This window comes from Caballeronia pedi (assembly GCF_001544915.2).
In the GTDB taxonomy this organism is placed as follows: Bacteria; Pseudomonadota; Gammaproteobacteria; order Burkholderiales; family Burkholderiaceae; genus Caballeronia; species Caballeronia pedi.
The window spans coordinates 171,174-259,143 of record NZ_FCOE02000010.1; the positions used below are offsets into that span (position 1 = coordinate 171,174).

At 60.1% G+C, this 87,970-nt stretch carries 89 protein-coding genes, 1 tRNA gene and 1 pseudogene (1 of these 91 running past the window's edge); 34 read left to right on the plus strand and 57 right to left on the minus strand.

The window, feature by feature from the left end:
• Nucleotides 1-63, minus strand: the 5' end (the start) of a protein-coding gene (locus AWB80_RS17690) for a chorismate--pyruvate lyase family protein (RefSeq protein WP_061175958.1). The gene continues 579 nt to the left of window position 1, outside the view; only the first 63 of its 642 coding nucleotides appear in the window; its start codon is at nucleotides 61-63; the stop codon falls past the left edge of the window.
• Between the two features lie 148 nt (nucleotides 64-211).
• On the opposite strand from AWB80_RS17690, the gene AWB80_RS17695 reads away from it, so the two are divergent.
• The gene (locus tag AWB80_RS17695) at nucleotides 212-469 is read left to right on the plus strand and encodes a hypothetical protein (RefSeq protein ID WP_061175959.1); all 258 of its coding nucleotides are present in this window, start codon (nucleotides 212-214) and stop codon (nucleotides 467-469) included.
• 54 nt (nucleotides 470-523) lie between these two features.
• On the opposite strand, the gene htpG is transcribed toward AWB80_RS17695, so the two are convergent.
• Entirely contained in the window at nucleotides 524-2,428 is a 1,905-nt protein-coding gene (htpG, locus tag AWB80_RS17700; protein WP_061175960.1) for a molecular chaperone HtpG, read from the minus strand.
• A 212-nt stretch (nucleotides 2,429-2,640) separates the two neighbouring features.
• Between htpG and AWB80_RS17705 the strand changes: the two genes are divergently transcribed.
• Nucleotides 2,641-3,135 (plus strand): Rhs element Vgr protein, encoded by a 495-nt coding sequence (locus AWB80_RS17705; RefSeq protein WP_244206562.1) that lies wholly within the window; start codon nucleotides 2,641-2,643, stop codon nucleotides 3,133-3,135.
• Here the strand turns inward: AWB80_RS17705 and AWB80_RS17710 are convergent.
• Nucleotides 3,132-4,595, minus strand: coding sequence for an aminotransferase-like domain-containing protein (locus AWB80_RS17710; RefSeq protein WP_061175961.1), 1,464 nt, complete (start codon nucleotides 4,593-4,595; stop codon nucleotides 3,132-3,134). The two genes, AWB80_RS17705 and AWB80_RS17710, sit on opposite strands and share 4 nt — an antisense overlap.
• Before the next feature lie 179 nt (nucleotides 4,596-4,774).
• On the opposite strand from AWB80_RS17710, the gene AWB80_RS17715 reads away from it, so the two are divergent.
• From AWB80_RS17715 to AWB80_RS17740, 6 genes are all read left to right on the plus strand, one after another.
• Nucleotides 4,775-5,566, plus strand: coding sequence for a VOC family protein (locus tag AWB80_RS17715; RefSeq protein ID WP_061175962.1), 792 nt, complete (start codon nucleotides 4,775-4,777; stop codon nucleotides 5,564-5,566).
• Nucleotides 5,567-5,602: 36 nt separating this feature from the next.
• Nucleotides 5,603-6,532 carry a DMT family transporter gene (locus AWB80_RS17720; protein ID WP_061175963.1) on the plus strand — a complete coding sequence of 310 codons (930 nt, stop codon included), beginning with the start codon at nucleotides 5,603-5,605 and terminating at the stop codon, nucleotides 6,530-6,532.
• 106 nt (nucleotides 6,533-6,638) lie between these two features.
• On the plus strand, nucleotides 6,639-7,835 hold the full coding sequence (locus AWB80_RS17725) for an aminotransferase-like domain-containing protein (protein ID WP_061175964.1): 1,197 nt from the start codon (nucleotides 6,639-6,641) through the stop codon (nucleotides 7,833-7,835).
• Nucleotides 7,836-7,893: 58 nt separating this feature from the next.
• On the plus strand, nucleotides 7,894-8,364 hold the full coding sequence (locus tag AWB80_RS17730) for a RidA family protein (protein WP_061175965.1): 471 nt from the start codon (nucleotides 7,894-7,896) through the stop codon (nucleotides 8,362-8,364).
• A gap of 81 nt (nucleotides 8,365-8,445) precedes the next feature.
• Nucleotides 8,446-9,336 carry a PhzF family phenazine biosynthesis protein gene (locus AWB80_RS17735; protein ID WP_061175966.1) on the plus strand — a complete coding sequence of 297 codons (891 nt, stop codon included), beginning with the start codon at nucleotides 8,446-8,448 and terminating at the stop codon, nucleotides 9,334-9,336.
• 372 nt (nucleotides 9,337-9,708) lie between these two features.
• Nucleotides 9,709-12,138 carry a bifunctional diguanylate cyclase/phosphodiesterase gene (locus AWB80_RS17740; RefSeq protein WP_061175967.1) on the plus strand — a complete coding sequence of 810 codons (2,430 nt, stop codon included), beginning with the start codon at nucleotides 9,709-9,711 and terminating at the stop codon, nucleotides 12,136-12,138.
• Nucleotides 12,139-12,162: 24 nt separating this feature from the next.
• On the opposite strand, the gene AWB80_RS17745 is transcribed toward AWB80_RS17740, so the two are convergent.
• Entirely contained in the window at nucleotides 12,163-12,543 is a 381-nt protein-coding gene (locus AWB80_RS17745) for a retropepsin-like aspartic protease family protein (protein ID WP_061175968.1), read from the minus strand.
• Nucleotides 12,544-12,970: 427 nt separating this feature from the next.
• Nucleotides 12,971-13,429: a CopD family protein gene (locus AWB80_RS17750; protein ID WP_061175969.1), complete on the minus strand. Its 459-nt coding sequence runs from the start codon at nucleotides 13,427-13,429 to the stop codon at nucleotides 12,971-12,973.
• 170 nt (nucleotides 13,430-13,599) lie between these two features.
• On the opposite strand from AWB80_RS17750, the gene AWB80_RS17755 reads away from it, so the two are divergent.
• Nucleotides 13,600-13,944 carry a valine--tRNA ligase gene (locus tag AWB80_RS17755; RefSeq protein ID WP_143328068.1) on the plus strand — a complete coding sequence of 115 codons (345 nt, stop codon included), beginning with the start codon at nucleotides 13,600-13,602 and terminating at the stop codon, nucleotides 13,942-13,944.
• Between the two features lie 97 nt (nucleotides 13,945-14,041).
• Here AWB80_RS17755 and parC read toward each other — a convergent pair whose 3' ends face one another.
• The 4 genes from parC to AWB80_RS17775 all read right to left on the minus strand — a co-directional run bounded on the left by parC (nucleotide 14,042) and on the right by AWB80_RS17775 (nucleotide 21,165).
• The gene (parC, locus tag AWB80_RS17760) at nucleotides 14,042-16,360 is read right to left on the minus strand and encodes a DNA topoisomerase IV subunit A (protein WP_061175971.1); all 2,319 of its coding nucleotides are present in this window, start codon (nucleotides 16,358-16,360) and stop codon (nucleotides 14,042-14,044) included.
• Nucleotides 16,361-16,398: 38 nt separating this feature from the next.
• The gene (locus AWB80_RS17765) at nucleotides 16,399-18,378 is read right to left on the minus strand and encodes a DNA topoisomerase IV subunit B (RefSeq protein ID WP_061176046.1); all 1,980 of its coding nucleotides are present in this window, start codon (nucleotides 18,376-18,378) and stop codon (nucleotides 16,399-16,401) included.
• A gap of 259 nt (nucleotides 18,379-18,637) precedes the next feature.
• Entirely contained in the window at nucleotides 18,638-20,569 is a 1,932-nt protein-coding gene (locus AWB80_RS17770) for an ATP-binding cassette domain-containing protein (protein ID WP_061175972.1), read from the minus strand.
• Nucleotides 20,570-20,757: 188 nt separating this feature from the next.
• Nucleotides 20,758-21,165: a DUF4399 domain-containing protein gene (locus AWB80_RS17775; RefSeq protein ID WP_061175973.1), complete on the minus strand. Its 408-nt coding sequence runs from the start codon at nucleotides 21,163-21,165 to the stop codon at nucleotides 20,758-20,760.
• Nucleotides 21,166-21,417: 252 nt separating this feature from the next.
• Between AWB80_RS17775 and AWB80_RS17780 the strand changes: the two genes are divergently transcribed.
• Nucleotides 21,418-21,600, plus strand: coding sequence for a rubredoxin (locus AWB80_RS17780; RefSeq protein WP_061175974.1), 183 nt, complete (start codon nucleotides 21,418-21,420; stop codon nucleotides 21,598-21,600).
• A gap of 44 nt (nucleotides 21,601-21,644) precedes the next feature.
• On the opposite strand, the gene AWB80_RS17785 is transcribed toward AWB80_RS17780, so the two are convergent.
• The 3 genes from AWB80_RS17785 to AWB80_RS17795 form a co-directional block, all read right to left on the minus strand.
• A complete protein-coding gene (locus AWB80_RS17785; protein ID WP_061175975.1) occupies nucleotides 21,645-22,382 on the minus strand; it encodes a class I SAM-dependent methyltransferase in 738 nt (245 codons plus the stop codon).
• Nucleotides 22,382-23,179, minus strand: coding sequence for a bestrophin-like domain (locus AWB80_RS17790; RefSeq protein ID WP_061175976.1), 798 nt, complete (start codon nucleotides 23,177-23,179; stop codon nucleotides 22,382-22,384). The genes AWB80_RS17785 and AWB80_RS17790 overlap by 1 nt, the downstream gene beginning before the upstream one ends.
• Nucleotides 23,180-23,334: 155 nt before the next feature.
• Nucleotides 23,335-23,409: transfer RNA gene (locus AWB80_RS17795), tRNA-Arg, on the minus strand.
• Between the two features lie 213 nt (nucleotides 23,410-23,622).
• Between AWB80_RS17795 and AWB80_RS17800 the strand changes: the two genes are divergently transcribed.
• Nucleotides 23,623-24,720 (plus strand): site-specific integrase, encoded by a 1,098-nt coding sequence (locus tag AWB80_RS17800; protein ID WP_061176047.1) that lies wholly within the window; start codon nucleotides 23,623-23,625, stop codon nucleotides 24,718-24,720.
• Nucleotides 24,721-25,281: 561 nt separating this feature from the next.
• Here the strand turns inward: AWB80_RS17800 and AWB80_RS17805 are convergent.
• A complete protein-coding gene (locus AWB80_RS17805; protein ID WP_061175977.1) occupies nucleotides 25,282-25,950 on the minus strand; it encodes a LuxR C-terminal-related transcriptional regulator in 669 nt (222 codons plus the stop codon).
• Between the two features lie 2,226 nt (nucleotides 25,951-28,176).
• Between AWB80_RS17805 and mgtA the strand changes: the two are divergent.
• From mgtA to AWB80_RS17820, 4 genes and pseudogenes are all read left to right on the plus strand, one after another.
• Nucleotides 28,177-30,926: pseudogene (gene mgtA / locus AWB80_RS17810) on the plus strand (magnesium-translocating P-type ATPase).
• A 73-nt stretch (nucleotides 30,927-30,999) separates the two neighbouring features.
• On the plus strand, nucleotides 31,000-32,106 hold the full coding sequence (locus tag AWB80_RS17815; protein ID WP_061175978.1) for a porin: 1,107 nt from the start codon (nucleotides 31,000-31,002) through the stop codon (nucleotides 32,104-32,106).
• Nucleotides 32,107-32,238: 132 nt separating this feature from the next.
• Nucleotides 32,239-32,451, plus strand: coding sequence for a hypothetical protein (locus AWB80_RS43315; protein ID WP_143328069.1), 213 nt, complete (start codon nucleotides 32,239-32,241; stop codon nucleotides 32,449-32,451).
• 476 nt (nucleotides 32,452-32,927) lie between these two features.
• Nucleotides 32,928-35,078, plus strand: a complete 2,151-nt coding sequence (locus tag AWB80_RS17820) for a prolyl oligopeptidase family serine peptidase (RefSeq protein WP_061175979.1) — start codon at nucleotides 32,928-32,930, stop codon at nucleotides 35,076-35,078.
• Between the two features lie 114 nt (nucleotides 35,079-35,192).
• Here the strand turns inward: AWB80_RS17820 and AWB80_RS17825 are convergent, their stop codons facing one another.
• The 31 genes from AWB80_RS17825 to AWB80_RS17975 all read right to left on the minus strand — a co-directional run bounded on the left by AWB80_RS17825 (nucleotide 35,193) and on the right by AWB80_RS17975 (nucleotide 60,744).
• A complete protein-coding gene (locus AWB80_RS17825; RefSeq protein ID WP_143328070.1) occupies nucleotides 35,193-35,795 on the minus strand; it encodes a lysis system i-spanin subunit Rz in 603 nt (200 codons plus the stop codon).
• 801 nt (nucleotides 35,796-36,596) lie between these two features.
• Nucleotides 36,597-37,094, minus strand: a complete 498-nt coding sequence (locus AWB80_RS17830; protein WP_061175981.1) for a lysozyme — start codon at nucleotides 37,092-37,094, stop codon at nucleotides 36,597-36,599.
• Between the two features lie 71 nt (nucleotides 37,095-37,165).
• Nucleotides 37,166-37,408: a hypothetical protein gene (locus AWB80_RS17835; protein WP_087131376.1), complete on the minus strand. Its 243-nt coding sequence runs from the start codon at nucleotides 37,406-37,408 to the stop codon at nucleotides 37,166-37,168.
• Between the two features lie 249 nt (nucleotides 37,409-37,657).
• Nucleotides 37,658-38,632, minus strand: a complete 975-nt coding sequence (locus tag AWB80_RS17840; RefSeq protein ID WP_061175982.1) for a pentapeptide repeat-containing protein — start codon at nucleotides 38,630-38,632, stop codon at nucleotides 37,658-37,660.
• 20 nt (nucleotides 38,633-38,652) lie between these two features.
• Entirely contained in the window at nucleotides 38,653-41,733 is a 3,081-nt protein-coding gene (locus tag AWB80_RS45435) for a phage tail protein (RefSeq protein ID WP_061175983.1), read from the minus strand.
• The gene (locus AWB80_RS17850; RefSeq protein WP_061175984.1) at nucleotides 41,721-42,470 is read right to left on the minus strand and encodes a C40 family peptidase; all 750 of its coding nucleotides are present in this window, start codon (nucleotides 42,468-42,470) and stop codon (nucleotides 41,721-41,723) included. Before AWB80_RS17850 ends, AWB80_RS45435 begins: the two co-directional genes overlap by 13 nt.
• 6 nt (nucleotides 42,471-42,476) lie before the next feature.
• Nucleotides 42,477-43,163, minus strand: a complete 687-nt coding sequence (locus AWB80_RS17855; protein ID WP_061175985.1) for a phage minor tail protein L — start codon at nucleotides 43,161-43,163, stop codon at nucleotides 42,477-42,479.
• Complete coding sequence (locus AWB80_RS17860) at nucleotides 43,160-43,519, minus strand: phage tail protein (RefSeq protein ID WP_087131377.1); 360 nt, start codon at nucleotides 43,517-43,519, stop codon at nucleotides 43,160-43,162. The genes AWB80_RS17855 and AWB80_RS17860 overlap by 4 nt, the downstream gene beginning before the upstream one ends.
• Nucleotides 43,516-46,227, minus strand: coding sequence for a phage tail length tape measure family protein (locus tag AWB80_RS17865; protein ID WP_061175986.1), 2,712 nt, complete (start codon nucleotides 46,225-46,227; stop codon nucleotides 43,516-43,518). The genes AWB80_RS17860 and AWB80_RS17865 overlap by 4 nt, the downstream gene beginning before the upstream one ends.
• Nucleotides 46,217-46,720, minus strand: coding sequence for an HK97-gp10 family putative phage morphogenesis protein (locus AWB80_RS17870; protein WP_087131379.1), 504 nt, complete (start codon nucleotides 46,718-46,720; stop codon nucleotides 46,217-46,219). Before AWB80_RS17870 ends, AWB80_RS17865 begins: the two co-directional genes overlap by 11 nt.
• 10 nt (nucleotides 46,721-46,730) lie before the next feature.
• On the minus strand, nucleotides 46,731-47,114 hold the full coding sequence (locus AWB80_RS17875; protein WP_143328071.1) for a phage tail assembly protein T: 384 nt from the start codon (nucleotides 47,112-47,114) through the stop codon (nucleotides 46,731-46,733).
• Nucleotides 47,115-47,134: 20 nt separating this feature from the next.
• Nucleotides 47,135-47,470, minus strand: coding sequence for a hypothetical protein (locus tag AWB80_RS17880; RefSeq protein ID WP_061175989.1), 336 nt, complete (start codon nucleotides 47,468-47,470; stop codon nucleotides 47,135-47,137).
• A gap of 41 nt (nucleotides 47,471-47,511) precedes the next feature.
• Nucleotides 47,512-47,976, minus strand: a complete 465-nt coding sequence (locus tag AWB80_RS17885; RefSeq protein WP_061175990.1) for a phage tail tube protein — start codon at nucleotides 47,974-47,976, stop codon at nucleotides 47,512-47,514.
• A 67-nt stretch (nucleotides 47,977-48,043) separates the two neighbouring features.
• Complete coding sequence (gene gp17, locus AWB80_RS17890; RefSeq protein WP_061175991.1) at nucleotides 48,044-48,397, minus strand: tail completion protein gp17; 354 nt, start codon at nucleotides 48,395-48,397, stop codon at nucleotides 48,044-48,046.
• Nucleotides 48,387-48,683: a phage head closure protein gene (locus AWB80_RS17895; RefSeq protein ID WP_160147454.1), complete on the minus strand. Its 297-nt coding sequence runs from the start codon at nucleotides 48,681-48,683 to the stop codon at nucleotides 48,387-48,389. The genes gp17 and AWB80_RS17895 overlap by 11 nt, the downstream gene beginning before the upstream one ends.
• Nucleotides 48,684-48,687: 4 nt before the next feature.
• Nucleotides 48,688-49,278 carry a head-tail connector protein gene (locus AWB80_RS17900; protein WP_244206564.1) on the minus strand — a complete coding sequence of 197 codons (591 nt, stop codon included), beginning with the start codon at nucleotides 49,276-49,278 and terminating at the stop codon, nucleotides 48,688-48,690.
• A 21-nt stretch (nucleotides 49,279-49,299) separates the two neighbouring features.
• Nucleotides 49,300-50,676 (minus strand): phage major capsid protein, encoded by a 1,377-nt coding sequence (locus AWB80_RS17905; RefSeq protein ID WP_061175993.1) that lies wholly within the window; start codon nucleotides 50,674-50,676, stop codon nucleotides 49,300-49,302.
• 84 nt (nucleotides 50,677-50,760) lie between these two features.
• Nucleotides 50,761-51,720, minus strand: a complete 960-nt coding sequence (locus AWB80_RS17910) for a S49 family peptidase (protein ID WP_061175994.1) — start codon at nucleotides 51,718-51,720, stop codon at nucleotides 50,761-50,763.
• Complete coding sequence (locus tag AWB80_RS17915) at nucleotides 51,717-52,970, minus strand: phage portal protein (protein WP_061175995.1); 1,254 nt, start codon at nucleotides 52,968-52,970, stop codon at nucleotides 51,717-51,719. Before AWB80_RS17915 ends, AWB80_RS17910 begins: the two co-directional genes overlap by 4 nt.
• A 3-nt stretch (nucleotides 52,971-52,973) precedes the next feature.
• Nucleotides 52,974-53,159 carry a hypothetical protein gene (locus AWB80_RS17920; protein WP_061175996.1) on the minus strand — a complete coding sequence of 62 codons (186 nt, stop codon included), beginning with the start codon at nucleotides 53,157-53,159 and terminating at the stop codon, nucleotides 52,974-52,976.
• On the minus strand, nucleotides 53,156-54,868 hold the full coding sequence (locus AWB80_RS17925) for a terminase large subunit (RefSeq protein ID WP_061175997.1): 1,713 nt from the start codon (nucleotides 54,866-54,868) through the stop codon (nucleotides 53,156-53,158). The genes AWB80_RS17920 and AWB80_RS17925 overlap by 4 nt, the downstream gene beginning before the upstream one ends.
• Before the next feature lie 6 nt (nucleotides 54,869-54,874).
• Complete coding sequence (locus AWB80_RS17930; RefSeq protein WP_061175998.1) at nucleotides 54,875-55,360, minus strand: phage terminase small subunit P27 family; 486 nt, start codon at nucleotides 55,358-55,360, stop codon at nucleotides 54,875-54,877.
• Between the two features lie 98 nt (nucleotides 55,361-55,458).
• A complete protein-coding gene (locus tag AWB80_RS17935; protein ID WP_087131382.1) occupies nucleotides 55,459-55,812 on the minus strand; it encodes an HNH endonuclease in 354 nt (117 codons plus the stop codon).
• Between the two features lie 111 nt (nucleotides 55,813-55,923).
• Complete coding sequence (locus AWB80_RS17940; protein ID WP_143328072.1) at nucleotides 55,924-56,214, minus strand: hypothetical protein; 291 nt, start codon at nucleotides 56,212-56,214, stop codon at nucleotides 55,924-55,926.
• A gap of 943 nt (nucleotides 56,215-57,157) precedes the next feature.
• Nucleotides 57,158-57,409 carry a hypothetical protein gene (locus AWB80_RS17945; protein ID WP_061176000.1) on the minus strand — a complete coding sequence of 84 codons (252 nt, stop codon included), beginning with the start codon at nucleotides 57,407-57,409 and terminating at the stop codon, nucleotides 57,158-57,160.
• A 77-nt stretch (nucleotides 57,410-57,486) separates the two neighbouring features.
• Nucleotides 57,487-57,885, minus strand: coding sequence for a nuclease domain-containing protein (locus tag AWB80_RS17950; RefSeq protein ID WP_244206577.1), 399 nt, complete (start codon nucleotides 57,883-57,885; stop codon nucleotides 57,487-57,489).
• An 11-nt stretch (nucleotides 57,886-57,896) separates the two neighbouring features.
• Nucleotides 57,897-58,484, minus strand: coding sequence for a hypothetical protein (locus tag AWB80_RS44930; protein WP_244206566.1), 588 nt, complete (start codon nucleotides 58,482-58,484; stop codon nucleotides 57,897-57,899).
• Complete coding sequence (locus AWB80_RS17960) at nucleotides 58,478-58,807, minus strand: hypothetical protein (RefSeq protein WP_061176001.1); 330 nt, start codon at nucleotides 58,805-58,807, stop codon at nucleotides 58,478-58,480. The genes AWB80_RS44930 and AWB80_RS17960 overlap by 7 nt, the downstream gene beginning before the upstream one ends.
• 154 nt (nucleotides 58,808-58,961) lie before the next feature.
• Nucleotides 58,962-60,065, minus strand: coding sequence for a hypothetical protein (locus tag AWB80_RS44935; RefSeq protein WP_244206567.1), 1,104 nt, complete (start codon nucleotides 60,063-60,065; stop codon nucleotides 58,962-58,964).
• Entirely contained in the window at nucleotides 60,062-60,370 is a 309-nt protein-coding gene (locus AWB80_RS17970) for a hypothetical protein (RefSeq protein ID WP_061176002.1), read from the minus strand. Before AWB80_RS17970 ends, AWB80_RS44935 begins: the two co-directional genes overlap by 4 nt.
• Entirely contained in the window at nucleotides 60,367-60,744 is a 378-nt protein-coding gene (locus tag AWB80_RS17975) for a hypothetical protein (protein ID WP_061176003.1), read from the minus strand. The genes AWB80_RS17970 and AWB80_RS17975 overlap by 4 nt, the downstream gene beginning before the upstream one ends.
• Nucleotides 60,745-61,068: 324 nt before the next feature.
• On the opposite strand from AWB80_RS17975, the gene AWB80_RS17985 reads away from it, so the two are divergent.
• From AWB80_RS17985 to AWB80_RS18000, 4 genes are all read left to right on the plus strand, one after another.
• A complete protein-coding gene (locus tag AWB80_RS17985; RefSeq protein WP_061176004.1) occupies nucleotides 61,069-61,386 on the plus strand; it encodes a hypothetical protein in 318 nt (105 codons plus the stop codon).
• Nucleotides 61,373-61,684, plus strand: a complete 312-nt coding sequence (locus AWB80_RS17990) for a helix-turn-helix domain-containing protein (RefSeq protein ID WP_061176005.1) — start codon at nucleotides 61,373-61,375, stop codon at nucleotides 61,682-61,684. Before AWB80_RS17985 ends, AWB80_RS17990 begins: the two co-directional genes overlap by 14 nt.
• Nucleotides 61,685-61,779: 95 nt before the next feature.
• Complete coding sequence (locus tag AWB80_RS17995; RefSeq protein ID WP_087131384.1) at nucleotides 61,780-62,076, plus strand: helix-turn-helix domain-containing protein; 297 nt, start codon at nucleotides 61,780-61,782, stop codon at nucleotides 62,074-62,076.
• Nucleotides 62,077-62,370 carry an addiction module antidote protein gene (locus tag AWB80_RS18000; RefSeq protein ID WP_061176006.1) on the plus strand — a complete coding sequence of 98 codons (294 nt, stop codon included), beginning with the start codon at nucleotides 62,077-62,079 and terminating at the stop codon, nucleotides 62,368-62,370.
• Between the two features lie 293 nt (nucleotides 62,371-62,663).
• Here the strand turns inward: AWB80_RS18000 and AWB80_RS18005 are convergent, their stop codons facing one another.
• The 4 genes from AWB80_RS18005 to AWB80_RS18020 all read right to left on the minus strand — a co-directional run bounded on the left by AWB80_RS18005 (nucleotide 62,664) and on the right by AWB80_RS18020 (nucleotide 65,121).
• Nucleotides 62,664-63,467: a ParB/RepB/Spo0J family partition protein gene (locus AWB80_RS18005; protein WP_061176007.1), complete on the minus strand. Its 804-nt coding sequence runs from the start codon at nucleotides 63,465-63,467 to the stop codon at nucleotides 62,664-62,666.
• A gap of 237 nt (nucleotides 63,468-63,704) precedes the next feature.
• Nucleotides 63,705-63,968 carry a hypothetical protein gene (locus AWB80_RS18010; RefSeq protein ID WP_061176008.1) on the minus strand — a complete coding sequence of 88 codons (264 nt, stop codon included), beginning with the start codon at nucleotides 63,966-63,968 and terminating at the stop codon, nucleotides 63,705-63,707.
• A 281-nt stretch (nucleotides 63,969-64,249) separates the two neighbouring features.
• On the minus strand, nucleotides 64,250-64,564 hold the full coding sequence (locus AWB80_RS43325) for a hypothetical protein (protein WP_143328074.1): 315 nt from the start codon (nucleotides 64,562-64,564) through the stop codon (nucleotides 64,250-64,252).
• A gap of 38 nt (nucleotides 64,565-64,602) precedes the next feature.
• Nucleotides 64,603-65,121: a transcriptional regulator gene (locus AWB80_RS18020; RefSeq protein WP_087131385.1), complete on the minus strand. Its 519-nt coding sequence runs from the start codon at nucleotides 65,119-65,121 to the stop codon at nucleotides 64,603-64,605.
• Between the two features lie 69 nt (nucleotides 65,122-65,190).
• Here AWB80_RS18020 and AWB80_RS43330 point away from each other — a divergent pair, with 69 nt between their 5' ends.
• From AWB80_RS43330 to AWB80_RS18035, 3 genes are all read left to right on the plus strand, one after another.
• Nucleotides 65,191-65,583 carry a hypothetical protein gene (locus AWB80_RS43330; protein WP_143328075.1) on the plus strand — a complete coding sequence of 131 codons (393 nt, stop codon included), beginning with the start codon at nucleotides 65,191-65,193 and terminating at the stop codon, nucleotides 65,581-65,583.
• Nucleotides 65,584-65,922: 339 nt separating this feature from the next.
• On the plus strand, nucleotides 65,923-66,798 hold the full coding sequence (locus AWB80_RS18030; protein WP_087131396.1) for a DUF7666 domain-containing protein: 876 nt from the start codon (nucleotides 65,923-65,925) through the stop codon (nucleotides 66,796-66,798).
• 106 nt (nucleotides 66,799-66,904) lie between these two features.
• Nucleotides 66,905-67,141 (plus strand): hypothetical protein, encoded by a 237-nt coding sequence (locus AWB80_RS18035; RefSeq protein ID WP_061176011.1) that lies wholly within the window; start codon nucleotides 66,905-66,907, stop codon nucleotides 67,139-67,141.
• Between the two features lie 60 nt (nucleotides 67,142-67,201).
• Here the strand turns inward: AWB80_RS18035 and AWB80_RS43335 are convergent, their stop codons facing one another.
• A complete protein-coding gene (locus AWB80_RS43335; RefSeq protein ID WP_143328076.1) occupies nucleotides 67,202-67,405 on the minus strand; it encodes a hypothetical protein in 204 nt (67 codons plus the stop codon).
• A gap of 1,055 nt (nucleotides 67,406-68,460) precedes the next feature.
• On the opposite strand from AWB80_RS43335, the gene AWB80_RS18045 reads away from it, so the two are divergent.
• The gene (locus AWB80_RS18045) at nucleotides 68,461-69,003 is read left to right on the plus strand and encodes a cytochrome P460 family protein (protein ID WP_244206569.1); all 543 of its coding nucleotides are present in this window, start codon (nucleotides 68,461-68,463) and stop codon (nucleotides 69,001-69,003) included.
• 167 nt (nucleotides 69,004-69,170) lie between these two features.
• Here the strand turns inward: AWB80_RS18045 and AWB80_RS18050 are convergent, their stop codons facing one another.
• Together AWB80_RS18050 and AWB80_RS18055 are read right to left on the minus strand one after the other, a co-directional pair.
• Nucleotides 69,171-70,100 carry an alpha/beta fold hydrolase gene (locus tag AWB80_RS18050; RefSeq protein WP_061176013.1) on the minus strand — a complete coding sequence of 310 codons (930 nt, stop codon included), beginning with the start codon at nucleotides 70,098-70,100 and terminating at the stop codon, nucleotides 69,171-69,173.
• A 105-nt stretch (nucleotides 70,101-70,205) separates the two neighbouring features.
• A complete protein-coding gene (locus AWB80_RS18055) occupies nucleotides 70,206-70,853 on the minus strand; it encodes a cysteine hydrolase family protein (protein WP_061176014.1) in 648 nt (215 codons plus the stop codon).
• 760 nt (nucleotides 70,854-71,613) lie between these two features.
• Between AWB80_RS18055 and AWB80_RS18060 the strand changes: the two genes are divergently transcribed.
• The 3 genes from AWB80_RS18060 to AWB80_RS18070 all read left to right on the plus strand — a co-directional run bounded on the left by AWB80_RS18060 (nucleotide 71,614) and on the right by AWB80_RS18070 (nucleotide 74,655).
• Nucleotides 71,614-72,468, plus strand: coding sequence for a LysR family transcriptional regulator (locus AWB80_RS18060; RefSeq protein ID WP_061176015.1), 855 nt, complete (start codon nucleotides 71,614-71,616; stop codon nucleotides 72,466-72,468).
• Nucleotides 72,469-72,569: 101 nt separating this feature from the next.
• The gene (locus tag AWB80_RS18065; RefSeq protein WP_143328077.1) at nucleotides 72,570-73,919 is read left to right on the plus strand and encodes an MFS transporter; all 1,350 of its coding nucleotides are present in this window, start codon (nucleotides 72,570-72,572) and stop codon (nucleotides 73,917-73,919) included.
• A 4-nt stretch (nucleotides 73,920-73,923) separates the two neighbouring features.
• On the plus strand, nucleotides 73,924-74,655 hold the full coding sequence (locus AWB80_RS18070; protein ID WP_061176017.1) for an aldolase: 732 nt from the start codon (nucleotides 73,924-73,926) through the stop codon (nucleotides 74,653-74,655).
• Between the two features lie 261 nt (nucleotides 74,656-74,916).
• Here AWB80_RS18070 and AWB80_RS43340 read toward each other — a convergent pair whose 3' ends face one another.
• Together AWB80_RS43340 and AWB80_RS18080 are read right to left on the minus strand one after the other, a co-directional pair.
• Entirely contained in the window at nucleotides 74,917-75,570 is a 654-nt protein-coding gene (locus AWB80_RS43340; protein WP_143328078.1) for a hypothetical protein, read from the minus strand.
• Nucleotides 75,571-76,107: 537 nt separating this feature from the next.
• A complete protein-coding gene (locus tag AWB80_RS18080; RefSeq protein WP_143328079.1) occupies nucleotides 76,108-76,788 on the minus strand; it encodes a hypothetical protein in 681 nt (226 codons plus the stop codon).
• An 828-nt stretch (nucleotides 76,789-77,616) separates the two neighbouring features.
• On the opposite strand from AWB80_RS18080, the gene AWB80_RS18085 reads away from it, so the two are divergent.
• Nucleotides 77,617-77,922: a hypothetical protein gene (locus tag AWB80_RS18085; protein WP_061176020.1), complete on the plus strand. Its 306-nt coding sequence runs from the start codon at nucleotides 77,617-77,619 to the stop codon at nucleotides 77,920-77,922.
• A gap of 7 nt (nucleotides 77,923-77,929) precedes the next feature.
• Here the strand turns inward: AWB80_RS18085 and AWB80_RS44025 are convergent, their stop codons facing one another.
• Together AWB80_RS44025 and AWB80_RS18090 are read right to left on the minus strand one after the other, a co-directional pair.
• Nucleotides 77,930-78,094 (minus strand): hypothetical protein, encoded by a 165-nt coding sequence (locus AWB80_RS44025; RefSeq protein WP_160147455.1) that lies wholly within the window; start codon nucleotides 78,092-78,094, stop codon nucleotides 77,930-77,932.
• Nucleotides 78,095-78,154: 60 nt separating this feature from the next.
• Entirely contained in the window at nucleotides 78,155-80,059 is a 1,905-nt protein-coding gene (locus AWB80_RS18090; protein ID WP_061176054.1) for a bifunctional sugar phosphate isomerase/epimerase/4-hydroxyphenylpyruvate dioxygenase family protein, read from the minus strand.
• A gap of 275 nt (nucleotides 80,060-80,334) precedes the next feature.
• Here AWB80_RS18090 and AWB80_RS18095 point away from each other — a divergent pair, with 275 nt between their 5' ends.
• Entirely contained in the window at nucleotides 80,335-81,192 is an 858-nt protein-coding gene (locus AWB80_RS18095) for a shikimate dehydrogenase (protein WP_061176021.1), read from the plus strand.
• 71 nt (nucleotides 81,193-81,263) lie between these two features.
• Here AWB80_RS18095 and AWB80_RS18100 read toward each other — a convergent pair whose 3' ends face one another.
• Nucleotides 81,264-81,965, minus strand: a complete 702-nt coding sequence (locus tag AWB80_RS18100; RefSeq protein ID WP_425266864.1) for a TetR/AcrR family transcriptional regulator — start codon at nucleotides 81,963-81,965, stop codon at nucleotides 81,264-81,266.
• Nucleotides 81,966-82,080: 115 nt separating this feature from the next.
• Between AWB80_RS18100 and AWB80_RS18105 the strand changes: the two genes are divergently transcribed.
• The gene (locus tag AWB80_RS18105; protein ID WP_244206571.1) at nucleotides 82,081-82,473 is read left to right on the plus strand and encodes a hypothetical protein; all 393 of its coding nucleotides are present in this window, start codon (nucleotides 82,081-82,083) and stop codon (nucleotides 82,471-82,473) included.
• Here the strand turns inward: AWB80_RS18105 and AWB80_RS18110 are convergent, their stop codons facing one another.
• The gene (locus tag AWB80_RS18110; RefSeq protein WP_087131388.1) at nucleotides 82,474-83,952 is read right to left on the minus strand and encodes a sensor domain-containing diguanylate cyclase; all 1,479 of its coding nucleotides are present in this window, start codon (nucleotides 83,950-83,952) and stop codon (nucleotides 82,474-82,476) included.
• A 312-nt stretch (nucleotides 83,953-84,264) separates the two neighbouring features.
• On the opposite strand from AWB80_RS18110, the gene AWB80_RS18115 reads away from it, so the two are divergent.
• From AWB80_RS18115 to AWB80_RS18135, 5 genes are all read left to right on the plus strand, one after another.
• A complete protein-coding gene (locus AWB80_RS18115) occupies nucleotides 84,265-84,768 on the plus strand; it encodes a YbhB/YbcL family Raf kinase inhibitor-like protein (RefSeq protein ID WP_061176024.1) in 504 nt (167 codons plus the stop codon).
• Nucleotides 84,769-84,870: 102 nt separating this feature from the next.
• Complete coding sequence (locus tag AWB80_RS18120; protein WP_061176025.1) at nucleotides 84,871-86,238, plus strand: MFS transporter; 1,368 nt, start codon at nucleotides 84,871-84,873, stop codon at nucleotides 86,236-86,238.
• 85 nt (nucleotides 86,239-86,323) lie between these two features.
• Nucleotides 86,324-86,884: a DUF4142 domain-containing protein gene (locus AWB80_RS18125; protein ID WP_061176026.1), complete on the plus strand. Its 561-nt coding sequence runs from the start codon at nucleotides 86,324-86,326 to the stop codon at nucleotides 86,882-86,884.
• Nucleotides 86,881-87,243 carry a DUF1488 family protein gene (locus tag AWB80_RS18130; protein ID WP_061176027.1) on the plus strand — a complete coding sequence of 121 codons (363 nt, stop codon included), beginning with the start codon at nucleotides 86,881-86,883 and terminating at the stop codon, nucleotides 87,241-87,243. The genes AWB80_RS18125 and AWB80_RS18130 overlap by 4 nt, the downstream gene beginning before the upstream one ends.
• A gap of 38 nt (nucleotides 87,244-87,281) precedes the next feature.
• On the plus strand, nucleotides 87,282-87,854 hold the full coding sequence (locus AWB80_RS18135) for a glycine zipper domain-containing protein (RefSeq protein WP_061176028.1): 573 nt from the start codon (nucleotides 87,282-87,284) through the stop codon (nucleotides 87,852-87,854).
• Nucleotides 87,855-87,970 lie beyond the last annotated feature (116 nt).

The window sequence follows — 87,970 nt, forward strand, 5'->3', positions numbered from 1 at the left end:
GGTAAGCGAGGCGAGCGGGACGACGCGCCAGTGAGCGTCGATGGGATCGTTGGGCGTGAGCATGGCGCTGATTATAGGTTCACCCCGCACTTCGGACGATTCGTATGGAGTCCGTGCGCCGATCGAAAGAAACTGAATGGCCGTTCACGCGTGTCACGTGCGGCCGCGCGCCGGGCGATCACCGGCATATCAATCAACAAGAGGACAGCGAATGTCGGAAAACAAGAAACAGACATCGAAGAAGGTTGCGCATCTCGCGGCTGAGACGCTGCATGATCCGAAGGCCTCGGCCATCAAGAAAAGCCTCGCGGCGTCTGCCCTGTCACAGTCGCACACCACGAAGCAAACGAGCGCCGAATTGGAACACAAGGCGAGCGAAGTGCTTCACAGCAACAAGTACTCGGAAGAAACGAAGACGCTCGCCGCGTCGGTTCTTGCGCAATCCAACAAGGAACGCAAGCTGAAATAGAAAACGCGCCGCCGGTTTCCCGGCGGCGCATTCCTTCGACGCACTTGCGCAGACTTATCGCGCGAGCAACAGCGCGTTGGTCCGCTTCACGAAGCTCGCCGGATCTTCCAGCGCGCCGCCTTCAGCGAGCAGCGCCTGATCGAACAGCAGATGGCACCAGTCGGCGAAATTGGCGCTGTCCGCGTTCAAAGCCTTGACGAGCGGATGCTCCGGATTCACCTCCAGAATCGGCTCCGCTTGCGGCGCATTCTGCCCCGCCGCCTTCAGCATGCGTTGCAGATAGCCGCTCATGTCGCCTTCATCGGCAACGAGACAGCTCGGCGAATCGGTGAGACGGAACGTGAGACGCACGTCCTTCGCCTTGCCTTCGAGCGCTTCCTTCATCTTTTCGACGAGCGGCTTCAGCTCTTCGCCGACCTTCTCCTGCTGCTGCTTCTCTTCGTCATCGAGCGCGCCCAGATCGAGGTCGCCGCGCGCGACGCTCGCGAGCGGCTTGCCGTCGAACTCATTGAGGAACGACAGCATCCACTCGTCGACGCGATCGGTGAGCAGCAGCACCTCGACGCCCTTCTTGCGGAACACTTCGAGATGCGGGCTGTTCTTCGCGGCCTGCCAGCTATCGGCGGTGACGTAGTAGATCTTCGTCTGCTCGGGCTTCATGCGCGCGACGTACTCCGCGAGCGACACGTTCTGCTCGTTGCTGTCGCTCTGCGTCGATGCGAAGCGCACCAGCTTCGCGATGCGCTCGCGATTGCTGAAATCCTCGCCGATGCCTTCCTTCAGCACCTGACCGAATTCGTTCCAGAAGGTCGCGTACTTTTGCTTGTCGGCGTCTTCGGTCGCTTCGGCGGAGGACGACGCGATTTCTTCGAGCATCGACAGCACGCGCTTGGTCACGCCTTCGCGGATGGCCTTCACGTCGCGGCTTTCCTGCAGGATTTCGCGCGACACGTTGAGCGGCAAATCGGCCGAATCGACTACACCCTTCACGAAACGCAGATACGCGGGCAGCAGTTGCTCGGCGTCGTCCATGATGAAGACGCGCTTCACGTACAGCTTCAGCCCGCCGCGATGCTCGCGGTTCCACAGATCGAACGGCGCGTGCTTCGGCACGTACAGGAGTTGCGTGTATTCGCTGCGGCCTTCGACGCGGTTGTGCGTCCACGCGAGCGGATCGTCGTGATCGTGCGAGATGTGCTGATAGAACTGCTTGTACTGATCGTCGCTGATGTCGTTCTTCGGACGCGTCCAGAGCGCGCTCGCCTGATTAACGGTCTCGTCCTCGTCCTTCGTGACCATCTCGCCTTTCTCGGCGTCCCATTCTTCCTTGTTCATCAGGATGGGCAGCGCGACGTGATCCGAGTACTTCTGGATGATCGACTTGAGCCTGTGCGACGACAGCAACTCGTCTTCGTCGGCGCGCAGATGCAGCGTGATGGTCGTGCCGCGTTGCGCGCGCTCGATGTCCTCGACTTCGAAATCGCCCTCGCCGGCGCTCGTCCAGCGCACGCCCTGATTCGCCGGCAGACCGGCGCGGCGCGTTTCCACCGTGATCTTGTCCGCGACGATGAAGCCCGAATAGAAGCCGACGCCGAACTGGCCGATCAGCGCCGCGTCCTTCTGCTGGTCGCCGGAGAGTTTCGAGAAGAATTCCTTCGTGCCCGAGCGCGCGATCGTGCCGAGATGCGAGATCGCCTCGTCGCGGCTCATGCCGATGCCGTTGTCGTCGATCGTGATGGTACGCGCGGCTTTATCGAACGAGACGCGGATGCGCAGGTCCGGATCGTTCTCGTAGAGCGCGCTGTTCTCGATGGCTTCGAAGCGCAGCTTGTCGGCGGCATCGGAGGCGTTGGAAATCAGCTCGCGCAGGAAAATTTCCTTGTTGCTGTAGAGCGAATGAATCATCAGATGCAGAAGCTGCTTCACTTCTGCCTGAAAGCTCATGGTTTCTTGCGCCATGGTCGGGTCCTCTGTGTTGATTTCGTTGGTGCGATTGCCTCGGCGGCGTGTTGGTCACGCGGCCAATTCGCCTGATATTAGGGCGGCCGGGGGTTTTTCAAGAGCGGGCGCGTCCGGATATGATGCAACGACCGATCACGTCCGCCCCCGCGATGCCCTTTTTGCGTCACCCCGACCGCCACGCCCGCCCTCTCACGCCGCACGAAACGCGGATGGCCCGGCTCGTGTTCCGCGACGCGATCGACTACACGGCGGTCAGGGTCTACGCATGCGCCTATCTTCCGTTCGGCCTGCAGCCGCGCCGCACCGCGATGGCGCCCAACGGCAACCTGTATTTTCCGCGCGGCTGCCATCAGGACGACTTCTCCGCCTGCGACCTCGCCGATCGCATGTGGTTCATCCACGAGATGACGCACGTCTGGCAATTCCAGCTCGGCTATCCGGTGCGGCTGCGCGGCGCGATCCGCATCGGCCTGCCGTATGCGTACACGCTTCGCGACGATATGCGCCTCTCCGACTACAACATGGAAGCGCAAGGCAACCTGCTCGCGGACTATTTCGCGCTGAAGTTCTGCGACGGGCAAAGCGGCCTGTACGAGCATCGCTACCGGCACACGCCCGGCGCGCTTGTGCAGTACGAAAACGTGCTCGCGGACTTCATCCGCGCGCCCGCCGAGCGGCGCAACCTGCCCCGGCGCGGCCGCTAGGCGCTGCGCCGCGCGCCCTTATCGAGATAGTTCGCAAGCATTTCGGGCAACGCCGGATCGCCGCAATTGGCGACATTGAAACGCATCCAGGTCGTCGGCGACTGATGCGGCGAAAACAGGCTGCCGGGCGTCAGCAGAAAACCCGCTTCATGCCCCGCCGCCGCGAGGCCATCGGAATCGACACCCGCGTCCGCCCACAGAAACATGCCCGCCGACGGCGTCGCGAACAGTCTCAGACCGGTCTTTTCCAGCATGCGCGCGGTCTTGTCGCGCACGCCGTCGAGCCGCGCGCGCAGCCGCTCGACATGCCGTCGATAGTGCCCTTCGGTCAGCACCTTGTAGACCACGCGCTCGTTCAACTCCGGACTCGTCATGCCGACGAGCATCTTCTGATCGGCGAGCGCCTTCGCCACCTCCGGCGCCGCCGCGATATAACCGACGCGCAGATTCGCCGCCAGCGTCTTCGAAAAGCTGCCGAGGAAGATCACGCGCTTCAGTTGATCGAGCGATGCGAGGCGCGTCGCGGGAAAGCCCGCCGGGCAGAGATCGCCATAGACATCGTCCTCGACGACGATGAAATCGTATTCCTGCGCGAGTTGAAGAATGCGGAACGCCTGCGCCGCCGTGAGCGACGTGCCGGTCGGGTTCTGCAAGACCGAATTGATGATCAGCATCTTCGGCCGCCAGGTCGCGACGAGCGTTTCCAGCGCGTCGAGATCGGGACCGTCCGGGGTGTACGGCATACCGACGAGCCGCGCGCCCTGCGACGCGAAACGGCCGAACATCTGAAACCACGCCGGATCGCCGACGATCACCGCATCGCCCGGTTTCACGTAGAGGCGCGAAATCAGGTCGATCGCCTGCGTGATGCCCGACACCAGCACGATCTGCCGCGCCGCCGACGCGCCGATTTCCAGCTCCTCCAGCCGCGTCTGCAACTGCTGGCGCAGCGGCAGAAAGCCCTGCGGCGTGCCGAAGCCGAGCATCTGCGCGCCGCTCTGGCGCGACAGCGCGCGCAGCGCGTTGGTGATCAGCTCGCCATCCAGCCAGCGGCCCGGCAGATAGCCGAGACCCGGCCCTTTTTCCGGGCTCGACGTGTGCAGCATGTTGCGCAGCAGCCAGACCACGTCGATGGTGTTCTGCACCGGCTCGCGCTCCGCCGCGACCGCAGGCGTTTCGCCCTTCGCGACGAGCGTGGGGGCCACGCGCTCGCGCACGTAAAACCCGGAGCCGCGCCGCGAATCGAGATAACCGTGCGCGACGAGCCGCTCGTAAGCCTCGACGACAGTGAAACGCGACACGCCCTTGTCCAGCGCGAGCTTGCGGATCGACGGCATGCGCATGCCCGGACGGAACACGCGCTCGTCGATACGGCGGCGGCCCCACTGCACCAGCTGATCGACGAGCGTCAGCTGGGCGGCGTCGTGCGGGGCGGGAATCTGGTCGAGCGGAACGGACATGCGGGCCTCCGGTGTACGGCGCGCGCATCTGATTGCGCCGATAATAACTGTACCGAATAGTATTGGGCTGATTGTACCGTTACTGTTACGGTGATAGCGGCTACATTTTGCTTTCGGGCTGTCCGGTGCGCGAGAGTGAAGCGTTATGCTATCGGCCCTTGTTCATCGCTCCGCCCGTCATGACCGATCATCGACTCAAACTCGATCACCTCGTGATCGCCGCACGCACGCTGGACGAAGGCGCGCAGTTCGTCGCCGCGAAATTCGGCGTGGAAACGGCGCCCGGCGGCGCGCACCCGTCGATGCGCACGCACAACTGTCTGCTGAATCTGTGGGGCGGCGCGTATCTGGAAGTGATCGCCGTCGATCCGTCGGCGGCGAGCGTCGAGTCGCCCCGGCCGCGTCTCTTCGCGCTGGACGATCCATCGATGCAGCGTCGCCTGGAAGATGACGGCCCGCAGCTCGTACACTGGGTCGCGCGCGTCGAGCGGCCGAAGTCGCTCGTGCGCTGGCGCGAGCAGTATCCCGAGCGCATCGCGCCGGTCGCGGCGATGTCGCGTGCCGGCAATACATGGGGCCTGACCGTCCCCGACGACGGCGCGTTCCCCGCGTGGCAGGCCGCGGGCGATGGCGTGCTGCCGTCGCTGATCCAGTGGGACACGCCGCGTCATCCGAGCGGCGTGCTGCCGGAAACGGGCATCGCACTACGAACGCTGACGGGTTTTCATCCCGATGCGCAAGCCGTGTCGGCACAACTCGCCTGGCTCGGCGCGGCGCATCTGATGCATGTCGAACGGACGGCGGGCGCGCCGGTGCTGGTCGCGCAGTTCGATCTGCCGGACGGCTCGACGCTGACGCTGGGCGAATCGGCGGAACAGGCGCAGGCGCGCGATGAAGAAGCGCGGCAGGCGTCGAAGCGCCGCCGCGCAAAAAAGGCGGACACGCCGGAAGAACCCACAACATCCGACTGACGCCTGCGCGCCAGTCAAACACGGAGACACCGCACGATGAAAACCCGCGAAACCGAAGGCATGCTGCTCGGCCTGATCGGCGTCGTCATCTTCAGCCTGACGCTGCCGATGACGCGCATCGTCGTCGCGGAGGTGCATCCGCTGTTGAACGGCCTCGGGCGCGCGCTCGTCGCGGCCATTCCCGCCGCCGCCCTGCTCGTGTGGCGCCGTGAAAAGCTGCCCACCTGGCCGCAGGTCAAGAGCCTCGCCGTGGTCGCGCTGGGCGTGATCATCGCGTTTCCGGTGTTTTCAGCGTGGGCCATGAAGACCGTGCCCGCCTCGCACGGCGCGGTCGTCAACGGGCTGCAGCCGCTGTGCGTCGCCATTTATGCCGCGTGGCTCTCGCACGAGCGGCCGTCGAAGGCGTTCTGGGCCAGCGCGATCGCGGGCAGTGCGATTGTCGTCGCGTTCGCGTTGCAGGCGGGCGGCGGCGGACTGCAGGCGGGCGATCTGCTGATGCTCGTCGCGGTCGGCATCGGCGCGCTCGGTTACGCCGAAGGCGCGCGGCTCGCGCGTCAGATGGGCGGCTGGCAGGTGATCTGCTGGGCGCTCGTGCTCTCCGCGCCGTTTCTGCTGTTGCCGGTCGGCTGGCTCGCCTGGGTGCATCACGTGGCGCATCCCGAGCCGCTCGCGCTCAAGACCTGGCTCGCATTCGGCTATGTCACGCTGTTCTCGCAATTCATCGGTTTCTTCGCGTGGTACGCCGGACTCGCGATGGGCGGCATCGCGCGCGTCGGTCAGGTGCAGCTTCTGCAGATCTTCTTCACGATGGCGTTCTCCGCGCTCTTCTTCGGCGAACACGTGAGCGCGTCGACGTGGCTGTATGCGGCCGCCGTCATCGTGACCGTCGTGCTCGGCCGCAAGGCCTCCGTGCGCGCCGCACCGCAACCGGCAGTCGCCGCAACGGCCTCGACGCACGCAAGATGACGCACTCGCGCGATAATCGCGGTTTGCCGTTGTTCGTCAGCCCAGCTTAGAAAACTCGCGGCCCGCGTCGCGAGAGACATAACCCCAGAGACAACCGAGGCATTTCATGAATCAAGCCGATCTCCGCGCCACGCCGTGGCAACTCTCCGAACGCGCACGCAAGCTCACCAGTTCGGCGATTCGCGAAATCCTGAAAGTCACGGAGCGGCCGGAAGTCATTTCCTTCGCGGGCGGCCTGCCCTCGCCCGCAACGTTTCCCGTCGAGGAAATGCGCCACGCCTCGGAACGCATCCTGCGCGATCAGCCCGCCGCCGCGCTCCAGTACAGCGCGACCGAAGGCTACCTGCCGCTGCGCGAATGGGTCGCGGCGCGCTATTCCGTGAACGGCGCGCATATCCGCCCGACCCAGGTGCTCATCACGACCGGCTCGCAGCAGGCGCTCGATCTGCTCGGCAAGACGCTCGTCGATCCGGGCAGCCGCGTGCTCGTCGAGACGCCGACCTATCTCGGCGCGCTGCAATCGTTCTCGCTGTTCGAGCCGCACTACGTGCAGGTGCCGACCGATGAATCGGGCCTGATCCCCGAAGCGCTCGATGCCCCGCTCATCGCGGACGCGCGCCTGCTCTACGCGCAGCCCAACTTCCAGAATCCGACCGGCCGCCGCCTGCCGCTCGAGCGCCGCCGCGCGCTCGCCGCGCTGGCGCAAAAGGCGTCGTTTCCGGTGATCGAGGACGATCCTTACGGCGCGCTCGACTACGCCGGCGCCCCGCTGCCGACGATGCTGTCGATGGCGCCGGATCACATCGTGCATCTCGGCTCGTTCTCGAAGGTGCTGGCGCCGGGTCTGCGTGTGGGCTACATCATCGCGCCCGAGGAATTGCACTTCAAACTCGTGCAGGCCAAGCAGGCGACCGATCTCCACACGCCGAGCCTCACGCAGCGCATCGTCTATGAAGTGGTCAAGGACGGTTTTCTCGATCAGCATGTGCCGACCATCCGCGCGCTCTATCGCGATCAGTGTCACGCAATGCTCGACGCGCTGGAACGCCACATGCCCGCCGGCGTCGAATGGAACCGGCCGGAAGGCGGCATGTTCGTATGGGTTAAGCTGCCGAAGCACATGAACTCGATGAAGCTGCTGGAGCAGGCGATCGCGCAGAACGTGGCCTTCGTGCCCGGCGGTCCGTTCTTCGCGAACGAAGCCGAGCACAATACGATGCGCCTGTCGTTCGTGACGGTTCCGCCCGCGACGATCGACGAAGGCGTGGCGAAGCTCGGCGCGCTGATCCGCGCGAGCATCTGATTTTTTTTCAGGGGCGCATGCACGCCCTTTCACCCGTTTTCAGTGACGAGGAGCAACGATGGCATCCAACCCATCCAACGTTTACGACAAGCTGAAGGAACTCGGCATCGAACTGCCCACCGCGGGCGCGCCGGCCGCCGCTTACGTAATGAGCGCGCAGAGCGGCAACACCGTGTATCTCTCGGGACACATCGCCAAGAAGGACGGCAAGGTGCACGTCGGCAAACTCGGCGACAACATCGCGACGGAAGAAGGCAAGGCGGCTGCGCGCAGCGTCGCCATCGACCTGATCGCGACGCTGCACGCGCATGTCGGCGATCTCAACCGCGTGAAGCGCATCGTCAAGGTGATGAGCCTCGTCAACTCGACGTTCGATTTCACCGAGCAGCACATCGTCACGAACGGCGCGTCCGAGCTGATCGCGGAAGTCTTCGGCGATGCCGGCAAGCACGCGCGCTCGGCGTTCGGCGTCGCGCAGATTCCGCTCGGCGCGTGCGTCGAGATCGAGATGATCGCGGAAGTCGCTTAAGGCGCATCCCGTTTCATCCCAGCGAAACCCGACGCGCTCACGCCGTCGGGTTTTTTTTGTCTCATTCGAATCGTTACGCTCATGTCCTCACGCACCGTCCAGTTCAAACAGGTCGACGTCTTCACGCCCGTGCCGTTCAAGGGCAATCCGCTCGCGGTGATCTTCGACGCCGAAGGGCTTTCCAGCGAGCGCATGCAGGAAATCGCGCGCTGGACCAATCTGTCCGAGACGGCGTTTCTGATGCCGCCGACCGATCCGCGCGCCGACTATCGCGTGCGCATCTTCACGACAGCCGTCGAGTTGCCGTTCGCCGGTCATCCGACGCTCGGCAGCGCGCACGCGCTCATCGACAGCGGCTACGCGCCGAAGACGCCCGGCCGGCTCGTACAGGAATGCGGTGTCGGGCTCGTGACGCTCGCCGAACGCGAGAACGGCGAATGGGCGTTCGCCGCACCGCCCGCGACCGTCGTGCCGCTGACCGCTGCGCAGACCGATCGCCTCGCCGCCGCGCTCGCGCCGGCGGTAATCGATTTCAGCGCGCCGCCCGCCGCCGTCGACAACGGCGCGCCGTGGCTCGTCGTGCGCGTGAGCGATGCGGCCCAATGTCTTGCCCTCACGCTCGCCGGCGACGCACGCGCGTCGGTCGCGGCGCTCGTCGCGGAAACAGGCATGCACGGCATCGCGGTCTACGGGCCGCACGCGCCGGACGGACCGGCGACTTTCGAATTGCGCGTGATCCTGCTCGGCGCGGAGAACATCGAGGACCCGGTCACCGGCAGCGCGAACGCGGCGCTCGCGACGCTGCTGCGCGCGCAGGACCGGCGGCCGGGCGAGCGGTTCACCGTCCGGCAAGGTACGGCGCTGAGCCGCGACGGCCGCGTGAGCATCGTCTACGACGATGCGGCGAGCGGCGCACCGATCTGGATCGGCGGCGCGTCGGTAACTGTGATCGACGGCATATTTCGCATCTGAAACAATGACCTACGTGCCGGAGAAAGGCCGCGCGTATACCCCCAAGCGCGGCCCCTTTCTTAATCCTGGTGGCTTCGCTAATATCTGAACAATCGGGGATCAGATTGCGAGCGGGCGTCGTGGAGTCGAGCCGCTTGCGCCGCAGCGCAAACGTATGCATTTAACGACACCGAACGCTCGCTGTTTCGCTCATGCTGTCGATCGCAACGTGGATCGGATCTTGGACCGTTTATCCGCCGACCCTCCATCGCGCGCCGCGCGCGGTATATTCACTCGTTTCGGCCGACCGCCTCTCGACATGCAGCGCTTCATCCACTTCGCGCAGTTCGCAGCACGCTCCGCGCTACGCGAATCAGCGCGCACGGACGCGCCATGAAGCGCACGCGCTCCCACGCCTTCTCGGACACTTTTCTCGGCGCGCCCTCGGCGCGGCGTCGGCGCGCGCTGCTGGCCATTCCGGTGCTCGGCACCTTCGTGCTGGTGCTGCTGTGGGCGGTGATCTTCGCGCGGCTTTCCGTCGAACGCGAGGCAACGACGCACGAATCGATGGCCTCCGCCGCGATTCTCTCGTCGGCGCTCGAACAGCACACCATCAAGGCGATCCATCAGGTCGACCAGATCACGCGCTTCGTCAAGTACGAGTACGAGAAGTCGCCCGACAACTTCGATCTCATCGCGACGGTCGAGAAAGGCGTCGTGCAGAGCGATACGCTCGTGCAAGTGTCGCTGATCGACGAATACGGCACGCTGATCGCCAACACGTCCGATCCGCATCCGAAGCCGATCGACCTGTCCGACCGCGAGCACTACAAGGTCCACGCGCATTCGAACGACGATCTGCTGTACATCAGCCGGCCGGTGCGCGGGCGCGTCTCGGGGCTCTGGACCTTGCAGATCACGCGGCGGCTGAATCATCTGGATGGCTCGTTCGCGGGCGTCGTGGTCGTGTCGGAAGACCCGGCCTATTTCACCAGCGATTTCTACAACGTCGCGTCGATCGGCCGCGAGGGCGTGATTGCCGTCGTATCGGACAACGGCTCCGTGCTCGCGCGCAACACGGGCGGCGGCCTCGCCGAGAATGCCGCGGCCAATCCGGTCGCCAAGGGCAATACGCGCAACCCGCCGGCCGAGCGCGCACGCGGCGAGTTCAGCGCGAGCGGCGTCTATCCGACGACGGATCACGCGTCCGGAATCTACGTCGATCCGATCGATCACGTGAAGCGCATCGTGTCGTACCGGCATATCGACGGCTATCCGCTCGGCGTGCTCGTCGGCCTCTCTGAGCGCGAGGAGATGATCGACTACAACCACACGCGCAATGTCTATCTGCTGATGGCGAGCTTCATCTCGCTCGCGATGCTCGGCTTCTTCGCAGTGGCGACAGGGCTGATCGGCAAGCTGCTAGGGCGCGAGCGCGAGATGACGCATCTGGTCGAATTCGATCTGCTCACCGGCTTGCGCAACCGTTACTCAACGTTGCGCGCACTCCGGCACGACGTGGCGCAGCCCGAGAACATCGGGCGGCTCGCGCTGCTGTTCATCGACCTCGACAACTTCAAAACGGTCAACGACACGCTCGGCCATAACGCGGGCGACATCGTGCTGCAGATGACCGCGTCGCGCCTCGCGGAAACGGTCGGGCAGAGCGGCACATTATCGCGCATCGGCGGGGATGAGTTCGTCGTCGTGCTGAAGGGCGACGATGTCGAGCAACGCGCGGTGACGCTCGCCGACGATATCGCAACGATGTTCGCGACGCCCTTCGACGTGCGCGGCAGCGCGTTCGTGCTGCATTCGAGCATCGGCATTGCGCTTTTCTCGGTGTCGAACGAAAGCGAGATCGATCTGCTGAAGAAGGCCGACCTCGCGATGTACAGCGCAAAGGACGCGGGCCGCAACTGCTATCAGTTCTATTCGCCGCAGTTGTCGCATCGCGCGGATCATCTGATGCGATGGGAGCAGCAACTGCGCGTCGCGCTGACCGAGCAGCAGCTTTTCCTCGTGTATCAGCCGAAGATCGATCTGACGCGTCGCTGCATCACCGGCTTCGAGGCGCTCGTGCGATGGAATCATCCGCAGCACGGGCTCATTCCGGCGAACGAGTTCATCCCGGTCGCGGAATCGACGGGGCTGATCGTCGCGGTCGGCGACTTCGTGATTCACACCGCGTGCATGCAGCTCGCGCAGTGGCAGCGCGATGGTTATACGGGACTGTCGCTCGCCGTGAACATCTCGGCGGTGCAGTTCTGGCGCGGCGACCTGCTGGAGACGGTCGCGCGCGCGATCGAGGCGAGCGGCATTCCATCGGACAAGCTCGAACTCGAAATCACCGAGACCGTGATGGTCGAGTATCCGGAACTCGTGCAGGAGAAGATCGTCGCGTTGAAGCGGCTCGGCGTGCGCATCGCGCTCGACGACTTCGGCACGGGTTATTCGTCGTTGTCGTATCTGAACCGCTTCTCGGTGGATACGCTCAAGGTGGATCGCTCGTTCATCCAGGCGATTCCCGAAGATCGCAGCGTGTGCGTGATGGTCTCGGCGATCGTCAATCTGGCGCGCTCGCTGGGGCTCACGGTCGTCGTGGAAGGCACCGAGCGCGAGGAGCAGATCGCGTGGCTTGCCGCGCTCGGGCCGGTGGAAGCGCAAGGCTTCCTGTTTTCACGACCGGTGCCGGCGGATGGCGTGCAGGCACTGCTCGATCGCTTCGGCGTGTGTGGATGGTCGCGTGGGCAGGGAACGCGATCGCGCAAGGATGCGGGGCAGGAGTCGAGTACTGCGCTCAGTGATGAGCGCGGGGTGTGAGCGGTCATTACGCGACGGCGCGCGTCAGCGCTGCGTGATCGACCATTGAGCCGGCCCGAAACGAACGTCGAAACGCGACAGGAACGACTGCCCGAGCAATCCATCGACATCCGGGCCGAGACTCGGGCCCGAGCGGCCATCGACGGCAACCGGCACATTCGCTGCCGTCACGCCATTCAACGAGACGAACTTCACCTGCGTGAGCGTGGCATCGCGCATGCCGTTCGCGGTCTGGAGGTGTATCAACTTGCCGCGCCCGGCGATGTTTGCGCGCCGCGCGAATGCGGAGGTCAGCGAGACGTACGACGCACCCGTATCGACGATAAACGTTCCCTCTGTTCCGTCGACGCTCGCGCGGACCCGAATCGTATCGCTGGAACGGCGCGGGAAAGTCGCTTGTCCCACCGCATAGCCCGACGGACAATTTTGCGATGGCCTGTTTGACGTCGCCCGTGGCGATGAAATCATTTGCTACCGCGCTGAGGAAGCCATCTGCCTTCCCGCACTGCTCGACGAACTGGACGAGTACCCGGCCCGCGTCCGCACGAAAGCCCAGGAATTCGAGCTGAGCGCTCAAGGCTCCCATCGCGGTCCGGTTGCACGCTTGTTCGCTCAACTGGATCAACGCGCGGTTGATTTCCGGTTTGAGCAGATCGCTGTTCGGGATTTTCGACAGTTGGTACTGCTGTACCGCTGGCCTGATCGCGGCGGGAGGCAATATCGAATTTGAGGTGGATTCGTCGCACCCGCTCAACGCGCTCAGCGTCGTCAGACTGAGCAGATACGCACACCATGGATTACGCCGATTCTGTGTCGCTTTCTTCATTAATGGTCAAAACCCACGCGACAACACCGCCGTACCGATCGTCACCACTCCAAGCACGAGATTGATCACGACGAGCCGTCGAACCGTTCCGACGGCCCTCGCCCCGTCCGGCCAGTTCTGCGCCTGCACGGCGCGCCGAATGCGCGGAAACACCGCAAACCGGATATGCCCGAAGATCAGCATCATCACGATGCCGAGACCGGCCATCGCATGTAGCGGCCAGGCTGCATGACCACCGCCGAACTGCACGAGCAGGAAGCCGCCGGTAAGCAGAATCACGATCACCGAAGCCGCGACCCAGTTGAAGAAGCGCGCGAAGACGGACTCCCAAAGCGGCAGGCGCAATTGCGGCGTGAGATCGCCGAGCGCGGGACGCAGGCAGAAATGCGCGAAGATCATCCCGCCTATCCAAACGGCTACGCCGAGCAAATGCAGAAAGAGCGCCGCTTCGATGGCTTTGTTCATTGGGGATTCCGGGTTATTTGAGTTGTCGAGTGCGTGCGGGCACAAGACTAGGAATGCACATGGGGTGAGGAGTTCCCCGCCCGCCCGATTTTGTTATCGCGCCTTGAAGAATCGGATTATTCGTGAACCTAAAGATCGTGCGAATGAGATAAGTTCTGTCGATGCCGCCCGTGCCCGGCCAAGCCGGCATTCAGTTGCGGATTTCGGCCGCGAGGCAGCTTTTCAACGAACGGAGGAAACAGGCCGATATGAACTGCGTCGACTTTGTCGTTAGCCGACTGTGCGAGATCAGAGAAGATCTCTACGAGCGTGGATCGGAGCCACGGGAACTCCGGATGCATCCGGACGCCATGCGTTACTTCAATTGGGAAATATGCAAGGACATCGAGGGCGCGGGGGACATTCCGATAGAAATCGCAAGCTCCATCATCATTAATGGCATGCCGGTCGTTCTCGACGAGAACTGCCGGTTTCCCTGTGTCATCGACTCGGAGAACAGGCGGTACCTGCTGTAGCGGGATAGGCGGCGAATGTCGAGAGCCCACAAAAAAGCCCGCATGAAGCGGGCTTCCCGGATCTCAAGCGGACGTCGTCAACGTCCACTAAAACACCTCACTCCCCGAACACCGGCCGCAAATCCGTCACCTTCAACGACGAATCCGGCGCACGCCCCTTCCTCGAACGCTTGCCCAGATGCAGTTGCATCTGCGAGCCGGCGAGTTTCTCGTCGCGCACCTTGCCGCCGCGCCCGGCGCCGATCATCACGACCCCGCGCGCATCGATGGCCAGCGCCTGACGCAGCGTCTCCTTCGGATCGAGGCCCATCAGAATGACGCCGCGTCCGCCACCCGACAGCGTCTTCATCTCGTCCATGCCGAACACGAGCAGCCGGCCCGTGCTCGACAGACACGCCACATACATCGCGCCGGGGATGACCGGCATCGGCGCGAGCGGCACCGCGCCTTCGTCGATCGTCATGAAGGCCTTGCCCGCCTTCTGGCGGCTCACCATGTCGCCGAGCTTCGCGAGGAAGCCAAAGCCATTGCTCGATGCAAGCAGCAGTTGCTGTTCGGCATTCGCCGCGAAGTAATGCAGCAAATGCGTACCCGATTCCAGTTCGATCAACGACGTCACCGGCACGCCATCGCCACGGCCGCCCGGCAACGCCGAGACCGGCACCGAATACACGCGCCCCTTGCTGCCCCACGCGACGAGCGCATCCGGCGTGCGCGCCTGGAACGCTGCATAGAGGCCATCGCCCTGCTTGAACGTAAAGCCCGCCGGATCGAGTCCGTGGCCCTTCAGCGCGCGAACCCAGCCCTTCTGCGACACGACCACCGTCACCGGCTCGTCGACGACGCGCGTCTCGAACGTCGCGCGCTTTTCCTGCTGAATGAGCGTGCGACGATCGTCGCCGAATTGCTTCGCGTCCGCTTCGATTTCCTTGATGAGCAGGCGCTTCATCGCGGCATCGCTGTTGAGCAGTTCTTCGAGCTTCGTTTTCTCGTCGCGCAAGTCGGACAGCTCCTGTTCGATCTTGATCGCTTCCAGCCGCGCGAGCTGGCGCAGACGGATTTCGAGAATGTCTTCCGCCTGCCGGTCCGACAGATTGAAGCGCGCCATCAACGCCTGCTTCGGCTCCTCGGACTCGCGGATGATGCGAATGACTTCATCGATATTCAGGAAGACGATCATCCGCCCTTCGAGAATATGGATGCGGTCGTCGACCTTGCCGAGACGATGCTGCGTGCGCCGCGTCACCGTCACGAAACGGAAACCGACCCACTCGTGCAGAATCTCGACGATGCCCTTCTGACGCGGCCGGCCATCCGCGCCGATCATCACGAGGTTGATGGTCGCGTTCGATTCGAGGCTCGTATGCGCGAGCAGCGAGTTGACGAACTCCGTCTGATCGATACGGCTCGACTTCGGCTCGAACACGAGCCGCACGGGCGCGTCCTTGCCGGACTCGTCGCGCACGGCGTCGAGCAGCGCGAGCAAGGTCTGCTTGGTCTGAACCTGCTCGGGCGTGAGCGTTTTCTTGCCGAGCTTGATCTTGGGGTTGGTGAGTTCCTCGATTTCCTCGAGCACCTTCTGGCTCGACACGCCCGGCGGCAATTCCGTGATGACGATCTGCCACTGGCCGCGCGCCAGCTCTTCGATCTTCCAGCGCGCGCGCACTTTGAGGCTGCCGCGGCCGGTCTCGTAGGCCGCCGAGATTTCCGCGGGCGACGAGATGATCTGTCCGCCGCCGGGGAAGTCCGGTCCGGGCACCTTTTCCATCAGACCGGCGTGGCCGAGCTTCGGATCGCGGATCATCGCGACGGCGGCCAGCGCGACTTCGCGCAGATTGTGCGACGGGATTTCCGTCGCGAGACCCACCGCGATGCCCGATGCGCCGTTCAGCAACAGAAACGGCAAACGCGCCGGCAGCAGCTTCGGCTCTTCGAACGAACCGTCGTAATTCGGCATGAAATCGACCGTGCCCTGATCGATTTCATCGAGCAGCAGGCGCGCGATCGGCGTCAATCGCGCTTCGGTGTATCGCATGGCCGCGGCGCCGTCGCCGTCGCGCGAGCCGAAGTTGCCCTGACCGTCGATGAGCGGATAGCGCATCGAAAAGTCCTGCGCGAGACGCACGAGCGCGTCGTACGCGGATTGATCGCCGTGCGGGTGATACTTGCCGAGCACGTCGCCGACCACGCGCGCCGACTTCACCGGCTTCGCGCCCGACGCGAGGCCCATCTCGCTCATCGCGAAGAGAATGCGGCGCTGCACGGGCTTTTGTCCGTCGCAGACATCGGGCAGCGCGCGGCCCTTCACCACGCTCACCGCGTAGTCGAGATAAGCGCGTTCGGCGTAATCGCCGAGCGTCAGTTGTTCGCCGTCCGGTGCGGTCTGTTCGGCGAAGAGATCGTCTGTGATTCCCATCGAATTTCGATATCCGTTATGCGTTGCTCAAGTCGAACTCAGATGTCCGCTTCGACTTCGTTGCCCTTCTCTTCCAGCCAGCTGCGGCGCGACGCCGCTTCGCCCTTGCCCATCAGCATGGTCATGCGCGAGACGGTGAGATCGAAGCCGAGATCGCCGAGGCCGACAGGCAACAGGCGCCGTGTATCGGGGTTCATCGTCGTGTCCCAGAGCTGTTCCGCGCTCATTTCGCCGAGGCCCTTGAAGCGGCTGATGGTCCATGCCGTTTCGCGCACACCGTCCTTGCGCAGCTTGTCGAGGATCGCCTCGAGCTCGCCTTCGTCGAGCGCGTAGAGTTTCTGCGCGGGCTTCTTGCCGCGCGCGGGGGCATCGACGCGAAAGAGCGGCGGCCGCGCGACGCACACGTGGCTACGTTCGATCAGTTGCGGGAAGTGCTTGAAGAAAAGCGTGAGCAGCAGCACCTGAATGTGCGCGCCGTCGACGTCCGCGTCCGACAGAATGCAGATCTTGCCGTAGCGCAGGTTCGTGAGGTCGATCTGATCGTCCGGACCATGCGGGTCGACGCCGATCGCCACCGCGATGTCATGCACTTCGTTGTTCGCGAAGAGCCGGTCGCGTTCCGTTTCCCACGTGTTCAGCACCTTGCCGCGCAACGGCAGGATCGCCTGAAACTCCTTGTCGCGGCCCATCTTCGCGGAGCCGCCCGCTGAATCGCCCTCGACGAGAAAGAGCTCGTTGCGCGCGATGTCCGTCGATTCGCAATCGGTCAGCTTGCCCGGCAACACGGCGACGCCCGAACTCTTCTTCTTCTCGATCTTCTGACCAGCGCGCGTGCGTGCCTGCGCCTGACGGATCACGAGTTCCGCGAGCTTCTTGCCGTACTCGACGTGCTGATTCAGCCACAACTCCAGCGCCGGCCGCGAGAACGACGACACGAGCTTCACCGCATCGCGGCTATTGAGACGTTCCTTGATCTGGCCTTGGAACTGCGGATCGAGCACTTTCGCCGACAGCACGAACGACACGCGCGCGAACACGTCTTCCGCGAGCAGCTTCACGCCCTTCGGCTGCAGGTTATGAATCTCGACGAAGTTCTTCACCGCCTGAAAAAGACCATCGCGCAGGCCGGATTCGTGCGTGCCGCCGGCGGGTGTCGGAATCAGGTTCACGTACGATTCCCGCAAGAGCGGCCCTTCCTCGCTCCACGCGACGACCCACGACGCGCCCTCGCCTTCCGCGAAGGTTTCCTCAGTGTTGCGCGAGCTTTCGGCGTAGCGCTCGCCTTCGAACAGGGGAATCAGCAGTTCGCTGCCGCCCATGCCTTCGAGCAGATAGCCGCGCAGGCCGTCTTCGTACTTCCAGGTCTGACGCTCGCCCGTCTTCTCGATGACGAGCGCGACTTCGACGCCCGGCAGCAGCACGGCCTTCGAGCGCAACAGGCGCTGCAATTCGCCGAGCGGCAGATTCGCGGAATCGAAGTACTTCGGATTCGGCCATGCGCGCACGCGCGTGCCGCTTTTCTTCGCGCCGCGTTCAGCCGTGCGCGTCGTGAGCTGCTCGATGACATCGCCATTGGAAAACGCGAGTTGCGCGACCTTGTTGTCGCGCCAGACGGTCACTTCGAGACGCGTCGCGAGCGCGTTCGTCACCGAGACGCCGACGCCGTGCAGACCGCCCGAGAACGTATAGGCGCCGCCCGCGGCCTTGTCGAACTTGCCGCCCGCGTGCAGCCGCGTGAACACGATCTCGACGACCGGCACGCCTTCTTCCGGATGCATGCCGAACGGAATGCCGCGCCCGTCGTCATCGACGGAAACGGAGTTGTCGTTGTGCAGCGTGACGATGATCTGCTTGCCGTAGCCGCCGAGCGCTTCGTCGGAGGCGTTGTCGATCACTTCCTGAATGATGTGCAGCGGATTCTCGGTCCGCGTGTACATGCCGGGCCGCTGCTTGACCGGCTCCAGGCCCTTGAGCACCTTGATCGATGCTTCGCTGTAGCCGGCTGCCTTGGCGTTCATGACGAGGCGCTTGCCTCGCTGCGTGCCTGTCGCCATTGCGCTGGATTTTTTCGTGGACATAGTTGAACGTTGATCCGGCTCTCGAGCGTACTCGCGGGAAATGCCACAACGTGACGCCCGATCTGCCGGCGAAATGCTTGATGAAAATGCCTGGCCGGATGCCCGATGATTCAGGCGGAAAACCGCCCGCCGCTCCGTGCCGCGCTAGGAGAATAGCGGTTTTCGCCCGCCGCGCCCACCTCGGACCGATAAAACGCGCCTACTTGCGTTTCGCTTCCAGTTCTTCCCAGCGCTCAAGCGCGACGAGCAATTCCTCTTCGATCGCCGCGTGGCGCTCGGACAGCCGTGCGCCTTCCTTCGCATCCGTCGCGAAGATCGAGCCGTCTTCGAGCCGGGCGCCGATCGCCCTCTGCTCTTCTTCCAGTTCGGCGATGCGTGCCGGCAACGCTTCCAGTTCGCGCTGCTCCTTGAACGACAGTTTCACGGTGCGCTGCGCGTTGCGGCCCGCGGCGCTTTCCTTCGGCGTGTCGTCCTTCGGCGCTTCTTTCGCCGACTGACGCGCCGCTTCCTCCGCGATACGCTCCGAACGTTCGCGCTGAATCTGCCAGTCCGAGAAGCCGCCGACATATTCACGCCACTTGCCGCCGCCTTCGGCCGCGAACACCGAGGTCACGACGTTGTCGAGGAACGCGCGGTCGTGGCTGACGAGCAACACGGTACCGTCATAATCCGACAACAGTTCTTCCAGCAGTTCGAGCGTCGGGATATCGAGATCGTTGGTCGGCTCATCGAGCACGAGCACGTTCGCGGGGCGCGCGAACAGACGCGCGAGCAGAAGCCGGTTGCGCTCGCCGCCGGACAGCGATCGCACCGGCGAGCGCGCGCGCTCCGGCGCGAACAGGAAGTCGCCGAGATAGCTCATCACGTGCTTCTTCACGCCGTTCACTTCGACCCATTCGCTGCCCGGACTGATGGTGTCGGCGAGCGATTTGTCGAGATCGAGCTGCGCGCGCATCTGATCGAAATACGCGACCTGGATATTGGTACCGATGCGCACACGGCCTTCATCGGGCTGCAACTCGCCGAGAATCAGCTTCAGCAAAGTGGTCTTGCCTGCTCCGTTCGGGCCGACGAGACCGATCTTGTCGCCACGCATCACGGTCGCCGTGAAGCGATCGACGACCGTGCGCTCGTAGCGCTTCGTCACGTCCGTCAGCTCGGCGACGATCTTGCCGGACTTTTCGCCCTGTCCGACATCGAGCCTCACATTGCCCTGCACGTTGCGGCGCTCGGCGCGTTCGTTGCGCATTTCCACGAGCCGCGCGATGCGCCCGACGCTGCGCGTGCGCCGCGCCTCGACGCCCTTGCGAATCCACACTTCCTCTTGCGCGAGCAGTTTGTCGAACTTGTCCTGCTCGACTTTCTCGACTTCGAGCTGCTGCGCCTTTCTCGTCTGATACGCGCTGAAATTGCCCGGGTACGACAGCAGCCGGCCGCGATCCAGTTCGACGATGCGCGTCGCCACGCGATCGAGAAACGCGCGATCGTGCGTGATGAAGAGCAGACCGGAGCGCAGCGTGACGAGCAACTCTTCCAGCCAGCGGATGCCGTCGAAGTCGAGATGGTTGGTCGGCTCGTCGAGCAGCAGCACGTCGGGCTGCACGACCAGCGCGCGCGCCAGTGCGACGCGCTTTTTCATGCCGCCGGACAGATCGCCCGCGCGCGCGTCACCGTCGAGGCCGATCTGCGCGAGCGTCGTCGCGACACGCGTGCGCCAGTTCCACGCATCGCGCGTGTCGAGCGCCGATTGCAGCGCGTTCATGCGTGCGAGCAGGTCGTCGTGCTGCGGGCCTTCGGGCGTGTCGGCGAGCGAATGCGCGACGGCGTCGTATTCGTCGAGCAGTGCGCGCGCGTCGGTCAAGCCGGACGCGACGACATCGAACACGGAAGCGTCGAGATCGAACTCGGGTTCCTGCGGCACGTACACGGTCGAGAGCTCGCTCTGACGCGTGACGAGGCCGTCATCGGCCGCGGCGAGACCCGCGACGATCTTCAGCAGCGACGACTTGCCGGCGCCGTTGCGGCCGATGAGCCCGACGCGCTCGCCCGCTTCGAGCGAGAAGTCGGCATGGTCGAGCAATGCGACGTGGCCGAACGCGAGCTGCGCGTCCGAAATGGAATAAAGCGACATGGGAGAACCGGATGGATGGCGAACAGTCGGCGCCACGCAGAGCAGCCGATGGAAGCGGCCATTGTACCGGGCGGGGCGCTCGGCGCACGCGGCTTAGGCCGAACGGATGAGGCTTTGCAGCCCCAAGAACAGAAAGGCCGCCCGAATCCGATTCGCGGCGGCCTTCCCTTTTTCGCCTGAAAAGCGCGTTACTTCACGTGCACCTTGATCGTCGAGCTCATTTCCGGCCCGTACGAACGGTGCGCGCCGTCGCCGAACTGCATCGTCAGCGTGTGATCACCGGGAGGCAGTTTCACTTCGGCTTCGGTCTGGCCCTTGCCGAAGTGCAGCGACGTGTCGTTCGCCGGAATCACCGTGCCCTTCGGTAGCGGCTTGCTATCGATCAGCAGATGGTGATGGCCGGTGCCGTCGGTCATCGTGCCGGCCGGCGCGATCGACATGCCGTCGACGCCGAATTTCACGTGGACGGGACTCGTCACGGTTGCGCCGTCCTTCGGTTCGACGAAATAGACGCGCGCCTGCGCATGCGCCGAGCCGGCGTATTGCGTGAGCAGGACCGCGCCCGTCAACATCGCACCCAAGAGCTTTTGCTTCATCGTTTTATCTCCATGTTGTGAAACCGGTCGATGGCGTGAATGCGGCGCCGGACACCCGAAAAGCATACACCGGGCTTTCGGGCACGCGTATCCGGACCATCCTGCGGAAACGCGCAATGCGGCACGGCGTCGCGGCGAGCGGCCGGATCGCGGAACGATCGCGCCGATTCCGGTAAGATGCCGGGTCGCCGCGCGAAGTGCCGTCCTGTAGCGCACGCGGTCCATTTATCCCTTTCGAATCAAGAGTCTGTCGTGAGCGAAGTCATCGAATACAAAAGCTGGGTCTGCCTGATTTGCGGCTGGATCTACAACGAGGAAGAAGGCCTGCCGGACGAAGGCATCCCGGCCGGCACCCGTTTCGACGACATTTCCGCCGACTGGCGCTGCCCGCTGTGCGACGTGGGCAAGGCCGATTTCGTCGTCGTCGAGTTCTGATTCGTACTTCCGCGCGGACGTATCGATTCGTTTTCGTTTCATCTTCAGCGCGCCACCGCGATCAGCTCGCGGCTCGCTTCGTCCACCGGCGCGCGATGCCAGTCTCCGTACCAGTCGATGTGCACGAAACCCGCCTGCGTCAGCAGGCGCGCGAGCTCGTCGCGCGTGCGAAAACGCAATTCGCTCGGCGCGCTGAGCGTTTCCTCGGGCGTCGACAGGAAGCGATAGTGCGTCGTGAACGCCACGCGGCCGGTCGCGAGCGGATCGGGCGTGGCGTGCCGTTCCTGCCACACGTCCACCGCTCGTCCGTCCGGCGCTTCGATGCGTCGCGACGAACGCGCCGGCGTCCAGTTTTCCCACGCGCGTGCCGCCGGATTGCGGCTGTCGAACGCGAGCGCGCTGCCCGGCCGTATCGCGCGGCGCGCGGCCGCGAACGTCGCCAGAAGCGCTGCATCGTCGAGAAACACTTGCGCGACGTGTCCCGTCATCACCAGCAGATCCGCCGCGCCGACGAACGGCAGCGCGGTTGCATCGCCTTCGATCCACGTCACCTCGTCGCCTTCCGGACGCGCCCGCGCGACACGCAACATCTGCGGCGACGGATCGATGCCCGTCACGCGATGCCCGCGCTTCGCCAGCTCGCAGGCGAGCAGACCCGTGCCGCAGCCGAGATCGACGACATGCCGCGCCGATGCCGCCAGCGCGATATAGAACGCGGTGTCGTCGGCGAACGGATTGAGGGCGTCATACAGCGCGACGAGACGCGGATCGGTGTAGATCATCAGCGGCCCTGATACGCGAGCGCATCGCGCAGCGGCTGGCTGCCGACCATGATCGGACCGCTGAACGGCGTATCGAGATCGAGGATCACGAGCACCGCCGACGCGATCGACAGCGCGCCGAGCATGATCGTCACGAGCGAAAGCGCATTGCGCGGCGCGATCAGCCCGAAGCAGAGAAAGATGATGAGCAGCCAGCCGACGAGAATGCGGTCGAACGGATAGGAGATCGATCCGTGCGCCTCTTCGACGAGTTTCCAGCGCAGCGCGATCAGTTGCTCGAAGCGCGCGGCGGCATCGGCGGCGAGCTGGCGATGATAGTCATCGTGGGGATGAAGCATGCGCACTTCGTGCTGGGCGCGGCTCAATATCGCGCCGAGCGTGTTGCTCGCGAGGCTGTCGGGATTTTCGGGCGGCGTGACGTTCGGGTACACGCCGGTCGGGCGCGGCTCGTCAGGCCACGTACTCGCGATCGCCGCCGCCGTGTAGGAGCGCAGGAGGGCGCGCGCCTGATCGAGATCGGCGCCGTAGTCGCGCATCGCGCGATCGAGCTCGATGATCGAGGTCGCGTAGCTGCGCATGTCGCTGTTGGTGGTGTCGAAAACCGTTTTCGCCGATGCGGTCAAGAGGCCGAGCACGAGCGCCGCGAACGTGACCAGCATGCCGACGAGCAATTGAACCAGTTGCACCGTTTCCTGCGCCTTGTGCTCCTCGGGCAAGAGCGGCCGCACGATCGCGCCGACGCCCGTGCTGGCGAGAAGAAGGACGAAGACGAGCACCGCGGACTGGATTTCGGTCATGAACGCATGAGCCGTTTGGGCGAAGCTGGAGTGGTCGCATTATCGGCGGGAAACAGCTTACGGTTCAATGCGTAAGGGTGTTCGGGCGAGCGGCGCGGAAGAAAGAACAGCGAAGAAAGAAAGAAAGCCGCCGCGACAAACGGCAAGCGGGATGTTGGTCCCCCCGGCAGGAATCGAACCTGCATCTAGCGCTTAGGAGGCACTCGTTCTATCCATTGAACTACGGGGAGATAGACTCTTTTACGGGGAAGACTCAGACCTAGGTAATCTCGGTCAGAGCCTTATCCCGCTTGCGTTTCCGGTCGATACCGCCTCATCCTAAGTGAAGCACCGTGACACGCAATGAAACTCAATTTACCGCCGTCTTTGCTACAATTTTGCTACAAGATCGGCTTTTTGACCTGTTGGCTGATCTGGCACTGCTACAAACTAGAGGACAACAAGTGGCATCGATCCTGCAAATCGGCGGCCGCTGGCGCGCTCAAGTTCGCCGCCGGGGCCAGAGTATAACAAAGACCTTCAAGACAAAAGGCGCCGCGCAGTCCTGGGCGCGCGATCAAGAGACAGCGATAGATAAAGGGCACAATGCGGTCGACGCCCACAGCATCACCGTTGGCGAACTGCTCATCAAGTATCGTGAGGCCCGCTCCGAGTCTGGCCGCCCTATCGGCCCAAAGTCGAACGAGCACTACATCCTCCAGCGCCTCTCGGACGCGTTTGGCGAAGATCTGGCCGCGCAGCTCAATACTCAGCGCATCGTCAAATTCGCCCAGGCGAGAAAAGCGGCCGGCGCCGGCGAATACACCATCGACATGGACCTATCGAAGCTCGGTACGGTGATGCGGCACACAGCCTCGTTGATGGACATCGTACTGCCGGACGCAGTTGGCACCGCTCGCCCGGCGCTGCATCATCTTCACTTGATAGGGCCAGGCAAGAAACGCGAGCGCCGCCCGACGAAAACCGAGATCGAAAGGATATTTGCATGGTTCGCCGAACATCCTGAGCGCGAGCAAGCGATGCCCGACCTGTTGCGCGTTGCTATGCAATGCGCGTTTCGCCGAGGCGAACTCTTCTCGCTACGTTGGGACGACATCGATGAAGAAAAGCACCTTGCTCTTGTCCGGGACCGCAAACATCCGCGCCAAAAAATTGGTAACAACGAATGGGTTCCTTTGATTGGCGACTCCTTTGAGATCATCATGCGGCAAGCTCGCTATCCAGTCCCAGAGGATTACGCGAGGAAACGTGCAGCAGACCCTCGCCACCCGCCGCATAAGAACGAGTTCATCTTTCGGTTCCATAAAGGCACCGCAAGTAAATACTTCAAGCAAGCCTGCGACGCAAAGTCGATCGTAGATCTTCGCCTGCATGATCTGAGACATGAGGCAACTAGCGCTTTATTTGAAGCGGGGTGGGAGATTCCCGAGGTGGCAACGGTTACAGGTCACAAGGACTGGCGCAACCTGAAACGCTATACGAATCTCAGCCCTGCGAAGGTAGCGCGCAAAGGACGTCTTGAGATTGTGAAATCCGCCTAGAGCTGGCATGCACACGTGCGCAGTCGATAGTCTCTGTCTTGCAAACTCCTTCTTCCTTAGGAAGACCCTATTGAACCTTCGATCGAGCAAACGGTAGCGCGCAATAGGCACGCGTTGAGATCGGTATAAGCAGATCAGGAGGTTCCCCCAGTCCATATCGGAAATCGTGGCGAGCGATCCCGGGCGGCACAGTAATTACAGAACGTTCGATCGGTGCGTCCCACACCAGAACGATTTCCGCCTGCTCGCTTTCCCCGAATCGCAGTACTTCGTCCCATCGATTACCCGTATCGACGTCGACGAAACAAGCGACGCCCAACAAGGCGTAACCTCTGTCGATCAATCCAGCGCTACTCTTGCTCAGGTCCGCGCTCCGACGGATTGAAATACTCTCGGACTGTCCTCTCCCCACGCCGCTGAATCGCTGAAAATGATCAGAATAAGGATTAGCGCAACCCATGCATATTAACGTCGCGCCGATCGAAACGAGCACTGAAGACGAACGCAAACTCAGCCACTTGAAAAGGCTGTCGAATTTCCGAAATTCCATCATAAGCCCTTTCAATTGCGAGACGGCGAGCACGTGGTCTCAATCAGCGCAAAGTCTTGTTCCGAAAAAATCCGATAGAGTTCGGCATCGGACTTCACTTGCAACTTGCGCATCGCATTGCTTTTGTGTGAGCTGATTGTCTGTTTCGAGCGACAGAGCGCCAATGAAATCTGCTTTACGGAGAGCCCCGCCACCACGGATTTCATAACCTTTATTTCACACCGAGAGAGCGGCTTCACGTCACGCATAGAATGCGTCCCTGCCGATGCTGCGTCGACGAGCGACGGAGAAAGGTAGTTCGCCTTGTAGTACGCCGCCACGATCGCCGCCGGGAGACATTCGAGGATGTCGTCGTGATCGAGAACCGCGTGCACTCCTAATTGACAAAGCGTGGCGATATAAGCAGCGTTGTGAATGTCAGTATAAAGCACCACCCCGATATCAGGATACTGAGATAGTATAAGCTTAATCAAAGGATTTATCGGATCGCCTGGCTTCCCACTAAGCGCCTCTCGATCGGTGACAACGACATGACATTCTTCCGTCGCTTCCAACCCAGAAAAGTCCTCGCCGCTTCTGATCGTTGCGACAAGGCTCACTTCAGAGCAGTGCCCTATTATTGACTTTATAGCCAGCGCTATCAGTGGGCGGCTCTCCGCTAAAATTACGTTTATCGACATATCTACGCCCTATCCTTGACCAACCGAATTGCAGATGCAAAGTCAGCAAAGTCTGCAGACCATGCAAAGCGAGCAAGCTTAGGGCAAAAATGACTCGCGTTCTATCTGACGCGTACGAATTAGCTGGGGTCGGTCGAACAGAACTGATAACCGCGCGAGCATGTCTGACCGTGTCAGGTTGACGTGACCTCTCGCACGCTACACAATGACCTACCCACTATCTTTCAAGGCCGAAGCATTCGATTTTGCTCATCGCGAGCGCACGCATGCTGTTCGATCACCACGGCTGCGGAAGTCCGCTGTTGACCGCCATATCTTCTTTCAAAGTCAAATAGACAATGCCACTTCGCGAATCCCTCCGCTTCGAAAGGAGCATGCTTACGCTTGAGACGGCGAACAAAACGACAATCCTTGGCATCACGAATACTGGAGGGAGTAAGCTACTTATATTCCCATCGGTATGCCCGTTTCAAGAAAGCCAAAGTTCCTTGGTGAGGGTTTCACCACTCGTTTGCGAGCTTGAGGTTACGGAATCCACTACGATCGAATACTTACATATAGGAGGAGATGCTGACACTGAGCAACTCTTTCGAGCGCGCTTCGAGTGGACAGCCTCGTACGACGATTCCTCTCGATACTGCACGGAGGCGTCAATTCCCCTATTGGTCCAACCGGCGATTTTTGAACGTTGGAAAGAACCTTGTGAGTTGTTATTAGCATCTATCAGCCAATTTGGTGATGTAATCATCGAAAATGGGAGTAAGCAGATAGCTTTTCTTAGCCCTATTATCGAATTACTTCCATCGCGTAAAACGTTCGTGATTCCGCAGCGTTACATCGCACCACAATCATGGCATCTATTGCGCGCCGCAGCGCTCGGAACAAAATCGTGGGGCATCAGGATAACATCCGAAACGCCGACCGGAACTCGCCTACGTTCAATCGATATTGAGCTCGGACAATGGATTTCTCCTCGACCATCGTATTGCAGTGACCATCATTAACACGACGCCAAGGCGATTGTGCCAAGCCTGCGCAACACATTAGGATAGTGAATAGCAATCTCAATACACGAAGCTGTGAATCCGACCGAAGGGAACAAACAAATTACTAACACCACTTTATGGAGTCACGCTTAAACGAACGACGACAAGACTTCGTCAGAAAAATGCGAGTTCACGATATAACAATTGCAGCTGGCTTCACGATATTTGGGATGGGCGTGATCGCGGGCTTTTTAACCATAAGGTTTTTCTTTTGATCGCTCCTGGACGAAGCACCTTACATGATGGACTGGCAATCGCGATGCGCAGCTGGCGGGTGCCATCAGCATCAACGGCAAGAATTCAGCCATAAGAACCGTGCTTCCTGTTTAACGAGAGAGAAGCTCCCCACGGGTGAACTGATCAGAGCCGTGTCATCAATCCTCGTCTCAGTCTCTTTGCCATTGCATCGTACTCGTCTGATTCTCGATGTCATTTCTTGACGCCCTACCTCGACGCAGTTACGATCCGTCCGTCTCCCACAATAGAGGCCTAAATCATGGACTCTTCCTGTAGTCGATCTCAGATCGATACGACTGCCTGACAGCAGAACGCACGACTCAATGAGCCGCCATTCTGCCCACAGGCAGGATGGTGCGCGTCGCAGTTTTTCTAGCATTTCCTCTCGCACCCGCTTTTTATTAACGCATGGGCATGCGCAATCCCGCTCGCCCAGGCGCTCGCAACCGCGCGCTCCGTTTCGCGCGGGCAAACTCGCGCACGCACGACGTTGTGGCGCACCTTTTTCACGTCACGTCGGCTACGGCACGGCAAGGAGGCTCCATGTCGGACCCTGAATCTTCGCTTAAACCTGCCCTCCCTTCAGCCTGAATGGAGACCGCGTCGTTCCTAGTTGCCATCGCGCATCCAGCCCGAACGCCGTCGATGAAGTCTCTGCAGGCACCTATGACGATACACCGAGCTATTGCTCAGACGGAGAAACCTCATGTACTTCGCTCTCCTTCTTCCGAACCTACCGTGCAGCCAAGAGTCGCTCACGCACCCCTACTCTCAGTTATCGCAGCGCACTCGCAAGCGCCGATTGATCGTATCGCTGCGCAGGTGGTGGAAACCAATTCGCGTTCGATCGGGCTAAGCAGATCGACTCATAACTCCCTCAACATTCAAACTTAAGCGATCGTGGTGTTAGGCAGGCGATCCTGGCTAACACTCAAAAATTGACATGCGAAATCGAAAAAAGCACGAACACGTAAAATTAAACAACAGAGGACTACTATATTCATGTCGAGCGAGCCATCCGATTGAATTCCCCTCACGAGTAGCCTGTGAGGCATCCAACAGCATCGAAATGACGCTGCTGCATACGGACAGTTCGCTTGATGGTTTGATCGATACTGATGCCGAGCATCGCCTGCGTAGCAAAGGCAAGAACGAGGTGGCGCACGACAATCCGCCGCACGCCCTTGTTCAACTGCTACACGCCTTCCGCAACCCATTTGTCGTGGTGCTGCTTGTACTCGCGGGCATCAGCTATTGCACGGACATTTATCTTGCCTCGGCCGACGACCGCGATTGGACCGGCGTGACGATCTTGCTCGCGATGGTCACTTTGAGCAGTCTTTTGCGGTTCGTTCAAGAGTATCGCTCAAACAAGGCGGCGGCACGCCTCAAGGCCATGGTGTATAGCACTGCAACTGTCGTGCGACGGGCCTCAGAGACAGCCAAGCCGATCAGAAAGATGGTTCCCGTGTCCAGTCTCGTCGTGGGTGATATCGTCGATCTGCATGCTGGCGACATGATTCCCGCCGATATTCGCCTGATCAAATCTCGGGATTTGTTTGTCAGTCAGGCGGCGCTTACGGGCGAAGCACTTCCTGTCGAGAAATACGACACGCTCGGCGCCGTCATGCAAAAGTCGGCGAACTGTAGTTCTGAGGATCTAGGCAATCCGCTTGAGCGACCAAATATTTGCTTCATGGGCACGAACGTGGTCAGCGGAACCGCAACGGCGGTCGTCGTAGAGACTGGCGCCAACACTTACTTCGGCGCACTCGCCAAAAGCGTGACCACCCGCAAGCGCATCGAGACCAGCTTTGACCGGGGTGTCAATAGTGTCTCATGGCTCTTGATTCGCTTTATGCTGGTGATGGTACCAATCGTTTTCTGATTAACGGTCTCTCAAAAGGCGATTGGCTTTCTGCCCTGACGTTTGCGTTAGCCGTCGCGGTTGGCCTTACGCCCGAGATGCTGCCAATGATCGTCTCAGCCAACCTTGCAAAAGGGGCCATGGCGATGTCGCGGCGAAAGGTAGTGGTGAAGCGCCTTAATTCGGTCCAAAACTTCGGCGCCATGGATGTGCTATGCACCGACAAGACAGGCACGCTAACACAGGACCGCATCATCCTCGAAAATCATTTAGACGTAAATGGCGATCGAGACGACCGAATCTTGGAATTTGCGTGGCTGAACAGCTTCCATCAAAGTGGCCAGAAGAATTTGATGGATATGGCTATAGTCGAGCAGGCCAACAAGGCAGGCATATCTCCTGTTCTCACTCGTTACAGGAAGGTCGACGAGCTACCGTTCGATTTCGAGCGCCGACGTCTCTCAGTCGTCCTTGACCACGACGTAGGTGATCAACTCATGGTCTGCAAGGGTGCAGTCGAGGAGATGCTCGACGTCTGTACATCATTTCAAGAGGGCGCAGAGGTCCGCGCTCTTGACCAAATTGAACGCGATGCGCTGATTGCTCGTTCCCAGGCATATAACAAACAAGGTTACCGAGTACTCCTAATCGCGACACGCAAGATTGCGCAAGATGATGCCAAGACCCATTTCCAGACAGCTGACGAGCGTGAACTCGTCGTGCGGGGCCTGCTGACCTTCCTCGATCCGCCGAAGGATTCGGCAGCCCATGCAATCCGTGCTCTGAATGAGCACGGCGTAGCCGTCAAAGTGCTTACCGGCGACAACCCGATTGTGACAGCGAAGGTGTGCCGCGATGTTGGCCTCGAGCCCGGGACGCCCCTTCTCGGTGGTGATATCGAAAATATGGACGACATCGAGCTAGATGCGGCCGTCAGGCAAACGACCGTCTTCGCAAAACTCACTCCGCTGCAGAAGGCTCGTGTCGTCAATGCACTACAGGCCAGCGGGCACACGGTGGGATTTCTAGGCGACGGAATCAACGATGCAGCTGCCCTGCGCGATGCAGACGTCGGCATCTCGGTCGACACGGGCACTGATATCGCGAAGGAAACCGCCGACATTATCCTGCTCGAAAAGGACCTGATGGTGCTAGAGCAAGGGGTCATAAAGGGGAGAGAAACGTTCGGCAATATCCTCAAGTATCTGAACATAACCGCGAGTTCGAATTTCGGCAACGTGTTCTCAGTGCTTATCGCAAGCGCCTTCCTCCCTTGGGAGCCAATGCTAGCCGTCCAGTTGCTGATCCAAAACCTTATTTATGACCTATCGCAGATGTTTTTGCCGTGGGACAAGATGGACCCAGAGTTCCTAACGAAGCCTCGGAAGTGGGAGGCGGGTAATATCCGCCGCTTCATGATCTGGCTGGGACCTACATCGTCCGTGTTTGACATCACGACCTTCTGGTTACTGTGGACAGTATTCGGCGCCGGTGCGGCTTACTATGCAAACGGCGGCGGTCAAATCATCATGAATTCCGGATGGTTCATCGAGGGACTTGTATCGCAGACGCTCGTCGTACATATGCTGCGCACGCAGCGTATCCCGTTTCTGCAAAGCACGGCCGCCTTGCCGGTAACGCTCTCAACCACCCTTGCGATCCTCGCAGGTTGCTGGTTGCCGTTCTCTCCGTTCGCATCAGCGCTCGGTTTCCAAGCGCTGGAGCACAGCTACTGGGCATGGCTTGTTGCCACGATTGCCGCGTACATGCTACTGACGCAGTGCGTTAAGACCGTGTACATCCGCCGCTACGGGCGCTGGTATTGAGCCTGAGCACATCAATGCGAGCTGCGTGGTAGTACACGCGCTCGCTTCGCGAAGAAATGCGAAGGAATATGAAATGTCAGTGACAAAAGCAACCGTGCACGTCTGTGCAACGATCAGCTTGCTCGTGCTTATGGTGGAAACTGTCAGAGCGCAAAGCGCACTGGCTCTATATGGCGAATTAGACGGCGGCCTTGCGTGGTTAAACAACGTCGGCGGTCGCAGGCAGTACAAAGTCACCAGCGGCTTAATCGACGGAAGCTTCTGGGGACTTCAAGGTTTCGAAGACCTCGGCGGCGGGAGTAAGGCGATATTTCAGATTGAACGGGGACTGTCGATGACTTCGGGAAACAGCCTTGACGATCACCCGTTTTACGTCGGAATATCCAGCGAGACCCTAGGCACGGTTACGATCGGCTACCAGTATGATCCGATCCACGACTATCTCGCACCATTTACCATGACCGGTGGAACGGGCGGTACCGCGTTCGCTCACCCGTTTGATAACGACAATGCAAACAACTCTTACCTTGCGCACAACGCACTCAAATACGAGAGCCAATCATTCTCCGGATTGAGATTCGGCGGTATGTATGCGCTTTCGAACGCTGCGGGACGCTTCTCAAACAACCGTGCGTACGGAGTCGGTGCGAGCTATCAGGACGGACCACTAAACGCCGGTGCTGCCTGGTTGCACGTAAGCGGGGTAGGCAGCAATGAAAGCGGCGCATACGATGCAATGACAATGTACGGAGCACAGCGCAGCGTGTTCGATGCGATCGTTCAGTCCCGAGATAGCTACGGCGTAGGCGTGACCTACGCGTTCAGCGGCGTCACGCTTGGCGGAGCATGGTCACGTTCTACATTTACCGAAATAACCGATTCTAACGGCGGAAGTGAGATGCCCTCAATGGGTTTTAGCAACTATGAGCTCAATGCGGCATTTCAACTAATGCCCTCCGTTTCGTTAGCCGGTTCGTATACGTATACGAAAGGTTCTAACCAGCATTGGCATCTCGGCGGCATACAAGCCGTTGATCGTCTCTCGAAGCGAACCGACGTGTACGCCGAGGCAATCTATCAGCGCTCCTCGAACGACGCACCTGCCTTGATCAATGGTTCTGATCCATCATCGAGCCGTAATCAGCTGCTAGTGGGCGCCGGCATCCGGCATCGGTTCTAATTTAGGCGCGGAAAACACCGGCGCTCCTAAGGACGTGGGCGCCAGTTTGTGAGTGGGCCATTCCTAAACCGGAGTCAATGCATTTTGTACTGACATGGGTCCCAGGTCGAAACGCCAGCAAAGGAGAACACCATGAGCCATACGCATGAACAAGAGCAGACAGACATTGTCATCCAGCACGCGACCATGATGCATGAATTAACGCGATTGCGCGAGGTTCTTTCTCTCATCCACGATATAGCGCAAGGACCGCCTCGCCCCAACGCACCGCAGGAGATCGCCCGCCTTGCACGATGCGCATTGATTGTATCGGCAGCGCCCGATTATCCGGACTTTTGCATTTGACAAGATAAAAGTTTCCGCCTACCACGGGCATTGCTTTCACCTCGCTCGCAGCAGACTCTCCGTTCATGCTTTTCTCCAACTTCGCCCGCGTGAACATGCGCGCCTCGATTGGACAAAAAAAAAGCCGCCCGAAGGCGGCTTGAAAGAGGGTCTATAGATGCTAAAAGACATCACGACAAACCACTCGATCGGAGGAGCTGGGTACTGCAGTGGTTGGCCGTGAAGTCGATATCAATTTAACAGGCCGTTTTCTTCGAAACAATGAGACATGTACGATTCTATTTACCTCGAACGACCTGTACGTTAGCGTGTCGGTGAAAATAGATTACGCCAGACGCTCGAACCTGCCGCGCTGGCAATGTCTCGGTTCGACTTCGCAATGGAAGCTGGTGAGTTAAAAAATCGGACGCGCACACAGTGACAAGGTGCCATCTGCGCATCGATAATTCGGTCGTTGTCTTAGTTAGTTGCGGAATATGAAATCACTGAACGTGCAGGATTGCCTTGTCTGGCCGCGATCCGATGGGGATGATCCATTCATCGGGCTTGAGTCTTCCGATGAGCCACGGGTTAATGTCTGGGTCGATGCGCAAAACCATCGAACCGAAGCAGCCTTCGGAAACACCCCGGAGACGAATAGGCTCGCCGATCGTCTTAAAAAAGTCTACACATCCAAGGAGCGTATCGCGACTTGTTGGCGCTACGACGATTGGGCATACAACACGTGGAAGGACGACGAACATCCCCTGGGAATCTTGCGACGTACGGCGTGGACCGCGTGGCTCGACGGCAAACCCAAATGGGAAACTGTCGTCGATATCGGGGCATTGGAATTAAGCAATTGCGGCGAGAATGGCGTCCGCTGGTCATTGGCCGGCTTTCAGATGCTATATCCCGACTACAAGCGCGCGCTTTTGAGACTGTCGCCCGGGGGGTCGGATGCGTGCATTGTTCGGGAGTTTGACGTTGAGGAAAGGCATTACGTCGATAACGGCTTCCACGTTTGCGAGCTCGGCAAGCACCTGATCTCGTGGGTGGACCACGACACTGTATATATCGGTTGGGACAACAGCGAAATCAGTCTAAAACCTGATGTCACTACATCGGGGCTGCCGAGCCATTCGCGACTTTGGAAGCGCGGCACCCAACTCTACGATGCGCCGGTGATATTCAAAGGCTCATCCCACGACGTATGGGCGGACGCGGATTACGATCCTCTCGAAAAGCTGCATCTCGCGTCGCGTGCACTAACCCTATCCGATACGCTGCATTTCTGGCGGGATGAATTCGCCAACGAATGGCGCCAGTACGATCTGCCGACGCATGTTGAACTCAAGCATTGGGACGGCTGGCTCTTCGTCACCACACGCAAAGCGTGGACGACGCGCGGGGAATGTCACCCCGCCGGTTCGCTGCTCGTCATCCGGCGCGACGCATTTCTCGATGGCGCGCGTACCTTTACCGTGCTCTTTACGCCGGCGGAGAGGTGCGTGCTCAGTTGCATCGACTTCACCAAGAACTGGTTGATCGCATCGCAGATGGACAACCGCATGCCTCGCGTTACCCTTTGGCGTCCCCCTGCTGATGTCGGCGCTAACACGGCTTGGGAGGCCCGCGAACTCGCACTGCCGGACGCGAGTCAGTCGTCTGTTCACTCCATCGACGGTGAACGCGACGATACTGTACTTATTCACGTCGAGCATTTTTTGACGCCACCGTCGCTTCATTACGCTGATCTGGCAAAAGACACGCAATGGAAGCTACTTGCACGCCTGCCTGCCCAGTTCGACACAACCGGAATCACAGTCGTGCGTCGCCATGCGGTCGCACTCGACGGCGAACGCATTCCGTACTGGCTGGTCGGGCGCGATGTGAACGAGGCTGAGGCTATGGAAGCACGGCCGTGTCTGCTGTGTGGTTACGGCGGCTTCGAAGTCTCGCTCGACCCGCGTTACGACGCCACCACCGGCATCGCGTGGCTCGAGAGCGGTGGTCTGTATGCGGTGGCCAATATCCGTGGTGGCGGCGAGTTCGGACCGCAATGGCACCAGGCGGCGCTGCGGGAACACCGACAAGTGTCGTTCGATGATTTCGTCGCAGTGGCAAGAGCACTCATTGAAAGCGGTATAACAAGCACGAAGCAACTTGGCATTCGCGGCGCTAGCAACGGCGGCCTGCTCACCGCCACGTGTATGGTGCAGCATCCTGACCTGTTTGGCGCAGTACTTTCAGAAGTGCCGCTTACCGACATGGCGCGGTTTCATCTGTTGCTGCAGGGTGCGGCGTGGATCGACGAGTATGGCAATCCAGAAAACGCCGATGACCTTCGTCATCTACAAGCATACTCGCCGTATCAAAACGTGAAAGCGGGCGTCGCCTACCCGCCTGCGCTCTTCACGTCATCGACCAATGATGATCGAGTACATCCGTCACACGCGCGCAAAATGGTCGCGAAAATGCTGGCGCAGGGGCACAAAAACGTGTGGTATCGGGAAACACGCGACGGCGGCCACGGCCTTGGCGTCGAGCCAGAAGCCGTCGCTCAAGCGGAAGCTGCGGCATTCATCTTCCTCGCGACCTCCACCGGACTTATTGCTGCACAATCTTCTAGCTCGGACCCGATCTAGCTCAGGGTGCCCCTCTGGACAATTGAACACCGATGCGCGCTCTTAGAGGTTTGCGTCGGAGAACTCGGTGAATGAGGGACGCTCCGGCCTCTAGGCGCACCTTCAGCTAGACAATCATTGCTGCAGTGTCGCGCGACGGTAAGCTGTGGAGCAGTGGCCCGCAATGACGCCCGACTGCTGGAGCGTGCAGACGTAACGCTGCAGATATTCAGCCTTCGCGCGAGCGTCGTCGTCCGCGTCATCGACTATTTCGAAAAGATCCTTTCCAACCGCTGGTGATAGCTCGGCGTAGCCACAGGTTCCATCGCCCATCCCGCCGGCGGCGGGATTTGGATCCGGGGTATGTCCATGGCCAGCGTTTGCGATTGCGATGCACAGCCGACGAGTGCCGTCAGCAATAGCGGCGCGATTCTTAGCGTTATCTGCCTCATGCATTGTCTTTTCACGGTGAAATTTCTTGTCGAGGGCGGCGATACTTTCCGCCGCAGCGTTGTGGACCGCAATCGCGTCGCTCATTACCCTTGCGGCGTGCTCTGAGACGGTCGCGAACTTTTGCGCATTCTTCTCGTTGTCGCGAGCGTGGGAAATCCGTTCTTCGACAAGCTTGCGATTTTCCACGAGCTTCGCTGTCGTCGCTCCGATGCAAACACCGACTAACCCAGCTGCGAGCCACGCGATCGCACGAGTACTGACCGCGCATTTCATATTGCCAAACATCGTCTTATTCTCCGACACCTCAGTCAGATCTTCATGCTGCCCGGGTTTGATGAATCAATTTCATCCATGGATTATCGACTTTCCTCAATCGGCATCTGACAACTCAGACTATTTCTAGTACCCGTCCTATTGACCTCATGCCGTAGGGCTTGTTACGTTTTAACTCTCACTACGCATTCTCAGAAGAATATGAAACACACAGATCTTATTTCGGCAATCTTGATGTGGCTATTTTTGGGACATGGGACAGTTCATGGTAGAACGCAACTCGAGCCGGGGACGCCCACACCATACGTCCACGCAAGCAATGGCGTGCCGGAATGGATCTTCCACGTACCACGGGATCCCCGCGGAGTCTCTGAACCTTGGGCTAGCCTCCAGTTTGCTCTCCTTGACGATATCTTGATGGTCCAAAATCCAACTCCCATGCTCGTGAAATTCTCGCCATTCATACAGCTGGAGCCGAGTGGTCTGATGGTTTTGCTGCCCAAACCTTATCTCCGCCCCGGAGAAACGTTTGAACTTCGTGTTCCCCCTCGGGGGCCGAGTACTCAAGCTGTCTTGTTGGAGCCTAAAACATATAGCGAGCCTCCTGGTACGCGTTATCGGATGCGAGTATTGCACTTCGGTCGGCGCTGATCGCACGCCGCTTTGAATTGCAATCGGAGATCGTTGGCTTTAAGCCACCTGATTTCATGAAAGCGCTACATTAAATTCAAACGCTGGGATCGCATTAATAGATCGACTACAGCGGCGCTGCGCGTGCAATAGCTTGCCATCTCAAGGCTGTTGCCGACCGAATCACAAACCTGCTTCGCAGAGTGAACGTTCGGCGGCCCGCCGTTTCACCAACCCAGGAAGAAGTTTGCCTCGTGAGAATACCCATCTGGGTCGATTGCTGTCAGACTCGTTCATCGCACGACATGCGCCCCTCCAGTCGTGCGCGTTGAATCGTTTCGCGGTCGTGCTGCTACAGTAGGCTTCGCCCCCAATGTTGTATGCGAAGCTAACGGCTGCGGCAAGTTGGTTCGGGTGGTCCTTCAATACTGGCGTGCATCGGAGCACATCGTCAGCGTGCGCTATAAGCTGTCGATTTAGCGACTCCCGGCACTCATCCGCCCGGTATCGCTTCCCGACGACCACGTCGTGCGTGTCGCCGCTACACTTCGTGGCAATACCGACAGGATCGAAATAGCCGCGATGGATGATGCCTTCGAATCGAGGCACGATGCAGTAGAGAATCGTCGCGGCCGCTGTGCCGACTACCCCGGCCAGCGCACCTTTCGCGAGGTTCGCCATTCATTAACCTTCAGAAGCAACAAAGCCCCAACTGCCAGTGACAGACGGGGCTTCGTTTGGATTCAACGTGATCAACCGTGGGCCGACTCGCCTTCGCACGCGCGTTCGGCGCGTCGATCTTTTCGCCAGGCGAACACGAAGCTCGATCCGATGTACGCGAGGGTGGCGACGGCCACCCACCAATTGATGTCGTGGCTGCTCAACCACAGCCAGAAGTTCCCGCCCACCACAGGCGCGCCCTTCGACATATTCACCAAAAAATCTTCCTTCATCGCTTCTCCCAAAGCCATCTTGTGAGCGAGCGCGCGTGCCATTGCGGTTTTGTGATGAGCCTAAAAAAAAAGCCGCCTGAAGGCGGCGAAACCCATGTACACGCTTCAGCAGTGACCTCACGCGCGTCACCCAGCAATGGACACAGGGTGACGCGCGCAGAGCAGTGAGGTTGAGTTCATTTTGACAACCCAGCCCCTCTCACGCAAGAGTACACCCGTGCTCAACAGAACCAAACGCTCTGCATCTACGGCAGTAACTGATCGCTCATTCCGTTTCAAGCGCGTTGCTCCCTACCGCTCCATGCCGCCCACCTTCGCGTCGCGCAAATTCGCGCCCGCGAGATCCGCTCCGCGTAGCTTCGCTTGCTCAAGGCGCGCCCCGTCCAGGTCCGCGCCGCTCAAGTCTGCACCAACGAATACGGCTTGCGTCAGGTCGGCACTTCGGAGACATGCTCGGCTCAAATTTGCGCCCTTCAACAAAGCGCCAATAAGAATGGCACCGCGCATGTCGGCGTCGCTCAGGTCCGCGCACGTCAGATCCGCTCCCGTAAGGTCGGCATCAACGAACGACGCGCCGGCGAGTGATGCGTTAGCCAGCGGTGCGGCGCCGCGCTGCGCGCTGCTCAGATCGAGGTGCTGCAGATTCTTCTTTTCGAGCAATGCCTTTTGCAGTTCATCGGCGAGCTTATCGCTTTGCATCGTGAGAATCACCGCACCCGTGTGGCGGTTCTTGATAGCGCTTCCGGCTTTCCAGCCGTTGTCGTTGCGAATTGCACCGTCCAGATTCGCGCCGTCCAGGAGTGCACCCTTCAGGTTGCAATCCCTCAAGTCCGCGCCCTTCAGATCTGCTCCATAGAAATTTGCTCCGTTAAGGTCTGCGCCTCTCAATACCGCATCGGTCAACGTTGCCTTCAAGAAGCTCGCCCCGGCCATGTTCGCCCCATCGAGTCGCGCCGCAGCTAGATTCGCCTCGTCCAGCCTACTCGCGCGAAGATCGGCCTTCTTCAACAGCGCACCGGAGAGGTCGGCCGCGTACAACGTCGCGTCCGCAAGCATCGCGCCGTCGAGCCGTGCATTGTGCAAAGGTGCGCGCCACCCTGGCACGCCATCCAGGTCTATTTGGCCTAAGCGCACGTTTTTGGCAACAGCTTCGCTCAACGTATCCCTGATATCGTCAGTAGTCTGTTCGATAATGACGACGCCAGTGCGCCGGTTTTCATACTTCCAGTCCTTGTTCCAAGGGATGCCGACGAGGATGTCGTTCACTTTTCCTATCCTGAATCACTCTAAAAGCCGATGCCCGGTTCCGTCTCACTCGGATACCATGCACTCAAGCTGAAACTCCCGCGATCGTCCGATTGCCTGCCATAGCGAACCCGTGCCCATACATAGCCTCCGTGCTGCGCGGGGACGGAAAGCATGGGGGACCTCGCCGGCCCCGTGAACGTCTGGTCCGCGTGATCGAAACTTTGCTCCTTACCAATACGTAGCTCGACTACGAAGTCCAACTCGCGCGCGATTTGCTCGAGATTCAAATGAAACAGCACGCTTCCAGGAATAGTCCGGTCCGACGAAATCTTCGTGACGTAGACGAGACCTTTCAGAGCGGCAATCGCCTTGGCAACAACCGAGAGACTTCCGCCCCAACCCTGCGCCCCTACACGCGCTGTATAACTGCCGGGCACAACGTTGTCGAAGATTTGATTTGATTGAAGCCCCCCTGCGGTCGCGGACCGCGATACCCCATTCGGCCCAATTAGCCTGACGTTGTATTGCTTCACGCCAAGAGCGAATTTCCATGAAACTTCTGCTGCCAGCTTTCCTTCAGGCCCCATGACTGCTCGAACGGCCAGATTAGATGGCGAATCGACCGGCACATATTTCCCGTCGAAGATGTTGCTCGTCGCCGCGTTATCCACTGCAGCATATTTCTCCGGCTCGTGCCGCGTCGCGGTGATACTAAAGGCATGACCTTCGTCAATCTCCGAGACGCTGACCACTCGAAAGCGTTGCGTGGCCGAAGCAGTTGACTGTAAAGCCCACGCCGCGCCTCTCACGGGTGCCTCCTTGAACGGAGCCGAAAGCGTCACAACCGCCCCGCTTGCTTCGGCGATCTCGACGCTGCAAGCTCGCGCATCGGGCAATATCACCATGAGGCGGTCGCCATGCTGGGCGTGCACGCTCCGGTCGAGGACTACGCGCCCGGCCGCGTCAATTTCTTTGATGCGCCCACCCGCACAAGAGAGCGAGCGCAATGGATCCGCAATCTCGATGACCTGTCCCGGTAGCGTCAGAGCACCATCGAGTCCGACGCTGAATGTAACGGTTTCCGTCTCCAGTCGCGATGTCTGCAGCAACCATTGACCTGCTCGTTGCGCCTGGCTCCGACTCGCGCAGCCAAACGCCGTGATTTCTGCGGCGTTATATCCATACAGCACGATGCCTTCAGCATCTTCAACGGTCTCGACCGCTTGCTTATAGCCATTGTGCGGGTTGCACCACGTCACGCTAGCCGCCGTGTACCGCGACTTCAGCGAACTGCCCCTGTACGTGAATGTCCCATTGACGACGTTCGCAGGGTTATAAACGTAGACCGGGTCACTCGGCATATCGGCCGAACTCAGCACACTGCCCGCGCTCCAAAAGACGATACCTCGAAACACACTGGCAAGCTGCTGAAGCAGTGCAAAGGCGTGTGAACGCGAGGTAATGTGGCAATTACAGGCGAATCGCGGCTCCTTGCCACCGTCGCCGTTGGGAACGAGCTCGTCACAATACTTCGCGATCGCGTAGAGCCCGTAACGATCGACCATCGCCTCCTGCACCCAGGCGCCCGCACCATATCGGCGATTGAGCAACACATCCCGAAAGATCCACGCGGGATTATCGGTCCACCGGCGCTTGAAGGTGCCATCCCATTGCCCGTCGTAGCGACGAGCAATGGGATCGTAATTGCTCGGGACTTCAACGATCAGCCCCTTCACGTCATAAGAACGCACTGGAATGCGATCAAAGTTCTCAGAGGTGATCTGCAAGGCCATCAATGCGCTCATCGGATAGCTAAAGTGTCCGGTACGACGCTTCGTGTAGCTCTCGATAAACACTTTTCCGTGCTTCTTCGGATCAGTCCCATCCGTGCGCTTCACTTGAAGACGAAACGGCTTGCCGGACTCCCTTTTAAACACATAGGTTTTGTGATACTCCTGACAGATACCATTAACTTGGTCCGCTATTTTTTCCAAGACTTTGCCGACTTCCGAGGGCACTGATGACATCAATTCGATATCGACCGCCGCATTGCTGGGCTTGCCGTTATCGTCCCAGCGCTGATCGCTAAAACGCAGCATGAGTGCGATCTCATCGACGTCCGGCTCATCCAACTCAAGCACCCACGGTAACGGAATGATCTGTTTAGGCTTGTTTTTCCCCTGGTCGATTTCACGCCGTCGTAGCTCGACACCAACGTGAACCTCGTTGGCGGCCGCATCGACCACCTTGCCTTCAAATGGCAACTGACCGACCTCCCCGCGGCGATAAAAAAAATTATCTATCTCAAAGTTCTCCGTGCCGTCGAAATTCTGCAAGGGAACATCGTCCAGGTAGACTGAGCGGCGCTCCGGTCCCGCAGTCTCCGAAGCGCTCTCGCGAACGAACCCTTCAATCTCCCCTTCAGAGACAAGATCAATAGCGGTATAGATGACTTTGCTGTTGAGATACTTATTCTTGTGGTCATCTCTTTCAACGGGATCTTGCGGTGCATCTTTCCCCTCGCTTGGCTGCCGGACTTTCTTCTCCGGCACATCCTCTGCCCGCACGCACTCGCTGATCACGGTTGATCCTACGCGCATGCGCCCATAAAGTAGTGGCGCGGGGCCGCCCTGGGCAGTAACGTTCTGAATGCCGGGCATGCCATGTTGGTTCAGCCGCGGCGGTGTCGGCGTCTGCGGTGAAAGCATCTGCGCGATGCCGCCCAGCGCGAGTGACCCGCCCATGAGCATCATATCGATGCCAAATACGTTGCCCGGCATGATGAACATTGATGCGGCGCCCGCTGCAGCGAGCGCAACCCCAGCAATGGTCTGAAACGCGCCTCCGGCTTTACTACCAGCTAGGACTGGCGCGATCCGAACCGCATCGTCGCCAGGCACCACGTCAAGCTGTGTTTCGCTAACATTGCGTTGACCGACGAACACCGCGTAGCGCACACCCCGCTCCCCGCTCTTGCACAACTCTTGCCAGAATCCCGGGATCATGACGCCCAGCGCACGCAGCGCGTCACGGGGCGAGCTGACGACGTACCGATGCTCTCGGCCGAACTTAGCACCCAGACTGCCGTACAGTCGGATCGTTCGAACTACCTGTTCCATTCAAGCGTCTCTTTGTGGCGCATCACATGTGTGACGTGCGCACGGTAGCGCGGCAGGCCCTCGCGCCGCGATAGTTGATTCCATAGGTGATGCAAGATCTCATCGCCGCCGAGATAAATCGCAGCGTGGTTCGGGATCCCGTGACGGCTGGCGATCGCCATGAATAGCACATCACCTTCGTGCAAGATCGCATCACGACCGACGCTCACGAAACCAGCCGCTTCATAGTTGTCGACGTACAAGGATGAGTGAGCGTGCTCCCACCAGTGTCCCGCTCTCGCGAAATCGGGTAAATCGAGGTTGAGGGCTGCGAGGTAATATCGCCGCACGAGCCCATAACAGTCCGTTGCGCCGTGCACGAAGGGAACACCTAGCAGTGGAATACAATCGGCGCTGTGTCCGAAGCGATGAACTCGCTCAATTGCAGGCCAATGGTCAGCACCACGACGCACGCTCACGATGATCCACTCGGGAACGCTCGACGCCTCGCGGGCAAGCAAGTCTGCGATGCTCGGCCAAGCGCCGGTATCCGGATGCGAGTGAACGATCGTCTGGATTGCACCCTGTTCTTCAGCGCGCGTGTAGGCCGCTGGCGCAATGACAAACCCATGCGCAGGATCGACAGCGATGTTGCTGCACGCAATGTAGCCGTCGTTGACGATCAGGCCACACGCCTCGTTCGGATAACACCGCAGCGCATGCGCTTCGATGGCCACACGTGCACGATCGTCCAGCATCGCCGGTCACCCTCTCCTGAACGAACCCGCTACACCCGCCGCAGGAAAGCCGCCGAACGGCAAAGCGGGAGCTGTGATGTGGCGACGCCGACAACACGCGAGACGCTTGCCACACGCATCCTCTTCCGGTTTATCTGTCGGGCTGTTGTTGCGCGTGAAGTAAGGCGGCCCCTCATAACCGCATTCAGTCCCCCCGTAGGTCCATTGACACACTGATCCAATAATTTGCCGTGCCGGCAGCTTGCGGCCTGACAGATCCAGCGCCGAGCTCAGTGAGAACTCAACGAGGCTCGCCGTTTCGAGCGTCTTCTGCTCGATCTGCCATCGCTCCACTGGCATTTCAGCTGTCGGATCGGCGCTCGGGCTACCGTCGAGATACTGCGCCAGAGTTCGTCGCCGGTGCACCGGGGCGCCCACTAAGTCGGAGCACTTCATGCACAGGTGAGAGACAAAGCCGTTCAGATTGGCCACGCTCATGGTGGGCGTCGGCTGAGCCGCATCACCCGTGCGCCCAAGACCTGCCACCTGCAGCGGCCATGGCCCGTACTCATGCCCGTTCCATTTGATGACGCCGCCATGCTCGTGCGCATGAAATCGCAAGATTTCGCTGTTCCAACGGGTCAAATCAAGCTCGTACAGCTCGACCAGCGCGCCCGGCTCCAGGCGTTGCACATCTGCTTTGACGGCGCTCATGAATCGAATACCTCTTTGAATGTGACACCCAGCGAATACAAGCCGCCGCCCAGTGCTCGCGTTTGCACACCTTGTTGCGCATCGACTCGAAACAAGGCTCGCGTGCGCAGGGGCGGCGTCCAATAGAACGGCTCACTACCGCGCGTTGAATCGAGGAAGGCTCGAATCGCTTTGATCTCCGACCCATCCGCGACGAAACGCAGCGGCCACGCGTCGGCGATATTGCGAATGCCGTCCGGGACCGCCTGGCTATAGCCGTCGCCAAATTGCACCGTTCGCACGCGGTAATGGGTCGTGCCCTCGGCACCCACCAAGGGCGACCAGGTGAATGTGCGTCGCGGCAAGGAGGGCGTCATCCGAAATGCCCCTGCGAGATCAGGCTGGCGACACCCCCTTGTCCACCCATCTTGCGTGCCATCCGCTGATCGACGAAGCCGCCCACCAATGCCAACAACTCACGCAAGTCGTGCTCGCTCAAGCCGCCGCTGCCGTGATGATTGACTTCCAGATGGACCTGAGCGCCACTAAATCTCGGACCCGCGCCACTTAGATTCCCCACGAGTCCACCGGACGCGAAGTGCGCGATGTGCTTTGAGTTGATCGCATCGAGCAATGCGTGATGCTGGCGTGCCGCGTCCGCGTTCACGACATACTCGCCGTTGGACAACATCGCCGGAATGCTGTCGCTCGTCCCGGTTCCCGGCCCAGTGATCAGTCCGCCCTGCGCATGTCCAACAAGCTTGAGAAAGGGGATGCGATCCGTCAGACCGCCCAACGCCTGATGCAGCGCAAGCTTCGAGATGTCCGCGAGCAAGCTGGCGACGAACTCTTTGACGTTGAGCTTGCCCGTTGTGACGAACTTCGCCACGGCATCCTCCATGCGGCCCATCTCTGCGACCACTGCGCGGCGCGCCAGCTCCGCTTTGCCTTGCGTGTCCTTGAAAAAGTCCGCGACGCCCCGCTTCGCTCCCCCCGCCCAGTCGCCCTGCAACCGTCTGAGCTCGTCATAGTGCTTCTTCGCGTCCTCGATCGCCTTGGCGTGCTCCCGCTCAATCTCGGCGAGGCTTGTGAGATATTCAATGCTGTTCAGCAATTCGACAGACGCGCCTTTCTTCAACGCCTCAAGGGCTCTCTGATAGCGCGTGGTCGCTTCATTCAGATCGCGGCGCTCGTCTCGACCCAGCCGATCAGCGTCCCGCTCGCCGAGCTCGCGCGCGTAGCGTTGTTCACGCGCTTGCCTGAATTCGCGCATGCTCTGCTGAACATGCTGCGCCCGCTCCTCGAACTTTGCCCGCGCCTCGCCCAGCTTGTTTGCTTTCTCAAGCGCAGCGTTCTGCTCAAGCTGCGCACGGATCGCCTTCTCCGAATGCTGAAGGCTTCTTTCCTCCGCGCTCGCGATATGCCGCTTGGCGGCCGCCATCTTCTCGTTGAACTGTGCCAACTCCTTCTGTGCGTTTGTCAGCTTATCCGTCGTGCGCGATTGCGCCTCGAGCGCTGCACCCTGCTCGCGAATACGCTCAAGATAACGCGCTCCAGCATCGATTCGTGGCGCATGAACCGCTCTGGTGTGCGGGCGGTAACGCTCCTCATTGTGGGCAAGCATCTTCTGGCGTTCTGCGTCCAGCGTCCTGAGTTCCTCGCGAGTCTTGCCTGCCGCTTCACCGGCTCGCTTCACCGCATCGAAGTATTCGTTCGTTTCCTTATTGGCATCGGCAAGCTGCTCCTTGGGCGTGCGGGCCTGCTTCATATACTCGGCGTGATGATTCATCATCGCCTTGAACGTCTCGACACTCTTCTGGTGCGGGTCGTTCTGCTCACTCGCTCTAAGCGAAGACTGTACGAGACGCTGGGCATCGGCGATCCGCCTCTCGATCTCTGCTGTATTCATCCCGCCCGGATTCAACTCCGGGTCGAGCAAGGCCCCGCGCGCGGCCTTTAGCTCGTCTTGCGCCTTCTGCAGCGCGTCGCCCTTGCCCGTGATACCGCGCCAGACACGGTCCCACTTCTGACCGAGCGTCTCGTAGCTCTCGGCCATCTCGCGATTATCGGATTGCACCGCCTCACGCGCCTTCTTGCTGGCCGCCTCAACGAACGCCGCCCACGCGCCTGCCTTGTCGCCCGAAAGGTCAAGAATACGAATATGGTCGAGCTGCTCCTTGCTCAGGTCGTGATGTTTCTCGTTCCAATCGCGCGCGGCTTGCGTGGCATGACCGTACGACTGCAGGAACTGGCGCACCACCTCATCGACCGACTGGCCTGAAGCCTTGGCGAACGCCGCAATCCCCTCGGCAGCGTGCTCCAGGTCCGCTCCGGCCACGTGCCCTGAGTTGGCAAGCGCCATGAGCGCATCGCGAGCGTCGCCCAACGACACGCCCACGCGCCGCGAGATAATGTCGGAGTACGCCTGCAGTTTGCCCTGCGTGAGCGCCGCATAATTGCCCGTGAGCGCCATCGCGCGATCGAGCTTCTCTTGCTGCTCGGTCAATTCATGAATGGCATGATAGGTGGCAAACGCACTCGCACCCAAGGCGCCCAGCGCGATACCTGCCGGGCCACACAGCAACGGCAACACATCGATGCGCTCGGCCAGCACCATCAACGAACCCACGAAGTTCTTCCAACTGCCCTGCATCGCCTCATGACCGAGCACGAACAATTCGCGCCGAGCGGCGACTGACCCCGCTCCGAGGTGATGCATGGCCCGTGAGGCCGCTTCTGCCTTCGCAATCAACGGCTCCGCCGACTCGGCAATGCCCAAGTTAGCCGCTTTCAAACGCATCAGATCGAAGCGCGTCTTGCCAGCGGTGCCCGCAATCTTCTCGAAGCCCTTCACCGCCGCGCTGACCTGCCGTGCCGTCGCGGCACTACCCACTCTGACCGCTTCTTCAAGCGCGCGAGCGGTCAGCGCGCTGCTCGCCGCCATCTGCTGCTGACACGCCTCGTACTTGCGGGAGGTGGCCTCTTGATTCGCCACGAAACCTCTGGCGGCTCGGCTGACCTTCTCCATGCCCGCTTCGAAGCCGCTCGCATCGACACTGACACGCGTGACGACCTCACTGGCCATTGCTTGCCTCCTTCAGCTTCTTCTCGACCACTTCTGCCATCTTGCGCGCGGCCGCCGCCTTGGTCGCATCAAACGCTGGTCGAATGAAGGGCTGCGCTGGCGTGCGCGAGCTACCGAATTCGATCTCGCGGATCGCGCGCGCGAGCGTGCTCTGGGTCAGCTTCACCCTGTTCTGCTTGCCCAGTTCGACGAAGCGTCCGTAGAACGCATCCTTGCTCCACGTGATCAGGTATGACGCGTACTTGCCCGAGACCGACTGTTCTTGGTCATACGCAATCAACATGTGATCCCGCAAAAAACCTGGCCAATGCGGCTGACCCCGACGCATCCCGTCACGCTCGCCCACTGGCGCGCGACGCTTGATCTCGTTATGAATGACACGCGCGCCGGCGACTGCTGCCTGACGCAACGTGCTTTCGCTCACCGCCGCGTCGAGCTGACGCAATGATCCGGTCAATGCCTCGAGATTCTCGACTCGATAGTGTTTGCTCATTGCTCATCACTCATGGCTCAACGACCTCGCCTTTGCGCACGACTACGCGCCCGCTGCCAGAGCGCTTAATCGCGTCCAGGTCGATACCGAACGCGCAGGCCGCGATCTCGTCCGCCCCGCGTTCGCACTCACCCACGTGCTCGGGCGCCTGAAGCGATTCGCGACTCCACCCTGACCACGGCGTAAACTCCGCCGCACGCAGCGCCGGAGAATTCTTGCCGCGATTCATGTTGTAAAGGAGGCTCATCAGCGTGCCCACCCGCAGATCCTCAATGTGTTCGCCCCAGGGCTCCCGCTCAAATAGCGCCACCCAATCCGCATACTCAGCACTGGACACCTCCAGCTTGGCGCGCCGGACCGACATGCCCAGTTTCGAGGCGATGCGCATCCACATCAATTTCCGCGGGTCGGCCCTCAGTTTTTTGAGGCTTCCTCCTGCGCGCGCTGACCGAGCGCATTCAGGCGCATGGCGATCTGTGAGAGTTCTTCCAGCAGGGGTGCGCGACCCGAACGCATGGCGGTCACATCGTCTTCGCTGAACATCGGCGTGTCGTTCTCATCCACGACCGTCGCCGCGATCAGCGTCGCTTCGAAACCGCTATTGCCACCGCCGCTCTTGGCGCTGTCGTACAGCGCATCGCGCGCGGCTCCCGAGAGTTCCCGGAATCGCACGGTCGCACCACCCAGCGCCTTGACCGGCTCTTCAACGACTTGCGGCGCGAACGCCGCGAGGATCTGTTCCTTGTTCATAGAATTTGTCGCGGCACTGCCGCGCTCCTGAAGTTGATGTTTTATGGGCCAGGCGTCACGACGATGTCGCCGGTGATCTCGAGGTTGACCGTGCCCGACACGTACTGATCGACCTTCGCTGCGACCGGGAAGTCCTTCACGAAGGCCGTGAATTCGATCGTGGACTTGTCCGAGAGCGTTAGCTTGAAGTCGAGCGGCGCACCGGCGCGCTTGGCTTCGAGCAGCGCTTTGTGAGAAGGCTCCTTGAAGTTGATGTGCAAGGCGATCGCGACCTGCCCCCAATCTTGCAGGCCTGGGCGCTTCTCCTTGCCATCACTATCCAGGCGCGTGACATCGGCCATGCTTGCCGAGCCGTTAAAGCCCGACACGTCAGTCAGGTTCGCGACCTGCATCCAGTCAACCGTACTGGACGCGGCGCGATAGTGCAGCACTGTCTTTTGCGATGGGACGGCGCTCGAGCTTTTTTGGCCCTTTCCGTCATCCTGCAGCGTTCGCGTGTCTGCCATGCCATGGCCCTCCTATTCGAAACGTAAAAAGCCGCCTGGCAGGCGGTTGATTGATTTCCATTTCAAGCTAAAACTTGCACCACAAGTTCACGTCGACACGACTGCCATGCAGCTGCGTCTCATGCTCGTACACGTCCCCGGGTGCACCGAGCGGAACCGCCCCCACGTCCGGCGCGATCAAGGCATGCAGCACCTTCTGCATAAGCGATGATCGACCCTGAGGCGTTGGATGCCACACCGCAATCTGCACGCGCGCCTGGTAATAATCGAACAGCGTGCCGCTCAGATCGACCGTTATCTCGCCACCCGAGAATTGATAGACGATCCACGGTGGGCGCACGCCCTGCTCGGCCACGTCGGGGAACACGTGTCCGTCGGCCAGATGCTTCAAGGCGCGTTCAACGATCTGATTAGCGCTCATCGATGACACACACCAGGTCAATGTGCTCGCGATTGACGAGATCCGGCTGCACCGTCTCAATACGCATAACCATGTCGTCGACCTTGGCGCGCATGCCCGGGCGCAGAATCGTGCACAGCGCTCTGCGATACCGGATGCGCACGCTCGCTTTGACAGCGCTTAACGGCGCATCGGCTGCAATGACTTCCTTGCCGCTCAGCATGCGCACATACGCCTTCCTGTCGACCACCGGCTCCCACGTAATCGACTCCGCATCCGGATCCATAACACGACGTTCGATGAACACGCGACTATTCAAACGACCCGCCTCCATCAGAACCTCGTCGGCACGCAGATGGGCGCAAGCAGCGTGCGGCATACCCACCCGGCATGGCCGTGAGCGCCTGGCCTTTGGCAAACAGCTCGCGATGGTCATACGCCCACGCGGCCGCAAGCAGCATCCACGAACGCACCGATGGAAACCGGGACAGGTCGATGCCAGCCTGGTACGTGATCGTCACCGCGGTAGCATTGGGCCACGGGCATTCACCCAGCGGCGCAAGCAGTGATTCTCGGCCGAGCTGCACGAGTTCGTAGGTACTCACATCGAGCGTGGTCGTCGCCGCACTGGATGAGATTCGAGCCACTACGCTCTCGACGCGGACCACCTGTCCAAGCGATAACGAAAGCGCCTGCATTGGGAAGACGGCAATCCTTTCCACGTATCGTGCTTTTCGGATCGCCGCGCCCGACTTACTTTCTGCTGCCTGGCGCGCGCTGGGGATCACGATACGCTCGATGAAATCGCGTTCATCATCGTCGTCGATGCGACACTGCGCGGCGACGTCCTTGAACGTCAGTGGCTCCGAGTCGTCCAGGTACTCAACAAGAACAGCCGCCATGCGCTTCCCCTTCAGCGTGACTCAGCTGCCCCATCTCACGCCCGTGAGCACGGCGATTGATTCGACGTGACGCGGGCCGAAGTCGTTCTTCGCGATGACACGAATCAACGTTTGATCACGCTGGAAAGCGCTCACCGTTTCAGTTGTGCTGCCGTTAGTGATCGAGTACGTCGCCTCCTTGCTGTAATCGATCTCCAGTGTCTCTTCTTCACCAATGAACACATCGCCGAAGTCCACGAAGTAGATCTCCGATGCGTTCGCATCATTGTCACCGGTAGCCTTGTTGGTGGAAGGTTTGTCGGGAGTAGGCTTGTCGGAGCCAAGGTTAATTGGCACCTGCGTGGTCCGACCGACCGAATACCCCTTCAACATGCCGCTGTCGAGCTCCGGATAGACCTTGTTGCCGTTGCCGTCGCGCATGCTTGACAGAAAGCGGAACACTCGCGGAGCCATGATCCAGCCGGGCGAGATCATGTTCGCGTCGGCGCCTTCGAGCGCGAGAATCGCCTTGTTTAGGTCGGTCTCGACTTTTTGAATCGTCGAACCATCGCTTGCGGCGATCTTGTTTTCTGCGATCGCCCAGTGAAGCAGCCCCTTCGGCGTGTTCGCCGTCCCATCGTCGCGAATGAACGCCTTGTCTTCGCGCGTACCGATCGCGCTCGTCAGATCACCGACGACGATTTGGTCGATATTCGGATTCACGCCCGCATACTTGATGAGATCGTTGGAGATCGGCACCAGCGCGGCGAGCTTTTTCGCCGTCAGCTTCAAGTCATCAAACGACTGTTTCGTCACGCCGATATCGCTGTCGGACCCGATGTACCCCACGACCGCTCCACCCTTCAATCGCGGAACCGTGATGTTGCCGTTCGAGAGCGGCAATGTGCGTGCGCCAAGCCGACGGACGACCGACTTCGGACGCAGCAGCTCGATCACATCGCTCGACAGGTTTGTCGGCACGAGCACGCCACCCGCGCTCGATGTCAGCGTGTTGAGCGACATCGCTACGTCCTCCCCAAAGCCGCGCTCCATCGCCAGTTTCGAGGCGAGTTGCGCATCACCGCGCGCAGCAGCCAGCGCGCGGACCATGCGCGCCATTTTCGCGCCCTTCACCTCCGGCACTTTGGGCTGCGCCGGGACGCTCGACGCGGCTGACCCGGCGGGAGCAGCGACGGCCGCCGGCGTCGGATCGACACAGACCGCTGCGGTGGCAGCCATGCGCTCGGCTGCCTCGACGCGTTCGATCTGCGCCGTGAGCTCGCCGAATTTCGTGCTGAGGTTGGCGAATTCAGTATGCTGCTCGGCCGACAGCGCAGTGCCGCCGGCTTCAATCGCAGCCAGCGCCTGCACCTGTTGATTGATGCTGGCGCGTTCGCGGCGAAGTTCATTGATGTTCAAGTTCGGTTCTCCAATAAAAAACCGCCCGAAGGCGGCAGTGCTCGATTGCAGGCGCGAACGCGCCGATTCACAGGTGAGGCGGTGTCAGTACAGGTTTCGCATGTTCATCGCGGCAGCCCGAGCGGCCACGCTGCGACCCGGCTTACGCTGCGCGCGCGATGCGCCAATTTCTGACGCAATTCGGTTCACGGCGGCTTGAGGCGTCTCGACGCTGTCGGCAAGTCCCGCCGCCACACCGTCCTTGCCGAAGAACACACCCGCTTGTGTGTCCTTGACCGCCTGGGTGGTGAGACCGCGGAACTGCGCGATCGCATCGACAAACTGCACGTAGTTGGTCTGCACCATGCTCGTGAGGCGCTCAAGCGACTGGTCGCTCAGCGGCTCGTGCGGCGTCAGATCGTTCTTGCGCCCGCCCGCGAACACCGAGGTGACCTTGATGCCTTGCTGCTCATCGCGCTTAGACACATCCAAGTGCTTGGCGATCACGCCGATGGAGCCCACGCCCGAGGTCTGGCTCACGATCACGTTCGACGCGGCCGCCGCAATCAAGTAACCGCCTGAGAACGCCGAGAAGTTGACGATCGCCGTGATCGGCTTCAGTTTCGTGGCCGCACGGATGTCGTTGGCCAGCTCGAACGCGCCGGTCGAGGTGCCCCCGGTGCTGTCGATATCGAGAATGATGTGCTCGACTGCTGGGTCTGCTGCTGCCTGATTGACCGACGAGCGCAATCCCTCATAGCTGGTCATCGGCTCGCACGCGTTCAGATGCGCGGATCGCGAGACGAGGATGCCCGACACCGGGATGATGTCCAGTCCGGTGTCGGCGACAACAGCGCGACGCCGATCGGGCGCGCTCGCCATTTGTGTACTAGCGCTGATGCCGTCATCGTCCATGAGCTTCGGCTGCGTTCCGTTCACCGTCAGATTGACGATGTTCAGGTGCAGCGCTTGATTGGCCCATTGAACGGCCAGCGACATCATCTGATCGCTGACGAGCTGCGGCTGATTAAAGATCAGGCTCGCAAGTCTAAGGTGCGGCTTCATGAGAGGATCCTTTGAACGTCTTCGATTTGCGCGTTGGTCGCCTTGGTCGTAGGCGGCGGCATTGGGAGCGGCTTCGAGGCGTCCACCATATTGAGCGGGCTCAGGTAGATGTCCCCGTTCTTGATCGGCGGCATATTTTCCAGCCGTCGAATATCGTTGATCGACAGCCAGCCCCATTGACGACCTACCGCATACGCCGCAAAGCGCGACGCCTGATCGCCGCGCAGCAACCCCGCGAGGTTGTATTCGATGAAGTACTGCCTGCGCTCGGACGGCAACAGTAAGTCACGCGTCTTCGCTTGCTCGTGCCGCTTGACCCACGGCATCAGCGTGTAGATGACAAACTGAATCTCCATCTGCTCGATGTTGTCGAACGTTGCCCGTTCGAGCTCGTTCACCATATGCGCCGGAATCTTATAGATGCGCGCGATGTCCAGCGCAGACAGCCGCATCGCCTCGATCAGGGCCGCGTCGACGTTCGTCATCGACAGCGGCTTGAAACTCATGCCCTCTTGGAGCAGCGCGACCTTCTTGGTGTTTCCAGGGCCACCAAATTTATTATTCCATTCGTCCGTCACCCGATCGACGCTCGCCTGATCTTTGATCGGCGGGCTCGTACTCGGTCGCTCGATCACGCCAGAGAGCACCGTGCCGTTCATGAACGACCGTCCGGCATACTGCTGGATCGCCTGCGCATGCCCGATCGTGTTCGCATGCAACATGATGGGCGACAAGCCCGTGTAGCTGTTCATCGTCAACCATCGAACGTGGTGGATCAGGCGCTGGGGCATCGGCTCCGAACCGTTCACGCGATACATCGGCCTCAGGTCTGGGCCCTTCATGACCATGACCGATTCGTGGTCGAGCGGATACAACCCCTGAACCACACCGTCCGAATCGCGATCGATGTAGCTGTAGCTGTTGCCGCGAAGCCCAACGGACAGCTGCGTTTGCTCTTGATACTCGAACGGCGTCTGCCACGAATTGGGTTCGTACTTCAAGACCGAATACAGCGGATGATCGACTGCAGGCCTGCGATCGTCTCCCGACCGCTCATACAACTCGATCGGCAACTGCGCGACGCTCTCGGAGAGTAAGGTGACGCAGTTCTGCAAGACGGTCAGCGACAAGGCGCTTGAGGTCGTCACGACCTGACCCGCTTCGGAGCGCGTGCTACCGAATAGCGACGAAATCCACCCGCCCACGCCCGTCTGAGACATGCTCGGCAGCCGATGCTTACTGAAGAACATCGACTACTCCTGCGCCCGCGGTACGTGTGAGATGCGAGCAGCTGCACGATCAGCGAGGTAAGCCCAGAACAGCAGGAGCACACCTGCCACGATCAGTCCCGCCGGCACGCTGATCAGCACCACACCCGCGACAAGCAGCCCGAAACCGAGCAAGCCGGCGATCCACGCCGCAGCACCGATTAGATTCAAATGCCCATCCCTTGATCGTAGATTGAAACCGAACTCGCCAGATTCGCGAGCATCGCTCGGCCGATGGCCATAATCAATGCCACCGCGCCGTCGATCTTGTTGTCGTTGCCCTGCTTGATCGGGCGCACAACGTCGTCGTTGCCCGGCAAATTCTTGCCGACCACGTTGCTCACGCACCAGGTCATGATCGGATCGCCGTCGTGGTGAAACCGACCAGACACGATGGCGGCTTCCAACTCCTTCATCGGGTCGGACATGTTCGTGTAGTTCTGAATAATCGTGACCGGCGTCAACCCCTCGTCTTCCAGTTGGTGCGCAAGGTTCGTCGCGCCGTGCGGGTCCATCGGCACACATTGCACAGGGCACGCGCGGTTTGCCTCGACGGCCTCGTTCAGGATCTCGCGATAGTCGATCTCTGCTCCAGCAGTCTCAAAAAGGTGCCCAGCGTTCACCCACTTCTGGTAACGCTCGGCCATCCGCCGGTTCTCGGTGTTTTTCACTGTGTCTTCTGGCACCCAGAAGCGCGGTGCCACGCTGTAGTAGTGCCGTCGTCCGTCGATGTCGCGCCAGAAGAGACGCGCCATGCTGTTCAGGTCGAGCTTGCGCGCCATGTCGAGCGCGAGAATGCAATCCTGGCCCTCAAAACGTTCGAGCGTCAGCGTTGTGTCTTCGCGGCCCTTCCAATCTTCCAAGTTGAAGTAGCCCGCCTTCGCCGACGTCCAGACATTCAGATGCTTCGTCTTGAACGTGTTGGTGAAGCGTGCGGACTTAATCGCGCGCTGCTGCTGACTCTCCAGATACTCCTGGTAAACCGAGATACCGATGTTTGGGTTGGCTTTCGCTAGTACTCGCGGATCGGTCCAGTCGTCGCCTTCGTCGATGGTCCAGATCCACCCAAAAAGCTCGTCGTCGGCAACCGTGCCCTCAAGCATCTCGATAACCTGCCGCCGCTTGTCGTAGCACGGGCCCTCGATGTTTGCACCCGCTGTCGTGATGATGAACATCAACGGCTGTCTGCGCGCGCCCATGCCTGTGAGCATCGTCTCGTAAAGCGCGGAGCTGTCGTGCTCGTGGTACTCATCGACGATCGAACACGAGGGCGATGCGCCGTCACCTGGATTGCCGATCAGCGGCTCGAAGCGGCTGCCGTCCTCCGGTTTATTCATGTTCGAGGCGTTCACCTCGATGCCGGCAGCCTCGATCAGCAGCGGCGAGCGCTTCACCATCAAGCGCGCAGGCCGAAACACCTCCCAGGCCTGTTTCTCAGTCGTCGCGCCCGCATACACTTCCGCGCCAAACTCATTGTCCGCGATGAACATCGCGATGCCGACACCGGCAGCAATGACGCTTTTTCCGCACTTGCGCGGCACTTCCCAATACGACTCGCGAAACCGCCGGAACCCGGATTTCTTCCCAACCCAACCAAACGTGCACATCAGCCCGAATTTCTGCCACGGCTCCAGCGTCACGAGCTGGCGCTTGAATCCCCACTCACCTTTGACATGCGGCATCAGTTCGATCAAAGCGAGCTTTTTCTCTGCCGCTGCTGCGTCAAACTTCCAGCGAAATTCCTTTCGACGGCTCGCCGCGAGGTCGTCCAGATGCCGCTGACACGCAAGTTGCACGTATCTGCAGGATGACCGTTTCCCGCGCACTACTTCGCGCGCGAATCGGAGACCTTGCTCCACGCGCGGATACGTGCCTGCCATCGTGAACTAGCCGCCAAGCAATGCGCCGAAGGGGTTCTCGGACCTCTTGTTGCCGACGCCGGACAACCGCTGACGGCTGACCGGATCAAGCCCGAGCAGCGCGCCCGCCGTGCGCATCGTTGCGAACGCCCCGCGCTTGACTGTTTCCGCTGGGTTCTTCATCGGCGATCCCTGAGCGCTCATCACAACAAGCCCATTCGCGTCGAGGTCTTCACATGCACGGCGCCAATCCTTGTATGCGGAGCAATACGTCTCTAGCACTTCGACGTCGGTCCATTGCAAAACCTTTTGCGCGCAAAGCCGTGGTGCCACGCGCTTCCACATGTCCGCGGCGTAGCCGGTCATCCAGTCCGGCGGATCGATGTTCGAGATGGCGCCGAAATCTGGCTCATCCTTATTCAGCGCGCGTTTGCCAGGATTTCCGGCAGCGATCTTTCGCGCCGTCGGCTTAGGTTTTCTGCCGCGGCCCGGAACCGTGGCAACCCCACTCATCGGCCAACTCCTGAATTTTTAATTTCGCGGGTGTAAAAATTCGACGGAACGGTCGGTCCCCAGACGATTCGACCCAGACTTTTCCACCCCCCTCCCCATCAACGGCGTTCACTGCCAGTCTTAGTGGCGTGACACTCACGGCAGATGCTTTGAAGATTCTCATCATCGTCCGTGCCGCCTTGAGACTTCGGAACTCGGTGATCCACCTCTGTTGCTAGGGTCACGCGACCAGCCCGCCTGCAGACCTGACACACGCCACAGTCGCGAAGCAGAATACGCTCTCGCCGCTTGACCCACGCAGACCCGTAACCACGCGAATGCCGATTTCCCCGTACCACATCAGGCCTCCACTTCACTTCTTCTCTCGCGTGCCTCTCGCAATACGATTTACCGTTAGACACAAGCGCACCGCATCCACGATGCTTGCACGGGCGCTTCGGTCTAATGGGCATAATTTAAGTTGCAACATCGAAATCTATGAATTAGCCTCGGAAGAGGCTAACGCGCGCGACGGCAACGAGCCAACGATGTCTGAGCTAGCGAGCTCGCGCCTTGCATCGACATTAATATGTGCTCGGGGACTCGACTTGCACCTGCGGCTTCCCGACTTCCGCGGCATATTCATTGAGTGCGTCAACGCATTGCATCAGCTCAGCGTCGACTGTGCTTGCGTTCTGCAGTTTCTCTTGAACTGCCGCTGCGTCGAACGAGACGATTTTCCCGTGCCGCCCAGTGTTTTGCCGAACTGTTCGCGCGAGCTCCGCCAAAGCAGTCGATCGCTTCGATCGCAATTCCTGAAAAGCGTCCAGTGTCGCGTGATAGCGCCCGAGAGCCTCGAAATTCAGGTGGATCATACCCACTCCGCATAGTGGTTTATTCCGCATGTGCAACGGCATGACGAACCTATCCTCCCTCGATGCCAAAAAGCCCACGCGGCGCGAACCGTGTGGGCTTTGGAGGCAATGATGCAGCCTATCTGTTGTGAACCGATTCTAGGCCTGTTTGTGCAAACTACTCAAGACCGACGATGTTCAAATGAATTTGAACACTTGATCGACGTAAAATTCTCATGCGTGCGCCTGATCGTTTTGCTGAGCACGTCGGCCCTTAGTGCAAATCTCCTCGCACGGTTATAGATCGTACCGCGCGCACACTTTTGCTGATATGCGAGCGCTTTGATGTTCGCGTGATACCAGTAGACCCCGAGGAAACACTCCGCATCGCTAGCGAGTTCTTCGCGCTCGCACAATGCGTGAATGGCCATATTAAGGAACGGCATCTGAGGATCGAGAAATGAGTCGGGTTCCGCGACCGTCAACCGTCGTGGCGGTTGCAGACGAGCAAGCACGTTTGACTTTACGTAGGGAGCGAAGATACGGCGCGTGAGGCACCAGGTTACCCACCGATGTACTTTGTCATCTGCAGCGTTTCGAACACTTACGCTCAGGTCACGCTCGGTCATTGCTTCTCGACTTGATTCCGCGTTTGCTTGCGCTACGAACTTCATCGCTCCACTCCGTAAGACAGATTCCAGTAGTCTAGCCACGCCACAAGCTGCGCGCGCATTTCAAGGTTGCGCGGATATGGAAAGTAGATCTCATACTCTTCTTCGATTCCCGCAAACGGACAATCAGGAAAGGAGATCCAATGTTGCTTTCCGTCGGCCCGCCGCACTGCCGTTTGCGATACCGCCCCTGGTAGACCTGGTTTGTGAATATAAACGTATGCGCCCACATTACCTCCGCGCGCGGATCAGACATAGAGATACTTGCGTCGGCTTGAAGATCTTCATTGCTGTCACGCCAGTTCCTCCGTCACGTCCATTTCTCGCAAGCCGCTCGCGAGGAAAAGAGCAAAGGATTTTCGATTTTTCTTTATCGAGGCTCTCGTGCGATACACACCGGGTGCCACCCAATCGCTGCTCAGGATCGGAATGCCGCCCCGACGGTCCTCAGGAATGAATGCATCGACCCAGACGAAAGGCTCGATCTCGCTCTGCGCAAATGGGAGCGCGATCCGGTAGACCGTAGTCTCGAATTCGACAGTCATTTGCCATCGATCCAACGAATATCGCTTCCCGCTGCGGCCTCGATAGGTGTGCCAGCGCGTGCTAGAAGGAATTCGAATCAAACAACGCATACGTTTTGCTCCCGCGCGCGCATCTTCTCAGCGCGCATTGGTTTCCAACACTCATATGCACGATCCCACGTGGCGAACTTGACATCGCGAGCGGCCGGGCCCGCATCGATCCAAGCGTGGCAAGCGCGGCATCCGGGGACCGTGAATTCGTGCTTCGCCTTAATCGCCGTGCCTTTGCCGTGTCTCGACTGATTGCTATGCGCCGGCACAACGGTCTGACGTCCAACGCACACGCCTGGCACGCGCAGGTAGCACGACTCGCCACGGCACGCAGCCAGATACTTTGACCCTTCGGCCACCGTCGGTCTCTTGATGCGCCTCTTGATCGCCGCGCGCCGTAGAACAGTCGCGCGCCCAGCCGTGTTGCTGAATGGCGAACGCTTCAATCGCGAGTTATTCACTGGATCTCCTCGACATCCCAACCACCACCATCGCGCGCCTTCCTCGGATATGCCACCTTGAATACAAGGGGAAAGATCGACGCGGCGACCTTCATCTTGACCTTGGCATCATCACTGAAAATGGCGCGCGCACCCTTCACGTCGTGCATCTCCAACAAGCCCGACGCGGGCAGCACCGCGTAGTCGACGGTCAGAAAGGTCCTTGGCGCGAGCTTGAACTTGATGCCCTCGAACAAGTACCACTGGATCGCGCCAGCCCGCCGCTGTTGTTCGAGATGCGCCTCGTAACGACGCTCGGTCGCGTTTTGCTCGCCGTCGCGCAGTCGTCCAAGCGCCTGCAGTCGCTTCGTTGCGACTTCGCGTTGCGTCACAGTTCCGCGCGCCGCCGGTGCGAGCGACACAACCGGTTCAGCGCAAGACATGATCTCGTCGACTTCGCAGTTCGGCTGAGTGCCGAACTTCTTCGCAAGCGCCCGCTGCTGCGAGTCACGGCCAACAGTGATGTCCTCGCGCACACGCGCGGTACCAACGGTCGTCGTTCCCACCGGTACATACACCGGCCACGATGAGGAGCGTTTCACCATGCTGCGGCCATCTCCCTCTTCGCCAAGGTGAGCAGATACGGGATAAGGAGCATCATCGCGACCATGCGCTCGTCGTGCCAAGCGAGGATCCCGATTATGGCCATCGAGCTCACGAAGTCGTAGAACGCGTTCACGGGGCAGCCATGCTCGTAATACTTCGCGGGCACCAGCACGGCAGCGATCCACATGATTTCAGCCATGACGCAGAGGTAGGCAATTGCCACGTCGCGCGCTAAATCCGCACCGCGCACGATCCACAGGTACAGGCAGATCGCGAGCAAGACATCGAAAAAGACTGCTCGGGCAAGCTTCTTTGCGTTCATGACTTCTGGCTCCAACGACTCGGATTGAAACGGCATGCTGAGTGACCGGACAGGTAATGCCAGTCGGGTAGCCATGCGCAATTGCGAAAGCCCAAGCGATGCATACGCTCGCGACCGGCTTTCTCGACGACGACTTTGCAGCTGCGGCATGTGCTCATGCCGCCTCCGTGTTGCCGTTCCTGTCGCGCGGGACGTCGTTGAAGTACGCGTACAGCTGCTCGTACCGCTCCTCGCTCTCGCGACCTACAGTGCGCAGCATGTCTTCCATCCACTCTCCCGGACCGGCTGCCTTGAACACGCGAGCCTTGAAGCGCATGAACGCCTCGTTCTCGCCTTGCTGCACACCGAGCTGCTTGCCTCGCGCCTCGATGCCGGTCGACGCGCGCCACCAGTCCGCCGCAAACGTTTGCGCACAATCGGCCGGCATGGGCGTGACGGTCTGCACCCTCACCGGGAACAGGCCTGTCCAGCCGCGGAGCACTGCCTCCTCGATCGTCACCTCAGGCGACTGGCCTTCGGCCGCCAGCGAAAGCAAACGTTTGACCGACACCGCAGCCGCTGCGCGCGTCCACGGCGCATCCCGTGCTTTCGCCTCGCGGTGTTCGCACCACATCGACCAGACATCGGTGGAGATGCCATCTGGCAACTTGAATTCTCGAATCTGCTGATGCGACGCAACTCGCGACGCACGTCGCGCGGGTTGCTGATCTAAGTTCTTCTCTTGTTCTTCTAAAGCTATCTTGGTGTCCAAATTTGGAGGGGCTTCGGGTGAAATTTCACCCCCTTCAACGTGGGATTTGGAGGGGCTTGAAGTGAAATTTCGAGCCCCTTCATATTTAGAGCGGCTTGAAATCTCACCCCCCTTAGTGCGACGAGATTTGGAGGGGCTTGGTTTTTCACCCTTCTTCCCAAGGTATTCTTCGAGCGTCGGCGGACTCAAGGAGTGGGTTTCGCCGCTGCGCGGATCGACGCTCTGCACGATAGTTGTGCCAGAGGGTGCGAGCATCTGATAGATGACGATGCTTTGCGTGCGACCTAGGCGCTTGTCCGTCTCGATCAGATAGCCAAGCTCGATGAGCCTGCTCCGTGCACGTCGGATGGTCTGAATATTCAGCTCCGTGTCGAGCAGCAGTTCCTCGTTCGTTACCCACGTCGAATAATCTTCGGATGCCCAGCTTGCGTAAGTTTTCAACAGCGACTTTGCCGCAGAATCGCCTACGAGTTGACGCTTCGCCCATTGATATGCGTACCCGCTCATCGGCTTGCCTCCTCGCGAGGGAGGTCGGGCCGATCCCACCTTAATGGCTGCCAGTTCTGATCGACCAAACCTGCGGTGACCAACCGCCCCTTCACTTCGCCAATAGTCGCGCGGTCGATCCGCAAGCGCTGCGCGACAATGTGCGTGAGCACCTCAGGCGCGAACGGCTCATCCAGCGTCCCGTTGCTCTTCAATGCAAGCACACCAACAAAGTGACGCTGATCCGCAAACGCAAGGCCGATCATCTTCGGGTCGTTAAGAAAGTCGGTGTACATCCGGAACCAGGGCATATTCTTCGTACTCACGCCGCCCCCCCTCGGCCAGCGAGCGCATCGGGCACTGCACGAGCGGTATCGAGCTGCACAAGAAGTCGCTCAGTTATTTTCTGGCCCATTTGCGCGAGTAGAAAAGTACGTTCCGTCTCTTCGGTCGGCGCACTTTCAACGATCACGCTCAACAGTTCGTGGAGATGCTGAAGCTCGACGATCAGCGCAGAAAGAGACTCCTCGTGAATGCCTTCAGACGTTTTGGAGGAAGGCTGCAGGCGCTGCAATGCGCCGGCGAGAATGTCGATCGCGCCGTTGGGCTCTGGATCCAGTGCGGCTGCACGGAGAGCGTCGTTAATTATTTCGAGGGGAGATTGCTTTTGCTCAGGACGAGCGGGGATATTGGCACGCATAGCGGCCTCCTTGGTCGGGTTAAGAACCCGCTCCCCAACGCCAATTGGGGTGGGCGGGCACATGATGGGGTTGGCGTACCGGAGACCAAGGGAACCGGTGAGCCCGAAGGCTCCCCCGCCAAGGCCCGCCCATTGAAGGCGTGCACAGGCGTGCGGACGCAAAAAAAGCCGCTTTCGCGGCGGCAGGTCCGCCTTGGTCAGTTCCGAGACGCCAATCTCGTACGCTGTTGTCTCAGCGATGCTTGGAGTATAGGCAGCGCCGCGCGTTGCGGTCAAGGTTTGAACCGGTTGCGATTTATACGTCAATGACGTATCATCCACTCCATGTACACTGTCGCCGAAACGCCCGTTTTTAAAGCGTATGTATCTGACTATTGGACGGAAGACGAGCGTGGCGCGTTTTGCGCATGGTTGGCGTCGAACGCGGAAGCAGGCGATGTTATTCCAGGGTCCGGGGGATGCCGGAAGGTCCGGTGGGGCCGCAAAGGCGTGGGCAAACGTGGTGGCGTAAGGGTTATTTATTACAACGTGTTTGCAGATGGCGTAATTTGGCTGTTGACGATCTATGGCAAAAACGTTGCGGAGAATATTCCAGCTCATGAGCTCAAGTTGCTCAAGGAGATGATCGATGCCGCTCACTAAGAAAGAACTTGCCGCAAAGGAAGCGAAGCGCAATCTAAGTGGCGAGTTGCTGCAGGCGGTCCGCGAAATGAAGCAAGGCCGTGCAGCCCGCGTCACACACGTGGAGCCGTCCACAGCATCTGTAGCCCGCGACAAAAGCGGTCTGTCACAAAGTGAATTCGCCAAGCTTATTGGCGTCTCACTGCGCACGTTGCAGGAGTGGGAGCAAGGCCGGCGCAAGCCGACGGGCGCCGCCCAAACCTTGCTGCGCGTGGCGGCGCTGCACCCGGAAGCGCTCCGCGATCTGCAAAGCAGTTGACTGGACGCAGCTTTGTTCCGATGTCTGACGGCGACTGACGTCGATCGCGATAAGCGAGCCGGAAACAAACTCTGCTGAATGCGAACAAGCTCTTTATGCGATTTATCACCGGACACACGACGCGTGGGAAAAGCGTCTTTTATGACCTGTTCGCCGAAAGCGAAGCGGCGGAGCTCGAAATGCGCGCGATCTTGCTTCAGGCACTCACGACCTGGTTGCACAATCAGAAGATGACGCAAGCAGCAGCAGCAGCCGCAGAAGTGCTTGGCACGACGCAGGCGCGTGTGTCTGACATCAAGCGAGGAAAGATCAACCAGTTCAGTCTCGACTTGCTCGTCAAGTTGGCTGCGCGGGCTGGCCTGCACCCCCGCATGAAGCTTGAGTCGAGTTGAATGACCTTGACCGCCTCTCCCACCTTCGATGCCGCTGATTACCTTGACAGTGAAGAAACGATTGCAGAGTTTTTCGCTGCGGCGATGGAAGATCCTAACCCCAACGTTTTTCTCTCGGCTCTCGGTGCCGTCATGCGCGCTCGAGGAGTCGCCAAAGTCGCGGCAGAAGCGGGGCTTGGACGAGAAAGCCTCTATAAAGCGATTGCTCCTGGGGCTCACCCACGCGATGAGACCATTCAAAAGCTGCTGCGAGTGTTGGGCGTACGTATGAACGTCGCTGCGCGGCACGGCTAATTGCCACGGCTCGTCGCCGCGTGTTCTCACGGCTCGATGACGCTCAGTGATGATGTTGTCTCGAGCGATCCCATCGCACACGTTGTCAAAGCGGTTCACGCCAAAGTGAAGGAGCTCCGACTTGCCGACGTACAGGGAACTGCGAGCACGGGCACTCGCTGATGACGACGTGCGGATTGAATACGACCGGCGCAACCGCGAAAAGAATTCGCTGCTCGATGAAACTCTGGCTGCTCGCCGCGACGGTGACCAGACTGAACGGCATCCAACTGAAACGAAATAGTCCTTCAGGCTCATGCCCCGCCCTCACCATCGTGCTCCATTCCCAGCACCCAGCGCAGCGCTTCCGCGCGGTCGCCCGACGACATTTCGAGCTCGCGTGTGATCTCCTTGCGGCTGCGCAGTTTCGGTTTTGCGTCGCCGATTACTGCCCGTTGCGCACGAGCGCGTGCGTGGCCAACGACATGCTCACCGGCCGCAACAAGCTCTCGAACCTTCTCCCGTTGCTCATCAGGCGAGAGCTTGGAGAGCTGGCGCGCGTGAGTGACATTGATCCGCAGGCTATCGACCGCATTGCGGACATCCGCGCAGCAGTCAAGCAGCGCGACCGTACCGCGAACAGTTCCGAGCCCGCAGCCGAAAATCGTTGCGACTTCGCCCTCGCTGTATCCGAGTGCCATCACCCGCCTCATTTTCTCGGCGCGGCCGAGCGGCGTGTCTGCCTCTCGCAATTCGTTTTCACCGATGATCGCAGTCAGCGTCGTGCGCCGCTCTCCGCGGTACACCTGCGCCGGGATCTGGATCGGCTTCTCACCACGAGCGCGCCGCCACTCGTTGACTAAGCGTGCGGCCTTCGTACGTTGCCTGCCGACCGCCACTTCGGTCTCGCCTGTCTCCGTGTTCTTCACGACGGAAATCGGCTGCAACACGCCCTGGAAGTCGATGTTTCGTGCAAGATCCTCGTTCACTGGCAAGTCGACACGAGGGTCGTACAGTGGCGATGAGCTATCCGTCACGAGCACCAGCCGCTCCGGATCGAAGAACAAGAGGTTTGTTTTTCCCGACGCACCATAGGCGTCGACTGAGTTCTTTGCCATTCGTTTCTTCCTCAAACTTCAGTGGTCACACGGGAGCCGGCCATCGACGTTTTGCTTCGCGCCACAGGACAGGCATACCTTTAAGGTGCTCGTAGTCAAACGCTCTTCCGAATTTGCCTCGCGTGTCTCGTGTCGATCGCCATCGACGTCTCGCTTCGAGCTCTTGGCCTGATTCATTTACAGCCCTTTTGCAGTACCAATCCGATGGTGCACGGTTACAGCGGTAGTTCGGCTTCTCTACCCTTCCGTCACCGCGAGTTCGCCTATTTCAGCGGCTGCTTCCGGTTCCGCCTCTGATCCGCCATCTGCTTTTTTCTTTGCCGGCGGCTGGTAGCCGTAGCAAAAGCCCGCCATCGGCAGCGGATGACAGGGCTCGTCCATGAACGTGCGCTTTGAGAGCGTCTCGTGCTCGCCGGTTTCGACATGAAAGGCCTCCGGGTTTTCTTGACGAATCTTCTCTTCCACGACCTTGATCGTTTCGGGCGTGGCTTGTTTCAGCATTTGCTGGTGTCGCGGTAAGTGCACTCGTACTCCTCCTCAGTAGATGGTGGGATCTCCGGCCTCTGACAGAATCTCGGCTCTCACTCCTTGACTGCATTCGAATCGGATACCCCGTGAAACTAGATCGATAATTTCAAAGAAATGTCCTCTCAGCCGTCCAACCCGCATCAATAACGACGGGCTCGACATCATTGCTGACGATGGCGGCCTTACCGCAATCCTCGGCGTCGTGACGATCCGGTTACACGAAGAAACGGTTAAGGCACTCATCGAAACAAAGATCACCCAATCTGATCTGCCCGCCGGCGATAAGTCGAAATTCGTCGCTGCGCTTCGATCGCTGCCCGCCGACGCCACAAAACACCTAACGGTGAAGCTATTGGACTTGGCACTGGCTCATGCGCCGACCGCACTCCACACAATACAAACAGCGCTTCATCTTTCGTCTTGATCTCTTCAAGTCGCTCGAAGCGGCCCCAACCTACCGACGGGCCAAGCTCGATCCAGAACTCCGGAACATCAACTTCCGATTCAATTGTCACGAAGCCATTGAGGAAGACAACAGCGTCGGCATGAAGATCTAGTCGATTACTCACCTCTGGTGCTCCTCGGCAGATAAATCATCATGGAAGCGCTAGAGGCACTCGTCAGACCGGCCGTTCCGGCTTTCAACGGCTCCACCGAAAGCATCCATACGCGAACGGCGAGGTCGTTCGACTACCGTATAAATATCGGACGCACGCATTAGCCATCGTGATGGCAGTCGCTCATTGCATTTCTGCGGAACACTTTCAGCGCGGCCAACCGAAGCCACATGAGACCTGATAGAGCGACGAATATGGCTCCTGCACGTTGCCTCGCGATTCCTCCGCGTTCGCCGATTATTCTTGAGGGCCTTTACCAGTTGACGCGCGGTTTGCGTCTTCCGCGGTCGGTACACCTCCGGCCAGATCTCGATCCAATCGTGAGGACGCAGGTCTTGCCGACGGACGATGCCCTTCGTGAGTCTCTCGATTAACACACAACGCGCCGGCGAGATCGGGGAACGGCCTGACGCTAGCTGCGACAAGTACGAAGTCGACACGTCGAGCATTGCTGCAAGCCAAGTCAGGGTCCCGCGCGGGCAACTGTTGAAGTAAGTTTTTAGGTCCATAACGCAGCGTAGTGTTCGATAAACCAAAAGTCAAGTGACAACTGGCTTAGTTAAAACTAAACTAGCGGTATGAACTCTACCGACACGCGCCGCGCGCGCCTAAAAGAATGGCTCGGCACTCACCCGACGCCACCAAAGGAGAAGAGCTATTTCTCCCAGCTCGTCAATGGAACAGCATCGTTCGGTGAGCGCGCTGCCCGCCGTATCGAGCGTCAATACGGGATGGACGAGGGTTACCTTGACCGTCCACTGCCTGGCGCGCCAAGCCCGACAGACAAGGCCGCTTCCTCGATGCGGAATAGCCCAAGTTCTCCCGACCCATCGCGTTCTATCCTGCGCCTTATGTCGCAGCTGACTGAGACACAAAAGGCAGAGATCGCGAACACGATGCAGGCCATGGCGGATCGTAACGAGCGGCTGCTTGCCGAACTACTCGCACGAAACACAGACGCGACGTCTTGACCGGCCACAGGGATAGCGGCATTTCGAGCTTGACGCCCCGCGAAGCTCGACCGGATAGCGACACGCTTAGACGCGAGTACAGTTACCACTTTACTTCATACGTTTAATTCAATAAACTCCGGTTTGATGTCATTGCATGTAACGAGTACGTGCGACGTGTTAGCCGTACTCGGCGTGGAGACGATCCACATACATGACTTAGTCCACCCTAAAGGTCGGTGAACGAATGCGATCGACATCACTACTTCAGCCATATTGATAGTTGAACTAATCGGAGGTGTGATGTTCGATCGAATTTTCCCCGTTACTGACGTTGATAAGCGCGCAGCATGCTCTGACATGTCACTCGATCAAATCTTGGGACTACACCTCCCTAACGACACTGCCCTGATTCTTCGCACGTGTCGAGAGGATATGTCATCGAGCAACGGCTTCGTATGGCCCGACGTCGGTGAGACCGCACAAGCGCTCGATTGGGCGCCGACAAGGCGTTGTGGCGGAGGACTGCACGGCTGGCTTTATGGTCATGGGAACTACTACGCTCGAAGCGATCACCACGGCCATTGGCCTCTCGACTCTACGACTAAGTGGCTGGTCGTCGAGGTTCAGACGGACGACATCATTGTGCTCGACGGAAAATGCAAATTTTCACGCGGTGAAGTGGTCTTTGTCGGGGGCATGAAAGAAGCGACAGATTTTCTCATCGTCCATGAGCCTCGCGCTCTCAGCGGTCCAGTGATTGGCGCTCACTTGACGGTCGGTCAGGGTCAGACTGCCACGGTCGGCGCGCTTGGATCGGCTACAACCGGTGACTACGGCGCCGCTACCGCGGGCGATTTCGGCAGTGCTTACGCCGGAAATCACGGGAATGCGGTAGCAGGTATGCGCGGCACAGCTACCGTAGGCTTCAAGGGTTCCGCGACGGCAGGCGACTACGGATTCGTTACCGCTGGCGACTTCTCTCAGGCTCGAGTTGGTGATTTCGCTAGAGCGACTGTTGGTGATGGCGGCACCGCAATCTCGGGCTTGTCGAGCATTGCCGAGTCGGGACTCGCAGGCACTGCAGCAGCGGGCGAAAGCGGCCAAATCAGAATTCGCTACTGGGATCCGATCACGTACCGGTATCGCACGAAAGTCGGCTATGTGGGCGAGGATGGCTTGCAGCCGAACGTGCTGTACAAACTAGACGGCAATTTTCGTTTCAGCACGGTATGAATGCGCCGAAAAGCGCGCGGCATTGCCAGCGTATCCTTTCGAACGTATCGTCGCCCTGCTCGACTGAAACGCATGTCGCAACATTTTTTACCGGAGACGCCGCGCGATGAAGCTTTTGACACGCGCCTTTATTCTCGAAAACTATGGCGTGCGCCTCACGATGAACCAACTGGCAACGCTTCTTGCGATGTCCGAGGGCACGATCCGCAACCAGGTCAGCGCCGAGACGTTCCCGATTCCGACTTACACGGAGGGTGCCAAGCGCTTCGCCCCATACGACGCAGTCGCGGACTATCTAGACGAGATGTCTGCAAAGGCGCGCGAGAGACGTTTTGCCGCTTGAATCGTTCCCTAAATCGCTAGTTTGTCGATCTCTGTGTCTTACGAGATATTCTCCCACCAGTCACAAGACGCCAATAAGTGCGAAGTAAGCCACTGCAACTGGGAACGCCGCTAAAGCGGCAAACCCTATTGCTGCTCCTCCGGCGCCCAGTGCTGCTGTTCGGCCGAGAGAGAACTTTCTTTGCTTCACGTCTTTGATGTTTTGGACATCCACAATTTCCGAGGCGCCCATCAAATGTGTCGAGTCGATACGAGTGATGCGCATCTCAGATGCGATCCCATCACATGTCGCATAGCGAATCTCGTCGCCGACCCTGAAGTCCGCGAGATCGAAGACGGTGTCAGAGCACGTCGACTTTATTTGATTTGTAGCGTCAACACTCTTAGATTGGTGATGCTGAATGGGCTGAAAGGAGGTGCAACTCTGCAGGAATACAACAATTACACAGATAGTCTTTCGCAAATATGAATACGTCATCCTGGATCGCTTCTGGGTGATTCGCCACTCTAACTACAACGATCCAACTCGACCATCGGCCTTGTACGAAAATCAACACCCCCTATCGTAGGCTACGGTGCCATGATGAACTGATCGATCATCGGATCAGATCGTCCGCGATTCGAGCGAAAAGGGTCTGCCGACGAACCGACAGCTTTGGTCCGCAGAGGTGACAATCCGGAGGCTCGGCTACGCATGCAGCCTTGCCCTTGAAATTTTGAATTTCAGACTAGTCTGTTGATCTCGCCCACAGGATGCAGTAATCTTTTCTTACAACGCGCGGAGGTCGATGCTCCTTTTCGATTTCCTGCGTGTCGTGTCTTATGGGGCAGTGTTTATATTTTCGTCGATGCGCCAAACTATCGTTCGACTCGACTCCGACGACATAAGAGTCCATCTCCTTTGCTACCTAGTTTGTGCGACCCTCGTATCGTACGGGCTGACGCAATCATGGTCGCTTGCTCATCTAGTCGAGTCCACGCGACTATGGCAGGCACGCGAAAAAGAGAATTTCGACTGGATGGTACGAATTCAACTTGGCCAGCTCGCGTTGAAGATTTGCAGAGAACACATCAAACGAAAACGCCGCTGCCCGTCCGCCCGAAGTGTCTTCACCGATGCACTTGATTTAGATATGAGAAGTGCCGACGTGATCAAAGTGTGGGCATCCTGTCGTGACGCTCTGAGCCAGCAATAGGCTTCACCCAGCGTTCGATAACCGCATCGCCGGACGTCGCAGTCTACGCTTGACAAGGACAAGTCCCAGAGCTAGCTTGAATCTCGACTCGCGGAACGTGCGGTTGATTCGGAGACCATCGAGGATGATGCGAAAATTGTTCGTCTTAGCGCTGATATCGACGTCGCTCTCCGCGTCAGTTCCTCTAACGACCGTTGCCGAAGAAATCGCCTCGCCGGGTACAGACGACCGGGCCTCACCGGTGTTCGGTGTAACTCTTCCCCCAGGCTATCGCGACTGGCAATTCATCAGCGTTGCGCATGAAGCAGGCAACAACAATGATATTCGCGGCATCCTCGGAAACGACATCGCAATGAAAGCGCTCAAGGAAGGGACGCTACCCTTCCCGGACGGCTCCATCATCGTGCGGCTTGCCTACGAGTACGTGCCGTCAGAACGGAACAACGCCATCTTCGGCCGCGAACAGTCTTTCGTCGCTGGAGCTCCGACCAATGTGCAGATCGAGGTCAAGGACTCCAAGCGTTACGCAAGTACTGGCGGATGGGGTTACGGTCAGTTCGAAAACGGCAAGGCCAACCCGAGCTTGAAGATCGTCAATAGCTGCTTTGCGTGTCACGCGAAGTTGCCAGCCGCCGCGGATTTCGTGTTCACGACTTTTTCGAAGTAGATCTTCTGACAACACCGCGAAGATTGCTTCTCTGGCGCAGCACGGGAGCTCGACCCAATTTGTGAGCGGTGGATTATCCACGGATCGTTGAACAAACTCTAATGCTGCGGGGAGCCAGCCAGCGCCAATCGTACACGCGTGGCTCACCCCCGTATCGCCACGTTGCCCTACCGCGGTTTCGAATCTACTCTCCGCGCGAGAAACTCCCGGATCAGCGGCACCATCTCATCTGCCTTGTCCTCCAAAGCAAAATGACCCGTATCGAGCAAATGGGTCTCGACTTCCGGCAAATCGTTTTTGTATGGGTATGCGCCGTCCGCAGGGAAGATGAAGTCGTTTTTGCCCCACACGATCAACATTGGAGGTTTGAACTCCCGGAAGTACGCCTGCAGCTGCGGGTATAGGGGCAGATTGGTTCGATAGTCATAGAACAGGTCGAGCTGGATGTCATTGTTGCCCGGGCGATCGAGTAAGGCTTGATCATGAACCCAGTTGTCCGGCGATATGCGGGTCCGGTCAGATACGCCATCGGTATATTGAAAGATAGTCGTCTCGATCGTCAGTAGCGGCAGCAACGCCTTGCGGCTTGAATCCGAGCCGTCGGCCCAATAGGTCTTGATAGGGTCCCAGAACGCCTTGAGGCCTTCGTCATATGCGTTCCCGTTCTGGACAATAAAGCCGGTCACGCGGTCTGGATGCTTGAGAGCGAGTCGCCAGCCAACGGGCGCGCCATAGTCCATGACATACATTGCGTACCGGTTGATGCCGAGCTGATCGAGAAGTCCGTCCATCAACTCGCCGAATCGGTCGAACGTGTATGCGAACTTCGCTCGATCCGGCATGTCGCTTTGACCAAAGCCGGGATAGTCCGGCGCGATCACGTGATATCGGTCCGCGAGTGCAGGCATCAGTTGCCTGAACATGTGGGACGACGTTGGGAACCCATGCAGAAGCAGAACAACAGGGGCGTCTTGGGGGCCAGCCTCGCGGAAGAAAATCGTTAGTCCGTCAATTGTCGCTGTCCGATAGTGGGTGACTGGCGGTGTCGCATTTGCGATGCTCACCGCAGGCGTAGCGTTCGAAGCGACTGTGTTCATAACGATGCTCCATGGGCGGATAGGATCCCGCAGTTCAGGGCTAGGTGTACGACCGGACCAATACACTTCCAAGGTCGAGGAATTGGCGTGCCCAAAAACGAAAAGTCACGTCATCTTCGTGACGACCTCGTCAGTCGAGACAACAGCATGGGCGAGAAACGCATAGTTGATCATTGCGGCTTTGTAGCCATCTCCCCAAACGGGATGACGGGGCCCTGCGGTCGCGTCAGCGACGACATAGACCTCGAACCCCTGTTCGAGTAAATCTCTTAGGTGGGCCTCGACGCACATGTTGGCCAGCATCCCGCCGAGGACCACCCTGCGCATAGAGCGCTTGCGCAGTTGGAGTACGAGGTCGTTCGTTTGCGGCCCGAAGACTTTGTGAGGACTGGCTACGATAGCGCCGCCGTCTTCGATATAGGGCTTGAATTCTTCAAGCCAGTCCGCGCCGGAGCCCTCGAATCCCTGTAGGTTTAAAGGTCCCTCGCGCGAGAACGTCCCGGTCGAAAACTCGTCCGCTTCAAGTGGACCGTTAAATTTCCACGCACGATCGGTCGGAAAGAAATAATGAGGCGATATGAAAACGTTGAAATTCGCCGATTTCGCCGCTACAAAAATTCTCAGCATATTCTCGACGGTCTTGTTCTCCGTGACGCTAGCACCTACCGCCCCCCAATTCTTTCCGGATGGGCTCAGGACGTCGTTTTGCGGGTCGATGAAGACCACTGCCGTGTCGCTTTGATCGAGATTCATCCTAGACCCTCGCCGAGAGGTAATTGGGCAGCGTGGAGATCGCTCACAAATTCGGTCGCCGGGACGCGAACGTTGAATCAGCGCTGCGATAGCAAGTGATCGGATCACTGTCCAACAGCAAGCGCCTGACGCCAGATCACCGGTGAAGGCAAACGGTCCGCATGCCGGCTCGAATGCGAGCAGCAACCATAGTTGGTTGAAGAACTTTCGTCAGCCGTTGCGTGGTCGGGTGTAGATGTCCGCCGGAATTCCGTACGGCCGTCAGCGGCGTCGGTCTGCGACGCTACGATCGATTCTTATTCTAGTAGGTCGGAGCGGTGGCGATTAATATTTCTTTGAGGAAGTTTGATCTACTGACGATCGGTCACAAGAGCGTAGCGCCGAGAGGATGTCTAGGGGGAGTGTCCATGGTGCACCGCGCAAGACAGCTGGACGATGCTATTCCAGCCGTCTCTACACCTTTTCACTATTGACTCAACGAGGTGACTGCCCACCCCCGCACAACGAGTAGCAAACAAGGGACTGATCTAACAGATTCATTAAAAGTTGAACGCCACTATGTAGCGGCAACTCGGCTCGAGACGTTTCGAGTCGACCTCGTTGCGGTCATCGGGTCAACGCGAACTCGACGTTCGCTTTCCTGGCTGGAACGACGCGTGGCCAGAACGTTTGGCGGCCTCGGCTAATATGGCGGCCTGTCCGATGACTTCCCTTCGACCTTCCCATGCATGCTCCAGCCAGCCAGGACCTCCAGGTCCGCATGTTTGTCGCCGTCGCGAGAGCGAATTCGCTCCGCGAGGCGGCCGACATCCTCGGCGTGACGCAACCCGCGGTCAGCAAACAGATTCGAGCACTCGAAGCCTCGCTCGGCAGGACGCTCTTCCTGCGACACGGACGGGGGATGCAACTGACGCCGGACGGCCGCGGGCTGTTCCTTGAACTCGAACCGCTGATCAACGCGCTCGATACGGCACTTGTGCGTTCGTCGCTGCAATCGCAACAAGGTGGCACGCTGCGAATCGCGACGGTACAGACGTTGGTAGCCTCGTTCATCTCGATGCTGAGCCGCGAGCTGTTCGATGTCTATCCGAACCTGAGTCTGACGATCCATTGCGACAGTTCCACGAACGTCGTGGAAAGTATCGAACGGGACCGCGCCGATATCGGTTTCGTCTATGAAACGGCCGTGGATGGCCCGGATCTCGTCAGTCAGCCACTGTTCGAGGAGACACTGGCGCTGTACACCCGCTTCGACGTTGAAGCTGACGAGCCTTTAAATCTTGTGGCCCTGAAGCTGATTGTCCCGCCGCGCGCGTATGCGTTGCGTCGGATAGTCGAGCGCGCGCTTGGAGCTCCGGTTCAGCCCTACATCGAATGTGATTCCCTCGAACTTAGCCTGCGGCTCGTGTCGATGACCGACGGCGTCACGGTATTGCCGTCCACATTGCCTCGCGACATGGTCGAGGATCGAGGGTTGCGGCGCCGGCTTCTTCCCTCGATGCCAGCTCGCAGGCTGGTCGCACTGTCGCGCAGCGGGCATCGCGCATCGCCGGCGTTCGATGCCGCGCTCGAAATTGCACGCCGCATTGGTACGCGCGCGATAACACCAGGTTAAGCCAGACTTATTTCTGGACGCATGGCTCGTCGCGTGCGTGGGACGAATACTGACGACAGTTCGGCGGTTCCACGCCGACCCCATACGTCAGGAGACGTCACGTGAATGAACCGCTTCCCATGCTCGGCAACCTCGCCGGCGCGGCGCCCCAGACCATGCCGGGCGCGCGCGGCAAGGCGATCCTTTCGGCCACCGCCGGTTCGATCATAGAGGGCTTCGACTTCATCGCATACGGTACCGCCGCGGCGCTCGTGTTCAATCGGCAGTTCTTCCCGAACCTCGATCCGGCGAGCGCGACGCTCGCGTCGTTCGGTGCGTTCGCGACCGGGCTCTTTGCGCGGCCGCTTGGTGCAATCCTGTTCGGCCACTTCGGCGATCGCCTCGGGCGCCGTGCAATGCTGATGGTCTCGTTGTTCCTGATGGGTGGCTCGACCGTCGCGATCGGCCTGATTCCCAACTATGCCTCAATCGGTGTGTGGTCGGCCGTACTGCTCGTCGCTTTGCGGATTTTGCAGGGTGTCGCGCTGGGCGGGGAAATGGGAGGCGCGGTGCTGATGGCCGTCGAGCATGCACCCGCGAGTCGCGCGGCGCTGTTCGGCAGCCTGCCGCAGATCGGGCCGCCACTCGGCCTACTGCTATCGACAGGCGCGTTCAATCTGCTGACACGGCTTCCAGAAGGCGCTTTCCAGAGCTGGGGGTGGCGTGTACCGTTCATCGCAAGCGTCGTCCTCGTCGGGCTCGGAGCGTTCGTGCGGCGCAGCGTTGGCGAATCGCCCGCGTTCGAACGCGCGGTCGCCGGGCACGGGCCGCGCGATGTGCCGCTCTTGCAACTGCTCGCACGTCACAAGCGGTCGTTGCTGCTCGCAATCGGCGCGAAGTTACCCGAAGTGACGCTCTATTACGTGCTTACGGTATTCATGATCGCCTATGCGTCGACGCACCTCGGCTTTGGCCGCGCCGATGTACTGTCCGCCGTCATGATGGGTGCCGCGTTGCAGATCGTCACGCTTCCGCTCTTCGGCTGGCTCGCCGACCGCGTGGGTGTCCGACGCTTCTATCTTGCCGGCGCGCTGGCGATGGCGGTCTGCGCCGTGCCGTTACTGCGTTGGATCGATAGCGGCAGCCTTGTCGCGCTGAAATGTGCAATGGCACTCGCGCTCGGCATCAACTATTCACTTCTTTTCGGTCCGCAATCGGCGCTATTCGCAGCGCAGTTTCCGGTCGATGTGCGCTGCTCCGGCATCTCGATCGGAATTCAATTCGCGGCGGCGATCGGTGGTGGCCTCGCGCCAATTGTCGCAACATCACTCACCGCGCGCTATCACGGGCTGCAGGCTATCGCGCTCTACATTGCCGTGCTCGCACTTGTGGCGGCACTCTGCACGCGGCTCATGAGCGGCGCCGTGCGAACGCATGCTAACCAGGCGCCGACGCGCACTCAAGGAGAATGAACCGATGAAGCCCCGTGCAACCGTAAGCGAACTTAGTGATGTGCAGCCGTGCGCGCCGCTCGATACATTAGCCGACGCGTGCCGTATCCTCTACGCGAAAGGCCACATGGCTAGCCTGGCCGGACAAATCACGTGGCGCGATGCGCAGGGCCGCGGTTACTGGACGCCTGTGCTCGGCCAGAGCTTCGCACGCTCGAGCTCCACGTCGATGATCCTCGTGGACGACGAGCTGAACGTGCTCGAAGGTTCGGGCGTGCCAAATCCGGCGGTGCGGTTCCATGCATGGGTTTATCGCCATCGGCCTGACGTGCACGCGATCGTTCACACCCATCCGCGTAACATCGCAGCGCTATCTATGCTGGGCATACCGCTGCCCGTCGCGCACATGGACGCGTGCATGTTCCACGACGATTGCGGGTTTCTCTCCGAATGGCCGGGTGTGCCGATCGACGACGAGGAAGGCCGCATCATTACAGCGGCGCTCGGCCGCTACCGGTCGGCACTGCTCGTCAACCATGGTTATATCTGCGCGTGTGCGTCGATCGAGGAGAGCATCTATCTCGCGGTGTCGATGGAGCAAGCGGCGGAGCAGGTGCTGCTCGCGATGGCGGCGGGGACGATCCAGCCGGTAAACGCGGATCTCGCAGCGGCCGCGCATGACTTTCTGCTGCAGCCATCGATTGTCCGGGCAACCTTCGCGTATTGGGCAGAGCAGGCTACGATGCCGGGGTCCTGACAGGGCATCGCAATCAGTTCTCTGCGTGCGACCTTGGCCGGCTGGCCCGCGAGGCTTTGGGATAGACCAGGACGTAGCTGACCACGCACACGGGGCCTGTTGATAGAAAATCTTGGATTGCGTTGGTCGGTACATAGGCGCAGCGGGTGACCAGCCGCCCATCGTCGCACGAGTCGTGATCGGCGCAAGCCGACCCACACCGGCCGTTGCATACCTCCTCAATGCAGTGGCAGCCGGTCGAGTTTACCGGTCAATCTACATTTAGCGCCGTGCATCACACACCGCCGGAACTGTCTCAGGAACGGTATCGAAAAGCCCCTTCATTGGGTTATTTAATTCGTGCTGCGTTTTCTCCAAAATTTCTATCTGCTTATCTACACACGGTTGCAGGTCATCGAGACTCGGAAAATTCACACCCGAGGTGTTCGCGCTCGCAGTGAAAAAAGCAGGTTTGTCGGGAGTCGACTTCTCCCAGCCGGCTATAGTGACCTTATAGTTTTCAGTATGGGCTATAACGATGGCGAACACGTTTGGTATTCTGCCATCAACAAGCAGAGCGACTTTATTGCTGATAAGGTCACTCATGCGCTCATTCGAACGCTGGGCCGTCGTTTGTATGTAGTTCCGCCATACTTTTATATCGTCGACCGTTCGTACGCCGCCGTCAAAGAATACCAACCTGTCCGGGAAGTGGGCTTTATGAAAAATTTCCCACGTTCGTGTATTTTCCAACAGCTCTGCACGCAAAGGCCTGTAAACGACGTTTAACTGAGAATCTACGCGCTTTACTTGATCTTGTCTGTGATCTACTAAAGAATGCAAAAAATAGCCGGCGATTGCAGCTATAAACGACTTCAACAGACCAAAGAATAGCTTGCTCCATGCACCGTTTGTTCTGTCCGATCTTCCAGCCATTTTCTCCTCCGCTCATGGTGTTTGTCGACCATGGCTGCCTTGGGCCGCGCTACAACTTTTTTGCCCTCGCCTCGCACTCGGCCCAGACTAGCGCGGCGCGCTGTCGAGAGTCTCTTAATATGCTCTATCAATTAGGTCTTCCTTTAAAACGGAGGTTGCATGACCTCGAACACAGTAGGGAACGAGCGCATGTGTGGCAATCTACACTTTCGCGAAGGACTACAGCAACTACTGGGATTGGCAAAAGCGGTGGAGCCGTCATACCGAACCGCGCAAAGCGACCGCGGTTTCGCGCGGAACGAATCTTCAACCATCACGCGGTGCAAATGCACGAATGGCAAAAGATGGCGGCCACCCGATCCGCCCCCGTATCGGCCCACGTTGATCGCTCCGCATCCGGCAAAAGTCCGCCGACTCGGAACGAACCGTCGACCTACGAAAGTCAACGGCGTACTCCGAGTTGAAACGGTCGTTCAGTTTACTCTGAACTGGATCGGCGTCGATAGCCAATCGTCCTTGGTTACCCAAATGGATAGCTCAAGACTCGTCGTGGTCAAGTCTCCATGGTTCGTTCACAAGTTCCTTCTTCGCGCCCATCGCCGTAAATGTCATTACCTCCGTCACTCGATACAATGAGATCATCAAACCCCGAAGCTCCTGTCCGGTTGTCTGATAATTGAAGAACTCATTCTTGGCACGATGTCTTAGCGCCGCGTTAGCGCTCGTGAGCTTTGCCTTGAGTGTTGCATTAACAGCCGCTTCAAAGCGATACTGTTCGGTAATAGGATCGGCCTCAGCGAGGCCAGCTTGCATAATCGCATCGTCCCGCGCCACGCAGGCTTCATTGTTGATTTCCATCAACCGGCGTAGATCTTCGTATCTCGCCTGTACGTCCAACAGTCTTGCGAAAAGCTCTCGTTTCCCTTGATTAAGGATAAACGTCAGACTCTTCATGTCGATCACCAGCCATTCCGAGAATGACAAGAAAGAAGGGGATATCTGGAGCCAGTCGGGATACTTGTTCTTTGTGGTTGCCTCGGCCTGGAGGTGGGCGCGGAAGATTACGAAATCCCCGTACTGTTTGGACAAAATCGAGATCGCCATATTGCCAGCAGCAAGATTGGCGCGCTTTTGTTCAACATGGTCAAAATAGCGATTCGAAAGAAATGCTAGACCTGCACCAACAAAACTGCCGAATAGAGTTGAAAAGGCAATCATGGACGGATCTCTTGGTAGCGTAGGTTGGCGCGGACGAACGCATTGTTTCGATGGATTATGCCCTGCCGACGACAAAACCCGCTGTATTCACGTAAATCACGCAGCGACGTTTCAGGCGAACGGCCGCTTTGAGATGTGAAGCTAGCGTTCGAGCGTCCGGGTGCCCGACTTGGTGAACGTCGTGTCTTGGCCGACTGCTGAACTCCGCAGCGGCAGTAGCCATGACAACGGCAGCCGCGTGCAATTGGATACGTCCTGCATTTTGCATGCTTGGTCTACAGTCTTTGAAACTTTTCAGGGCAGACCTTTGACGAGCAACTTCGCCTGCGCCCTGGAATTGAGCCGGCGCAGCGACCTTGAAGATCGAGCACTTAGCGAAGACGCAGAGTGAGTCGTCGGTGAAGCGCCGTGTCGTCTATCCGGCGATACGCAGCGTCTAGAAAAATCTGAGCGTCAAGATGCGAAGGCAACATCAAAAAGAACGACTACCGATGTTTCGCAATGGGGTCCGTTCAGCTATCGAGGATTCCTCGTTCCACCCCTCGCCAAAATAAGACGACTTCAGCATCGTGCTACGGATTTGCTACAGCGAGACGCACGAAGCTTGACTGACAGGCGTTGCGCCCATCATTCCACCCCGTGAACTACGGGGAGCGGACCGCGCCCGGCCGATGCGTCGGCGAGCGAGCGCAGAGTATAGCAAACGCTATCGGCGGGATCGGCTTGAACGCGAAGAAAATCGGACGCTTCAACACGTGTCGATAAAAATCGCGAAAACCAAGGGTTTATCCCTATCAAGTCGCGTCGAAGTCTGCCGCCATCGGAGTAATGGACCCATTTCCCGATATCAAGCCGCAGGGCGCGTTTTCGGCGTTGCTGGCAGACCAGGACCTGACGCACCTCGAACGGGTGTTGCGTCGTTCATTGTCGTGCGATCTCGGCGGGCCGTTGCTGCCGCCTTCGTACTGGCGCGAGCGGCTGGCTTCCATCACGCGCCAGTCGCATCTCTCTCACACGCAGATTCAGACGGTTCACCGCCTGTATCTGCATATCGACGCGTTCGAAGCCGCCGGGCGCGAACGCGAACAAGCGCCCGCCGTCGCTGCCGGCCGCGGGACGTCTTCAGGCGTCTGAGCGCGCTTCAATGACGATGCCTGAGCCACCATTCGCGCAACGGATGCCGATGCGCGTGATCGCGCGCCGCCACGCGCTTGCGATGCTCATCGCGCCAATCCTGCGCGAGCAGCACGATGACGATCGTCGCGAGGCACGCGAGCCCGACGAAAATGCTCGAAAAATCCCACATGGCGCCCTCCTGCTTTTCGATGCCGCCATGCCTGAATTCTAGGTCACGGCGCGCGCCATCTCACGCCGCCTGACGCGCGCGCTGCTGCTGTTGCGCGTGCGCCGCGAGCCGCACCGCCGCGTTGGCCGCGCCATAGCCATCGTAGCCGCCGCGCCGCTCGATCACCTCCAGGAAGAAGCGCTGATCGAGCTGCTCCGTGTACGCATGAAAGAACTCGCCGCCGCGTTCGTCGCGATCGTAGAGGATGTTGTGCTCGTGCATCTGGTCGATCTGCTCGTCGGGCAGGCCGAAGCGCGCGACCAGGTCGTCGTAGTAGTTGCGCGGGATGCGCAGGAATTTGACGCCATCGGCTTCCAGGCGGGGAATCGCGTCGAAGATATCCGGCGTGCTGAACGCGACATGATTCAGGCCCGAGCCGCGATACGTCGACAGCGACTCCGACACCGCCGTATAACGGTCCACCGAAGCATTCAGCGCGATACGCACCGAGCCGTCGCGGCTGCGCACCGCCCGGCTGCGCACGAGTCCGTACGGATCGGGCACGAGCACGGCGGCCTCGGTCTCGAAGCCGAACGCGCTACGGAAAAACAGCACCCACGTATCGAGCGCGTCGGCGGGCAGCGAAAGGCATACGTGATCGATACGAGAAAGCGGCCCCACTTCATACGGCCCGTCGATATCGGTCAGGATGAAATCGGACTCCCAGAGCGTCGGGCCGCCGGGCGCTTCGTCGACGAAATAATCGAGGCTGCCGTCGGGCGACTGCACGCCCGGCACCACGCGCTCGTTCGGGCCTACGGTTCCCGAGAACGGTTTCGATCCATAGGCCGCGGCGCGTTCGAACGCCAGCTTCGCGTCGTCGACATGAAACGCGGACGCGCACAGCGACAAGCCGTGCTTCTGGAAAAACGCGCTCGCGAACGAATCGGCTTCCGCATTGAGCACGATCGAGCCCGCGCCATGCCGGTACAGCGCGACATCCTTCGAGCGATGCTTGCCCGCGAGCCTGAAGCCGAGCCGACCGAGCCATTGCGCGAGATGCTCGCGCGTGGAGTCGTCGACGGCGAATTCGAGAAACTGGAAGCCTATGTGCTCGGGCGGCGCGGGCGGGTTGAACAGTTCGGGCGGCACTTCCTTGCCCATCGCGCCCATCAGTTCGCGCGTCTGCTCTTCGAGAAAACGCAGCGAGCGATGACCATCCGCCGCCGTGATCGCGGTGGGCGCGGCGCGAAAGCCATCGTTGAAGATTTCCAGCGACAGCGGCCCCTTGTAGCCCGCTTCGAGCACGCGCGCCGTGAAGCCCGCGACATCGAACGCGCCCTGCCCCGGAAAGCACCGATAGTGACGGCTCCATTCGAGCACGTCCATCGCGAGCAAGGGCGCATCGGCGATCTGCACGAACGCGATGCGATCGCCCGGAATCGATGCGATCTCCTCCACCGAATCGCGGATCGACAGGGTGTGGAAGGTATCGAGCGCAAGCCCCAGGCTCGGATGGTTCACCGCGTCGACGAGCTTCCACGCGTGCTTGTACGAGTTCACATAGCGGCCCCACGCGAGCGCTTCGTACGCGACGATCACGCCCGCCTGCTCCGCAATGTTCGCGAGCACGCCGAGTTGATCGGTGATCAGCGCGTCGTCGCGAATCGTGTCGGGCGACACGTTGCTGCACACGAGAATGCGGTCCGTGCCGAGTTCGTGCATCAGCTCGAACTTGCGTTTCGCGCGCTCGACGTTCCGTGCGAGCCGCTCGGGGCTCACGCCGTCGAAATCGCGGAACGGCTGGAACAGATAGATCTCCAGGCCGAGGTCGGCGCACATGCGGCGCACGTCGGCGGGCGTGCCGTCGAAATACAGCAGATCGTTCTCGAAGATCTCGACGCCGTCGAAGCCGGCGGCCTTGATGGCTCGCAGCTTCTCGGGAAGCGTGCCGCTGATGGATACCGTCGCGATGGATGTCCGGATTGAACGCAGCATCGCTGCCTCCTGATTGCAGATGCGGATGGATCGGGTGCGGTTGCTGTCAGTGTAGGACGTCCGCGCCGGGGACGACGGATAACAAACGCGCAAATCCTCGCCCACGCGCGCAATCCATCTCATTCTGCGAGATAATAACAAACTAACTAGACCGTACAAATTAGTGAAAACACGAACCGACAAGGTTCGCGCGCACGTTCACACTGGGACCTATTCAATTTCGCACTGCAGCATGCAGTGCTCATCGATGCCGGAGCGCTCGCATGACCAACAAGACTTCGTACCTCATCGGCCTGATCGGATCGGGCATCGGCGGCTCGCTCACGCCGGCCATGCACGAAAAGGAAGGCGCCAATCTCGGGCTCAATTACGTATACCGGCGCATCGACCTGCAGGCGCTGGAGCTTGCGCCGACCGCCCTGCCCGACCTGCTCGACGCCGCCGAACGCATGGGCTACGACGGCCTGAACATCACGTATCCGTGCAAGCAAAGCGTGATCCCGTTGCTCGATGACCTCGATGCCGACGCGCGCGCGCTCGGCGCCGTGAACACGGTGGTGCTGAAGGACGGCAAGCGCATCGGCTACAACACGGACTGGTCGGGCTTCGCGCGCGCGTTCCAGCGTGGCCTGCCCGGCGCGCCGCTCGAGCGCGTCGTGCAGCTCGGCGCGGGCGGCGCGGGCGCCGCCGTCGCGCACGCAGCGCTCACGATGGGCGCGCGTGAACTCACGCTGTTCGACTCCGACGCCGCACGCGCGGCCGCGCTCGCCGCCGAACTCGGCGCGCGCTTTGCCGATCGCGTCGTGAAAAGCGGCGGCGATCTGCGCGAGACGCTCGCCAGCGCGAGCGGCCTCATCCACGCGACGCCGACCGGCATGGCGAAGCTGCCGGGCATGCCATTGCCCGCCGAGTATCTGCACAAGGAATTGTGGGTCGCGGAAATCGTCTATTTCCCGCTCGAAACCGAACTGCTGAAAGCGGCGAAAGCGCTCGGCTGCCGCACCGTGAGCGGCGGCGGCATGGCGGTGTGCCAGGCGGTCGATGCCTTGCGCATCTTCACCGGCTGCGAGCCGGACGCCGAGCGCATGTTCGCGCATTTCCAGACCTTGCTGGAACGCTAAAGCCTGATAGCGACGAAAAAACGGCGACCGCGTGAGCGTGTCGCCGTTTTGTCACCTGCGCGAAGAATCGATCAGCCGTCGCGCCGCATGTAGCGCAACACAGCATCGACGATCATCTCGCGATGACGCGCACGCGAGCGCACGCCCGACGGATCGCGCCCGAAGGCCGCACCCCACGTATGACGGTTGGCCACGCGGTGAAAGCAGAACGAGCTGATCATCAGATGCAGATCGATCGGGTCGACGTCGTCGCGAAACTTGGCCGCCGCGACACCGCGCGCGATGAGATCCTCGATGGTCTTCACGACCGTCGAATTGCGCGACTTGAAGGTCTTCGACAGTTCGATGTACTTCGCGCCATGAATGTTTTCGATGGTCACGAGCCGCACGAAATCGCGATGCTTGTCGTGATAGTCGAACGTGAAGCCGACGAATTCGCGCAGCGCTTCCTCCGGGTCCATCTCCGCGAGCTGCAACTCCTGTTCGAGCGCGCGGATATCGCCGTAGACCTGCTCCAGAACCGCTTCGTACAGCCCTTCCTTGCTGCCGAAGTAGTAGTACAGCATGCGCTTCGTGGTGTTGGTGCGCTCCGCGATGGCGTCGACGCGCGCGCCCGCGAGGCCCATCGCCGAAAACTCCTGCGTGGCGATGTCGAGAATGTTCCGCTTGGTCTCCTCAGGATCGTACTTGCGCCGCCCTTCTACTGTGGTCGACGAGGGCGCAGGACTGGCGGCCTTGCTTCCTTTTTTCATTTTTCTGTCTGAGAACGGCATTGAAAATCGATTCTAGCACGCGATATTGGCGCATCCTCGCCATAACAGGCGTTCCACGCCGAAGGCTTCACCTATAATTTTTCCACCCCGCGAACAAATCGAAAATCACATGTGCATGAAGCGTTCTAGCCTGCTCGCCGCCGCGTTTCTCAGTGTGTCGTTTTGCGCGCTGGCGCAGACCGCGCTGCCGCCCGGCCACCCGTCGTCGAAGCAACTGATGGCCGCCGAAGGCGTCATGACGAGCGCGAACATCGCGCGCGGCGCCGCCGACGTGTGTCATATCGATGCCGCGAAAGTCGCCCGTTTCAAGGACGTCGTCCGCACGAGCTATCCCGACGCACCCGATTTCGACGGCGAATGGAAGCTCGGTCTCGCGCAGGCGCAGCCGACCGTCGATCGCTTCGCCAAGCTCAGGACGAGCAATCCCGCCGAGTACAAGAAGGAGATCGGCGAGGCGTGCCCGGCGCTCGATCGCGGTATCGACGAAGTCACGCAGCAGCAGCAGTAATCACGCGCTCCTGCCGTCGTAATGCGCGCGCTTCTCGGCGTACATGGCGGCGTCGGCGCGTTGCAAAGTCGGTTCGAGGCGTTCGCCTTCGTGCGCGGTGGCCGCGCCCATCGCGAAGGATAACGGCATGCCCGAATAGAACTGGTTGTTCACTTCGAGCAACTGGCGAATGCTGTCGATGACCGCTTCACCGCCACGCTCGTCGGTGCCGGGCAGCAGCACCATGAACTCGTCGCCGCCGATGCGCGCCGCCTGGAACGGCTTCTCCACCGCCTTGCCGAGCACTTCGCCCGCGCGGCGCAGAAGCGCATCGCCGGCGGCGTGACCCAGTTGATCGTTGACGGCCTTGAGCCCGTTGACATCGACGGCGACCGCCGTGACCGGAAACGGTCCCTTGCGCTCCAGGCGATTGATCTCGTCGATGTAGAACGAGCGGTTCTTGAGCTTCGTGAGCACGTCGTGCTTGCCGAGAAACTCCAGATACGCCTCGGCCTTCTTGCGCGCGGTGATGTCCGTCAGCGCGATCAGCACGAGATCCCAGCGCGCTTCATGTCCCGGAAACACCGAGAACTGCAGATGCACGTGCACTTCGTTGCCATCGAGCGAATAGTTGAGCACCTCGCGCTGATGAAACAGCTTGCCGTCCCACAACTCGATCAGCTGTTCCTGGAAGTGCTGCTGCATGTCGTCGCGGAACACGTCGGGCAGGCGCGAGAGCAGCGTGGCCTTGTCGGGGGCGGCGAACATGCGCAGCGTGTGCTGATTCACGTCGCGCACGTGGATTTCCTGCATGCAGCGCTCGACGAACTCCGGATGCACGTTGGTGAACGTTCGAAAGTCGACGATGCCGCGTTCGCGCACATCGTCGAGCAGCGCCTTCACGGAACTGAAATCTTCCACCCACAGCGACACCGGCGAATGCTCGAACAGCCCGCGCGCGTATAGCTCGCTCGCGGCGGCCGTGCGGCGCATCGCTTCGAGCTCGGTGATGTCCTCGATGGTGACGAGCACGCGGCTCCACGTATCCTCGTGTCCCGGCAGGATGACCGCCTTCAACAGCACGTCGAGGCGCTTGCCGTCGAGCGTGTAGTTGACGGTCTGGCTGACGAAGCGCGGCTTGCCGGACCAAAGTTGTTCGAGTTCGTCGACGTGCGTGGTGAGCATGTCGTCGCGAAACACGCGATCCAGGTTCTGCACGAGATGATCGACGTCCTTCGCGTGAAACAGCGACAGCGTGCGCTGATTGACCTTCACGACGCGAATGCGCGACGAGCACTCCGCGATGCGTTCGGGATTCTCGGCGAGAAACGCACGCAGATCGGTGACGCCCGCCGCGCGCCAGCGCTCGAACTGCTCGCGCACTGCACTGAAATCCTCGAGCCAGAGGGAGACGGGCGCGAGGTCGAACATGTCGGCATCGTCCTCCGGCACGCCCGCCGGCATGAATTGACCGGCAGCGCGGCGCGGGTCGTTTGGCATGGTCGTCCTTTCGGCTCGCGCCGGCTCAAAATGGGTCGCGGAATTCATCTCATTATTGTAGCGCGCGTCATGTTTCGAGGGCCGAATCGACGCCGCGCCGGTGACGGGGCGCGGCGTTCGCGCCCGTGCCGGATATCGGGGGCGGATGCTACACTCGATTGGCTTAGCCCGCGCCGCGCGCATGATTTTCGGGGCGCACGCTCGGGCACGTTTGCTGCACGCGCACGCATGACCGCGCGACTTCGACTTCACGCAGTCCGGCGCGCTGTGCCGCATCCATTCACATCGCTAGAAGAAGGAGGCACGACTCTCATGGCTGATTTCCGCATCTGGTCCGACGAATTTCCGGCCAACGGCTTCATGACGCACGCGCAGGAGTTCGACCAGCAGGCGTTCGGCGGCTCGGGCGATAACGTTTCCCCGGCGCTGCAATGGGAAGATCCTCCCGCCGACACGCACAGTCTCGCGCTCACCGTCTACGATCCGGACGCGCCCACGGGCAGCGGCTTCTGGCACTGGATCGTCGTCAATATTCCGCCCGACACGCGCTCGCTGCCGCGCGACGCCGGCAAGGCCGACGGCAGTCTGCTGCCGCCAGGCGCGCTACAGCTTCGCAACGACTACGGCACGGTCGGCTTCGGCGGCGCGGCGCCGCCGCGTGGCGACAAGCCGCATCGCTACATCTTCCGCATTCATGCGCTCTCGGCGGAAAACCTGCCGCTCGACATCAACACGACCAACGCGGTCGCGCGCTTCATGACGCATTTGAACGAGATCGACTCGGCGACCTACACCGGCCTATACGAACTGAAGTAAGCGCCACGCACGGCGCGGCCCGCTGCGGCCGCGCCGCCGCACTCCAAGCCATTTGAAAACGGCGCGCCCTACAATGCGCCGCCCGCCACTTTCCGCCCATCGATGGATTCCGATCAAGGTCTGCCGCTGCCCCAGCGATACTGGGCCATCGCCGTCGTCGCGCTCGGCATCACGCTCGCGGTGCTCGATGGCGCCATCGCCAACGTCGCGCTGCCGACCATCGCGCGCAATCTGAACGCATCGCCCGCCGATTCCATCTGGGTCGTCAACGCGTATCAGCTCGCCATCACCATTTCGCTGCTGCCGCTCGCGTCGCTGGGCGATCGTATCGGCTACCGGCGCGTGTACATGGCGGGGCTCGCGCTGTTCACGGTGTCGTCGTTCGCGTGCGCGCTGTCGGGCTCGCTCGTCACGCTCACCATCGCGCGCGTCGTGCAGGGCTTCGGCGCGGCGGGCATCATGAGCGTCAACACGGCGCTGGTGCGCATCATCTATCCGCAGGATCAGCTCGGGCGCGGCGTGTCGATCAACGCGACGGTCGTCGCGATTTCGTCGGTGATCGGGCCGACGGTCGCCTCGGGCGTGCTCGCTGTCGCGACCTGGCCGTGGCTTTTCGCGATCAACGTGCCGATCGGCCTCGCGGCCTTCGCGATCGGCTGGAAGTCGATGCCGCGCACGCCGGGGCATCGGCAGCCGTACGACTACATCAGCGCGATCATGAACGCGCTGTTCTTCGGCATTGCGATCGTCGCGGTCGATGGCTTCGGGCACGGCGAGCACCGGCCGTATCTCGTCGGCGAGCTGATCGCGACGGCGGTCATCGGCTACTTCTTCGTGAAGCGGCAACTGACGCAAAGCGCGCCGCTTCTGCCCGTCGATCTGATGCGTATTCCGGTGTTCGCGCTGTCGGTCGCCGCGTCGGTGTGTTCGTTTTGCGCGCAGATGCTCGCGTTCGTTTCGCTGCCGTTTCTGCTGCAGGACACGCTCGGCATGAGCCAGGTCGAGACCGGCTTTCTGATGACGCCGTGGCCGCTCGTCATCGTGTTCGTCGCACCGCTCGCGGGCGTGCTCGCGGATCGCTATTCGGCCGGGCTGCTCGGCGGCATCGGCCTCGCGATTCTCACGGTCGGACTAGTGCTGCTCGCGAGCGTCGGCGCGCATCCGGGCGCGTTCGACATCGCCTGGCGCATGGCCGTCTGCGGGCTCGGCTTCGGACTTTTCCAGTCGCCCAACAATCGTCAGATGCTCGCGTCCGCGCCACGCCATCGCAGCGGCGGCGCGAGCGGCATGCTCGGCACCGCGCGCCTCACCGGGCAGACGCTGGGCGCAGCGCTCGTCGCGCTGATCTTCGGCCTCGCGCCAAAGCAAGGCGCGGTGATCGCGCTCGCCGTCGCAGCGGCGTTCGCGGCGGCCGCCGGCGTGGTCAGCGTGCTGAGGCTCACCGGCAAACGCAGCGTCGAGCCGGCCTGACGCATTTTTCGCGCTGGGCACAGCCTTTGCTGAATTTCGGGCGAGCATTCCGCAGTCGCGGAAGGTCGCACCGGAGCGAAAGCCGATGCCGAATTCGTCGATGTCATACGCCCGCGCGGTCGCGTTGTCGCTGGCCGTCGCCGCCGCAAGCGCGTCAGCCGCGCAAGCCCAGACCGAACGCGCCGCCGCGAGCGCCGTGCAGAGCGAGAAGCTCTCGCCCGTCGATCAGCAGTTCCTGCAGGACGCCGGCCAGGCGGGCGCGACGGAAATCGCCGCGAGCAAGCTCGCCCTCACCCATGCGAGCGACCGGCAGGTGCGGGAATTCGCACAGCGAATGATCGTCGATCACACCAAGCTCGCGCGCAATCTCGACGTGCTCGCGAAACGCCACGGCATCACCGCGCCGCCCGCAGCCGATTCGGCCGTGATCGGCAGCCTGCAAAATCTTCAGGGCGCGGAGTTCGACAAGGCCTATATTGAAAAGGTAGCCGTGGGCGGGCATCAGAAGGCCGTCGAACTGTTCAGGAAAGAGAGCGAAAGCGGCAATGACACCGCGATGAAGGCCGCCGCGAGCAAGGCGCTGCCGGTCATCAGCCATCACTACGAGATGGCGCAGCAGCTCGCGAAAGCGAAGGCGGCATCATGAGCACCGCGCATGTCGCCGCGCTCGCTGCCGCCTCCCGTTCGACTTCCCGCCCCGCCTATGAGGACTCGACCATGCACATCACGTTTGCAGACGAAGCCCCCGTTTATGACGGCGACGACCTCGCGGTCCACTTCGCCGCGCTCATCGACGGCGAGCCGGTCGTATGCTCGATCAGCGCCGAAGCGCTCGAAGATCACTTCGGCGCGGAGTCGCCACGCGAGGAACATCTGCTCGACGCGTTCACGCGCGGCTCGGCGCGCATCCGCGCGGTGTGCGCCGAAGTGCTCGACGACAACGGCGGCCAGCCCGTCGTGCTGAGGAGCGGCCTGTTCCGCGTCGCGGGCATGGAGCCGGATTAACGGACTCGCCATCCACCCAAAGCCAACAAGGAGGGAACATGTCCCTGATCATTGCGGGCCGATTTCAGACCTTTCGCGCCGCCGAAACGGCAGCCCAGAAGCTATTTTCGCGCGGCTTCATCGAAGAAGACGTGACGCTCTTTTTCGTCAATCCGAGCGGCCAGCATGCGCGCTATCCGGTCGGCGGCGATGTCGGCACGGATGCAGGCGCGAGCGCCGCGCCCAAGGGCGCCGGCAAGGGTGTGACGATCGGCGCGGTCGCCGGCGCCGTGGTGGGCGCGGCGATCTTCGCGGTCTTTCATGCGCCGTTACTCGTCTCGGTGATCGCGGCTGGCGTCGGCGCGTACGTTGGCTCGCTCGTCGGCGCGATGTCGCATACGAAAAAGCCCGGTCATGCCGGGCATGCCGAGGAACCTGCGCGCCATGCAGGGGTGCTGGTCGCCGTGCATGTATCGCCGGAAACGCAGGAACAGGCAGCAAGCGCGCTGCGCGAAGCGGGCGGCATGGATGTCGAGCGCGCGTCGGGCCGCTGGCAGCAAGGCCGCTGGAGCGACTTCGATCCGCTGCAGCCGCCGCATCCGGTCGGCGAGTTCGCGCACACGCGCGCGTGAGTCGTCTCTCTGGATATCTCGATGATGACGCCCGCTTCGTGAACTGCACCCCAAAAGTTGGACACAGATCCAACCTTTGGGGTGTTTTTCATGGCGAAGTACAGCGAGGGATTCAG

Bases quoted from the DNA above. Each gene is read 5' to 3' on its own strand.
- AWB80_RS17695 (WP_061175959.1), top strand. From the start codon at position 212: ATGTCGGAAAACAAGAAACAGACATCGAAGAAGGTTGCGCATCTCGCG.
- htpG (WP_061175960.1), bottom strand. From the start codon at position 2,428: ATGGCGCAAGAAACCATGAGCTTTCAGGCAGAAGTGAAGCAGCTTCTG.
- AWB80_RS17705 (WP_244206562.1), top strand. From the start codon at position 2,641: ATGGCCCGGCTCGTGTTCCGCGACGCGATCGACTACACGGCGGTCAGG.
- AWB80_RS17710 (WP_061175961.1), bottom strand. From the start codon at position 4,595: ATGTCCGTTCCGCTCGACCAGATTCCCGCCCCGCACGACGCCGCCCAG.
- AWB80_RS17715 (WP_061175962.1), top strand. From the start codon at position 4,775: ATGACCGATCATCGACTCAAACTCGATCACCTCGTGATCGCCGCACGC.
- AWB80_RS17720 (WP_061175963.1), top strand. From the start codon at position 5,603: ATGAAAACCCGCGAAACCGAAGGCATGCTGCTCGGCCTGATCGGCGTC.
- AWB80_RS17725 (WP_061175964.1), top strand. From the start codon at position 6,639: ATGAATCAAGCCGATCTCCGCGCCACGCCGTGGCAACTCTCCGAACGC.
- AWB80_RS17730 (WP_061175965.1), top strand. From the start codon at position 7,894: ATGGCATCCAACCCATCCAACGTTTACGACAAGCTGAAGGAACTCGGC.
- AWB80_RS17735 (WP_061175966.1), top strand. From the start codon at position 8,446: ATGTCCTCACGCACCGTCCAGTTCAAACAGGTCGACGTCTTCACGCCC.
- AWB80_RS17740 (WP_061175967.1), top strand. From the start codon at position 9,709: ATGAAGCGCACGCGCTCCCACGCCTTCTCGGACACTTTTCTCGGCGCG.
- AWB80_RS17750 (WP_061175969.1), bottom strand. From the start codon at position 13,429: ATGAACAAAGCCATCGAAGCGGCGCTCTTTCTGCATTTGCTCGGCGTA.
- parC (WP_061175971.1), bottom strand. From the start codon at position 16,360: ATGGGAATCACAGACGATCTCTTCGCCGAACAGACCGCACCGGACGGC.
- AWB80_RS17765 (WP_061176046.1), bottom strand. From the start codon at position 18,378: ATGAACGCCAAGGCAGCCGGCTACAGCGAAGCATCGATCAAGGTGCTC.
- AWB80_RS17770 (WP_061175972.1), bottom strand. From the start codon at position 20,569: ATGTCGCTTTATTCCATTTCGGACGCGCAGCTCGCGTTCGGCCACGTC.
- AWB80_RS17775 (WP_061175973.1), bottom strand. From the start codon at position 21,165: ATGAAGCAAAAGCTCTTGGGTGCGATGTTGACGGGCGCGGTCCTGCTC.
- AWB80_RS17785 (WP_061175975.1), bottom strand. From the start codon at position 22,382: ATGATCTACACCGATCCGCGTCTCGTCGCGCTGTATGACGCCCTCAAT.
- AWB80_RS17790 (WP_061175976.1), bottom strand. From the start codon at position 23,179: ATGACCGAAATCCAGTCCGCGGTGCTCGTCTTCGTCCTTCTTCTCGCC.
- AWB80_RS17805 (WP_061175977.1), bottom strand. From the start codon at position 25,950: ATGTCGATAAACGTAATTTTAGCGGAGAGCCGCCCACTGATAGCGCTG.
- AWB80_RS17815 (WP_061175978.1), top strand. From the start codon at position 31,000: ATGTCAGTGACAAAAGCAACCGTGCACGTCTGTGCAACGATCAGCTTG.
- AWB80_RS43315 (WP_143328069.1), top strand. From the start codon at position 32,239: ATGAGCCATACGCATGAACAAGAGCAGACAGACATTGTCATCCAGCAC.
- AWB80_RS17820 (WP_061175979.1), top strand. From the start codon at position 32,928: ATGAAATCACTGAACGTGCAGGATTGCCTTGTCTGGCCGCGATCCGAT.
- AWB80_RS17825 (WP_143328070.1), bottom strand. From the start codon at position 35,795: ATGTTTGGCAATATGAAATGCGCGGTCAGTACTCGTGCGATCGCGTGG.
- AWB80_RS17830 (WP_061175981.1), bottom strand. From the start codon at position 37,094: ATGGCGAACCTCGCGAAAGGTGCGCTGGCCGGGGTAGTCGGCACAGCG.
- AWB80_RS17835 (WP_087131376.1), bottom strand. From the start codon at position 37,408: ATGGCACGCGCGCTCGCTCACAAGATGGCTTTGGGAGAAGCGATGAAG.
- AWB80_RS45435 (WP_061175983.1), bottom strand. From the start codon at position 41,733: ATGGAACAGGTAGTTCGAACGATCCGACTGTACGGCAGTCTGGGTGCT.
- AWB80_RS17850 (WP_061175984.1), bottom strand. From the start codon at position 42,470: ATGCTGGACGATCGTGCACGTGTGGCCATCGAAGCGCATGCGCTGCGG.
- AWB80_RS17855 (WP_061175985.1), bottom strand. From the start codon at position 43,163: ATGAGCGCCGTCAAAGCAGATGTGCAACGCCTGGAGCCGGGCGCGCTG.
- AWB80_RS17860 (WP_087131377.1), bottom strand. From the start codon at position 43,519: ATGACGCCCTCCTTGCCGCGACGCACATTCACCTGGTCGCCCTTGGTG.
- AWB80_RS17865 (WP_061175986.1), bottom strand. From the start codon at position 46,227: ATGGCCAGTGAGGTCGTCACGCGTGTCAGTGTCGATGCGAGCGGCTTC.
- AWB80_RS17870 (WP_087131379.1), bottom strand. From the start codon at position 46,720: ATGAGCAAACACTATCGAGTCGAGAATCTCGAGGCATTGACCGGATCA.
- AWB80_RS17875 (WP_143328071.1), bottom strand. From the start codon at position 47,114: ATGTGGATGCGCATCGCCTCGAAACTGGGCATGTCGGTCCGGCGCGCC.
- AWB80_RS17880 (WP_061175989.1), bottom strand. From the start codon at position 47,470: ATGAACAAGGAACAGATCCTCGCGGCGTTCGCGCCGCAAGTCGTTGAA.
- AWB80_RS17885 (WP_061175990.1), bottom strand. From the start codon at position 47,976: ATGGCAGACACGCGAACGCTGCAGGATGACGGAAAGGGCCAAAAAAGC.
- gp17 (WP_061175991.1), bottom strand. From the start codon at position 48,397: ATGAGCGCTAATCAGATCGTTGAACGCGCCTTGAAGCATCTGGCCGAC.
- AWB80_RS17900 (WP_244206564.1), bottom strand. From the start codon at position 49,278: ATGGCGGCTGTTCTTGTTGAGTACCTGGACGACTCGGAGCCACTGACG.
- AWB80_RS17910 (WP_061175994.1), bottom strand. From the start codon at position 51,720: ATGAAGCCGCACCTTAGACTTGCGAGCCTGATCTTTAATCAGCCGCAG.
- AWB80_RS17915 (WP_061175995.1), bottom strand. From the start codon at position 52,970: ATGTTCTTCAGTAAGCATCGGCTGCCGAGCATGTCTCAGACGGGCGTG.
- AWB80_RS17925 (WP_061175997.1), bottom strand. From the start codon at position 54,868: ATGGCAGGCACGTATCCGCGCGTGGAGCAAGGTCTCCGATTCGCGCGC.
- AWB80_RS17930 (WP_061175998.1), bottom strand. From the start codon at position 55,360: ATGAGTGGGGTTGCCACGGTTCCGGGCCGCGGCAGAAAACCTAAGCCG.
- AWB80_RS17935 (WP_087131382.1), bottom strand. From the start codon at position 55,812: ATGCCCATTAGACCGAAGCGCCCGTGCAAGCATCGTGGATGCGGTGCG.
- AWB80_RS17940 (WP_143328072.1), bottom strand. From the start codon at position 56,214: ATGATCCACCTGAATTTCGAGGCTCTCGGGCGCTATCACGCGACACTG.
- AWB80_RS17945 (WP_061176000.1), bottom strand. From the start codon at position 57,409: ATGACTGTCGAATTCGAGACTACGGTCTACCGGATCGCGCTCCCATTT.
- AWB80_RS44930 (WP_244206566.1), bottom strand. From the start codon at position 58,484: ATGGTGAAACGCTCCTCATCGTGGCCGGTGTATGTACCGGTGGGAACG.
- AWB80_RS17960 (WP_061176001.1), bottom strand. From the start codon at position 58,807: ATGAACGCAAAGAAGCTTGCCCGAGCAGTCTTTTTCGATGTCTTGCTC.
- AWB80_RS44935 (WP_244206567.1), bottom strand. From the start codon at position 60,065: ATGAGCGGGTACGCATATCAATGGGCGAAGCGTCAACTCGTAGGCGAT.
- AWB80_RS17975 (WP_061176003.1), bottom strand. From the start codon at position 60,744: ATGCGTGCCAATATCCCCGCTCGTCCTGAGCAAAAGCAATCTCCCCTC.
- AWB80_RS17985 (WP_061176004.1), top strand. From the start codon at position 61,069: ATGTACACTGTCGCCGAAACGCCCGTTTTTAAAGCGTATGTATCTGAC.
- AWB80_RS17990 (WP_061176005.1), top strand. From the start codon at position 61,373: ATGCCGCTCACTAAGAAAGAACTTGCCGCAAAGGAAGCGAAGCGCAAT.
- AWB80_RS17995 (WP_087131384.1), top strand. From the start codon at position 61,780: ATGCGATTTATCACCGGACACACGACGCGTGGGAAAAGCGTCTTTTAT.
- AWB80_RS18000 (WP_061176006.1), top strand. From the start codon at position 62,077: ATGACCTTGACCGCCTCTCCCACCTTCGATGCCGCTGATTACCTTGAC.
- AWB80_RS18005 (WP_061176007.1), bottom strand. From the start codon at position 63,467: ATGGCAAAGAACTCAGTCGACGCCTATGGTGCGTCGGGAAAAACAAAC.
- AWB80_RS18010 (WP_061176008.1), bottom strand. From the start codon at position 63,968: ATGCTGAAACAAGCCACGCCCGAAACGATCAAGGTCGTGGAAGAGAAG.
- AWB80_RS18020 (WP_087131385.1), bottom strand. From the start codon at position 65,121: ATGGACCTAAAAACTTACTTCAACAGTTGCCCGCGCGGGACCCTGACT.
- AWB80_RS43330 (WP_143328075.1), top strand. From the start codon at position 65,191: ATGAACTCTACCGACACGCGCCGCGCGCGCCTAAAAGAATGGCTCGGC.
- AWB80_RS18030 (WP_087131396.1), top strand. From the start codon at position 65,923: ATGTCACTCGATCAAATCTTGGGACTACACCTCCCTAACGACACTGCC.
- AWB80_RS18035 (WP_061176011.1), top strand. From the start codon at position 66,905: ATGAAGCTTTTGACACGCGCCTTTATTCTCGAAAACTATGGCGTGCGC.
- AWB80_RS43335 (WP_143328076.1), bottom strand. From the start codon at position 67,405: ATGCGCATCACTCGTATCGACTCGACACATTTGATGGGCGCCTCGGAA.
- AWB80_RS18045 (WP_244206569.1), top strand. From the start codon at position 68,461: ATGATGCGAAAATTGTTCGTCTTAGCGCTGATATCGACGTCGCTCTCC.
- AWB80_RS18050 (WP_061176013.1), bottom strand. From the start codon at position 70,100: ATGAACACAGTCGCTTCGAACGCTACGCCTGCGGTGAGCATCGCAAAT.
- AWB80_RS18055 (WP_061176014.1), bottom strand. From the start codon at position 70,853: ATGAATCTCGATCAAAGCGACACGGCAGTGGTCTTCATCGACCCGCAA.
- AWB80_RS18060 (WP_061176015.1), top strand. From the start codon at position 71,614: ATGTTTGTCGCCGTCGCGAGAGCGAATTCGCTCCGCGAGGCGGCCGAC.
- AWB80_RS18070 (WP_061176017.1), top strand. From the start codon at position 73,924: ATGAAGCCCCGTGCAACCGTAAGCGAACTTAGTGATGTGCAGCCGTGC.
- AWB80_RS43340 (WP_143328078.1), bottom strand. From the start codon at position 75,570: ATGGCTGGAAGATCGGACAGAACAAACGGTGCATGGAGCAAGCTATTC.
- AWB80_RS18080 (WP_143328079.1), bottom strand. From the start codon at position 76,788: ATGATTGCCTTTTCAACTCTATTCGGCAGTTTTGTTGGTGCAGGTCTA.
- AWB80_RS18085 (WP_061176020.1), top strand. From the start codon at position 77,617: ATGGACCCATTTCCCGATATCAAGCCGCAGGGCGCGTTTTCGGCGTTG.
- AWB80_RS44025 (WP_160147455.1), bottom strand. From the start codon at position 78,094: ATGTGGGATTTTTCGAGCATTTTCGTCGGGCTCGCGTGCCTCGCGACG.
- AWB80_RS18095 (WP_061176021.1), top strand. From the start codon at position 80,335: ATGACCAACAAGACTTCGTACCTCATCGGCCTGATCGGATCGGGCATC.
- AWB80_RS18100 (WP_425266864.1), bottom strand. From the start codon at position 81,965: ATGCCGTTCTCAGACAGAAAAATGAAAAAAGGAAGCAAGGCCGCCAGT.
- AWB80_RS18105 (WP_244206571.1), top strand. From the start codon at position 82,081: ATGAAGCGTTCTAGCCTGCTCGCCGCCGCGTTTCTCAGTGTGTCGTTT.
- AWB80_RS18110 (WP_087131388.1), bottom strand. From the start codon at position 83,952: ATGCCAAACGACCCGCGCCGCGCTGCCGGTCAATTCATGCCGGCGGGC.
- AWB80_RS18115 (WP_061176024.1), top strand. From the start codon at position 84,265: ATGGCTGATTTCCGCATCTGGTCCGACGAATTTCCGGCCAACGGCTTC.
- AWB80_RS18120 (WP_061176025.1), top strand. From the start codon at position 84,871: ATGGATTCCGATCAAGGTCTGCCGCTGCCCCAGCGATACTGGGCCATC.
- AWB80_RS18125 (WP_061176026.1), top strand. From the start codon at position 86,324: ATGCCGAATTCGTCGATGTCATACGCCCGCGCGGTCGCGTTGTCGCTG.
- AWB80_RS18130 (WP_061176027.1), top strand. From the start codon at position 86,881: ATGAGCACCGCGCATGTCGCCGCGCTCGCTGCCGCCTCCCGTTCGACT.
- AWB80_RS18135 (WP_061176028.1), top strand. From the start codon at position 87,282: ATGTCCCTGATCATTGCGGGCCGATTTCAGACCTTTCGCGCCGCCGAA.